Source organism: Pseudomonas parakoreensis, assembly GCF_021602155.1.
Classification (GTDB): domain Bacteria; phylum Pseudomonadota; class Gammaproteobacteria; order Pseudomonadales; family Pseudomonadaceae; genus Aquipseudomonas; species Aquipseudomonas parakoreensis.
Genome location: NZ_BQHY01000015.1, coordinates 1 through 113,257 on the forward strand (window position 1 = coordinate 1; position 113,257 = coordinate 113,257).

A 113,257-nucleotide genomic window follows, 5' to 3' on the forward strand; every position below is an offset into this window, starting at 1 on the left:
GTTGCCAGCTCCACCGATCAGGGTGTCCAGACCGCCACCGCCGTTCAAGATGTTGTTGCCGCTGTTGCCGGTCAACACATTGTTTTGGGCATTACCGCTGGCGTTGGTGTTCATGATCCCGGTGAGGATCAGGTTCTCGACATTGGCACTGAGGGTGTAGCTGACCGACGCCATCACGGTATCGATTTCGTTGGCCAGAGCGCTGGTTTCGACGACTACATCCTGGGTGTTGTCGACGATGTAAGTGTCGTTGCCGGTTCCACCAATCAGAGTGTCGATGCCGGCGCCACCGTCGAGGAGGTTGTTGCCAGCGTTGCCGGTAATAGTGTTGTTGAGGGTGTTGCCGGTGCCATTGAGGTTATTGCCGCCGACCAACAGCAGATTCTCAAGATTGCTTCCCAGGGTATAACTCACGTATGAGAAAACCGAATCGATTTCAGTCAGAGAGGTGCCAAGTTCGATGACGGTATCGCCCTCGTTATCGACCACGTAAGAGTCGTTACCGGAGCCGCCGGACATGATGTCGGCGCCAGCCTTGCCATCCAGAATGTTGTTGGCGCTGTTGCCGGTCAAGGTGTTGCTCAGATCGTTGCCGACCAGGTTGAGGCTGTCGGAGCCCAGAATCTGACCAGCTTCGATATTGGCGGACAGGACGTAGCTGACGGTGGTCTGAACCAGATCGACGCCTTCGTTGGCTGCTTCGATGATGATGTCGTTGGCATTGTCGACGACATACGTGTCATCGCCGGTTCCGCCGCTGAGGGTATCGGCACCGGCACCGCCATTGAGGATGTCGTTGCCGGCACCGCCGATCAGGGTGTCCAGACCGCCACCGCCGTTCAAGATGTTGTTGCCGCTGTTGCCGGTCAACACATTGTTTTGGGCATTACCGCTGGCGTTGGTGTTCATGATGCCGGTGAGGGTCAGGTTCTCGACATTGGCACTGAGGGTGTAACTGACCGACGCCATCACGGTATCGATTTCGTTGGCCAGAGCGCTGGTTTCGACGACTACATCCTGGGTGTTGTCGACGATGTAAGTGTCGTTGCCGGTTCCACCAATCAGAGTGTCGATGCCGGCGCCACCGTCGAGGAGGTTGTTGCCAGCGTTGCCGGTAATAGTGTTGTTGAGGGTGTTGCCGGTGCCATTGAGGTTATTGCCGCCGACCAACAGCAGATTCTCAAGATTGCTTCCCAGGGTATAACTCACGTATGAGAAAACCGAATCGATTTCAGTCAGAGAGGTGCCAAGTTCGATGACGGTATCGCCCTCGTTATCGACCACGTAAGAGTCGTTACCGGAGCCGCCGGACATGATGTCGGCACCAGCCTTGCCATCCAGGATGTTGTTCAGAGCGTTGCCGGTAAGGGTGTCATTAAATACCGATCCAACGGCATTCTCGATTTTGGCACCATAGGCAATTGCCAGACCGTCATTTATGGCGGTCTGATTATTGAGATCGATAAAGACTTTGCCGATTTGGCTATAGGCGCCTTCATTCAAATTGATGCTGACCGCTGAAAGTTGATTGCTACCGTCAATCGTGTCATTGCCGCCGGCATCCCAAATGGTTTCGAAAATGGATTGGTCGGCATTCCATTTGTAAATGTTGTCGCCAGTCTGCCATTGCATATTGGCGCCATACAGACTCTGGATCGCGATGATGTCCAAAACCATCGGCGTGGTTGGCTCATAGGAGTAATTGTTGTTGTAGCTCATCACTGTGAAGTGAACATCGTCCAGCGTCGGATCCAACAAGGTTTTATTGGTATTGCTCGTATCGAATGGGTGCTTAAGGCCCAGAGCGTGGCCGATTTCATGAATAAACGTCATGTAATCGTAATCACCCTTGCCAGGGTTTGGTTCGTTGGTCTGCGGGCCGATCCACACGTCGCCGGCTACCGGCGTGTCGTCAGGAAAGTAAGCCCACGCAGCGGTCTTGTTGTCCATCAAGCGATAGCCACCAAAACGCATGTCGCCCACGTTCGTGAGAGTGTCACTGGTCAGCGTAAAATTGAGGTTGGCAACGGCACTCCATCCACTTAGGGCACTGGTAATAGCCGTTTTTTGTCCCGCCGTGAGTTCATAGAGGGCGTTGTACTCGTTGTCGGGACTATAGTCGGTAATGAAATACGATGTGCCCGGTGCCATGAAGCTGTAACTGAGATTGGTCGGTCCAGTAGGACTCCAATTCGCCCCTAACCAATAAGTACCGGAAATGAGGCTGTCGACGATGGCGTTGCCGGTCAAAGTAGCTGGGAAGCTAAAGGAGTAGGTCTTGGGCGTAGGCATGCGTGGAGTTCCTGAGTGCGCTGCGGCCCTTCCTGAATGCGACCGCTACAAAAAATGCGATTTTGCACCAGAAACAATACATTTGACATCATTGAGCCATCATTTTTCGGATTGGTGGCGTCAAATAACTGACCGGGCGATCTGTATCGGCATGTGCAGTAGAATTCTGAAATAAGCCTCACGACCGTTCGTCCAGGATTTTTCATGACTGCTCTCAGCTCTACACTCATCCGCGAAACCTTCCCCGTCGGCCCGCTCCAGTGCAACTGCACGATCATCGGCGACCCGCTCACTAAAAAAGCCATCGTCGTCGACCCGGGCGGCAATCCTGACCTGATCATGGCGCGCCTTGATGCCCACGGTCTGCAAGTGGTCAGCATTATTCATACCCACGCCCACCTCGATCACTTCCTGGCTTCCGGGCTGATGAAAGAGAAAACCGGTGCCACCTTGCATCTGCACAAGGACGATCAGTTCCTGTGGGACAACCTTGAGATGCAATGCCAGATGTTCGGTGTGCCGTACACTCCGGTGCCGTCCCCGGATCGCTGGTTGAGCGACGATGAAGAACTGGCCTGTGGCTGCGGCGTGGCGCTGCATACGCCGGGACATACGCCCGGTTCCATGAGCTTTTGGTTTTCCGAGGCTAAGCTGTTGATTGCCGGCGACACGTTGTTTCGTCGCGGGGTAGGGCGCACGGATTTGTGGGGCGGCGATCAGGCGACCATCGTGCGATCGATCAAGCAGCGGCTGTACACGCTCGACGAAGACGCCATCGTGGTTGCCGGGCATGGTCCGGACACGCGTCTCGGGGATGAAATGCGGGAAAACCCGTTCGTGCGCGCCTAAACATTTTGTCACGAGTATGCGGCGGAATTTTTCGGCATTGTCATGATCCAACGCCCGCACAGGTCTATTGCCTAGGGCCGCTGCCACACAAAATGCAAAAACCAGGAGCACTTCATGTTCACCACGCCTCGTTTGATTATTGTTGCTACCGCTGTGGCCATGTTGGCCGGTTGCGCCTCGCCCAACCCGTATGACAATCAGGGGCAGGCCGACGGTGGCTCGCAAGGCATGAGCAAAACTGCCAAGTACGGTGGACTCGGCGCTCTGGCCGGTGCCCTGGCAGGTGCCGCCATCGACCACAACAACCGTGGCAAGGGTGCCTTGATCGGCGCGGCGGTGGTCGGTGCTTCGGCCGCCGGTTACGGTTACTACGCCGACCAGCAAGAGAAAAAGCTGCGCGCCAGCATGGCCAACACCGGGGTTGAAGTACAGCGCCAGGGCGATCAGATCAAACTGATCATGCCGGGCAATATCACCTTCGCCACCGATTCGGCGAACATCGCGCCAAGCTTCTACCAGCCGCTGAACAACCTGGCGAACTCGCTGAAAGAGTTCAACCAGAACCAGATCGAAATCGTCGGCTACACCGACAGCACCGGCAGCCGCCAGCACAACATGGACTTGTCCCAGCGTCGTGCGCAGAGCGTGGCAACTTACCTGACCTCGCAAGGTGTCAGCGGTGCCAACCTGTCGGCCCGTGGCGCCGGCCCGGATAACCCGATTGCCAGCAACGGTGACGTCAATGGCCGCGCGCAGAACCGCCGCGTCGAGGTCAACCTGAAGGCGATTCCGGGTCAGCAGTATGGTGGTCAGCAGCAACAGCCGGGTACGGTTCAGCAATATCCGTAACTGAATGCTTGAGTGATGAAATGCCCGGTCTTGTGACCGGGCATTTTTTTGCCTGAACGCAGTCGCCCTGTAGGAGTTGCGGCACGCTGCGATCTTTTGATCTTCAGCTCTCAACAGCACGATCAAAAGATCGCAGCCTCGTTTCACTCGACAGCTCCTGCAGGGTTGCTGGGCCTGTGCAGCACCACAAACTCCATAGGCACAAAAAAGCCCCCGGACAAGCGAAATGTCCGGGGGCTTTTTGTTGGGCGCGAAACCCGATTACTTCTTCAGACCGTAATGCTCATCGAGCATGCCCGGTGAGTTCGGGGCTTTTGGCGCGTAATCACGCGGCGGCTCCTGATCGCGCGGTGGCGTCAGACGTTCGCGCGGTGCCTGGGCGGCATCGGCGTGCAAAGCGGCGATCAGACGTTGACGGGTCTGCTCGTCCAGGGCCAGGCGGTTGGCGCCCTCGGCGAGATGATCCTGCACTTCCTGATAGCTCTGGGTCAGCTTCTTGACCAGCATCGCGGTGCTGTTGAAGTGGGTGACCACCTCGTTTTGATAGCTGTCGAAACGCTCCTGGATATCATCCAGTTGACGCTGCGTGCGGCTCGGCGCGGCATTCGGTGCGACGCGAGCGATCAGGAATCCAATGGCGACACCCACAACCAGGGCAAGAGTCGGTAACAACCAAACTAAGAGCGAGTGTTCCACGAGTCCTTCCTCTATAAACGGCTTTGCTTTACGTTAACGGCTCGAACCTGCGCTGTATACCGCGATTCACTCGCAATAGATTGGCACAGACAATTTGCTAGACGAGTCGACCCGATTCGAGGTCACGGAGTTCCTTCCTTGCTGATGCGTGAAACCCCTGTAGTCATTGCCGGCCCAGTCGGCCAAATCGAAGCGCTGTACCTCGATAACGAGCAGCCAGTCGGCATCGCGCTGATCTGCCATCCGAACCCGGTGCAGGGCGGCACCATGCTCAACAAGGTCGTCTCGACCCTGCAGCGCACCGCGCGCGACGCCGGGCTGATTACCTTGCGCTTCAACTATCGCGGCGTCGGTGCCAGCGAAGGTGCCCACGACATGGGCAGCGGTGAAGTCGACGACGCCCAGGCCGCTGCCGCCTGGCTGCGGGAAAAGCATCCGGATCTGCCGCTGACCCTGTTCGGTTTCTCCTTCGGCGGATTTGTTGCAGCAAGTCTCGGCGGTCGTCTCGAAGCGCAAGGCGTACAGCTCAAGCAGCTGTTCATGGTCGCGCCGGCGGTGATGCGTCTGGGCGATCAGGATCAACTGCCACAGCACGCCGAGCTGACCGTGATCCAGCCGGAAACCGACGAAGTGATCGATCCGCAGCTGGTCTATGACTGGTCGGAACAACTCCAGCGCCCCCATGAGCTACTGAAAGTGGCAGAATGCGGACACTTTTTTCATGGCAAGCTGACCGATCTCAAGGATCTGATCCTGCCGCGTCTCTCGAATTGATTGCAGTCTGACAAGCGATTACCCATGACGAACCGTACCCGTATCCTCACCGGCATCACCACCACCGGCACGCCGCACCTGGGCAACTACGCCGGCGCCATCCGCCCGGCGATCCTCGCCAGCCGCGACAGCAATGCCGATTCGTTCTATTTCCTGGCCGACTACCACGCCCTTATCAAATGCGATGACCCGCTGCGCATCCAGCGCTCGCGTCTGGAAATCGCCGCGACCTGGCTGGCCGGTGGCCTGGATGTCGACCGTGTGACCTTCTATCGCCAGTCCGACATTCCGGAAATTCCCGAGCTGACCTGGCTGCTGACCTGCGTCGCCGCCAAGGGCCTGCTCAACCGTGCGCACGCCTACAAGGCCTCGGTGGACAAGAACGTCGAGAGCGGTGAAGACCCGGATGCCGGCATCACCATGGGCCTCTACAGCTACCCGGTGCTGATGGCGGCGGACATTCTGATGTTCAACGCGCACAAGGTCCCGGTCGGTCGTGACCAGATCCAGCACGTGGAAATGGCCCGCGACATCGGCCAGCGCTTCAACCACTTGTTCGGCCAGGGCAAAGAGTTTTTCACCATGCCTGAAGCGCTGATCGAGGAGAGCGTGGCGACGTTGCCAGGCCTCGACGGGCGCAAGATGTCGAAGAGCTACGACAACACCATCCCGCTGTTCTCCAGTGCCAAAGAGATGAAGGACGCGATCTCGCGGATCGTCACCGACTCCAAAGCGCCGGGCGAAGCCAAGGATCCGGACAACTCGCACCTGTTCACCCTGTTCCAGGCGTTCGCCACACCGGTGCAGGCGGACGAATTCCGCAGCGAACTGCTCGGCGGTCTGGGTTGGGGCGAGGCGAAGAACCGTCTGTTCCAGTTGCTCGACAATGAACTGGGCGAGTCCCGCGAACGTTATCACCAACTGATCGAGCGCCCGGCGGATCTGGAAGACATCCTGCAACACGGTGCGAAAAAGGCCCGTGCGGTGGCGACGCCGTTCCTCAACGAACTGCGTGAAGCGGTTGGCCTGCGTTCGTTCGTCAATCAGGTGCAAGTCGCGGCGACCACCAAGAAGAAAGCCGTGAAAGCTGCACGTTTCGTCAGTTTCCGTGAAGACGACGGCAGCTTCCGTTTCCGTCTGCTGGCGGCCGATGGCGAGCAACTGCTGCTGTCGCGTAACTTCGCCGACGGCAAAACCGCCGGCCAGGTGACCAAGCAACTGCAAACCGGTCAGGCGCTGGACATCCGCAATCAAGACCTGAGCTTCAGCGTATGGCTGGAAGGCGAGTGCGTGGGTGACAGCCCGGCGTTCGCCGATGCTGCTGCGCGGGACGCGGCCATCGAAGCTTTGCGTGTAGCGCTAACCCCGGTTCAGGACTAAACAACGGCGCGGCCCGACCAAGGGCTGATTGCCATTCCCACGGGCCGTCGCTACAGTGACGGCCCGTTTTTGTTGCCTTGCTAACGAATTATGACGCCCCTAGAACGATACCAAGCTGATCTGAAACGCCCGGACTTCTTCCATGACGCCGCGCAGGAAACTGCTGTGCGTCATCTGCAGCGCCTGTACGACGATCTGATCGCGGCCGAGCAGAACAAGCCGGGCTTGCTGGGCAAACTGTTTGGCAAGAAGGATCAGACGCCGGTCAAAGGCCTGTACTTCTGGGGCGGCGTGGGGCGCGGCAAGACTTATCTGGTCGACACCTTCTTTGAAGCGCTGCCGTTCAAGGAAAAGACCCGCACCCACTTCCACCGCTTCATGAAGCGCGTGCACGAAGAGATGAAAACCCTCGGCGGCGAGAAAAACCCGCTGACCATCATCGCCAAGCGCTTTGCGACCGAGTCGCGAGTGATCTGCTTCGATGAATTCTTCGTCTCGGACATCACCGACGCGATGATCCTCGGCACGCTGATGGAAGAGCTGTTCAAGAACGGCGTGACCTTGGTCGCGACCTCGAACATCGTTCCGGACGGCCTCTACAAGGACGGCCTGCAACGCGCGCGCTTCCTGCCGGCCATTGCGCTGATCAAGCAGAACACCGAAATCGTCAACGTCGACAGCGGTGTTGACTACCGTCTGCGTCACCTCGAACAAGCGGAGCTGTTCCACTATCCGCTGGACGAAGCGGCGCACGAAAGCCTGCGCAAGAGCTTCAAGGCCCTGACACCGGAATGCACCGCAGCGGTCGAGAATGATGTGCTGATCATCGAGAACCGCGAAATCCGTGCCCTGCGCACCTGCGACGACGTGGCCTGGTTCGACTTCCGCGAACTGTGCGACGGCCCGCGTAGCCAGAACGACTACATCGAACTGGGCAAGATCTTCCACGCCGTGCTGCTCAGCGGCGTCGAGCAGATGAGCGTCACCACCGACGACATCGCCCGGCGTTTCATCAACATGGTCGACGAGTTCTACGACCGTAACGTCAAGCTGATCATTTCTGCCGAAGTCGAGCTGAAAGACTTGTACACCGGCGGACGCCTGACGTTCGAATTCCAGCGTACGCTGAGTCGTCTGCTGGAGATGCAATCGCACGAATTCTTGTCGCGGGCGCACAAGCCTTAAACAGATTCGGTGCATAAAAAAGGGCCTGCATTTGCAGGCCCTTTTTTATGCACTGAAGATCAAAAGATCGCAGGCTTCGCCAGCTCCTACAGGTGTACGCCATTCTGTAGGAGCTGCCGCAGGCTGCGATCTTTTGCTTTTAGGCAGCCTGCTGAAACTGCTGCCGATACTGGTTCGGCGACAGCTCGGTGTGCTGGCGGAACAGCCGCGCAAAGAAGCTCGCATCGTCGTAGCCGACCTCATAACTGATGGTCTTGATGCTCTTGCGGCTGCCCGACAACAGACCTTTGGCAGTCTCGATGCGCAGGCGTTGCAAGTAGTGCAGCGGCTTGTCGCCAGTCGCAGTCTGAAAGCGGCGCATGAAATTACGGATGCTCATGCCGTGCTCGCGGGCCACGTCTTCGAAGCGGAACTTGTCGGCGAAATGCTCTTCGAGCCAGTGCTGGATCTGCAGGATGATCACGTCCTGGTGCAGCTTCTGTCCGCCGAAACCGATACGTCCCGGCGAATAACTGCGCTGTACTTCATACAGAATGTCGCGGGCCACGGCTTGCGCCACGTTGGCGCCGCAAAAGCGTTCAATCAGGTAGATATAGAGATCGCAGGCCGAAGTGGTTCCCCCTGCGCAATACAGATTGTCGGCGTCGGTCAGGTGCTTGTCCTGATTGAGGTACACCTTGGGGAAGCGCTCGGCGAAGGCATTGAAGAAGCGCCAGTAAGTGGTCGCTTCCTTGCCGTTGAGCAGACCGGCCTCGGCCAGCCAGAACACCCCGGTGGCTTCGCCGCAGAGCACGGCGCCGCGGGCATGCTGCTCACGCAGCCACGGCAGGATTTGTGGATAACGGCCGCACAGGGTGTCGAAATCGTCCCAGAACGCCGGGAGAATGATGACGTCGGCGTTTTCCAGGCCGCCGTCCACCGGCATCATCACGTCACTGAAGCTGTTCACCGGTTTGCCGTCGGGGCTGACCAGGCGGGTTTCAAACGCCGGTGTCAGGCCGTGGCCCAGTTGTTTGCCGTAACGCAGGCTGGCCAGATGGAAAAAGTCCTTGGCCTGCATGAGAGTGGATGCGAAAACCCGGTCGATTGCCAGGATGCTGACGCGCCGCAAGGGCGTGGAGACTTGCTTGGACATAATTCAACTTTTGTTTTGTTTTTATAAGGGAAAGTGGTCACCAGACGGCTGGATCGTCTTATTTTTTGTCGGATGTGTCCAGTGTCCTGTGTCGGAGGTGAGGCTTAGTCTCTGAACGTCACATTCCTCCAACAAGAATGAAAGGTGCCGCATGATCCCCAGAACCTTGTTCAGCTCCGAGCACGAATTGTTCCGCGACAGCGTACGAACCTTCCTCGAAAAAGAGGCCGTGCCGTTCCATGCGCAATGGGAGAAACAAGGCCACATCGACCGCAAACTGTGGAACAAGGCGGGGGAGGCGGGGATGCTCTGCTCGCACCTGCCGGAAGAGTACGGCGGCCTGGGCGCGGACTTTCTGTACAGCACCGTGGTAATCGAAGAGGTCGGTCGTCTGGGTCTGACCGGGATCGGTTTCTCGTTGCATTCGGACATCGTTGCGCCATACATCCTGCATTACGGCAGTGAAGCGCTTAAGCAAAAATACCTGCCGAAGCTGGTCTCGGGCGAGATGGTCAGCGCGATTGCGATGACCGAGCCGGGTGCCGGTTCCGACCTGCAAGGGGTCAAGACCACCGCAGTGCTGGAAGGCGACGAGTACGTGATCAACGGCTCCAAGACCTTCATCACCAACGGCTTTCTCGCTGACCTGGTGATTGTGGTCGCCAAGACCGATCCGAAAGCCGGTGCCAAGGGCACCAGCCTGTTTGTGGTGGAAGCGAATACGCCAGGCTTTGAGAAGGGCAAACGCCTGGAGAAGGTCGGAATGAAGGCGCAGGACACGTCGGAATTGTTCTTTCAGGACGTGCGCGTGCCGAAGGAAAACCTCTTGGGCCAGGCCGGGGCAGGGTTTGCCTACCTGATGCAGGAATTGCCACAGGAACGACTGACGGTAGCCATCGGAGGTCTGGCCTCAGCCGAAGCTGCGCTGCAATGGACGCTGGATTACACCCGTGATCGCAAGGCGTTCGGCAAGGCCATTGCCGACTTCCAGAACACCCGCTTCAAACTGGCGGAAATGGCGACGGAGATTCAGATCGGCCGAGTATTTGTCGACAAGTGCCTGGAATTGCATCTGCAAGGCAAGCTCGACGTTCCGACAGCAGCGATGGCCAAATACTGGGGCACCGACCTGCAATGCAAGGTGCTCGACGAGTGCGTGCAGTTGCATGGCGGCTACGGCTTCATGTGGGAGTACCCGGTGGCCCGGGCGTGGGCGGATGCACGGGTGCAGCGGATCTATGCCGGTACCAACGAAATCATGAAGGAGATCATTGCGCGGTCGCTGTGAGTTCTGCGGTGAATTGACGGGCCCCTTCGCGAGCAGGCTCGCTCCCACAAGGATCACGCTGTACCTGTGGGAGCGAGCCTGCTTGCGAAGCTTTTAACGGCCGATCAAGGCGCCGGGTTCGGATGATCCTTGTGGATCGCCTCGATCCCTGCCAGCACTTCATCGGAAAGCTTCAGATCAAAACTGGCAATGTTGCTGTCCAGTTGCTCCAGCGTCGTAGCACCAATGATGTTGCTGGTGACGAACGGTTGCTGAGTGACGAACGCCAGCGCCATCTGCGCCGGATCCAGACCGTGTTCACGGGCCAGGGCCACGTAACGGCTGCAGGCCGCTTCCGATTGCGCGTTGAAATACCGGCTGAAGCGGCTGTAGAGGCTCAGGCGACCTTTCGGTGGGCGAGCGCCACCTTCGTACTTGCCGGACAGGAAACCGAACGCCAGCGGCGAATAGGCGAGCAGGCCGCACTGTTCGCGGATGGCGATTTCCGCCAGGCCGATTTCGAAGCTGCGGTTGAGCAGGTTGTACGGGTTCTGGATCGACACCGCGCGCGGCCAGCCACGGGCTTCGGCCAGAGCGAGGAAGCGCATGGTGCCCCATGGCGTCTCGTTGGACAGGCCGATGTGGCGGATCTTGCCGGCCTTCACTTGCTCGTCGAGGGCTTCGAGGGTGTCTTCGAGCGGCGTCAGGTTGGCTTCGATCTTGTGTTTGTAGCCCAGTTGTCCGAAAAAGTTGGTGCTGCGCTCCGGCCAGTGCAACTGGTAGAGGTCGATGTAATCGGTCTGCAGGCGCTTGAGGCTGGCATCCACCGCTTCGGTGATGTGCTGGCGGTTGTGGCGCAGGTTTTTGTCGCGGATGTAGTCGATGGTGTTGCCCGGGCCGGCGATCTTGCTGGCGAGGATCCAGTCGGCACGATCACCGCGGCTTTTGAAATAATTGCCGATGTAGCGCTCGGTGGTGGCGTAGGTGTCGGCTTTCGGCGGCACCGGGTACATCTCGGCGGTGTCGATGAAATTGATCCCGGCGTCCTTGGCCCGCTCGATCTGGGCGAAGGCTTCAGCTTCAGTGTTTTGCTCGCCCCAGGTCATGGTGCCGAGGCAGATTGCACTCACGTTCAGGTCGGTACGGCCTAGCTGGCGATAGTCCATCGGGTGCTCCTTGGGCAAAACAATCATAAAAGCAGGTTGAAATTTTTTTCGCAATCTGCATAATTGCCGACCTCTTTCTGCAGTGGAAGTGATGCGCCGCCGCCGAAGAATCTTGCCGTTGAACGGACGCGCCGACCCGAGCCCCCGAAAGCGTCTGTATCCGGCTGCCTTTGACTTGTCAAAGTACGCACTATTCAGTAAGATCCGCCGTCTTATTTACAGGCGGCCCCTGAGGCTATAAAGAATGAAAACTTTTACTGCTAAACCGGAAACAGTAAAGCGCGACTGGTTTGTCGTCGACGCTGCTGGTCAGACCCTGGGTCGTCTGGCCACCGAAATCGCGAGCCGTCTGCGTGGCAAGCACAAGCCTGAGTACACTCCTCACGTTGACACCGGCGACTACATCGTCGTCATCAACGCCGAGCAGATCCGTGTAACCGGCGCTAAAACCACTGACAAAATGTACTACTCCCACTCCGGTTTCCCGGGCGGCATCAAGTCGATCAACTTTGAAAAGCTGATCGCCAAGGCCCCTGAGCGCGTGATCGAGACCGCGGTTAAAGGCATGCTGCCTAAGAACCCGCTGGGTCGTGACATGTACCGTAAGCTGAAAGTCTATGCGGGCGCTGCACACCCTCATACTGCTCAGCAGCCCCAAGAACTGAAGATTTAACGGAATAGTTCATTATGTCGGCGACTCAAAATTACGGCACTGGCCGTCGCAAGACCGCAACCGCACGCGTTTTCCTGCGTCCGGGTACTGGTAACATCTCCATCAACAACCGCTCCCTGGATTCGTTCTTCGGCCGCGAAACTGCCCGCATGGTAGTTCGTCAGCCGCTGGAGCTGACCGAGACTGTCGAGAAGTTCGACATCTACGTCACTGTCATCGGCGGTGGTGTAAGTGGTCAGGCTGGCGCAATCCGCCACGGCATCACTCGCGCTCTGATGGACTACGACGAAACCCTGCGTAGCGCTCTGCGCAAAGCTGGCTTCGTTACTCGCGACGCCCGTGAAGTTGAACGTAAGAAAGTTGGTCTGCGTAAAGCGCGTAAGCGTCCGCAGTACTCGAAGCGTTAATTCGTTTCCACGTTCAAAAAAGAACGCCCGATTCCTCACGGAACCGGGCGTTTTTTTATGCCCGCGATTTATTAAAGAATTGCGCTGTGACAACTTGCCACATTCGTAGACCCCCTATACTACAAGGCTTGAGGGTGGGAGCTCCCGGTAATTCCCTTGTCAGAATTGGGGCTTTTCATTACCATCTCGGCAAAATTTTTATAAGTAACATTGATTTATTTAGTAGATGCCTGATTTAACAGGCCACAAAGCTGATGGGAGAGGACTGAATGAGCAATGACGGCGTGAATGCAGGCCGGCGTCGCTTCTTGGTAGCAGCCACATCCGTGGTGGGTGCTGCAGGAGCGGTGGGGGCTGCGGTCCCGTTCGTGGGGTCATGGTTTCCCAGTGCCAAGGCGAAAGCCGCCGGTGCACCGGTGAAAGTGAATGTCAGCAAGATCGAGCCAGGACAGCAGATGATTGCCGAATGGCGCGGCCAGCCGGTGTTCATTGTCCGCCGTACTGCGGAAATCCTGGGGAATCTCAAGAAGATCGAGGGCCAGCTCTCCGATCCGACTTCCAAAAACTCCACGCAACCTACTTATGTCGATCCTGAAGTGCGCTCGATCAAGCCGGAAATCCTGCTGCTGATCGGGATCTGCACTCACCTGGGTTGCTCACCCACCTTCCGTCCCGAAGTGGCGCCTGCGGACTTGGGTAAAGACTGGGTCGGCGGCTATTTCTGCCCTTGCCACGGTTCCCACTACGATCTGGCTGGTCGCGTCTACAAGTCGCAACCCGCGCCTTTGAACCTGCCAGTTCCCCCGCATTCCTATGAGACCGATGACCTGATTGTCATTGGCGTCGATACGGAGAAAGCGTGATGAGCAAGTTCATGGATTGGGTGGATGCGCGCTTCCCTGCCACCAAAATGTGGGAAGACCATCTCAGCAAGTATTACGCGCCAAAAAACTTCAACTTCTTCTATTTCTTCGGCTCGCTGGCACTGCTGGTGCTGGTCAACCAGATCGTCACCGGTGTCTGGCTGACGATGAGCTACACGCCGTCGGCAGAAGAGGCGTTCGCTTCCGTCGAGTACATCATGCGCGACGTCGAGTACGGCTCGATCCTGCGTCTGCTGCACTCTACCGGCGCTTCGGCGTTCTTCATCGTGGTTTATCTGCACATGTTCCGGGGCCTGCTCTACGGTTCGTACCAGAAACCGCGTGAGCTCGTCTGGGTGTTCGGCATGCTGATCTACCTGGCGCTGATGGCTGAGGCCTTCATGGGTTATCTGCTGCCTTGGGGGCAGATGTCCTACTGGGGTGCCCAGGTGATCATCTCGCTGTTCGGTGCGATTCCCGTCATCGGCAACGACCTGACCCAGTGGATTCGTGGTGACTACCTGATCTCCGGAATCACGCTGAACCGCTTCTTCGCCTTGCACGTCGTGGCGTTGCCGATCGTGATTCTCGGTCTGGTGGTGCTGCACATTCTGGCGCTGCACGAAGTCGGTTCGAACAACCCGGACGGCGTCGACATCAAGAAGCACAAAGACGAAAACGGTATCCCGCTGGACGGCATTGCCTTCCACCCGTACTACACCGTGAAAGACATCGTCGGCGTGGTGGTGTTCCTGTTTATCTTCTGCTTTATCGTGTTCTTCTTCCCGGAAATGGGCGGCTACTTCCTCGAAAAACCGAACTTCGAGCAAGCCAACCCGTTCAAGACGCCTGAGCACATTGCACCGGTCTGGTACTTCACGCCGTTCTACGCGATCTTGCGTGCGATCCCGGACAAGCTCATGGGCGTGATCGCCATGGGCGCCTCGATTGCGATGCTGTTCGTGCTGCCGTGGCTGGACCGCAGTCCGGTCAAATCGATGCGCTATAAGGGCTGGATGAGCAAAATCTGGCTGCTGGTGTTCTGCATTTCCTTCGTGATCCTCGGCATTCTGGGCGTACTGGCCCCGACGCCGGAGCGCACGCTGGTGTCGCAGATCTGCACCTTCCTGTACTTCGCCTACTTCATTCTGATGCCGTTCTACACCAGGCTCGAGAAGACCAAACCGGTTCCGGAAAGGGTGACTGGCTGATGAAAAAGTTATTTTTTGCTCTGATTTTTGCTGCGCTGCCTGTGCTGTCTTTTGCCGCCGAACACGGTGGTCCGGAGCTGGAAAAAGTCGACATCGACGTGTCCGATAAAGCTGCCCTGCAGGACGGTGCGCGCACCTTTGCCAACTATTGCATGGGTTGCCACAGTGCCAAGTTCCAGCGTTACGAACGGGTGGCCGATGACCTCGGCATTCCCCACGACATGATGCTCGAGAAGCTGGTGTTCACCGGCGCCAAAATCGGCGACCACATGAACATCGGCATGCAGCCGGCAGACGCCAAGACCTGGTTCGGTGCGGCACCGCCGGACCTGACCCTGGTGGCGCGCGTGCGTGGCACCGACTGGCTCTATGGTTATCTGCGCTCGTTCTACGAAGATCCGGCGCGCCCATGGGGCGTGAACAACAAGGTCTTCCCGAACGTCGGCATGCCTAACGTGCTGGTCGGCCTGCAAGGTCGTCAGGTGGTGGGCTGCAAGCAAGTGCAAATTGTCGAGGACGGCAAGAAGCAATACGATCCGCTGACCGGTACGCCGCTGACGCATGAAGCATGCGATCAGCTGACCATCGTGCCGAAAACCGGTGCTCTGAACGAAGAGCAGTTCGATGAGAAGGTCAAGAATCTGGTAACCTTCCTGGCTTACTCGGCTAACCCGGTTAAGCTGCAACATCAGCGCATCGGTACTTACGTCTTGCTGTACCTGGCGTTCTTCTTTGTGTTCGCCTACCTGCTCAAGCGTGAATACTGGAAAGACGTGCACTGATACGCTTCAAGCATTGCTGTTAATCGCGCGCGCCCAAGGGTGCCTCCGATAACGCAATGTCTGGTTCGCCAGGCATTGCGGGAGGCGCCCTCTGGGCGCGCGCGTTTTTCCGGTTCCAATCATTTCAACAAGCGAGGAGGATCGCCATGGGCGTGACCAATCGGTTGGCCTGTTACTCCGACCCCGCCGACCACTATTCCCACCGAGTGCGCATCGTGCTTGCAGAGAAGGGTGTCAGCGCCGAAATCATTTACGTGGAAGCTGGCCGCCAGCCGCCTAAACTGATTGAGGTGAACCCTTACGGCAGTCTCCCGACACTGGTCGATCGCGACCTGGCGTTGTGGGAGTCGACCGTGGTGATGGAATATCTGGATGAGCGTTACCCGCATCCGCCACTGATGCCGGTTTACCCGGTGGCGCGTGCCAACAGCCGTCTGCTGATTCACCGTATTCAGCGCGACTGGTGTGGTCTGGTGGATCTGATCCTGGATCCGAAAACCAAGGAAGCCGCGCGTGTCGTGGCGCGCAAGGAATTGCGTGAAAGCCTGACGGGCGTGTCGCCGTTGTTTGCCGACAAGCCGTTTTTCCTCAGTGAGGAACAAAGTCTGGTGGATTGCTGCCTATTGCCAATACTCTGGCGTTTGCCGATTCTGGGTATTGAACTGCCGCGGCCGGCCAAGCCGCTGCTTGATTATATGGAGCGCCAGTTTGCGCGTGAGGCTTTCCAGGCGAGTCTGTCTGGCGTCGAACGCGATATGCGCTAAGGCTTAAGGAGCCGCTATGAACTCCAGTCGACCTTATCTGGTCCGCGCGCTCTACGAGTGGATTGTGGATAACGATTGCACCCCGCACATGCTGGTCAATTCCGAATACCCGGCCGTGCAGGTGCCGCAAGGTTTCGCCAGCGACGGGCAGATTGTCCTGAACATTTCGCCCAGTGCCGTGCGGCACTTGCACATGGACAACGACGTGGTGACCTTTGAGGGTCGCTTCGGTGGCGTTCCGCATAGTCTCTATGTGCCGATCAGTGCAATTCTGGGTATTTATGCCCGGGAAAACGGTCAGGGCATGGTGTTCGATCTCGAGTCGCCGATGGATGACGAAGACGATATCGAGCCCGATGACGACTTGCCGCCACCGGGCAGCGAACCGCCGCGCCCAAGTGGCCGGCCAAGTTTGAAAGTGGTGAAGTAATAAAAAAGGCGACCCGAGAGGGTCGCCTTTTTTATTACGTAGGAGCTGCCGCAGGCTCGGGCCGCGTTCGGACGATCTTTTGATCTTGTTTTTCAAGACCAATATCAAGATCTAAAGATCGCAGCCTGCGGCAGCTCCTACATGGGTATCGGTCAGTCGATGTATTCGAACAGCTTCACGATCTTCTGCACGCCGGCAACGCCTTGCACCAGATTGGTCGCCTGTTGTGCTTCCTGTTTGGTCAGCAGGCCCAGCAGGTAAACGATACCGTTCTCGGTCACGACTTTGATGCGCGAGCCGGGAATGCTGGCGTCGGTCAGCATCTGGGTCTTGATCTTGGTGGTCAGCCAGGCGTCGTTCTGGCGAGCGAGGAAGCTTGAAGGTGCAATCACTTGCAGTTCGTTGTGCACCTTCTTCACGCGCTGGACGTTGGCGGCGGCCTGTTCGGCCTTGGCCTTGAGATCTTCGCGCGGCGTCTGGCCGGCAAGCAGGACCACGCCGTTGAAGCTGGTGACGACGATATGTGAATCCTTGTCCAGGCCTGGGTCGGCCTTGGCCACGTTGACGCCGACTTTGGTTTCGATCAGCGAGTCGTCGATTTTACTGCCGAAGGTCCGGGTGCCGCGGTCGTCTTCAATCGGCGCTTCACGGCTGGCATTCACCACCGAGGTGCAGCCGCTGATGCCGAGGCACAGGGTCAAGGCCAGAAGGCCAAGGCGATTAGGGGTCATTCTTCACTCCCGAACAGTTGGCTGTCGATCAGATCGCAGAGGCAATGGATCGCCAGCAGATGGACTTCCTGAATACGTGCAGTGACATGGGCCGGTACGCGAATCTCGACATCTTCAGGCAGCAGCAGTGAAGCCATGCCGCCGCCATCGCGGCCAGTCAAAGCTACGACAACCATTTCGCGATCATGTGCGGCCTGGATTGCTTGAATGATGTTTGCCGAGTTGCCGCTGGTCGAGATCGCCAGCAATACGTCGCCGGGTTGACCCAGTGCGCGGATCTGCTTGGAGAACACTTCGTTGTAGCTGTAGTCGTTGGCAATCGAGGTGATGGTCGAGCTGTCGGTGGTCAGGGCGATGGCCGGCAGGCTCGGGCGTTCGCGCTCGAAGCGGTTGAGCAGTTCGGAAGAGAAGTGCTGGGCGTCGCCGGCAGAGCCGCCGTTGCCACACGAAAGCATTTTGCCTTCGTTGAGCAGGGCGTTGACCATGATCTGGCTGGCTTGCTCGATGTGCGGTGCAAGTACGTCCATCGCCTGTTGCTTGGTGTCGATACTGGCCTGGAAAAGCTGGCGAATTCGGGATTGCATGTCCATCTGTGTGACCTTAAGTAGCGCGGCTGTTCGGCACGTGAATGTGCAGCCCGCAAAGCAAAGAGCAAAAATTGTCGGTGAAAGTGTCCGGGGTGGTGTGCAGAGAATCAACCATCGAACGCATTCTGCAACCAGTTCAACTGATCCGGGTGCCTGTCGATGGCCACCACGTCGAAGCGGCAAGGGGAATCGGCCCAGCGCGACTCGCGCTGAAGAAAATACTGTGCGGCGAAAATCAGCTTCTGCCGTTTGCGCTCATCGATGCTAGCGAGCGCGCCACCCCATTGAGTGTTTTTTCTGTAGCGGACTTCGACGAATACTACTGTATCGCCATCAAGCATGACCAGATCAAGCTCGCCCCGTTTGCATGACCAGTTCTGCGCCAGCAGGCGCAGACCCTGGTGTTGCAGATGCTCGAGCGCCTGGCGCTCGGCATCTTTACCGCTTTGCAGGTGCGAGCCGTCGGGCATCAGCGCGGGGTGTCCGGCAGGCGTTGAACCTGACCGTTGACGAACTGCGCCCATGGCAACTGACGCACCACGCGTTGGGTCTGGGTCATGCCCAGGCTGCCCGACTGACCTTCGATGCGGCTGTCCGGCAACGCCTTTAACTGACCCAGGCGCGGCGCCAGACGGTAGGCGTCGACGCCCATGGCGTAAAGGCGGCCAAGGCTGCCGGCCGCTTGCGGCCATTGCGCGGTGACTTGCTGACGCAGCGGGTCATTGGCTTCCAGCAACCATGGGGTTTCGCAGAAGCGCACGCCGTTCATGTCGTTGTACTGGTTCACATCGCCACTGGCGCTGTACACGTGGGAAGTTGCGTACACCGGAACATCACCTGCGTACTGGAAGTTCAGGGTCGGCTTGATCTGTTGCGCTTGCTGCGGGGTGGCTGCCAGGAAGATGAACTCGATGTCCTGACGACGCGACGGCTGCGCGGCGACGTTGGTGCCAACCGCGTTCTGCAGGCTCTTGGCGCGGGCTTCGCTTTGGCGCAGCTGGAACATGTCGGCGATCTGCTGGGCCAGCTGCACTGGTTGATCAACGCGTTCGGTGGCAACGATGCTGCCGCCATTGGCCTGCCAGTCCTGGCTGAAGGCGCGCAGTACGCGGTCGCCCCATTCGCCTTTCGGCACCATGATCGCCGCGCGATGCAGGCCGTCGGCGCGGGCGCGACGCGAAACTTCGCGAGCTTCGTCTTCAGCTGCCAGACCGAACTGGAACAGTTGCGCCGGACCTTGATCGCCTTCGCTGTAGTTCAATGCGAGGGTGGTGATTGGCAGTTGCGGACGGGTGCTCAATTGTTTGACCAACGGTTTTTCCAGCGGGCCGACCACCAGTTGCACGCCATCGGCCTGGGCCTTGCGGTAGAACTCGTCCATCGAGGTCAGTTTGGAACTGTCGTAAAACTCGATGGCGGGCGGCTTCTGACCGGCCTGTTGTGCTTGATAGTGCGCCGCCATGAAACCTTCACGCAGCGCTTTACCGACCGAGGCCAGTGGGCCGTCTTGCGGTAGCAGCAGGGCAATCTTGCTCAGGGGCTGGCTGGCCAGTTCCTTGAGTTTGGTCAGTGGCAGCGGCAGGTTGATTGCGGCTGGGTGCTTTGGATTCTGTGCGCGCCAGGCATCGATCGCCGCTTGCTGCTGTTCCAGGGTGCCGGCGGTTTTCACGGCCAGGGCCAGGCCCATCCAGCCGCCGAGATCGTCGGCGGTGTTGGGTTGCAGTTGATCGGTCGGCAGCGAAGCGATCAGGGTCCAGATGGCTTCGTGGTTCTTGCTCGCGGCTTCGCCTTTGAGCATTGGAGCGATGAAGATGCGCTCGCGAGCGGCTGCCAGGGTCTGGCCGTCGGCTTCCAGTGCACGGGCGTGCACGGTGCCGGTGCGCACTTGCTGATCTTCCGGCATTTCGCTCAGGTGCTGCAGGCTCGGATGGCTCAGAGCGGTCAGCGCAGCTTTCGGCTGATTGCGGGTCATCGCCAGTTCAGCGGAAAGGGTGCTGGCGAAGATCTGCTGGCCTGGCTTCAACTGCTCCATCGGCACTTGTTGCAGGATCTGCGCGGACTGGCCGGCATTGCCCTGGCGATAAGCGAGGTCTGCCGCGCTCAGGCGCAACAACGCGGCTTTTTCCGGCGTTTTGGCCTGGGTAGCCTGTTCGAGCAGTTGCTCGATGCTGGCATCCGGAGTCCGTGGAAGTTCGCCAAGGCTGGAGGAAGGGGAGCTGGCGCAGGCCGCCAATAAGGCAGCGAGGCAGAGGGCAGTGAACAGCCGCAGGCAAGCGATCATGTAAGTGTTCCTGATACTCGATCAAATTAGCGTGGAATTGTACCCAAGCGCTGGCCGGGGCGCGATGTTACTGGCGTGAAACCGTCAATTTAGCTGAAGCAAATGTTGCGGCATCGCACAAAGGCGCGCAAAACCGGCGTCGGCCGGAACGCATCGCAAGCCTCATGACGCGTTACAATGCCGGCTTTTACCGATCATGAGGTGTGCGCTTTGACTGCTCCAGGTCCTTTGAATTCCGCTGCTGGCTCGCTTTATGTGGTGGCGACGCCCATCGGCAACCTGGACGACATCAGCGCCCGGGCTCTGAAAATCCTCCGCGAAGTGGCACTGATCGCCGCCGAAGACACGCGGCACTCGGCGCGCTTGATGCAGCACTTCGGCATTGCCACGCCGCTGGCCGCGTGCCATGAACATAACGAACGTGATGAAGGTAGCCGCTTTATTACCCGTTTGCTGGCAGGCGATAACGTCGCGCTGATTTCCGATGCCGGGACACCGCTGATTTCCGATCCGGGTTATCACCTCGTGCGTCAGGCGCGGGCGGCAGGGATCAATGTGGTGCCGGTACCGGGTGCCTGTGCGTTGATCGCTGCGTTGTCGGCGGCGGGGCTGCCGTCCGACCGGTTCATTTTCGAAGGCTTTCTGCCGGCCAAGTCGGCAGGGCGCAAGGCGCGCCTGGAATCGGTAAAGGAAGAGCCGCGCACGCTGATTTTCTACGAGGCCCCGCATCGCATTCTCGAGTGCCTGCAGGACATGGAAGCGGTGTTCGGTGGCGAGCGTCAGGCGTTGCTGGCCCGGGAAATCACCAAAACCTTCGAGACGCTCAAAGGCTTGCCGCTGGCTGAGTTGCGGGCGTTTGTCGAGTCCGACAGCAATCAGCAGCGCGGCGAGTGCGTGGTGCTGGTCGCGGGCTGGTCTGCACCGCAGTCCGAGGACGCGGTCAGCAGTGAGGCGATGCGCATCCTCAATCTGCTGCTCGACGAGATGCCGCTCAAGCGTGCCGCAGCGCTCGCCGCGCAAATCACCGGTGAGCGCAAAAATGTGCTGTATCAGGTCGCGCTCGAACAGCAGAAGGGCGAGTAACCCGTCGAGCAGACGGGTTTCACGGCTATTAGCGCTTGTTCTTCGGGCGCTCTGCCGTTAACCTGCGCGGCGGAGAGTCGATCGGACAGTCGCTGCCCTCTATGAAAATTAGGGGGGGGAGGAAAGTCCGGGCTCCATAGGGCGAAGTGCCAGGTAATGCCTGGGAGGCGTGAGCCTACGGAAAGTGCCACAGAAAATAACCGCCTAAGCGCTTCGGCGCCGGTAAGGGTGAAAAGGTGCGGTAAGAGCGCACCGCACGTCTGGCAACAGTTCGTGGCTAGGTAAACCCCACTTGGAGCAAGACCAAATAGGGTCCCAAGGCGTGGCCCGCGCTGGGACCGGGTAGGTTGCTAAAGATGTCCAGTGATGGCCATCGTAGACGAATGACTGTTCAAGACAGAACCCGGCTTACAGATCGACTCTCCACCTTTTTCTTTCCCTGCTTGAATCAATGGCATCAGGGCTGGTTATTATCGGCAGGCCTGCGCTAAAGTCCGGCAGCGGCAATGCGGTAATAGCCATTTCCCACCTTGCTTCAATCAACAGCAGAAGCGCTTTTGTAATACCGAAAAAATCTTACTCTTAACAAATCACTTTAACTTCCGAGCGCAGCTTTCAGTGCTGCATCAAGTTATTGGTCAAAAGTATCCGCCAAATTGTCGTTGCCCCTCCTTTTAAGCTCCTAAATCTCCGTTCTGTAAGGGTTTTCCTTTAATCCGCGCCTTGACGGTGTGGTGGGCGCATTCCTATAGTGTGCGCAAGTGGCGGAAAGTGGCATGAAGTGGGTTTTTTGAGCTCAAAACGATAAAAATTGGAGAAACGCTGACGTGTTTCGCGGAGCTAACGCTATCAGTCTCGATGCAAAGGGCCGTCTCGCCATGCCGAGCCGGTACCGTGACGAGCTCGTTTCGCGTAGTTCCGGCCAGTTGATCGTGACCATTGATGCCGTTGATCCGTGCCTGTGTGTCTACCCGCTCGACGATTGGGAAATTATTGAAACCAAGTTGCGTGCACTCCCTTCGCTTCGCGAAGAGAACCGTCGCCTGCAGCGTTTATTGATTGGTAATGCCGTCGACCTCGAACTCGACGGCAGTGGTCGTTTTCTGGTTCCACCGCGTCTGCGCGAATACGCAAAGCTTGATAAGAAAGCGATGCTGGTGGGCCAACTGAACAAGTTCCAATTGTGGGACGAGGATGCATGGAACGCGGTGTCTGCCGCTGACCTTGCTGCTATTCAACAACCGGGCGCCATGCCTGACGAACTGCGTGATTTGATCCTGTGACTATTGATAGCGGCTTTAACCACATCACCGTACTGCTTGACGAAGCCGTCGAGGCTCTCGCCGTACGTCCTGATGGCTGCTATCTGGACGGTACGTTCGGGCGCGGCGGGCACAGTCGGCTGATCCTCAGCCAGCTCGGGCTGGACGGCCGGCTGATCGGATTCGACAAGGATCCTCAAGCGATTGCCACCGGGCAAACGCTAGCGGCCGAAGACGGCCGCTTTGTCGTTGTGCAGCGCAGCTTTGCCGAACTGGGTTCGGTGGTTGCCGAACAAGGGCTGAGCGGCAAGGTCAGCGGTATCCTGCTCGATCTCGGCGTGTCGTCGCCGCAACTGGATGACGCCGAGCGCGGCTTCAGTTTCCTCAATGACGGCCCGCTGGACATGCGCATGGATCCGTCCCGTGGCATCAGCGCCGCCGAGTTCGTCAACACTGCGCCGGTGGAAGAAATCGCCCGGGTGTTCAAGGAATACGGCGAAGAACGTTTCTCCGGGCGCATGGCTCGTGCCGTGGCCGAGCGCCGCGACATCAAGCCGTTCGAGCGCACCGCTGATCTGGCCGAAGTTCTGAAAGTCGCCAATCCGGCGTGGGAGAAGGGCAAGAACCCGGCGACCCGTGCGTTCCAGGGTTTGCGTATTCACGTCAACAACGAACTGGGCGATCTGGAAGCCGGCCTTGAAGCCGCACTGGATGCTCTGGAAGTCGGTGGCCGTCTGGTGGTCATCAGCTTCCATTCGCTGGAAGACCGCATCGTCAAACTGTTCATGCGCAAGCTGGTAAAAGGCGAAGCCGACAACCTGCCGCGCAACCTGCCTGTGCGCCACGTGGCGTTCGAACCGAAAATCAAAATCCATGGCAAAGCGCAGACGGCCTCCGACGCCGAGCTCAAAGCCAACCCACGTTCCCGTAGCGCTGTCATGCGTGTCGCGGAGAAGTTGCGGTGAGCAAGCTTTTCGCCAAGCCCCTGCCGGGCGGCAGCTTTATCATGCTGCTGCTGTTTATCGGCGTGCTCGTGTCGGCCATCGGCGTGTCTTACAGCGCGCACTGGAACCGGCAGTTGCTTAACACCCTTTACAACGAACTCAGCGTGCGCGACAAGGCGCAGGCCGAGTGGGGGCGTCTGATTCTCGAGCAAAGCACCTGGACAGCGCACAGCCGCATCGAAGTGCTGGCCACGGAACAATTGAAAATGCACATTCCGGGCGCGGCTGACGTGAAGATGGTGGCGCCATGATGAAACTCGAAGGCGCACTCTTCCCGTGGCGCTTCCGCCTGATGGTGGCTCTGCTCGGCGTGATGGTCGCGGCGATCTGCTGGCGCATCATCGACCTGCAAGTGGTTGACCGCGACTTCCTCAAGGGACAGGGCGACGCACGCAGTCTCCGTCACATCCCGATTCCTGCTCACCGTGGTCTGATCACCGACCGTAACGGCGAGCCGTTGGCCGTGAGTACCCCGGTGACGACGCTGTGGGCCAACGCCAAGGAAATGCAGACGGCCAAAGAGAAGTGGCCGGCACTGGCCGCGGCGCTGGGGCAGGATCCGAAAGCCCTGGCCGAACGTCTCGAAGCTCAGGCCAACAAAGAATTCATTTACCTGGTGCGCGGGCTGACCCCCGAGCAGGGCCAGGCTGTGCTCGACCTGAAAGTCCCGGGCGTTTACGGCATCGAAGAATTCCGCCGCTTCTACCCGGCCGGTGAAGTCACGGCGCATATGGTCGGCTTTACCGACATTGACGATCACGGGCGCGAAGGCGTCGAGCTGGCCTACGACGAGTGGCTGGCCGGGGTGCCGGGCAAGCGGCAAGTCATCAAGGATCGGCGCGGTCGGCTGATCAAGGATGTCCAGGTCACCAAGAACGCCAAGGCCGGCAAGCCCTTGGCGTTGTCGATTGACCTGCGTCTGCAATACCTGGCGAACCGCGAGCTGCGCAACGCGATCATCGAGAACGGCGCCAAGGCTGGCAGCCTGGTGATCATGGACGTGAAGACCGGCGAGATTCTCGCCATGGTCAACCAGCCGACCTATAACCCGAACAACCGTCGTAACCTGCAGCCGGCGATGATGCGTAACCGCGCGATGATCGACGTGTTCGAGCCGGGTTCGACCATGAAAGCGATCTCGATGAGTGCCGCGATCGAATCCGGGCGCTGGAAACCGACCGACACCGTCGAGGTGTATCCGGGCTCGCTGCAGATCGGCAAGTACACGATCAAGGACGTGTCGAAGACCGAAGGTCCGGTACTCGACATGACCGGCATCCTGATCAATTCCAGTAACGTCGGCATGAGTAAGGTCGCGTTCGATATCGGCGGTGAAACCATTTACCGTCTCGCACAGAAAGTCGGACTCGGCCAGGACACCGGCCTGGGCTTTCCGGGCGAGCGCGTCGGCAACCTGCCGAACTACCGCGACTGGCGCAAAGCCGAAACCGCGACACTGTCTTATGGCTACGGTATTTCCGTGACCGCGATCCAGCTGGTGCACGCATTCTCGGCGCTGGCCAACAACGGTCGTCTCGCACCGCTGACCCTGATCAAAACCGACAAGCCGCCGCAGACCACTCAGGTATTGCCGGAAGCGGTCGCGAAAACCATGCAAGGCATGCTGCAGCAAGTGATCGAAGCACCGCGCGGCGTGTTCCGTGCGCAGGTGCCGGCGTATCACGTGGCCGGCAAGTCGGGTACTGCGCGTAAAACGTCGGTGGGCACCAAGGGTTACGCCGAAAACTCCTACCGCTCGCTGTTCGCCGGTTTCGGCCCGATGAGCGATCCGCGTTACGCCATCGTGGTGGTGATCGATGAACCGTCCAAGGCCGGTTACTTCGGTGGTCTGGTGTCGGCGCCGGTGTTCAGCCGTGTGATGTCCGGCACCCTGCGCCTGATGAACGTGACCCCGGACAACCTGCCGACTACCCAACAGGCCAACGCTACCCCGGTCGTTCCGCTGAAAGCCAATGGAGGGCGCGGCTGATGTCTCTGAGTCTGAACAAGATATTCCCCCACGCCGGCCATGATCTGTTGATCCGTGAATTGGCGCTGGACAGCCGCAACGTGCGCGCGGGCGACCTGTTCCTCGCTGTGCCCGGTGGCAAGTTCGATGGCCGTGCGCACATCGCCGATGCCTTGCAGCGCGGCGCGGCTGCGGTTGCGTATGAAGTGGAAGGCGCCACCGTGCTGCCGATCACCGAAGTGCCGTTGATTCCGGTCAAAGGCTTGGCGGCGCAGTTGTCCGACATCGCCGGGCGCTTTTATGGCGAGCCAAGCCATCACTTGAACCTGATCGGTGTTACCGGCACCAATGGCAAAACCAGCGTGACCCAACTGGTCGCGCAGGCACTCGATCTGCTTGGTCAGCATTGCGGCATCGTCGGTACGCTGGGTTCCGGCTTCCATGGCGCGCTGGAAAGCGGCCTGCACACCACGCCGAATCCGATCGCCCTGCAAGCCACTCTGGCCGACCTGAAAAAGGTCGGGGCCAAAGCCGTGGCCATGGAAGTGTCGTCCCACGGTCTGGATCAGGGCCGGGTCACTGCATTGGCGTTCGACGTCGCGGTGATGACCAACCTGTCCCGCGACCACCTGGATTATCACGGCACCATGCAGGCGTACGCCGAGACCAAGGCCAAGCTGTTCGCCTGGAATGACCTGAAGTGCCGCGTGGTCAACCTCGACGACGATTTCGGTCGGCAGTTGGCCGGCGAAAAACGCGAGTCGCGTTTGATCAGTTACAGCCTGCTCGACAGCAGCGCCTATTTGTATGTCCGCGAAGCGCAGTTCGATGACCACGGCGTACGCGCCACGCTGGTCACGCCGCAGGGCGAACACCACCTGCGCAGCACGCTGCTCGGTCGTTTCAACCTGAGCAACGTGCTGGCGGCGGTCGGCGCTTTGCTCGGTCTGGATTATGCGCTCGACGAAATCCTCAAGGTGCTGCCGAAACTTGAAGGCCCGGCCGGGCGCATGCAGCGTCTGGGTGGCGGCACTCAGCCACTGGTGGTGGTCGATTACGCCCACACCCCGGATGCCCTGGAAAAAGTTCTGACCGCGCTGCGTCCACACGTCAAAGGCCAGTTGCTGTGCCTGTTCGGCTGTGGCGGTGATCGTGATCGCGGCAAGCGTCCGCTGATGGCCGAAGTGGTCGAGCGTCTGGCCGATCGCGTACTGGTCACCGATGACAACCCGCGCACCGAAGATCCGGCGCAGATTTTCGACGACATCCGCGCCGGTTTCACCGCTGTGGATAAAGTTACCTTCGTCGCCGGCCGTGGTCAGGCGATTGCCCAGCTGATCGCTGCTGCATCGGCCGATGACGTGATCGTGCTGGCCGGCAAAGGCCACGAGGACTATCAGGAAATCAACGGCGAGCGGCACGCTTTCTCCGATCTGGTCGAGGCCGATCATGCCCTCACCGCGTGGGAGGTGGCCCATGCTTAAGGCCCTGACATTGAGCGAACTGACCAACGTGCTCGACGCACGTCTGATCAGCAGCGACGCCAGTTTCGATGGCGTCAGCATCGACAGCCGTGCGATCACCGCTGGCCAACTGTTTATTGCCCTGACTGGCCCGCGCTTTGACGGTCATGACTACCTGAACGATGTCGCCGGCAAAGGCGCGGTGGCGGCACTGGTCGAGCGTGAAGTCGCCGACAGCACCTTGCCGCAACTGCTGGTCAAGGACACCCGTCAGGCCCTCGGCCAGTTGGGTGCGCTGAACCGTGCCGCGTTCACGCAACCGGTGGCGGCCATTACCGGCTCCAGCGGCAAGACCACGGTCAAGGAAATGCTCGCGAGCATCCTGCGTACCCGCGGTCCGGTGCTGGCAACCCGCGGCAATCTGAACAACGACCTCGGCGCGCCGCTGACCCTGCTCGAACTGGCGCCGGAACACACTGCCGCCGTGATCGAACTGGGCGCCTCGCGTCTGGGCGAAATCGCCTACACCGTCGGGCTGACCAAGCCGCATGTGGCGATCCTCAACAACGCTGGCACTGCCCACGTTGGCGAGTTCGGCGGGCCGGAAAAAATCGTCGAGGCCAAGGGCGAGATCATCGACGGTCTCGCGGCAGATGGTATTGCCGTGCTCAACCTCGACGACAAGGCCTTTGGCATCTGGAAGCTCCGCGCCGGCGCACGCAAGGTGCTGACCTTCTCCCTGAGCAATCCGCAGGCAGATTTCTACGCCAGTGACCTGAGCACCGATGCCCGGGGCTGCCCGGCTTTCAACCTGCATACACCTGAAGGTGTGGAGCACGTTCAGCTGAACCTGCTCGGCACCCATAACGTCGCCAACGCCATGGCTGCCGCCGCTGCCGCTCACGCCCTGGGCGTGTCGCTGTTCGGCATTGCCACCGGGCTTGGCGCGGTACAGCCGGTCAAGGGTCGCACCGTCGCGCAACTGGCGAAGAAAGGCATGCGCGTGATCGATGACACTTACAACGCAAACCCCACCTCCATGTGCGCTGCCGTTGATATACTCGCCGGCTTTTCCGGCCGCACCGTCCTGGTGCTCGGAGATATCGGCGAGTTGGGCGACTGGGCGGAGCAGGGGCACCGCGACGTGGGCGAATACGCCCGGGGCAAGGTTTCCGCGCTTTACGCGGTCGGGCCGAACATGGTCCACGCCGTGAACGCATTCGGCCAAGAGGCGCATCACTTTGGCACGCAAGCCGAACTGATCCAGGCCCTCGACGCAGAGCAGGACACAAACACCACCATTTTGATCAAGGGTTCGCGCAGTGCTGCGATGGAAAACATCGTTGCGGCTCTGTGCGGGTCCAGTCTGGAGAAACATTAATGCTGCTGCTGCTAGCGGAGTATCTGCAACAGTTCTACAAAGGCTTCGCGGTCTTCCAGTACCTGACCCTGCGCGGGATCCTTGGTGTGCTGACCGCGCTGGTTTTGTCGCTGTGCTACGGCCCGTGGATGATCCGCACCCTGCAGAACCGTCAGATCGGCCAGTCCGTTCGCAACGACGGCCCGCAATCGCACCTGTCCAAGTCGGGTACGCCGACCATGGGCGGCGCGCTGATTCTGTCTTCCATCGGTGTCAGCACCCTGTTGTGGGCTGACCTGAGCAACCGCTACGTCTGGGTCGTGCTGCTGGTGACTCTGCTGTTCGGCGCCATTGGCTGGGTCGACGACTACCGCAAAGTGATCGAGAAGAACTCCCGTGGCTTGCCAAGCCGCTGGAAATATTTCTGGCAGTCGGTCTTTGGCCTGGGCGCAGCGATCTTCCTTTATATGACCGCCACCACGCCTGTGGAGACCACGCTGATCCTGCCGATGCTCAAGGACTACAGCATTCCGCTGGGCGCCGGTTTCATCGTGCTGACCTACTTCGTGATCGTCGGTTCGAGTAACGCGGTCAACCTGACCGACGGCCTCGACGGTCTGGCGATCATGCCGACCGTGATGGTCGGCGGCGGTCTGGGGATTTTCTGCTACCTGTCGGGTAACGTGAAATTCGCCGAATACCTGCTGATTCCTTACGTGCCGGGCGCAGGCGAACTGATCGTGTTCTGCGGCGCGCTGATCGGCGCCGGTCTGGGCTTCCTCTGGTTCAACACCTACCCGGCGCAAGTCTTCATGGGCGACGTCGGTGCTCTGGCACTCGGCGCGGCACTGGGCACCATTGCGGTGATCGTCCGTCAGGAAATCGTCCTGTTCATCATGGGCGGTGTGTTCGTGATGGAAACCCTGTCGGTGGTTATCCAGGTGGCCTCTTTCAAGCTGACCGGGCGCCGGGTGTTCCGCATGGCACCGATTCACCACCACTTTGAACTCAAGGGCTGGCCCGAGCCACGCGTGATCGTCCGTTTCTGGATCATCACCGTGATTCTCGTGCTGATCGGCCTTGCCACCCTGAAGCTGAGGTAGAACGAGTGTCTCTGATCGCTTCTGACCACTTCCGCATCGTTGTCGGCCTCGGCAAGAGCGGCATGTCCCTGGTTCGCTTCCTGGCGAACCGGGGCGTGTCGTTTGCCGTTGCCGACACGCGGGACAATCCACCGGAACTGGCCACGCTCAAGCGTGACTATCCGCACGTGGAAGTGCGTTGTGGCGAGCTGGACGTCGAATTCCTGTGCCGCGCCGACGAGCTCTACGTGAGTCCCGGTCTGGCGCTGGCGACCCCGGCCCTGCAAGCCGCTGCCGCCCGTGGCGTGAAAATGTCCGGCGATATCGAGCTGTTCGCGCGTAACGCGCGGGCGCCGATCGTGGCCATCACCGGTTCCAACGCGAAAAGCACCGTCACCACCCTGGTCGGCGAGATGGCGGCTGCGGCCGGCAAACGCGTCGCGGTGGGCGGCAATCTCGGCACGCCGGCGCTGGACCTGCTCAGCGACGACGTCGAGCTGTACGTGATGGAACTGTCGAGTTTTCAGCTGGAAACCACCGACCAGCTCAACGCTGAAGTGGCTACCGTGTTGAACATCAGCGAAGACCACATGGACCGCTACAGCGGCCTGCCGGCCTATCACCTGGCCAAGCACCGGATCTTCCGTGGCGCGAAGCAGTTCGTGGTCAACCGTCAGGACGCGCTCAGCCGTCCGCTGATCGGCGAGGGCCAGCCGTGCTGGACCTTCGGCCTGAACAAACCCGATTTCAAGGCTTTTGGCCTGCGCGAAGAGGACGGCGAGAAATACCTGGCCTTCGAATTCCAGAACCTGATGCCGGTGCGCGAACTGAAAGTGCGCGGTGCGCATAACCAGGCCAATGCCCTCGCGGCACTGGCACTGGGACATGCGGTCGGCCTGCCGTTCGACGCCATGCTTGATGCCTTGCGTAACTTCACCGGCCTCGAACACCGCTGCCAGTGGGTGCGTGATCTCGACGGCGTCGGTTACTACAACGATTCCAAGGCCACCAACGTCGGCGCCGCGCTGGCCGCCATCGAAGGCCTCGGTGCGGACATCGACGGCAAGGTCGTGCTGATCGCCGGTGGCGACGGCAAGGGTGCCGAGTTCAACGACTTGCGCGATCCGGTGGCGGCCAACTGCCGCGCCGTGATCCTGATGGGCCGCGACTCCGACAAGATCGGCGCAGCCATCGGTGACGCCGTGCCGCTGATTCGCGCCACTTCGCTGGTCGACGCCGTTGCGCAATGCCGCGCGGTCGCCCAACCGGGTGACGTGGTGCTGCTGTCGCCGGCCTGCGCCAGTTTCGACATGTTCAAGAATTACGAAGACCGTGGTCACCAGTTCGTCCGCGCCGTGGAGGATCTGGCATGAGCCTGCGCAATATCATCAAGCCGTACCCGTCGCCGATCATTACCGGCCGTGGCATCGACCTCGACTTCCCGATGCTCGCCGGCTGCCTGGCGCTGCTGGGCCTGGGCCTGATCATGATCGCCTCGGCTTCCACCGAAGTGGCGGCGGCGCAGTCGGGCAGCGCGCTGTACTACATGATTCGCCACCTGATCTATGTGGCGCTGGGCCTGGGTGCCTGCATCATCACCATGATGATTCCGATTGCCACCTGGCAGCGTCTGGGTTGGATGATGCTGATCGGTGCATTCGGTCTGCTGGTGATGGTGATCGTCCCCGGGATCGGCCGTGAAGTGAACGGTTCGATGCGCTGGATCGGTTTCAGCTTCTTCAACGTGCAGCCGTCCGAGATCGCCAAAGTCTTTGTGGTGATTTACCTCGCCGGTTATCTGGTGCGTCGGCAGAAAGAAGTGCGCGAGAGCTGGATGGGTTTCTTCAAGCCGTTCATCGTGCTGCTGCCGATGGCGGGCCTGTTGCTGATGGAGCCGGACTTCGGTGCCACCGTGGTAATGATGGGGGCTGCGGCGGCGATGCTGTTCCTTGGCGGAGTCGGGCTGTTCCGCTTCTCGCTGATGGTGGTGCTGGCAGTCGGGGCGGTGGTCTTGCTGATTCAGATGCAGCCTTATCGAATGGCGCGTCTGACCAACTTCGCCGACCCGTGGGCCGATCAGTTCGGCGCCGGTTATCAGTTGTCGCAGGCGTTGATCGCCTTCGGTCGCGGTGAGTGGCTGGGCGTCGGCCTGGGCAACAGCGTGCAGAAACAGTTTTACCTGCCGGAAGCGCACACCGACTTCGTATTCTCGGTGCTGGCCGAAGAGCTGGGCGCCGTCGGTTCGCTGTGCACCGTGGCGCTGTTCGTCTTCGTGTGTATTCGCGGCATGTACATCGGTCTGTGGGCGGAGAAAGCCAAGCAGTTCTTCGCCGCTTATGTGGCTTACGGCCTGTCGTTCCTGTGGATCGGTCAGTTTTTGATCAACATCGGGGTGAACGTCGGCCTGTTGCCGACCAAGGGCCTGACGCTACCGTTCCTCAGTTATGGCGGCAGTTCCCTGGTGATCTGCTGCGCCTGCCTTGGCCTGTTGCTGAGGATCGAGTGGGAGAGTCGGACCCACCTGGGCAGTGAAGAGATGGAATTCCATGAGAGCGACTTCGCCGAGGAGCCGAACCATGGGCGCTAACGTATTGATCATGGCCGGCGGCACCGGCGGCCACGTGTTTCCGGCGCTGTCCTGTGCCCGCGAATTCCAGGCACGCGGTTACACCGTGCACTGGCTCGGCACGCCACGCGGGATCGAAAACGATCTGGTGCCGGCTGCAGGTCTTGAACTGCACCGGATCAATGCCACGGGTTTGCGTGGCAAGGGCAAGCTGTCGCTGCTCAAGGCACCGTTCATGCTGCTCAAGTCGGTGTGGCAGGCGCGGGCGGTGATTCGCAAGCTGCGTCCAGTCTGCGTGGTCGGCTTCGGTGGTTATGTGACCGGGCCTGGCGGTATCGCCGCGAAACTGGCCGGTGTGCCAGTGATCGTTCACGAGCAGAACGCCGTGGCCGGCACCGCCAATCGGTTGCTGGTGCCGTTCGCCGCCCGGGTGTGTGAAGCGTTCCCCGACACCTTTACTCTGTCGGACAGCCGCCGTACCACCGGAAACCCGGTGCGCAGCGAGCTGTTCCTCGAAACATCGCGACCGGCTCTGGCCGGGCGCAAAGCGCGTTTGCTGATCCTCGGCGGAAGCCTGGGCGCAGAACCGTTGAACAAGTTGCTGCCTGAAGCCCTGGCGCAAGTCCCTGCCGATTTGCGTCCGGACGTGTTTCATCAGGCCGGCAAAAACCACGATGAAGTGACTGCAGAGCGCTATCGCGCCGCCGGCGTGGATGCGCAGGTGCAGCCGTTCATCAAAGACATGGCCCAGGCCTATGGCTGGGCTGACCTGGTGGTGTGCCGCGCTGGCGCGCTGACCATCAGTGAGCTGGCCGCCGTTGGTCTGCCCTCGATGCTGGTGCCTTTGCCCCACGCGATCGACGATCACCAGACCCGCAACGCCGATTATTTGGCCCGTGAAGGCGCTGCCTTCGTGATGCCGCAAAGAACGACTGGTGCCGCGGACCTTGCCGCGCGCCTGACAGAGGTCTTGATGCAACCGCAACGACTCGAAGAAATGGCCCAAGCGGCCCGCCGTCTGGCCAAACCCGATGCCACCCGCAGCGTGGTCGATACCTGCCTGGAGGTGGCCCATGGTTGAGAATCAGAAAGCCATGCCACAACCGGAAATGCGCCGCATCCGTCGTATCCACTTCGTCGGTATCGGCGGCGTGGGCATGTGCGGCATCGCTGAAGTGTTGTTGAACCTGGGCTATGAAGTGTCCGGTTCCGACCTGAAGGCTTCGCCGGTGACCGAGCGTCTGGAATCGTTCGGCGCGCACATCTATATCGGCCACCGTGCCGAGAACGCTGCCACCGCCGACGTACTGGTGGTCTCCAGCGCTGTGAACACCTCCAACCCGGAAGTGGCGACCGCCCTTGAGCGTCGTATCCCGGTGGTACCGCGTGCCGAGATGCTCGCCGAGCTGATGCGCTACCGCCACGGCATTGCCGTCGCCGGTACTCATGGCAAAACCACGACCACCAGCCTGATCGCTTCGGTGTTCGCCGCCGGTGGCCTGGATCCGACCTTCGTCATCGGTGGCCGTCTGAATGCGGCGGGCACCAATGCCCAGCTCGGCACCAGCCGCTACCTGATCGCCGAAGCCGACGAAAGCGATGCGAGCTTCCTGCACCTGCAACCGCTGGTGGCGGTGGTGACCAACATCGACGCCGACCACATGGCGACCTACGACGGTGACTTCAACAAACTGAAGAAAACTTTCGTCGAGTTCCTGCACAACCTGCCGTTCTACGGTCTGGCCGTGATGTGCCTGGACGATCCGGTGGTGCGTGAAATCCTGCCGCTGGTCAAGCGTCCGACCGTGACCTACGGCTTCAGCGAAGACGCCGACGTGCGCGCGATCAATGTACGCCAGCAAGGCATGCAGACCTTCTTCACCGTGCTGCGTCCTGACCGCGAGCCGCTGGATGTTTCCGTGAACATGCCGGGCAACCACAACGTGCTCAACTCGCTGGCGACCATCTGCATCGCCACCGACGAAGGCGTCAGTGACGAAGCCATCGTTCAGGGCCTGTCCGGGTTCCAGGGCGTTGGCCGACGCTTCCAGGTCTACGGCGAACTGCCGGTGGACGGCGGCAACGTGATGCTGGTCGATGACTACGGTCACCACCCGACCGAAGTCGCGGCGGTGATCAAAGCCGTGCGCGGTGGCTGGCCGGAGCGCCGTCTGGTGATGGTTTACCAGCCGCATCGTTATAGCCGCACCCGTGATCTGTATGACGATTTCGTCAATGTACTGGCCGATGCCAACGTGCTGCTGCTGATGGAAGTCTATCCGGCCGGCGAAGAGCCGATCCCGGGCGCGGACAGCCGCAAGTTGTGCAACAGCATCCGTCAGCGCGGTCAGCTCGACCCGATCTACATCGAGCGCGGTGTCGACCTCGCGCCGCTGGTCAAGCCGTTGCTGCGCGCCGGCGACATCCTGCTGTGCCAGGGCGCCGGGGATATCGGCGGTCTCGCGCCGAAACTGTTGAAAAGTGAATTGTTCGCCGGCGCCGTGGCGGCGTCGGTCGAGGGGAAGTTGAAATGACTGCTGCCTACGCCAACCTGTTCTCCACCATCGCGCCGAAAGACTTCGGCCGGGTCGCCGTGCTGTTCGGTGGCATGAGTGCCGAGCGTGAGGTTTCGCTGAAGTCCGGTAACGCTGTGCTCGATGCGCTGCAAAGCGCGGGTGTGGACGCGTTCGGGATCGACGTCGGCGAGGATTTTCTGCAGCGTCTGCTGAGCGAAAAGATCGACCGTGCGTTCATCATTCTCCACGGTCGTGGCGGCGAAGATGGCTCGATGCAGGGCCTGCTCGAGTGCGCCGGCATTCCCTACACCGGCAGCGGCATCCTCGCTTCAGCACTGGCGATGGACAAACTGCGCACCAAGCAGGTCTGGCACAGCCTCGGAATTCCGACGCCGCGTCACGCCGTGCTGTGCAGCGAAGCCGATTGTATTTCCGCGGCGACGGAACTGGGCTTCCCTTTGATCGTCAAACCGGCGCATGAAGGTTCAAGTATCGGGATGGCCAAAGTGAGTTCTGCGTCCGAGTTGATCGACGCATGGAAAGCGGCCAGTACCTACGATTCGCAAGTCTTGGTGGAGCAATGGATTCAAGGTCCGGAGTTCACCATCGCCACCCTGCGTGACCAGGTGTTGCCTCCTATCGCCCTGGGTACACCGCACACGTTCTACGACTACGACGCCAAGTACATCGCCAACGATACCCAGTACCGCATTCCGTGCGGGCTGGATGCCGTCAAGGAACAGGAACTCATGGATCTCACGGCCAAGGCCTGTGAGGCGCTGGGTATTGCCGGTTGGGGCAGGGCGGACGTGATGCAGGACGCCGACGGGCAGTTCTGGTTCCTGGAAGTGAACACCGCACCGGGCATGACCGATCACAGCCTGGTGCCGATGGCGGCCCGTGCTGCCGGTCTGGACTTCCAGCAACTGGTTCTGGCCATTCTGGCCGCCAGTGTTGAAGGCTCCGGTCACACAGAGGCGCGAGGTTAAGACCATGCAAGGCGCTCAGCTCAGACATCAGCCACCCGCACCCGGCCGCAAGCCGGTGCCGCGGGGTGCCAGCCGAATGGTGGCCAAAGAGCCGATGTCTGCGCGCCTGCCGAAAGCCAATTTCGGCTTTCTGAAAAGCCTGTTCTGGCCAGTGCTGCTGGTGGCGTTGGGGTTCGGTACCTACGAAGGCGCGCAGCGTTTGCTGCCGTATGCCGACCGGCCGATCACCAAGATCGCGGTGCAGGGCGACCTGAGCTACATCAGTCAGCAAGCGGTGCAGCAGCGAATCGCCCCGTACGTGGCGTCGAGCTTCTTCACCATTGATCTGGCCGGCATGCGCACCGAGCTTGAGCAGATGCCCTGGATTGCCCACGCCGAAGTACGCCGGGTGTGGCCGGACCAGGTGGTGATCCGCCTGGAAGAGCAACTGCCCGTGGCCCGTTGGGGCGACGAATCGCTGCTCAACAACCAGGGCCAGGCGTTCACGCCCAAGGAACTGGCGAATTACGAACACCTGCCACAGCTGTTCGGCCCACAACGGGCCCAGCAGCAAGTGATGCAGCAATATCAGGTGCTGAGCCAGATGCTCCGGCCGCTGGGTTTCTCGATCGCGCGCCTGGAACTGCGTGAACGTGGCAGCTGGTTCCTGACCACCGGTGCCGGCAGCTCCGGCCCCGGCATCGAGTTGCTGCTGGGACGCGGCAACCTGGTGGAAAAGATGCGCCGCTTCATTGCCATCTATGACAAGACGCTTAAAGACCAGATTACGAACATTGCGCGCATCGATCTGCGCTACGCCAACGGCCTCGCTGTTGGCTGGCGGGAACCAGTAGCGCCGACGACAGCCCAACCCGCTGTCGCAAAGAATTAAGAAGAGGCAGGACCCATGGCAAACGTGCAAAGCGGCAAAATGATCGTCGGTCTGGATATCGGCACCTCCAAGGTGGTGGCGCTGGTAGGCGAGGTCGCGGACGACGGCACGCTGGAAATCGTCGGTATCGGTACTCACCCGTCCCGCGGCCTGAAGAAGGGCGTGGTGGTGAACATCGAGTCGACCGTGCAATCGATCCAGCGCGCGATCGAAGAAGCCCAACTGATGGCGGGCTGCCGCATTCACTCGGCGTTCGTCGGCGTGGCCGGCAATCACATCCGCAGCCTGAACTCCCACGGCATCGTAGCGATTCGTGACCGCGAAGTGAGCTCGGCTGACCTGGAGCGTGTACTTGACGCTGCCCAGGCCGTGGCGATCCCGGCCGACCAGCGCGTGCTGCACACACTGCCGCAGGATTACGTGATCGATAACCAGGAAGGCGTCCGCGAGCCTCTGGGCATGTCCGGTGTGCGTCTGGAAGCCAAGGTTCATGTGGTCACCTGCGCCGTCAACGCCGCACAGAACATTGAAAAGTGCGTGCGTCGCTGCGGTCTGGAAATCGACGACATCATTCTCGAGCAACTGGCCTCGGCCTACTCGGTACTGACCGACGACGAAAAAGAGCTGGGCGTGTGCCTGGTCGACATCGGCGGCGGCACCACCGACATCGCGATCTTCACCGAAGGCGCGATCCGCCACACCGCGGTGATCCCGATTGCCGGTGATCAGGTGACCAACGACATCGCCATGGCGTTGCGCACCCCGACCCAGTACGCCGAAGAGATCAAGATCCGCTACGCCTGTGCCCTGGCCAAACTGGCCGGTGCCGGCGAAACCATCAAGGTGCCAAGCGTTGGCGACCGTCCGCCGCGCGAACTGTCGCGTCAGGCCCTGGCCGAGGTGGTCGAGCCGCGTTACGACGAACTGTTCACCCTGATCCAGGCCGAACTGCGTCGCAGCGGCTACGAAGACCTGATCCCGGCGGGCATCGTCCTGACCGGTGGTACCTCGAAGATGGAAGGTGCCACCGAGCTGGCCGAAGAAATCTTCCACATGCCGGTGCGCCTGGGCGTGCCGCACGGCGTGAAGGGGCTGGATGACGTGGTGCGCAACCCCATTTATTCCACTGGCGTTGGCTTGCTGATGTACGGCCTGCAGAAGCAGTCCGACGGGATCTCGTTCTCGGGCATCGGCAGCCGCGACAGCTACAGCAACGATGAGCCACAGGCGCCGTTGCTGGACCGATTGAAGAAGTGGGTTCAAGGCAACTTCTAAAGCTTTACCGCAACACCGCTACAAAAATGCAGTAGGCGAAAAAACTAGAGAATGTAAGGAGAGGGAAAATGTTCGAACTCGTAGACAACATCCCCGCAAGCCCGGTAATCAAAGTTATCGGTGTTGGCGGTGGCGGCGGCAACGCTGTCAACCACATGGTCAAGAGCAACATCGAAGGCGTTGAATTCATCTGCGCCAACACTGATGCTCAAGCGCTGAAAAACATCGGCGCGCGCACCATTCTGCAACTGGGCACCGGTGTGACCAAAGGCCTGGGCGCCGGCGCCAACCCGGAAGTCGGCCGTCAGGCTGCGCTGGAAGATCGCGAGCGCATCGCTGAAGTGCTGGCCGGCACCAACATGGTGTTCATCACCACTGGCATGGGCGGCGGTACCGGTACCGGTGCTGCGCCGATCATCGCCGAAGTGGCCAAGGAAATGGGCATCCTGACCGTTGCGGTCGTGACCCGTCCGTTCCCGTTCGAAGGCCGCAAGCGTATGCAGATCGCCGACGAAGGCATCCGCATGCTCTCCGAAAGCGTCGATTCGCTGATCACCATTCCGAACGAGAAGCTGCTGACCATTCTCGGCAAAGACGCCAGCCTGCTGTCGGCTTTCGCCAAGGCTGACGACGTACTGGCCGGTGCCGTGCGCGGTATCTCCGACATCATCAAGCGTCCGGGCATGATCAACGTCGACTTCGCCGACGTGCGTACCGTGATGAGCGAAATGGGCATGGCGATGATGGGCACTGGCTGCGCCAGCGGTCCGAACCGTGCACGTGAAGCGACCGAAGCGGCCATCCGTAACCCGCTGCTGGAAGACGTGAACCTGCAAGGCGCACGCGGCATCCTGGTGAACATCACCGCCGGTCCTGACCTGTCCCTGGGTGAGTATTCCGACGTGGGTAGCATCATCGAAGCCTTCGCTTCCGAGCACGCGATGGTCAAGGTCGGTACCGTGATCGATCCGGACATGCGCGACGAACTGCACGTTACCGTGGTTGCCACCGGTCTGGGCGCGAAAATCGAGAAGCCTGTGAAGGTCATCGACAACACCGTTCACACCTCCATGGCTTCCGCTCAGGTGCAACAACCGGCTCCTGCGCGTCAGGAAGCTCCGGCGGTGAACTACCGTGACCTGGACCGTCCGACCGTCATGCGCAACCAGGCTCAGGCCGGTGCTGCGACTGCCGCGAAGATGAACCCGCAGGACGATCTGGATTACCTGGACATCCCGGCATTCCTGCGTCGTCAGGCCGATTGATGGAATGTATCAGGGCTATGACGGTGATTGGTGTTCAGCAAAGGCTCGGTCTGCTATTATCGCCAGCCTTTGTTGATACCAGTTCGCAATTTGCGCTGAAGCGGCCCAAGCCATGATTAAACAACGCACACTGAAAAATATTATCCGTGCCACAGGTGTAGGCCTGCATTCCGGGGAGAAGGTCTACCTGACCCTCAAGCCTGCGCCTGTCGACACTGGCATTGTGTTTTGTCGCGCTGACCTCGACCCTGTGGTGCAGATTCCTGCCCGCGCGGAAAACGTCGGTGAAACCACTATGTCGACGACGCTGATCAACGGCGACGTCAAAGTGGACACGGTAGAGCACTTGCTCTCGGCCATGGCTGGCCTGGGCATCGATAACGCCTACGTCGAGCTCTCCGCGTCCGAAGTCCCGATCATGGATGGCAGCGCTGGACCGTTCGTATTCCTGATTCAATCGGCTGGCCTGGAAGAGCAGGACGCCGCCAAGAAATTCATCCGCATCCTGCGTGAAGTGACAGTGGAAGACGGCGACAAGCGCGCCACTTTCGTCCCTTTCGAAGGGTTCAAGGTGAGCTTCGAGATCGATTTCGATCACCCGGTTTTCCGGGACCGCACCCAGAGTGCAAGCGTGGATTTTTCCAGCACTTCGTTCGTAAAAGAAGTCAGCCGCGCCCGTACTTTCGGTTTCATGAGTGACATCGAGTACCTGCGCAAGCACAACCTCGCACTCGGCGGCAGCGTTGAAAACGCGATCGTGGTGGATTCCGATGGTGTACTGAACGAAGACGGCCTTCGCTACGAAGACGAATTCGTGAAGCACAAGATCCTCGATGCGATTGGCGACCTGTACCTGCTGGGTAACAGCCTGATTGGTGAGTTCAAAGGCTTCAAGTCCGGTCATGCACTGAACAACCAGCTGCTGCGCAAGTTGATTGAGCAGACAGATGCTTGGGAAGTCGTGACGTTCGAAGACGCCAGCACTGCACCGATCTCTTACATGCGCCCGGTTGCGGCAGTGTAAGTAAAAAAACCTCTCTAGTTTTTTGAAGGCCATCCTCGGATGGCCTTTTTTTATGCCTGCGGTTTTTGTGTTGCCTGCACTGGCCCAATCGCTGGCAAGCCAGCTCCCACAGGTTCTTTGTTGATCTCAAATCTGCAGCACCCCACAGACCCATGTGGGAGCTGGCTCGCCAGCGATTGGGCCAGCGCCAGCACCTCGAGGTTTCAGGCCGCCACCACCACCCGATTGCGCCCACCTTCTTTGGCCTGATACAGCGCCTTGTCCGCCGCAAACAGCAGTTGCTCCAGTGACATCTCGACTGCCGATGTCCAGGTGCTGATACCGATACTGACGGTCATTGCCACGTCCGCGCCGTCGACCTTCGGCATCTGCTCCACCGCCTGACGAATGTGTTCAGCAATTTGCCGGGCACCGCTGCTGTCGGTCTCGGCGAGAATCACCGAGAACTCTTCGCCGCCGTAACGGGCGACCAGATCGCCGGGGCGGCGCACGTTCGCCGTGATCACCTTGGCCAGTTCGCGTAGCGCCTGGTCGCCGGCCTGATGCCCGTGACGGTCGTTGAACGCCTTGAAGTGGTCGGCATCGATCATCATCACCGACAGCGGCTTGCCCGAACGCTGGGCGCGGAACCATTCGTGGCGCAGCGACTGATCGAGCATCCGCCGGTTGGCCACGCCGGTCAGCGCATCGGTGGCAGCCAGTTGCGCCAGTTCGCGTTCGGCGCGCTGGCGCAAGCGCAGCTCGCGAGCGAGCAGCCAGGTCAGCCACAGCAGCCCGGCACACAGCACGCCGGTGGCACCACTGACCAACAGCGCCGTGCGCCGCCAAGTGCCGAACACCTCATCACTGGAGAGCGCGACCATCACCGTCAGCGGCAAGTTGCCGACCCGCGAATAGGTGTAAAGCCGTTGCTGGTGGTCCATGCTCGAAGTGCTGGTGAAACTGCCGCTGCCATCCTCGTCGCCGAGAATCCGTACCACGTTGGGTCGGTTGCCGAAGCTCTTGCCGATGGAGTCGTTTTGCAGATGCGGCTTCTGCGCCAGCAGCACGCCGTCGCTGTTGATGATGTTCAGGGTGCTGTCTTTGCCGATGTCGAGGCTGTTGAACAACTGATCGAAGTAGTCGAGTTTCATCGACGCCACCGCCACTCCGGCGAATTCGCCGGTTTCCGAGGAGATCCGCCGACTGAAGCTGATGCGCCACTGATTGGCGTCGTCGCAATCGCAGCGGGTCTTGAACGGGCGACTGATGAACATGCCGGTATCGCGGTTGAAGGCGTGGGCAAGGAAGTAATCGCGATCGGCGAAGTTGCCTGGTTTGGGTTCGATCCGCGATGAGTCGGCAACCACATCGCCATGCTTGTCCAGCAGGAGGATGTCGCCCTTGAAACGCGCGGTGGTCGAACGGTCGAACAGCGCCAGATGGCGAATCTGCGGGGTGACGTCGCGCAAGTCATCGCGCTGGGCGGCGGCGATCAGGCCTTGCAGGGTCAGGTCGTACAACTCGACCGTGCGCAGGACGTCGGCGTCGATCAACTGGGCGATGGTGGTGGCACTGCGGGTGGCCGCTTCCTGAGCGTTGGCGTGCTCACGAATCAGCAAAAAAGTGACGATGCACAGAATCGCGATCACGGTCAGCGAACTGCCGCAGATCAGCAGCAATTCGGGGCGTCCGGGCTTGCCCGCCAGAGGTGGGGTACGGCTCGCGATCATGATGGGGTTATCAGTTGGGGGATCTTATAAGCTTAGTTGCACAAACACTGCGGGGGATAACACTAAAACAGATCTACTGTGGGGAGGGGATTTATCCCCGATGGGCTGCGAAGCGGCCCCAAAAAAGGGTCTGCTGCGCAGCCCATCGGGGATAAATCCCCTCGCCACAAAATCTATTCCATTCAAAAAAGGATCAGTTGTTACTGAGCTAGAGGTGATCTTAGAAGACGTTGATCGGGTAGTCGACAATCACACGGTATTCATCGGTGTCGGTATCGATCGCGCCGTAGCCGTTGCCGCCACGGTTGGTTGCCCATTGCAGGCGCACCGCGAGATCTTTCGCCTGGCCGCTCTGTACCACGTATTTCAGATCGAGGTCGCGTTCCCAGTGCTTGGCGTTGCGACCGTCAGCGCTGTACCACGAGGCATAGCCCTTGCTGTCCGGATCGACCTTGGTCAGGTCCACGGTGCCACGCGAATAGGAAACCGCCGACGTCAGACCCGGCAGACCGAGACCGGCGAAGTCGTAGGCGTACTTGAGCTTCCACGAGCGCTCGTTGGGGCCGTTGAAGTCCGAGTACTGCTGCGAGTTGTCGAGGTAAACGCTATCACCCTGGCTGATGTAGTCGAACGGTGTGTTGCCGTTCACGCGCTGGTACGCAGCGGTGACGCTGTGGTTGCCGATGCCGACGGTGAAATGCAGGCTGTAGGTGTTGTTGTCGATGTCGCCCAGCAGCGTGTCGCCGGTGTCCTGCGTGTGATAGAAGTGCAGGCCCGGGTTGAGGCTGACCAGATCGTTCAACTGCCACGTGTAATCCAGGTCGTAGTAGTACTGGTTCCAGATGTCCTTCAGTTCAGCGGCATACAGATTGCTGGTCAGGCCCTCGACGCCGCTCCAGGACACGCCGGCCCAGTTCAGGTGGCGGCTTTCGTCGCCCTCGGCGAGTTTGCCGTACGAGGTGCCGATGCGCTGGCGACCGCTCTGGTTATACGGCTTGGTAAAACTGGCCTGGCCACCTTCGAACATCCAGCCGTCGAAGCTGTGGTTGGTCAGGCTGACGCCACGAAAGGTCTGCGGCAACATGCGCGATTCACCGCCGGCAATCACCGGGTTGGTGAGGAACAGGTCACCGGCCTTTAACTCGGTATCGAACGCGCGCATTTTCAACGTGCCACCTGCGGTCGAGAACGAGCCCGGCGCTTTGCCGTTGCCATCACTGATCGGCAGGATGCTCGAGCCATCGGTACCGCCACCGCCGTCGAGCTTCAGCCCGAGCATGGCGTGGGCATCGATGCCGAAGCCGACCGTGCCTTCGGTATAACCCGACTGGAAGATCCCGAGAAAACCCTGACCCCACTCGATGTTATCGTCCGTCTGCTGCAGGCGGTTGCGATTCATGTAGTAGTTGCGAGCGTTGAGGTTGAGGCTCGAGCCGTCGACGAAACCTTCCCTGGCGGCTTCGTCGGCATGGGCGGCGGGGGCAATCGTTGCGGCAATTGCAATGAACAGCGGGGTGAAGCTGACTGGGTAACGCACTTGCGATGGAGCTCCTTGGGTCAACTGACACTTCAATGTCTTGAGGTGCGGGATGTTTCTTGTTGTTACAGACGAACCAAACGGCTTTCAGACCACAACGAAAAAAGGCCGCTGAAAAGGCAGCGGCCTGGAAGGACGACGGTTGAACGGGAAGAGCCAAACAACCGCGTCGAGGGAAATGTTTCGCGGTGCGCGACTCAGCTGTCTTTCTCGGCCGCTTGAGCCTGGGAAGTGGCGGCCTGTGGGGCTTGCGAGGCGTCTTGCGACTTGGCCATCACTTCTGCCTGAGATTGTTCGAAGGCGTGAGCGCGAGCAGCATTCTGCGCGACGAACGCCTGCGATTCTTCAGCCATCGCCATTGGCGACAGGATCAATGAGGACAAAACGAAAGCGCTGGCAATACCCATACTGTTGGACATCTTGAAAACCTTCTTGCTTGGCAAGTGCTGTTTGGTGCGGGCAAAGATAAGGTTGCCGAGCGTTGGGAAACAGCGTGATTTTCATAAATGACTGTTACAGCAAAAGCAAAGATCAACCACGGGTGAACGCCATTCCTTGTGGCGAGGGGATTCATCCCCGATGGGCTGCGAAGCAGCCCTCAATCCTTTGTACTGGTTGTGTCAGGAAGATCGCGATTGCTGATTTTGGGGTCGCTTCGCAACCCATCGGGGATGAATCCCCTCGCCACAGGGGACTTTAATCAGCGATTAAACGGGGAGGTGGATGCCGAAGGTATTCATCCCCCGATCACTGCGCACAAACACATCCCCACCGTGCATCAGCGCAATCGCCTTGACGATCGCCAGCCCCAATCCATGGTTGTTGCCGCTGTTGCTGCGCGAGGCATCGACCCGGTAGAAGCGCTCGAACAGTCGCGGCAAATGCTCGCTGGCAATCGGCGATCCCGGGTTGGCCACGCCGATGCTGACCTGATGTTCCTCAACCTCGATCCGCACTTCGATCACCTTGCCCGGCTCGGTGTGCTGCACGGCGTTGCTCAGCAGATTGATCAATGCCCGGCGCAGATGTGCGATCTCGATCCGCACCTGCGCATCGCCACTGACGTGTACCTGCACCTGCGCGTCTTCGAGGATGAAATCCAGATACTCCAGAGTGGTCGCGACTTCATCGGCCAAAGAAGTCTCGGTAAGTTTGGTGGCCTTGCTGCCCTGGTCGGCGCTGGCCAGAAACAGCATGTCGTTGATGATCGAGCGCAGGCGTTCCAGTTCTTCGAGGTTCGATTGCAACACTTCGAAATAGTGTTCGGCGGAGCGCCCGCGGGTCAGCGCGACCTGGGTCTGGCCAATCAGGTTGGTCAGCGGCGAGCGCAGTTCATGGGCGACGTCGGCGTTGAACGACTCCAGCCGCGAGTAGGCCTGTTCGACCCGCTCCAGCGTGGAGTTGAACGAATCGACAAACTGCTCAAGCTCCGGCGGCAATGGCGACATCCGCAAGCGTCCAGCCCGCAGGGGAGGCGCGAGGCGCTGGGCTTCATCCGACAGTTTGATCAACGGCTTGAGGCCGATTCGCGCGACCCAGTACCCCAGCGCCGAGGCCATCAGCACACCGACAATCGCGAGGCTGACGAGAGCGATCAACAGCTTGTGTTGGGTCTCGTGGAACGTTTCGGTGTCGATGCCGATCATGAACCGCAGCGGCGGGCGCTGATCCTTGGCCGGCAACTCGGTCAGCAGCACTTTCAGCGGATAAGGATGTTCAGGCAACTGCAGATCATGCATGCCGGTCGGGCCCTGGGCGAAGGCGCGGATTTGCGCGTCAGGCTCGCCATACTCGTAACCGGGATCAGCGCTGACCACCCAGAAACGTATGCGCTTGTCCTCTTCGCCGAGCAGCTTGAGCTTGGCGTTGATCTTCACCCAATGCTCGGGTGTGCCATAACGATTGAGCGCCGATTCAAGCACGCTGTAACGCGCATCCAGCTCGGCTTCCGGGAGCAGGCCAAGGCCCTTGTCGACCTGCTGATACAGTGCGCCGCCGATCAACAGAAACACCAGCAGCGCCACCAGCGTAAACATCCCGCTTAAACGCAGGGCAATCGAATTACTGGACACCACGGCTCTCCAGCACATAACCCATGCCGCGAATCGTGTGCAGCAGTTTCTCGTCGAACGGCCCGTCGAGCTTGGCCCGCAGACGTTTGATCGCGACTTCGACGACGTTCGCATCGCTGTCGAAATTGATGTCCCAGACCATCTCGGCAATCGCGGTTTTCGAGAGGATTTCGCCTTGCCGGCGCGCCAGCACGCTGAGCAGCGAGAACTCTTTCGCGGTCAGGTCCAGCCGGGTGCCGGCACGGGTCGCCTTGCGGCTGATCAGATCGATCCACAGGTCGGCGATGCTCACTTGTACCGGTTCATGCCCGCCGCTGCGTCGGGTCAGCGCTTGCAGGCGCGCCACCAGTTCGAGGAAGGAAAACGGCTTGCCGAGGTAATCATCGGCGCCGTCGCGCAGGCCCTTGATGCGGTCTTCGACGCGCTCACGGGCGGTGAGCATGATTACCGGAGTCTGCTTGCGCGCGCGTAACGCACGCAGTACGCCAAAGCCGTCCAGGCCCGGCAACATCACGTCGAGGACGATCACCGCGTAGTCGCTTTCCAGCGCCAGGTGCAGGCCTTCGACGCCGTCGCGGGCCAGGTCCACGGTGTAACCCTGTTCCGTCAGACCGCGGTGCAGATAGTCCGCGGTTTTTTCCTCGTCTTCGATAATCAGAACGCGCATGACCGCCTCAGTCTGTAGTCGCCAATGCCGTCGTGGGCATTGGTTTGGGCCTGTGGAACAGCCGCTCAAGCCACAAGTATATGACCGGCGTGGTAAACAGCGTCAGCATCTGGCTGACCAGCAAGCCGCCCACCACCGCGATCCCCAGCGGCTGGCGCAGTTCGGCGCCGGTGCCATAACCGAGCATCAGCGGCAGGGCACCCAGCAGGGCGGCGAGAGTGGTCATGATGATCGGCCGGAATCGCGTCAGGCACGCTTCGTAAATCGCATCCTGCGGCGGCAAGCCGCGATTGCGCTGCGCCTCGAGGGCAAAGTCGATCATCAGGATGCCGTTCTTTTTGACGATACCGATCAGCAACACCAAGCCGATCAACGCCATGATCGAGAAGTCCTGGCCGCAGATCCACAGCATGATCACCGCACCGAGACCGGCTGCCGGCAGGGTCGAGATGATCGTCAGCGGATGCACAAAGCTCTCATAAAGCACGCCGAGAATGATGTACACCGCCACCAGCGCCGCGAGAATCAGCCACGGCTGGCTGGCCAGCGAACTCTGGAACGCCTGCGCCGCGCCCTGGAAGTTGCCGCTGATCGCGGTCGGCATGCCGATTTCGGCCTTGGCCTGATTGAGCAGAATCACCGCATCACCCAACGCCACGCCGGGCGCCAGGTTGAACGACAGGTTGGCGGCGGGGAACATGCCGTCATGAGCAATCGACAGCGGGCCGATGGTCGGCGCATCGAATTTGGCCAGTGCCGACAGTGGCACCATCTCGCCACTCAGCGGCGAGCGCAGGTAGAAATAGTTGAGGCTCTCGGCCTTGCCGCGTTGCTTGGTGTCCAGTTCCAGAATCACGTTGTACTGGTTGACCTGGGTCTGGAACTCGTTGATCTGCCGTTGACCGAACGCATCGTACAGGGCCTCGTCGACATCACTCGCCGTCAGGCCGAAACGCGCGGCGGCGCTGCGGTCGATGCTGATGTGAGTGATGCTGCCGCCCAGTTGCAGGTCGTTGGAAATGTCGCGGAACGCCGGGTTGCTGCGCAGCTTTTCCGTCAGACGCTGGGTCCAGGTGGCGAGGGTCGCGCCGTCATTGCTCTTGAGCACGTATTGGTACTGCGCGCGGCTCGGCCCGGAGCTGAGGTTGATGTCCTGGCCGGCGCGCAGGTACAGGACGATGCCCGGGACTTTCATCAGTTGCGGACGAATCCGGTCGATGAACTGGCTGGCCGAGACGTCGCGGTCGCCGCGTTTTTTCAGGGCAATCCAGAAGCGGCCATTGGCGATGGTCTGGTTGCTGCCGGACACACCCACCGAGTGGGAAAACGCCTGCACGGCCGGGTCGGCGGCGACGATTTCGGCCATCGCCAGGTGTTTTTTCACCATGTCGCCGTAGGAGATATCCGCAGCGGCTTCAGTGGTACCGAGGACGAAACCGGTGTCCTGCACCGGGAAAAATCCCTTGGGGATAAAAATGTAACCGGCAATCGCCAGTGCCAGCGACAGGCCGAACACGCCGATCATCAGTTTCTGGTGGGCGAGGGCACGGCGCAGACCCTTTTCGTACCAGGCCAGCAAGCGTTCGCTGAAGCCCGGTTTGTCGTGGGCATGGTGCACCGGTTTGCGCATGAATAGCGCGGCCAGCGTCGGTGCGAGGGTCAACGACACCACCACCGAAATCAAAATGGTCGAGGTTGCGGTCAGGGCGAATTCCTTGAACAACCGCCCGACCACACCGCCCATGAACAGCAGCGGAATGAACGCCGCCACCAGCGAGAAACTGATCGAGACCACGGTGAAGCCGATTTCGCCGGCACCTTTGACCGCCGCCTCGCGCATGCTGTCGCCGGCCTCCAGATGCCGGTGGATGTTCTCCACCACCACAATCGCATCGTCCACGACAAACCCCACGGCCACGACAATCGCCACCAGCGTCAGGTTGTTCAGGCTGAAGCCGAGGAGGTACATCAAAGCGAAACTGGCGGTCAGCGACACGCCGAGTACCGCCGAGACGATCATGGTCGCTGACAACTGGCGCAGAAACAGCGCCATCACCGCCACCACCAGCAGGATCGCGATCAACAGGGTGATCTCGACTTCATGCAGCGAGGCGCGGATGGTCTGGGTGCGGTCGATCAGGGTTTTCACCTGCACCGAGGCCGGGAGCATGGCTTCGAGGCCGGGCAGGGCGGCTTGAATGCGGTCGACGGTTTCGACGATGTTCGCGCCGGGCTGGCGCGAGATCACCAGGTTCACTCCGGGTTGATCACCGGCCCAGGCCTGCACGTAGGCATCTTCCGAACCGTTGACGACTTTGGCGACATCGCGCAGGTGAACCGGGGCGCCGTCCTTGTAGGAAACGATGAGTTGGCTGTAGTCCTCGGGGTGGAACAACTGGTCGTTGGTCGACAGCGTCGAGATGCTCGACTCGCCGTACAACGCACCTTTGGCGAGGTTGAGGCTGGTCTGCTGGATCGCCAGACGAATGTCGGCGAGGGTCAGGCCGATCGCCGCCAGTTTGTCCGCCGAGGCCTGCACACGGATCGCCGGACGTTGCTGACCGGTGATGTTGATCTGGCCTACACCGTCGATCTGACTGATCTGACGCGCCAGCAGGGTTTCCACCAGGTCGCTGAGTTCGGTGCCGGGCATTTGCGTCGAGCTGACGCTGAGGATCAGTACCGGGCTGTCGGCCGGGTTGACCTTCTTCCAGGTCGGCAGCGTCGGCATGTCCTTGGGCAGCTTGCCGGCGGCGGTGTTGATCGCCGCCTGGACTTCCTGGGCAGCGGTGTCGATGCTCTTGTCGAGGGTGAATTGCAGGGTCAGCAGACTGGAGCCGAGCGCACTGCTGGAGGTCATCTGGGTCATGCCGGGGATGGCGCTGAATTGCACCTCCAGCGGTGTGGCCACGGACGAGGCCATGGTGTCGGGGCTGGCGCCAGGCAACTGCGCCGAGACTTGAATCGTCGGAAATTCCGCTTCCGGCAGTGGCGCGATCGGCAGGCGTGGGAAGGCAATCACGCCGACCAGCACCAAAGCGATGGTCAGCAGAATCGTTGCAACCGGGTGATCGATGCACCATGTGGAGACGCCTTTGTGCTCCTTCATGGTTTCGGCTCCGCTTGCACCACCTGCGGCGGCTCGCTCATGACCTGCACGGTCGAACCGGGTTTGAGCCGCGACTGGCCGTCGGTCACCAGCACGTCACCGGTCTTCACGCCTTTGATGATGTCCTGCCCGCTGCCCTGATAAACCATCTGCACTTGCACGGCTTCGACCTTGTCGCCATTCACGCGATAGACGAAGTGTTGATCGAGACCGCGCTGTACGACGGTGGGCGGCACCACCAGCGCATTCTTATCCAGTGCCGTCTGAATTTTTACCGTCACCAGCAGGCCCGGCCAGAGCTTCTGGCTGGCGTTGTCGAATTCAGCCTTGGCGCGGATGGTGCCGGTGTTGGCGTTGATCTGGTTGTCGATCAGGGTCAGGTGACCTTCGCCGAGCAGGTTGCCGGTTTCGCCATCGGTGTCGGCGCCGATGTAGGCCTTGACCTGCGCGTGCTGCGGGTCGTTGATCAGGCCCTGCAGGGTCGGCAGCATTTGCTGCGGCAGCGAGAACTCCACGGCAATCGGGTCGATCTGGGTCACGGTGAACAGGCCGGCGGTGTCGGTCATGCGCAGGAAGTTGCCTTCGTCGACTGTACGAATACCGACGCGGCCGGTGACTGGTGAGCGGATCTGCGTGTAGGAAAGTTGTACCTGCGCCGCGTCAATCGAGGCCTGGTTGCCTTGGGCGGTGGCCTTGAGTTGGTTGACCAGGGCCTGTTGCTGGTCGTAGGTCTGCTTGGAGACGCCGTCGTCGACGCTGAGCAGTTTGTAGCGCTTTAGGTTGACCAGGGCGACTTGCAGTTGTGCCTGGCTTTCGCCCAGTTGCGCGCGGGCCTGGTCGAGGCTGGCGCGGATCGAGCGGTCGTCGATGGTGGCCAGCAGGTCGCCGGCTTTGACCAGTTGGCCTTCCTTGACGAGGATTTTGGTGAGGATGCCGTCGACTTGTGGGCGCACTACGACGCTGTGTAATGAGAGTAAGGAGCCGATGCCGCTGGTGTAGCGGGGGACGTCTTTTTCGCTGACGGTGACGACGCGGACCGGGATGGCGGTCGGGGTGGCCAGTTTGGTCGGGGCGGGTTTCATTGCCCACCATGTGCCTGCGGCGGCCAGGGCGATCACTAGGGCTAGCAGGGCTTGGTTTTTCTTGATTCGCATGAAATGGGGCGCCAAGGGCTGGAGTTTGGGCAGGTTGGGTCTTTATAAACTTGTTTGGGGGTCAGGAGGGTGACGGCTGGCTGTCAGCGCTGTCAGTTTCGCCGGGGTGTATATCCGTTTCTGCGAGTGTTGCTGATTAGGGTTTCGCCCTTACGGCGAGTCACTTTTTCCAGACGCCGAAAAAGTAACCAAAAAGGCTTGCTCCTACGTTCGGCCCGCTCGCTGGGGCTCGGGGTCCCTTCGCTGCGGGATCGATCCGGGCGCAGCGCCTACGGTTTGCTTCGCTGCACCTCCTCTCGCTGTGTTTGGCTGCGCCAAACGGTCGCTGCGCTCCCACGCCCGGATCAATCCCTCCGCTCAGCCTTCCGATGTCGCCCGTGGATCAAGATCAAGAGCTGCAGCCGAGCTAACGCTCATCCTGTTGAGTGGGGCGGCATGCGCCGCGTGCGGGTTGTGCTTGTTTTCCCTGTAGGAGCTGCCGCAGGCTGCGATCTCTTGATCTTGCTTTTGCTCTTCTGTGGGAGCTGGCTTGCCAGCGAAGACGGCCTGCCAGCTGACCAATCTCTGGCGGGTGTACTCGGTCCACCTGTGGGAGCGAGCCTGCTCGCGAAGACGGCCTGACAGCCGCTGCAAATCTCCAGGTGCCGAGTCCGGGCGCGCAGGTATACTGCGCGCCTTCGCGGCTCACTGTTCGGGCCGGACTTTTTGCTTTGCGGAGCTTTTATGACTTCCCCGATCCAACCGCCAGTTGACGACGCTGTGAGCGATGTCCCGGCCGAGCTGACTGACGCCAACGAGACCAAACCCGAGATCCCGGCGTTCAAGTTTCCGTTCAAACCGGGTGAACTGGCGGCCGCCAAGGGTTCGAATCAGCCGTGGTACAAGAACGGCGCCAAGAATGGCCACACCAAGACCCCGGGCATGGCCCCGCCGGGTACCCGCCGTTCGATGGGCAAGCGCTGAGTTTCATCCCGCCTTCAGCCATCGACTGCGATTTTCCGTCGCAGTGATGGCTAAGTGCTCATCCCCTGAGCCAGATCAACATTTGACCAATTGGTGCGCTTAGAGTCAGCAGCCCTGCCGACTCTTCCCATAAAACGAGCGCGCTTTCCATGAAGATCAATCTCCCGGTAACCGGCCGTAACGTCGATGTGGCGCTGGATGCGAACATTCTTTCGACCACCGATCTGACCAGCGCGATCACTTACGCCAACGACGATTTCATTCAGATCAGCGGTTATAGCCGCGACGAATTGCTCGGCACGCCACACAACTTGTTGCGTCACCCGGACATGCCGGCGCAGGCGTTTGCCCATATGTGGCAGACGCTCAAGAGCGGTCGTTCGTGGATGGGGCTGGTGAAGAATCGTTGCAAGAATGGCGACCATTATTGGGTCAGCGCCTATGTCACGCCGGTCACGCAGAACGGCGTGGCGGTGGAGTATCAGTCGGTGCGCACCCGGCCTGATGCGCGGTGGGTGGCCGCGGCGGAGCGGGTTTATGCGCAGTTGCGTGGCGAATTGAAGGGAAGGCGGTCGCTGCTCAGGTTGGGTTTGCGCGGCCGGATCACGGCGTTGGCCAGTGCGTTGCTGGGTCTGGTGTTGGGGATCGAGGCCTGGTTGCGTCCGGAGTCGGCGTGGATCGATGGCACGGCATTTGTCGTCGGCAGCAGTGTTTGTGCATTAGGCGTGCGCTGGATTCTGCGTCCGCTGGAACGGCTGAACGAGCGGGCGCGGCAGGTTGCGGACAATCCGTTGAGCCAGGGCATTTACACCGGGCGCAGCGATGAGTTCGGCCAGATCGAGTTTGCCCTGCAGATGCTCGAAGCCCAGGTCGGCGCGGTGGTCGGGCGTATGGGTGACGCATCGCAACAGTTGGCCGGGCATGCCGCGCAGCTGGTTGATCATCTGCAAATAAGCCACAGCAGTTCGCTGGCGCAGCAGGCGGAAACCGATCAGGTGGCGGCAGCGATTCACCAAATGGCCGCGAGTGTCGCGCAGGTCGCCAGCCATGCGCAGCAGGCGTCGGTGGCGGCGGACCTGGCCGATACGGAAACCCGTGAAGGGCATTGGCTGGTCGGTGAAAGTCGCAGTGCGGTGTTGCGTCTGGCCGAGGAATTGCGGCGGGCGACCGAGGTGATCCATCAGCTCGAAGGCCACAGCAGCGAGATTTCCGGGGTGCTGGAGGTGATCCGCAGCATCGCCGAGCAGACCAATCTGCTGGCGCTTAACGCGGCGATCGAAGCGGCGCGCGCTGGTGATGCCGGGCGCGGTTTTGCAGTGGTGGCTGATGAGGTGCGCGGGTTGGCGCGGCGCACGCAGCAATCGACCAACGAGATTCAACGAATGATCAGCACCCTGCAAAACGGCGCGCGCGATGCGGTGCTGGTGATGCAGCAAAGCAGTGAGCATGTGGATAACAGCGTCGAACAGGCACAGCGTGCGGCGCGGGCGCTGGACGGGATCAGCGAGCGGGTCGAGCAGATCACCGAAATGAGCCTGCAGATTGCCGCAGCGGTGGAGCAGCAGAGCGCGGTGAGTGAGGACATCCATCGCAATATCGTCAGCATTCGCACGGCGTCCGAATTGACGGTGGATGAGGGGCGGCTGAGTCAGCGCAACTCTGAGGATGTGGCGGGGTTGGCGGGGGATTTGCGCTTGCTGGCGCGGGAGTTCTGGGGGCGGCGGCAAGGCCAGGATTGATGCTGTTCCCACTGGCCTCATCGCTGGCAAGCCAGCTCCCACAGGTTTCTCGAGTGTTCACATGACTTGTGCACGACATGGAACCTTGTGGGAGCTGGCTTGCCAGCGATGAGGCCAGTCCAATCGGCAGGAATTTCGGATCAAGCCGCCCGCAGAGAGATAAACGCATACGTCTGCGCCGGCTCCGTCACCACCTGCGCCCCAGCCGCCAGCAATTGCCCGGCCACGTCGTCTCCGGACAAATGAAACAGCCATTCACTGGATGCTGTGTTCAGTGGCTGGGAAGACACCTGATCGATCACAGACGCAAAAGCGTCCATCTGCGGTAAATACGCGGTGAACCCATCGCCCTTGAGCGCTGTGGTGCGAATTCCCAGAGCGGCACAGATCGCGTCCTTGATCCGGATGTCGTCGCGATCAGCCTGGCGTGAGCGCTGGATCAATTCCAACAGCTCCTGGTCAACCAACTCCCCGCCGGCAATCAGCAGCGGCCCCTGCTGCCACGACTCTGGCGGGCAATCCTTGGCGGCCGGATTGAGCGGGATGTGCGGATTGATCTCAGCGGGATAAATCCTGCACACCAACGGTCGGCGCTCGTAGATGCGGCACCGGTTGTCTTCGTCAAGATTCCGGCAGCGACCGACGTTGTAGGCGGCGAAAGTGATTGCCACGTGGGCCTCGGTAGTACCGCTGCGCACGGCTGCTGAACGTCGTTCAGCGTGTTCACGCTGCTGCGCCGGCAGGCCCAGGCCGTTGCCGAGAAAAGCCTCCACCAGCACGATCACCTGACCACCGTCCGCCGCCCACATGCGGGCTTCGGCGAGGGTCAGGGGCACATGGTGGTCGGTGCAGCATTTGCCGCAGCCAACGCAGGAAAACGTCGTATTCATTGCACGATCAATCTTCAATCAGGGTGTGAAACAGCGACGTAAAGTCGCCAGGCTGAGGCTGATCGAAGCAAGTTGTGCGCCAGTCCTCAAGGCTTGGCGGTCGGATGAATCGAGTCCCATTCGGTGACGAACGCGGTTTTCGACTTTTTGTTGTACAGGCACAGTTCGGTGCCTTGCTGGCCTTTCATGTGTTTTTGCGGGTATTGGCCTTGCAGCAGCACGGCGGTATAGCCGACGCGGTCATCGAACTGCGCGGGGCTGCCGACCGGTTTCGCAGCTTTCAGGCCGCTGGCCTTGGTGCAACTGGCGAGCACGGTTTTGTCGTAAGCGGCCCAGGCGTCGGGGCTGGAGGCGTGGGCCTGGGAGGCGAGGGCGGTGAGGCAGAGCAGGCTCAGAGTGAGGGTTTTCATGGGGGCGGCATCCTTGGTCTTGAGAGTCCAAAGGTTGGAGTATGCCTAAAGACTTTTGTTGCCTGATGAGCCGCTAAAAGATCGCAGCCTGCGGCAGCTCCTACAGAGAAATGCGATCTTTTGACTTTTATTCGGCTGGCACCAATTCCCGGCGAACCACATACATCCCGGCACTCTCATACAACCGCTGCGCCCGCAGGTTGTCTTCCAGCACCTTCAGATCGACAAATCCTTCGCGCCTTTGCTGAAACACCTTGAATGCATTCAACAGCAACGCCCGACCCAGTCCACGACCCTGAGCGCGTGGATGCACCACCAGATTCTTGATGTAGGAACTGGTCCAGCACTGCGCCACCCCGATCACGCCTTCGGCGTCTGTGGCAATCCAGCACAACTCGGGATCGTATTCGGCATCGCTTTCAAAGCGCAGTTGCCACTCCTCCAGCGCTGGCACGCGACCGCCGCCCTCGCGGTAACCGCGTTGCATCAGTTGATGCACGGCCGCCGCCAGTTCCGGGCGGTAAGTGCTCAGCTCAATGCCTTCCGGCCAGTGCGGCGGCGGCACGTCTTGACGAAGGTCGCGCCGCATCAGAAAGCAGTACGTCTGGCTCAAGAATCAATGACCGTTGGCAGCGACGTGTTTGGCGGCTTCGATCAGGCGCTGGGTCAGTTCCGGCGACGAGAACTTGGTCAGCACCGCGTTGGCCCCGGCCAGGCGGGCCTTTTCGCTGTTCATCGCGCTGTCGAGTGAGGTGTGCAACAGCACGTAGAGGTGGGCGAAGTCCGGCGTCTCGCGCAGGGTGCGGGTAAAGGCATAGCCGTCCATTTCGGACATTTCGATGTCGGAGACGATCAGGTTGATCTGCTGCGCGGTGCCTTGCAGATCCAGCAGGCAGTCGATGGCTTCCTTGGCACTGCGCGCGGTGTGGCATTGCAGGCCGAGGTTGCGCAGGGTGTGCACCGATTGCTGCAGCGCTACCTGGCTGTCGTCGACTACCAGAATCCGTGCATTGCCCAGCACTTCGGCATCTTCCATGCTCAGGTCGGTCGGGGCCATTTCGATCTGTGCCGGGGCGATGCTGTGGATGACTTTCTCGATGTCGAGCACTTGCACCAGCGTGCCGTCGACCGAGGTCACGCCGGTGATGTAGGCGCGCGAACCGCCGGAGCCGAACGGTGGTGGCTTGATGTCGGTGGTCAGGCAATGGACGATTTTGCTCACCGCCTGCACGTGCAGTCCCTGCTTGGAGCGGCTGACGTCAGTAACGATCAGGCAGCCGCCGTTCGGGTCTTCCAGCGGTCGCTCGCCAATGGCGCGGCTGAGGTCGATCACCGACAGCGACGCGCCGCGCAGGGTGGCGATGCCTTTGATGTGCGGATGCGACTCGGGCATTTTGGTCAGCGGCGGGCAGGGGATGATTTCACTGACTTTCAGCAGGTTGATCGCCATCAGCTTGCCGCTGCGCAAAGTAAACAGCAGAAGCGAAAGTGAATCTGCGCGGGCTTTGGTGGAAGACATATAAACCTTCTGTGGAAAAAGGTGATGGGCGAGGGTGCAAATCGCCAGAAACTATTGATGCCGGGTTATCGGCGTTAACGGGGTGGGCTTTAGGTCGGTTATCGGGTAGGGCAAGAATCATCTGTGGCGAGGGGATTTATCCCCGATGGACTGCCCAGCAGTCCCATTTCTTGGTGCCGCTGCGCAGCACATCGGGGATAAATCCCCTCGCCACAAGGAATCCACTCAAACTGGATGAAGTGATTACTTCATGCCTAATCGCTTGGCCATCCGCCCCAGATTCGCCCGGTCCAGCCCCAACTCCCGCGCTGCACTCGCCCAGTTATCCTGATGACGCTCAAGCGCAGCGCTGATCAACTGCCGCTGATATTGCTCGGTGGCGCTGCGCAAATCACCGCTGATCAACGGTATCGCCGGTACTGCAGAGGCAGGCGCTGGCGAGTTATCCACAACCTCACGCGGCAAATCCAGATCCGCCGCGCTCAGGCTGAGAATCTTCGGTCTGACCTTGCAGTTGCCCAGCGCCTTCAGCGCACTGCGCCCGATCAAGTGTTCCAGCTCGCGCACGTTGCCCGGCCAAGTGTAGGCGAGCAGCGCGTCCTGGGCGTCACTGCTCAGGCGCAGGCTGTTGAGGCCCATGCGCGAGCGGTTCTGTTCCAGAAAGAAGCCGCTGAGCAGCAACACATCGCGCCCGCGATCGCGCAGCGCCGGGACTCGCAGCGGGTACACGCTCAAGCGGTGATAGAAGTCGGCGCGGTAACGGCCGCTGCGCACTTCTTCGGCCAGATCGCGGTTGGTTGCGGCGATCAGGCGCACATCGACCTGATGTTCCTTGTCCGAACCGAGCCGCTGCAACTGGCCGCTTTGCAGCACGCGCAACAACTTGGCCTGCACGGTCAGCGACAGTTCGCCGACCTCATCGAGAAACAGCGTGCCGCCATTGGCCAGTTCGAACTTGCCGCGACGGTCACTGGTGGCACCGGTGAAGGCGCCGCGCACATGGCCGAACAGTTCGCTTTCGACCAGCGTATCGGGCAGGGCCGCGCAGTTGAGGCTGATGAGCGGTTTGTCGGCACGCGGGGAGGCGGCGTGGATCGCTTGCGCCACCAGTTCCTTGCCGACCCCGGTTTCGCCAGTGATCAGCACGGTCAGGTCGCTGCCACCGACCAGATTGATTTCCTCCACCAGCCGTTTGTGCGCCTTGCTCTGGCCGATCATTTCGCGCTGCTGCTGACCGCTGGCCTGTCGGTAGACCTCAGCGCGCTGATGCTCGTCTTCGGCGCGCAGCGCCAGGCGTTCGATGCGTTCGGCGGCGTTGACCGTGGCCGAGGCGAGGCTGGCGAAGGCTTGCAGGGCATCGAGTTCGATCGGTTCGAAACGCTCCGGATCAAGCGCATCAAGGGTAATCAGACCCCAGAGTTTTTCGTCGACGAACAGCGGGCAGCCGAGGCAGTCATGCACTTCGAGGTGATCGCCCAGACCATCGACCAAGCCGTCGTAGGGATCGGGCAAGTCGCTGTCGGCGGCGAACCGCGTCGGCCCGGCGCCGCCCAGCAGGATCTCGAAACGAGGATGTTCACTGACCTTGAAGCGCCGGCCGAGGGTGTCGGTGCTCAAGCCATCCACCGCCAGCGGCACCAGCCATTCGCCGTCCAGGCGCAGCAACGCGGCGGCGTCGCACGGCAGCAGGGCGCGCAGGGCTTCGAGCAGGCGCCGATAGCGCTCGCCTTCGGGCAGTTCGCGGGACAGGTCGGAGACCAGCGGCAGTAAAGCGGTGAGCAGGGATTTGGCGGTCATGGTATGTAGTCAAAGAGACTCGATGTGGTCGATATGACTATAAAGTGCTTCGTGTCTAAATGACTACGTAAAAATTAAGCTATTGATTTATAACGATAAAATATCTGGCATGAAAGCTGATAAGCCTAAGGCAATTCTCAAAAAAGCTCTGGAGTCACTCTTATGCTTAGCGTTCAGGATCGTGCCATCGTCAAATCCACTGTGCCTCTGCTGGAAAGCGGCGGTGAAGCGCTGATCACCCACTTCTACCGCATGATGCTCTCCGAATACCCTGAAGTCCGCCCGTTGTTCAATCAGGCGCATCAGGCCAGCGGCGACCAGCCACGTGCCTTGGCCAATGGCGTGCTGATGTACGCCCGACACATCGATCAGCTCGACCAGTTGGGCGATCTGGTGGCGAAGATCATCAACAAGCACGTCGCCCTGCAAATCCTCCCTGAGCACTACCCGATTGTCGGCACCTGCCTGCTGCGCGCCATTTCCGAAGTGCTCGGCGACGAGATCGCTACGCCGGAAGTGATGAGCGCGTGGGGCGCGGCGTACGGGCAACTGGCCGAGATCCTGATTGGTGCCGAAGCGGCAATCTACGACCAGAAAGAACAGGCAGTCGGCGGCTGGCGCGGGGCGCGGGAGTTCATCGTGGTGGACAAGGTCGAGGAAAGCGCGGAAATCATCTCGTTCTACTTCGAACCGGCGGATAAGGGGCCGATCCTTGCCGCTGAGCCGGGGCAGTACATCGGCATGAAGCTGATCCTCGATGGTGAAGAAATCCGCCGTAATTACTCGCTGTCGGCACTGGCCAATAAAGGTCAGTACCGCATCAGCGTCAAACGCGAACCGGGTGGTCGTGCGTCCAACCATTTGCACGATCAATTGCACGTCGGCGCGAGCATTCAACTGTTCCCGCCATCGGGCGAGTTCACCCTGACGGCCAGCGACAAACCGCTGGTGCTGATCAGCGGCGGTGTCGGCATTACCCCGACCCTCGCGATGCTCGAAGCGGCGTTGCAAACCGAGCGCCCGGTGCACTTTATCCACTGCGCGCGCAACGGCAGCGTGCATGCGTTCCGCGACTGGATCGACGGGCTGGCGGCGCGTCATCCGCAGCTCAAGCGCTTCTATTGCTACGCCGAAGATGACGGCGTGAGTCCGGCGGCGGACAAGGTCGGAATGCTCAGCCAAGAGCAATTGGCTGAATGGCTGCCGGCGCAACGGGATGTCGATGCTTACTTCCTCGGGCCGAAGGGCTTCATGGGCGCGATCAAGCGGCATCTGAAAGCACTGGGTGTGCCGGAGCAGCAGAGCCGTTATGAGTTCTTCGGGCCGGCGGCGGCTTTGGAGTAATTGCAAACACCGAGTCGTCTGCATCGCGGGCAAGCCCGCTCCCACAGGATTTGTGGCGTGCACAAAATGTGTGAACGACGCTGAATCTGTGGGAGCGGGCTTGCCCGCGATGGCCGTTACGCGGTTCTGATTCTTAAAAAGTGTTTAAAGGTTAATCGTTTCTTAACCGGTTTATCGTTTATTCCCCGATGCTGATGATAGGCGCTCGTTCGTTTAACTGATCAGGATCGCCCCCATGTCGCACATCATCTTCTCCTCTCGTTCGAGCCTGGCAACGCTTGGCCTGTCGGCTGCTTTGCTGGCCAGTCCGTTTGCTTCGGCCGAATCGGCGTTGATCGCACCACAGACCCTGATCGTCGATCAGAGCCTGCCCAAGGCTCAACGTGATGCAATGGAACTGGCGGCGCGGCGTTACGGCAGTTTCTGGAACAGTGGGGAAGAGGCCCTGGCCACGGCAGCCTTGTCGCCGCAGTTTGTCGACAAGACCCCGCCAGAAGGGCGGGTGCAGGGCCCGAGCGGGCCGTTGCTGGCGTCGAAGTTCTTTCGCACGGCGGTGCCGGACCTGAGCTGCGAGATCGAGCAAATGATCATTGCCGGTGACCGCGTGGTGGTGCATCTGCACTTTCGCGGCCACTTCAGCGGTACGTTCAAGACTCTCAAAGGGCAGGGCCAGCGTGTAGACTTCCGGGCAACCGATATCTATCAGATCGACAACGGTCGCATCGCGGCCAATTGGCATATCGAAGACAACATCAGTCTGATGGCGCAACTGCAAGCGCAGCCGCCAGCCAGCTGAACCATGGACATACAAGGGAAACGCGATGAGCGAGGAAACGATTCGACTGGGACGTGAGCGGCGCTTTCTGGTGCTGCTGGGCATCATCTGTCTGGCACTGATCGGCGGTGCGCTGTACATGCAGGTCGTGCTGGGCGAGGCGCCATGCCCGCTGTGCATCCTGCAGCGTTATGCATTGCTGCTGATTGCGCTGTTCGCGTTTATCGGCGCGGCGATGCGCACCCGCCGCAGCATCACGGTATTTGAGGTACTGGTGGTGATCTGCGCGATCGCCGGTGCCGGTGTCGCCGGGCATCATGTGTACACCCAGTTCTATCCGGCGGTGAGCTGCGGCATCGATGTGCTGCAGCCGATTGTCGACGACCTGCCGCTGGCGAAGATCTTCCCGCTGGGCTTCCAGGTCGACGGTTTCTGCTCGACGCCGTACCCGCCGATCCTCGGCCTGTCGCTGGCGCAATGGGCGCTAGTGGCCTTCGTGCTGGTGGTGATCCTGGTGCCGCTGCTGACCTCGCGTAACCGAAAAGCACTGCGCTGAGTCAACTCTTCGACGGATTGGCCGATACAGAAAACGCCCCGATTTGCGGATCAGCCGCTCGGGGCGTTTTGCATTTCAGAGAGTTTGTGAAATCACCGTGACGAACGGCAATGGAGCGTGCGACAGGTGTGCGACATGTTGTCACACACGCCGTGTCGCAGGGCGTTTCAGCAACCCGGATTGGCGTAATGTTACAAAAAAGGATTGGTCTGTTTCGGCATTTTTCTGGTTTTGCACGCAGGTGCCAGATCAGGCAGTTTTAACAGGCTCTGGCACATGGCCAGAGGCCTTTGAATATCGGGCTTTGCGCCGATTCGCTGCCGGAAAAAAGCCTTCGGAGCTGTCTGAACTGAGGTGTATAGGCCTACATTTTTTGGTGTTTTTGTTGAGAATCGATTTCGATAACATGCGGAACTTTTGCAAAAACGGTGATGGATTGTTGCTCTGAGCGATAAAAATTATTTCGGGATAAGACATGGTGTATAGGGCGCTACCTATCTACAATCGCCCGCACTGAATTCCCGGCACTGTTCAACCTTTATTAAGGAACTGGACAGGAAGTCGGGTGTCGAGCCGGCCGAAAGGCTTTCGAGACACCCAGGTGTCGGTGCCTTCCAACTTTCCGCACCAAATGGAATTGGTCTGTAACAAGGCCTTTGACCACGAATTCGAATAAGAACTGACCGCTGTCCCAAGGTTTTGTCGAGCGTCTGACGCGCGACGGGCGGCCCTTATTCAATCCAAAGAAAATGCCAACCCTTGGCAGGGTGAAGTGTTGGCGATCAAAACCCAACTGCATTGCGCAAGCTGCTTTAGAGGTCGTGAGATGAGTAAAAACAGGTACCCCAGATTACTAGGCCTAGTGCCGCTGCTCGGCACGTTGTTGCTGGGAGGCTGCAACATGACCCTGCTCAATCCAACGGGCCAGGTCGGCCTGGAACAGCGCAACCTGATCATCACCGCCACGCTGCTGATGCTGTTGGTCGTTGTGCCGGTTATCGTCATGACCTTCCTGTTCGCCTGGAAGTACCGCGCGTCCAACAAGGATGCCGTCTACACCCCGAAATGGTCGCACTCGACCAAAATCGAAGTGGCGGTCTGGACCATCCCGGTTCTGATCATCATCGCCCTGGGTTACATCACCTACATTTCGACCCACAAACTGGACCCGTACCGTCCGATTGAATCCGACGTCAAGCCGGTGACCATCGAAGTCGTTGCGCTGGACTGGAAGTGGCTGTTCATCTACCCGGAACAAGGCATTGCCACGGTCAATAAGATCGTGTTCCCGGCGCATACCCCGGTCAACTTCCGGATCACCTCCGACGCCGTGATGAACTCGTTCTTCATCCCGGGCCTGGGCGGCCAGATCTACGCGATGGCGGGCATGACCACCAAACTGCACCTGATCGCTGACCGCAACGCTGAAATGGACGGTATCTCCGCCAACTACAGCGGCGCTGGTTTCACCGGTATGAAATTCAAAGCGATCGCAACTTCTCAGGAAGATTTCGACGCCTGGGTAAGTGAAGTCAAAAAGGCACCTAAACAGCTTGAACAAGCTGAATACGCAGCCCTTGCCAAGCCAAGCCAGAACAATCCAGTCGAGCTCTACTCCTCGGTCACGCCGAACCTGTTCCAGACCATCGTCGACAAGTACGAAGGCATGAAACCGGGCAAGCCGCTGAAGCACGAGAAGAAAGAGAAAGAAGTGGCGGCAACGGACATGGACTCGAATTCGCATTCAGCTGCCGGGGCAGAGGAGTAAACGATGTTTGGTAAATTAAGTTGGGAAGCGATCCCTTTCCACGAGCCGATCGTGATGGTCACCATCTCGATGATCGCGCTCGGTGGTCTGGCGTTGTTCGCTGCAATCACCTACTTCAAGAAGTGGACCTACTTGTGGACCGAGTGGCTGACGTCGGTCGACCACAAGAAAATCGGCGTGATGTACATCATCGTTGCCATGGTCATGCTGCTGCGTGGCTTTGCCGATGCGATCATGATGCGTACCCAGCTGGCCATGGCCACCGAGGGTTCGCCTGGCTACCTGCCACCTGAACACTATGACCAGATCTTCACCGCTCACGGTGTGATCATGATCATCTTCATGGCGATGCCATTCTTCACCGGCCTGATGAACCTTGCAGTGCCGCTGCAGATCGGCGCGCGTGACGTTGCCTTCCCGTTCCTGAACTCCCTGAGCTTCTGGCTGCTGGTGTCCGGCGTTGTGCTGATCAACCTGTCCCTGGGCGTCGGCGAATTCGCCAAGACCGGCTGGGTTGCCTATCCGCCGCTGTCGGGTCTGCAATACAGCCCTGGCGTGGGGATGGACTACTACATCTGGGCGCTACAGCTATCCGGGTTGGGTACGACGCTGACGGGGGTCAACTTCCTCGCCACCGTACTGAAAATGCGTACCCCTGGCATGAAACTGATGGACATGCCGATCTTCACCTGGACCTGCACCTGGGCTAACGTCCTGATCGTGGCTTCGTTCCCGATCCTGACCGCTACCCTGGCACTGCTGACCCTCGACCGTTACATGGATTTCCACATTTTCACCAATGAACTTGGTGGCAATCCAATGATGTACGTCAACCTGTTCTGGGCCTGGGGCCACCCTGAGGTTTACATCCTGATCCTGCCGGCATTCGGCATCTTCTCGGAAGTGATCTCGGCGTTCACCGGCAAGAAACTGTTCGGCCACCACTCGATGATCTACGCTTCGGGCGCGATCTCGGTACTGGGCTTCATGGTTTGGCTGCACCACTTCTTCACCATGGGTTCGGGTGCCAGCGTCAACGCCTTCTTCGGTCTGGCGACGATGCTGATTTCCATCCCGACGGGTGTGAAACTGTTCAACTGGCTGTTCACCATCTACCAGGGCCGTCTGCGCTTCACCAGCCAGGTCATGTGGACCCTGGGCTTCATGGTGACCTTCGCCATCGGCGGCATGACCGGCGTACTGCTGGCCATCCCGGGTGCTGACTTCGTTCTGCACAACAGCCTGTTCGTGATTGCGCACTTCCACAACGTGATCATCGGCGGCGCGGTATTCGGCTACATCGCTGGTTTCGGCTTCTACTTCCCGAAAGCGTTCGGCTTCAAGCTGCACGAAGGTTGGGGTAAAGCAGCGTTCTGGTTCTGGATCTCGGGCTTCTTCGTCGCGTTCATGCCGCTCTATGCACTGGGCTTCATGGGCATGACCCGTCGTCTGAACGCCACCACCAACCCTGAGTGGGTACCGTACCTGTACGTGGCCATGTTCGGTGCGATCCTGATCGCCGTGGGCATCGCCTGCCAGCTGATCCAGCTGTACGTCAGTGTGCGTGACCGCAACAAGCCAGAGAACATGTGCGAACACGGTGACCCGTGGAATGCCCACACTCTGGAATGGTCGACCTCGTCGCCACCTCCGTTCTACAACTTCGCTGTGCTGCCTAAGGCTGACTGCATCGACCCGTTCACCGAAGCCAAGGAAAACGGTACTGCGTACCAGGCTCCGGCCAAGTACGAGCCGATCCACATGCCAAACAACACCGCCACTGGCGTGGTGATGGGCGCACTGCTGACCGTCTTCGGTTTCGCGATGATCTGGCACATCTGGTGGTTGGCGATCGCCAGCCTGGCCGGCACTGTCATCTACTTCGTGATCCACGCGGCACGTGACGACCAGGGCTACATGGTTCCGGTTGAAACGATCGAGCGCATCGAAGCCGAGCAGCACAAGCGTCTGGTCGCGGCAGGGAAAATCCCGGCCAATGCCACCCGTGTAACCTCGTTGGAACAGGCTTAAACCATGTCGAACTTAGTGACCAATGTTGGACACGCCCATGGTGACCATGGGCACGATGACCATCACCACGACTCGGGCGAGATGACCGTATACGGTTTCTGGCTCTACCTGATGACCGACTGCATTCTGTTTGCGTCGATCTTCGCGGTGTACGCAGTACTGGTAAACAACGTCGCCGGTGGCCCGTCGGGCCACGACATCTTCGAACTGCCATACGTGCTGGGCGAAACCGCTCTGCTGTTGTTCAGTTCGATCACCTACGGCTTCGCCATGCTGGCGTTGTACAAAGGCAAGAAGCAGCAGGTTCTGGGCTGGTTGTTCATGACCTTCCTGCTCGGCGCAGGCTTCATCGCCATGGAGATCAACGAGTTCCACCTGCTGATCTCCGAGGGCTTCGGTCCTAGCCGTTCCGGCTTCCTGTCGGCGTTCTTCACCCTGGTCGGTACCCACGGTCTGCACGTATCCGCGGGTCTGATCTGGATGGGCATCATGATGTACCAGGTCAACAAGCACGGCCTGACGGCGACCAACAAGACCCGTCTGAGCTGCCTGAGCCTGTTCTGGCACTTCCTGGACGTGGTGTGGATCTGCGTATTCACCGTTGTTTACCTGATGGGGACCCTGTAATGGCTAATGCACACTCCCATGACAGCCATGATGCTGGCCACGGCAGCGTAAAGTCGTACGCCATCGGCTTCATCCTGTCGGTGATCCTGACCGTCATCCCGTTCGGCCTGGTGATGTACCCGACCTTGCCGAAGTCCACGACGCTGGCAATCGTCCTGCTGTTCGCGGTAATCCAGGTGATCGTTCACCTGTACTACTTCCTGCACCTGGACCGTTCGATTGCACAACGTAACAACGTGATCGCGTTTGTCTTTACGGCCATCGTGATCCTGCTGCTGGTTGGCCTGTCGCTGTGGATCATGTTCAGCATCCACACGTACATGATGGCGAAGTGAGGTAGACCCGATGTCGCTCAAGCACTTTATCCAAATCACCAAACCGGGGATCATTTTCGGTAACGTGCTTTCTGTGGCAGGCGGGTTCTTCCTGGCCTCGAAAGGGCATGTAGATCTGGCGGTGTTCCTGGCCGCCATGATCGGCACTTCCCTGGTTGTGGCCTCCGGTTGCGTGTTCAACAACTGCATCGACCGCGACATCGACCTGAAGATGGAACGCACCAAGAACCGGGTGCTGGTGCAGGGCTTGATCTCCCTGAAACTGGCCCTGGTCTACGCGACCATCCTGGGTGTTCTCGGCGTTGCCTTGTTGTACAAGGTGGCCAACCCGTTGGCCGCCCTGTTCGCGGTAATCGGCTTCATCATCTACGTCGGCTTCTACAGCCTGTACCTCAAGCGCAAGTCGGTTCACGGCACGCTGGTGGGCAGTCTGTCGGGCGCCATGCCGCCAGTGATCGGTTACGTTGCCGTGACCAACAGCTTCGACATGGCCGCACTGACCCTGCTGGTGATGTTCAGCCTGTGGCAGATGCCGCATTCCTACGCCATCGCGATCTTCCGTTTCAACGACTACCTGGCCGCATCGATTCCGGTGCTGCCAGTCAAGCGCGGAATCGAAGTGGCCAAGAAGCACATCCTGCTCTACATCCTGGCGTTCCTCGTGGCGACCTTGATGCTGACTTTCAGCGGTTACGCCGGCATGAGCTACCTCGCCGTTGCCGCGGCCATGGGCATGTACTGGTTGTACATGGCCTGGACCGGCTACAAGGCGGTGGATGACACGGTCTGGGCACGCAAGCTGTTCGTGTTCTCGATCTTCACCATCACCGCCCTGAGCGTCATGATGTCCCTGGACTTCAAGGTGCCGGCCGAGCTGCTGCTGACGTACGCGCCGTAAGGCTCGATGGCTTCACGAAAAACCCCGCACATTGAGAGATGTGCGGGGTTTTTTGTTGGGTGCTATTTAAGGTTGAGCGTGTCTTTGGGAAACGACTGTCTGCTTATAGAGAGATCTCCTACCTTCAGAAAACTTTTCATTAGTTAGGATCCCAGAGGCTATTTTCTAATGGGGCAGGTTTGGATGAAAAAGCGCGATCTGTTTGCTGAGTTAATGCAGGGCGTCGCAGAGATGGCGGCACACCGTGAAAATGTGGCGAAGGATGCCTCAGCGGCCGGTTGCTATCACTTCGTGAAACACCTAGATTTGGATCCAACTATGTCGATGACCTGCCACAAATCGAATCTCCGGCAATCATCGGTCTTAACCTGCGGTTCTTCATGCACTGATCAAAAGGCTGGGCGAAATGACTGAGAGGATGACCTGCGACGAACGCTTCATTGCCCTGGCACAAGAGCTGAACTACGACATCTATGGCGAGAACACTGCCGGCGGCAATTACGCGCCGCTGATCCGTCATCGCGATGAGTTGTACATCAGCGGCATGGTGCCGCGGGTCAATGGCAGGATTCTGTATCCCGGTCGCGTCGGGTTGGAGTTGACGCTCAAGGATGCCCAGGCAGCCGCGAGCATCAGTGCCATGCGCTGCCTGGCACTGATCGTCGATGCGGTGGGTTCGCTGGACAAGATCCGGGCGTTATTACGGGTCACGGTGTATGTGAAGTCGACCCCGGACTTCGTTGACCTGAGCGAGGTGGCCAACGGCGCATCGGACGTGTTCAGCCATGTGCTCGGCGATGCTGGCCGGCACACCCGCACCACGGTCGGTGTCTATCAGTTGCCGAAGAATGCTGCGATCGAGGTCGACATGATCGTTGCGGTACAGCCGGAAGTCTGACCGCCGCAACGCCCAAAAAAAGCCCCGCCTGAATCTCAGAGCGGGGCTTTTTTGTCGGCGCCGGATTTACTGCGCGGCGATGCTGTAACCCTCGAACGCCGTCTGCTGTTGCAGTGCGGTGATGATGTTCTTGCGGTTGATTGCGTGTTCGGTGCCGGCGTTGTCGACAAAGGTTTCGCCTTCCAGCTCGGCTTCTTCGCCTTCACCGACAAACGTGAAACCGAGGAACTCCAGCGCCTCACGGTCAACGTTCATGCGCGAGCGCGGCGTGCGCAGCGGCAGGGTCACGCTGCTGCCGTCCTTGCTGATGGTGAAGATTTCGACTTCTTTCTTGGCGCGAGCAGCTTTGCCCTTGCCGCCACTCGGGTTGCTGATCGCCTGGTGGGTCTGGTTCAGCACCTTGAGGGCCAGGCCGTAGACGATTTCCTGGAACGCCGGATCGTCCTTGAAGCAGGACAGGATGCGGCCGATCGAGAACTTGCTGCTCAGGTCTTCAAGGGCGGCGAGGTCGGCGGCTTCGGCGTCTTTCAGCGCCTTGAGCTGGCCCATCAGCTCATAGGCCTTGTCGTCGTCGAAGCTGTCGTGTGCCTGACGGATCGCGGCGCGCAGTTCGCGGATCTGGTCGCTTTCGCGGGTCGACTGGAAAGCGTCCAGCACCATCTCGCTGATGATTTTGGCTTGTGGGAGGTGTTGTGAAAGATTGATGGAGTTTTCGTATTCCGCTTTGGACGATTCGGTGACTACGGATTCAGCGGTGTTGAAATCGGACATTGAAATTTCACTACTTTTTTAACTTGAGTGGAAACGAGAAAGCGCGAGGTCTTTTTCAGGCCGGTTAATTTAGGGGAGCGGGGCGGCGTTGTCACGGAACAACAGTCCGGTGGTGCGGATTATTTGTCCGGCGTGTTCAGGTTCATCGAGCGCACCATCCACTGTTCCGCGGTTTGCTGATCGGTCGGCAGCGTGAAGCGGAAAGTCGCCCCGCGCCCGGCGACATCGATCAACTGAATCTCACGCCCGTGCAGTTGCAGGATACGGTGGACGATGCGCAGACCCAGTCCGCCGTCACGTCGCGCCCCGCCAATATTGAACGGACGCAGGAACAGACCTTCGCGCAGCTCCGGAGCGATGCCGGGGCCGGTGTCGCTGACGGTGACTTCGACCAAGACGCCCAGGGGTTTCACATCCAGCTCGATTTCACCGCCCGCAGGCGTGTAGCGCAAGGCGTTATCCACCAGGTTGGTGAGCACCCGTTCGATCAACCCGAGGTCGGCGCAGACCGTTGGCAGGTTGGGCACGAAGCTGGCCTTGAGTTCGACATGGCGGGCTTCGGCGGCCAGTTCGAATTTCTGGAAGATGTCCTGCAGCAGATCGATCAGTGAAAAGCGTTCCAGTACCGGTTGCACGAAACCGTGTTCCAGACGAACCAGCTCCAGCAGCGATTGCGCCAACCCGCCGACCTTGCGGCTCTGATCCAGCGCAATGCCCAGATAGCGGCGGCGTTCTTCGGCGGTGAGCGTAGCGTCCTTGAGTGACAGGGTTTCCAGATAACCGTGCAGCGAGGCCAGTGGCGTGCGCAGGTCGTGGGAGATATTCGCCACCAGTTCGCGTCGCTCCTGATCCTGGCGGGTCAATGAGCGCCACTGCTCACCGAGGCGTTTTTGCATTTGGCGGAAGGCGCCATCAAGCACGGCGATCTCATCCGGGTCAGCGCTTTTATCCACAGCTGCTGACGGAGCGGGCAGCGGTTGCGGCGTGCCATCAATGTCGAAGCGGCTGACGGTTTCGGTCAATCGGCGCAAGGGTCGGGTAATCAGGTTGAACGCCGTGAGACCCGCGATCAGGCACAACAGCGCCACCAGCCCGATCGACAGCAACGCCGTATTGAGTGCGGCACTGGTCGCGCCCCGTTCAGCGAAGCGATCGTGTTCTTCGCTGAGCAACACCACGTACAGATAACCGGCGGACTTGCCGTTGACCTTCAATGGCGCGGCACTGAACACCTTGCGCCCGTCGGCACTGCGCGGGTCATCACCGAGGATCGGCAGCGGCTGGTCATTGAGCAGGTGGCGGATCGGCGCCAGATCGACGGTTTCCCGGCGCAGATGGCCTTCCGGCGCCGCGTTGCCGACAATCCGCCCCTCGCTGTCGAGCAGGTACACCTCGACACTCGGGTTGACCAGCATCAGCTTGCTGAACAGTTCGCGCACGGCGCCGGGCATCAGGCCATTGCTGTCCATCAGCACCGTGTCATGGGCGATGTGCTGCGCCAGATCCCGCGACAGGCCTTGCACCACTTCCAGTTCATGCATCTTGCTCGAGCGCACTTGCAGCCATGCCGAGGTGCCGCAGCACACCAGCAGCAAAACGGCGAACACCAGCGACAGGCGCTGCGACAGGTTCAGTCTCATGGTTGTTCCGTGCCGAATTTATAGCCGCGACCCCACACGGTGAGGATGCGGGTCGGTTGTGCCGGATCGCTTTCGATCTTCGCCCGCAGGCGATTGATGTGGGTGTTGACCGTGTGCTCGTAACCTTCATGACTGTAGCCCCACACCGCGTTCAGCAGGTCCATGCGTGAGAAGACCTTGCCCGGTTGTCGGGCGAAGAAATACAGCAGGTCGAACTCTCGCGGAGTGAGGTCCAGACGCGCGCCATTGAGGGTGACGTCGCGGGTGATCGGGTCGATGTTCAGACCATCGAGGCTGAGGCTGCCGGCGTCCATCTTCAGATTGCGCGCCATGGCGTCGACCCGGCGCAGCAAGGCTTTGACCCGGGCCACCAGCTCCAGCATGGAAAACGGTTTGGCGAGGTAATCGTCGGCCCCCAGTTCCAGACCCAGAATGCGGTGCAGTTCGCTGGAGCGCGCGCTGGTGATGATGATCGGCGTATAGCGCGCCATCGCCCGGGCGCGGCGGCAGATTTCCAGGCCGTCGACGCCCGGCAGCATCAGGTCGAGGATCAGCGCATCCCATTGCCCCTGCTGCAACAGGCGCATGCCTTCATCGCCGTCGGCGCTGTGCACGACGTCGTAATGCTCGTCGCGCAGGTGCAGGCAAATCAGGTCAGCGATGTGTTGATCATCCTCGACCACGAGGATGCGTCTGGTCGGTTCCATCAAGCTCAATCCTTCGGCGCAATGAGTGCATTGTGCGGGTTTTCCTGGGGGCGAGTTATCACGAATTCGTTAACTTCCCGTGAGGATTTGGCGATCAACCCAAGCCTAGGCTGTGTTCCATGACAGGCACCTGGAATTTTTGGAGACGGCCATGTTTTCACGGCGACAGATTCTCGTAGCGAGCGGCGGGCTGGGGCTCGCAGCCCTGGTGGCGGGTGTATTGCCAAAATTGTCCCCGGGCACCGCGCTGGTCGAGCAGGCGCAAGCGGATGAGGCGTTTGAGGTGACCCATAGCGACAGCGAATGGCACTCGCTGCTCTCGGATGAGCAATACGCCATCCTGCGCGAAGAAGGCACTGAACGGGCCTACACCAGCCCGCTCAACAACGAACATCGCAGCGGCACATTCGCCTGCGCGGGCTGTGCCCTGGCGCTGTTTTCATCGGCAACCAAGTTCGACAGCCACACCGGTTGGCCGAGTTTCTGGGCACCGCTGGAACAGGCGGTGGCCACGCGTCAGGACCGTTCCTTCGGCATGGTCCGCAATGAAGTGCACTGCCGGCGCTGCGGCGGGCACTTGGGGCATGTCTTTGATGACGGCCCGAAACCGACCGGCCTGCGCTATTGCATGAATGGCCTGGCGATGACGTTCAAACCCGTGGCGGCATGAGCCATGGCACTTTTTCGATCTTCACTTTCTACAGGACGACACCATGTGGCTCTTGGTTCTCGCTTATCTGGGCGGTGTGCTGACGATCGTCAGTCCGTGCATCCTGCCTGTTCTGCCTTTTGTCTTCGCTCGCAGCGGGCAGCCGTTTATCAAGAGTGGCTTGCCGCTATTGACCGGGATGGCGCTGACTTTCGCCCTCGTCGCCACACTGGCGGCGGTGGGCGGCGGTTGGGTGGTGCAAGTCAATCAGTACGGGCGCTGGCTCGCGTTGCTGTTCGTTGCACTGTTCGGGCTGACGCTGCTGCTGCCACGCCTCGCCGAGCGCCTGACGCGACCGCTGGTCTCGGCCGGCAGTCGGCTGTCCGAAGCCGCGGGCCAGGACAATCGTCCGCGTCCCGGCGCCTCGTTTCTGATCGGTGTTGCCACGGGGCTGCTCTGGGCGCCGTGCGCCGGGCCCATCCTCGGTTTGATTCTGACCGGCGCCGCGCTGCAAGGGGCAAGCATCGCCACCACGCTGTTGTTGCTCGCCTACGCGGCGGGCGCCGCGACTTCACTGGCGGCGGCGCTGCTGCTGGGCGGTAAGGTGTTTGCGTTGATGAAGCGCTCGATTGGCACCGGTGAATGGATCCGGCGCGGGTTGGGGGCGGCGATGCTCGCGGGTGTCGCGGCGATTGCGCTGGGCCTCGATACCGGGCTGTTGGCGCGGCTGTCGACGGCGTCCACGGGCGGCATTGAACAGGCACTGGTGGGCCAACTCTCCGGCAAATCTCCCGCTGGCAACGGCACGATGGTGGCGCAGATTCCCGCGGCGGGCGCAGCCATGAAAGTCGCCGACAAGGCTCCGGGTACATTGCCAGTCGAAGGCCACTTACCGCCGCTCAACGGCGCCGTGCAATGGCTCAATTCGCCACCGCTGGACGCTCAGGCATTAAAGGGCAAAGTGGTGCTGGTGGATTTCTGGACCTACTCCTGCATCAACTGCCTGCGCACGCTGCCGTACGTCAAAGCGTGGGCCGAGAAGTACCGCGATCAAGGCCTGGTGGTGATCGGCGTGCACGCCCCGGAGTTCGCTTTCGAGCGCGATGTGGGCAATGTCACTAAGGCCATGAAGGAGCTGGGCATCAACTACCCGGTGGCCATCGATAACGACTACAAGATCTGGCGCGCTTTCAACAACGAATACTGGCCGGCGCATTATTTTGCCGATGCTCAGGGACGGATTCGTTACCACCATTTTGGCGAAGGCGACTACGCCGAATCGGAGCGGGTCATCCAGCAGTTACTGCGTGAAGCCGGGGCGAAAACCGTCGCCGACGGCTTGATCAACGCTGACGCCCAAGGCGTGCAACAGGCGCCGGATATGAATCAGGTGCTGTCACCGGAAACCTATGTCGGCTACCAGCGTGCGGAACATTTCGTACCGGAAACCGGCCTGGTGCCTGACAAGGTGGCGACCTATAACCCACCGGTCAACCTGACGCTGAATGACTGGAGCCTTGGTGGCCAGTGGGCCGTCGGTGCCGAACGCGCTACCGCCAGCGCGCCGGCCAGCCGCATCGTCTATCGCTTCCATGCCCGCGACCTGCATCTGGTGCTGGGCCCGGGGGCGGATGGCAAACCGGTGCGTTTCAAAGTGTCGATTGATGGTCAGGCGCCAGGTGATGCCCACGGTGTCGATGTCGCCGCGGATGGCAGCGGCCGTGTGACCGAGCAGCGCCTGTACCAATTGGTGCGGCAAACCGATGCGGTGAAGGATCGGACCTTCACCATCGAATTTCTTGACCCGGGCGTATCGGCTTACGCCTTCACCTTCGGCTGATCGGGAGTGCGCAACATGAAAGCTCAAAACAACTGGCGCCGTGTGTTGCTCGGTGTCGCCATGGCGGGTGTGATCGGCCAATGCTCGGCGTTCTCTTTCGGTGCAGAGGACGCGGTGGTCATCCCGCCGCCAGCCCTCGACGAAACCACTCAGGCGCACAGCGAAACGGCGGTGTTCGCCGGTGGTTGCTTCTGGGGTGTGCAAGGGGTTTTCCAGCACGTCAAAGGCGTGCAGAAAGCCGTCTCGGGTTATGCCGGCGGCGCGGCGGATACGGCGGAGTATGAACGGGTCAGCGCAGGCGACACCGGTCATGCCGAGTCAGTGCAAGTCACCTTCGATCCGACGCAAGTCAGCTACGGCAGCCTGCTGCAGATCTACTTCTCGGTGGCCCACAACCCGACCGAACTCAACCGCCAGGGGCCGGACAGCGGTACGCAATATCGCTCGGCATTGTTCCCGGTCAACGCCGATCAACAACGGGTGGCGCAGGCCTACATCGCCCAACTCGACGCGGCGCATGCCTACAGCAAACCGATCGTTACGAAACTGGAAACCTACAACGGTTTCTACCCGGCGGAGGACTACCACCAGGACTTCCTGACCGAACATCCGACTTATCCGTACATCGTGATCAACGACATGCCCAAGGTCGCGCAGTTGAAGCAATTGTTCGCGCAGCGTTATCAGGAGAAGCCGGTGTTGGTGAAAAGCGGGAGTTGATTCAGATGTGTTGCTTAAGCCTCGGGCGCTCCATGGCAATCACCGATGTTTCAAACCCCAAACTGGCAAAAAACGCCTCCGCACCTTCACGTCCGGCGCGCAGTACCCAAGTGATCTCCGGGTTGTCACCCATGACATGCTCGACCAGCGCGCGGCCGACGCCGGCGCGTCGATACTGGTCATCGACCACGACCATCGACAGATAGCCGTTGGACAAACCATCGGTGATGCCTCGGGCGAAACCGATGATCTTCTCGCCGCTCAGTGCGACGGCAGTGCGTTGGGAGTTTTCGATGAGTTGAGCGAAGTAGTCGCTGGAGCCTGTTCGGTGGCTCCAGCCATTTTGCCCAAGAAACAGCCGAACTGGCTCCACTTCGTCGGGCAACAGATCGCGTACGGTAAGGTCGTTTTTCATCGATAGCAGCATCCTTGTCGGCAATCATCGGAGCGTAGTCGATAGCAACCGGGTCAGGATCTGCCCCAGGTTTTCATCGCGAACTCGACGAAGCGCCGCAGCTTGGGCAAACGATAACGATCCGGCGCGTACAGCAAATGCAACGGACGGCTCGGTGGCTGGTAATCGGGGATCACCGTCACCAGTTTGCCGTCGCGCAGGTCCTGTTCCACCAGCGCGTCCGGCAGCATGACGATGCCCATGCCGGTGCGCGCTGCCTGATGCAGGCCGGCCGAGGTGTTCATCAGCATCGGGCCGCTGACGTCGACCAGAATCTCTCCGTGCGGGCCGCTGAGGCGCCAGCGTTTTTCCACCGATTGCCAGTCGTCGCCGGCAGGGTAGGCGAACGACAGGCAGTCGTGTTGTTGCAGGTCGTTCGGGGTGATCGGCATGCCGCGCCGGGCGACATAGGCCGGCGAGGCGCACACGGTCAGGGTGTAGTCGATCAGCGGCCGGGCGATCAGGTTCGACTGCTCGAAATGCCCCAGCCGAAACGCCACGTCGAGGCCACTTTCCAGCAGGTCCGGTCGGCTGTTGGTCAGCACCACATCCATTTTCACCTGCGGGTATTGCAGGGAAAACTCGCTGAGTGCCGGGGCCAGGCGTTCGACGCCAAAGGTCAGCGGCGCGGTGATGCGCAGCAGGCCACGGGGTTCATCAAGGGCCTGTTCGGCGAGACGTTCGGAGTCGGCCACCAAACCCAGAACGTCCAGACAGCGCTGGTAGTAAACGCTGCCGAATTCGGTCAGCCGCTGGCGGCGGGTGGTGCGCTGCAGCAGCTGCACGCCGAGCCGTTGCTCCAGTGCGCGCAGGTGATTTCCGACCATGGTGGTGGACATTTCGCACTGCAACGCGGCCGCCGTCATGCTTCCGGCTTCCACGACCTTCACGTAGACGCTCATCGCCTGCAACAGGTCCATTATCAAGCTCTGCTGTTAAATGATTGAAGTTTTGCCGAGTTTATCCAGTTCTGGTGGCTAACCATACTGCAAACACACCGACCTTCACTGGAGTTTGAAGTCATGACCGCCGCCCTGATGAACACCTACCAACCGCTGGCCTTGAGTTTCACCAGAGGCCTGGGCACTCGCCTGTGGGATCAGGCCGGTCGTGAATACCTGGATGCCGTCGCGGGTGTCGCGGTGACCAATGTCGGGCACTCGCATCCGCGCATCGTTGCTGCCATCAGCGAACAGGCCGCAATGCTGCTGCACACCTCCAACCTGTACAGCATCGACTGGCAGCAACAACTGGCGCGGAAACTCACGCAGCTGTCGGGAATGGAGCGGGCGTTCTTCAACAACTCCGGCGCCGAGGCCAATGAAACCGCGCTGAAGCTGGCCCGGTTATACGGCTGGCGCAAAGGTATCGAACAGCCGCTGGTGGTGGTCATGGCCAACGCGTTTCATGGCCGCACGTTGGGCACTTTGTCGGCCAGCGATGGCCCGGCGGTGCGGTTGGGTTTCAATGAACTGCCGGGGGATTTCGTCAAAGTGCCTTTCGGTGATCCGGCGGCGCTGGATCAGCTGCAGCAAAAGCACGGCGCGCGCATCGTGGCGATTCTGGTCGAGCCGATCCAGGGCGAAAGCGGTGTGCAACTGGCGCCGCCCGGCTACCTCAAAGCCCTGCGTGACCTGTGCAATCGGCACGCCTGGCTGCTGATGCTCGATGAAATCCAGACCGGCATCGGCCGCACCGGCCAGTGGTTTGCGTTTCAGCATGAAGGCATCGTGCCGGACGTCATGACCCTGGCCAAAGGCCTCGGCAACGGCGTGCCGATTGGCGCCTGTCTGGCACGGGGCAGAGCGGCGGACCTGTTCACTCCCGGCAGCCATGGCAGCACCTTCGGCGGCAACCCGCTGGCCTGCCGGGTAGGCTGCACGGTGCTGGACATCATCGAAGAACAGGGGCTGCTAGAGAATGTCCGGGTGCAGGGCGAACGCCTGCTGACCCGCCTGCGCGCCGAACTGGCAGACAACCCCAACGTGCTGGCGATTCGCGGGCAGGGCTTGATGATTGGAATCGAGTTGAAACAGCCGATTCGCGATTTGACGCTGATTGCGGCGCGGGATCATGGGTTGCTGATCAACGTCACACGGGGCAAGACGATACGGCTGCTGCCGCCGCTGACGATTGATGAGCGGGAGGTGGGGATGATTGTCAGAGGTGTGGGGCTGGCGGTCTCAACTGACTGAGAGGCAGGAAATTGAACGAAGAGGCGTCCGTATTTGCACGAATTCCATTGTGCATTTCTGCGATAGATCTCAGCAGTCTTCTAGCATTGGCCGGGGAGCTTAAAAGGTAAGTCGTTGTATCGATTTCTAAAGGGTCTGGCTTTCTTTTTCGCATGGCTCTGCTTCCTGTGTAAGGGAAGCAGAGTATGAATCAGCGATTCCAGAGATGTTTCCTTAAAAACTGTAGTCCCCTTCCGACTACTTTGACGTCTTAAATCCGCTGTATTTGTCAGGAAGTTCGGCGCCTGTTAGCAGGCAGTCGAAAACAAGCTCCGGATCTACCTGGCACAAATATACAAACCTCAGCTCTTCCAAATTGACCAGTGTCGACTGGGCATTGACCAGAAAACGAGGCTCCTGCCATTGCTGGGCAATTACAGCAAGGGCCTGAGGCCCGCGTACGATCCATGTCGCACATCCACCAGCAATGCTTGGCAGATAACCATTGTGAAGTAGTAGGCGCAGGGCAGCCTCCAGGGTTTCAATTTCTTGCAGGTTGATCCAGCGCGCATGGGGAGCCTCGCAATCATCGCCGGCATGTACGCTGTCGCGGGTGATAAGTAATCGCGAAGGTATCGTCACTGCAATCTCACTGTGGGCAAAAGAGGCCATATCAATCAGGATAATCCCCCAACTCCGGCGCCAGCATCCGCGTCTTCACCGCCCCGTTCGAATTGTGCTGAATGATCTCGCTCGGCTGTCCCTGCGCATTGAAAAACACCTGGCCGATCCCCGCTGAATTCCACAGCCGCTCACCCGCTTCGGCATGTTCCGGGGTATAGGGCACGATGCGCATACGCCGGCGTTTGGTAAACCAGTTCAACGGCGAGCGCGGCGAATAGAGCCAGCGGTTGAGGCGGTCAAACCATTCCAGCAGGGTTTTCGGAAACTCGTTCTTGATCCCGCTGCTGGTGATCTGCCAGATCCGTGGTCCGGCCTTGCGGTGTCGGATAAGCACTTCGTAGACGAAGGAGTAATGCACATCGCCCGACAGAACCACGTAGTTTCCGGGTGTGCGAGTGTGTCGGAAAATGTTCAGGATCACCTGCGCGGCGCCACGGTGGGCCATCCAGTTTTCCGCGTCGACCAGCAGCGGATAACCGCACCAGCTGAAAACCTTCTGCACGGTCTCGATCAGCTTCACACCGAAGATCGGCGCGGGGGAAACGATGATCGCTGACGGATGATCCAGCAGGTCCTGCTGCAGCTCGCTCAGCGCTTCCCAGTCCAGCAAACCAGAGGGTTGCTTGAGTGCCATCTCGCTGCGCCAGCGCCGGGTGCGGGTGTCGAGCACCACCAGCGCCGGGCTGCTCGGCAACACGAAATGCCAATGCTGAAAGCGCAGCAAGTCATCGATCAGCGCGTCCTGCACCGGGCTGTCGAGATAGCGATCGTCACCGCTGGCGCTCAGGCGTCGAGTGTTCTCCAGCACATCCCTGAACGCATCCGGATTGTTGCCCCAGCCCTGGCACAACATGTACGCGATCAAGGCGTTGCCGATGATGCGTTTGGAGAACGGATGGCCGTAGGCGGTTTCCTCCCATTGCGCGGAAAGATTCCAGTCATCGGTGATGTCGTGATCGTCGAAAATCATCAGGCTCGGCAGATGCGCCAAGGCTCGGGCAACGTTGCCCAAACCGGCCTTGAAGCCATCGATGCGGGTTTGCTCCAGGGTGTAGCGCTGCAAGCGTTCAGGCGTCAGCGCTGGAGCAGCAGGATTGATCAACCCCCAGGCAACCGGCGACCACACCAGCAAGTACATCGCCATCACTTCGGCGAAGGTCACCAGGTGATTGTCGGCGCTGCTGCTGGTGAAAATCGGTTTGCGCGCACCGCCGAAAAAACGCTCGCGCAAGGTCTCGTTACTCTCCAGCGCCGGTAACAGATCCGCGCGGTGGTAGTAGCTGGCCGGGTGTTTGTAGAGCTTGGCGCTGTCGCTGACCACCGCGCCTTCGAGGTGTTCGTCGAACAAGCCAAGACGTTCGATCAGACAGTGAATCGCCCGCAGCATCGGCCCGGAGACGTCATCGGCGTAGATTTGGTCGCCGCTCATCATCAGCAGGGCCGGACGTTGTTGCGGATCGGTTTCGCCAGAAAGCAGTTGGTCAACGCACAGCAGACCGTCTGCCGCCGGATGATGCGGCTTGCGGCAGGAACCGTGCAGCAACTGATCGATCCGCGAACGCACGACAAGGTTCGGACAACCAGCGTTGCCGTACAGCAGATGCGGCGCCCATTCGGCGATGGGCGAGTGGCCGTCGATCAACAGGTCGTAGTCGATGCGGGTGTCGCAGGGCAGGGCGCTGTCGAGTACAACGTCGATCAGATGGACGAACGCGTGACGGCCGACGGGGATGACCGTGCATTTCCCGGCATCGAGAGGGATGTCTCCTACACCTTGCAGGCGCAGGGTCAGCGCCAGTATGCGGGTGCCGACCAGCCACAGGACGATTCGCGTCGGTTCCAACCGGCGCAGCAGCGGGCCGGCCAAGACAGGAGGCAACGGATTCAGGTCAGCAGGTATCGAGGACATTCGCAGGCAAGGCTCAAGGCGCACAGGCTGGCGATGATAGCGCAGCCGGCGCCTTGAACCCTTAAACGAGGCTTAAGCGTCAGCCTTCTGCAGCTTCAGCGCCAGCAGTCGCCATTCGCTGGAAGCGGGTTGCTCCTGCACCGAGCATTCGAAGCGATAAGTGACGTCATCGCCATTCATGTTGCGTGCAGTGACCTTGTTGCTGAGGGTGTAGACCTGGCCCTTAAAGCGTTGAGTAACCACGGCGGTGCTGTCAGCGAAGCGCGCCGACGCCGGGAAGCGCAAGGCACCGGTCACGTAAGGGCTGCACATGACATACGCGAGCATCGATTTGTCGCTGTCGGCATGCTGAGCAAGCTTGTCGCGCAGCGCGCTGAACGCTTTGCGGCCCTGCGCGTCGCTCTGATCCAGAACGGTTTTTTCGGACATCGATTTCGGTGCCCGGTTGGCGTAGTTTGGCAGCAGTGCAGAGTCGCGGGGCGAAGGCTGATTGTCGGGCTCGATAGCGGCAAACCCCGGAGCATTTTCCAGTGCCACGGCCGTCGAATCCGACTCGGCTTCCGGCAGCAGGCTGGTGGTCACTTCGTTCTGGGTAATCACCTCTTCGGTGGGCGCCCGTTTGGGCTTATGCGCCGACGGGAACAACGACAGGAAGATCGACAGCACCACCATGCCGACGATAAAACCGCCCGCCGCGCCAACGATGTTGCCGTAAAACAGATTCCAGCTGCCGCGGTTTTTCACCACCCAGCGCCACATGAAACCCCAGGCCGCAACAAATGCCAGAAAACTCAGAAACTCCATGCGATCCTTTCCTTAACCCTTCAATAGCCTGCCAAACAGCACTCACTGGCCGTGAATGCTGAGATTGGGCGGCAAGATATCAAAATAGAGGTCTGACGCCACGAAGACATTCACATGCCGAGATTGGGCGGATTGATCTGAACAAAAAACATGATCGCCGTGATGCCGGCCACAACGCCGCAAAGGCCGGCCAGCAGCTGACGCGCAACGGGATGTTCGACTTGCGAGCGACGGGCCACCAGCATCCATACGCCGGTCAGCGCCGCAGCAGTCGCGAGCATTTCCAGAAGCGATCCCATGACCCCCGGGACCGGTGGCCGGCTGGAGCCGAACAGACCGACACAAAGCTGCGAAACCACCAAGCCAACAATCATGCCGCTGGCCGCCCCCAACACATTCGCGAGTAGCAGATTCCACGCACCACGCTGCCTGACGACCCAGACCCACATGCCTATCCAGGCGATAAAGAAAAACGCTACATCCATCGTATCCATCCTTCGAACCAGTCGCGGTACAAACACTCGGCACCTTGCCGACAGTGGACGGCACGATAGCAAAATAGTAGCTTCGCGCCACTTTCTTCAAACACGTAACGGACTACGCATGCCGAATGTTTCTTTTACACCGCGCCTGCTCGGCGCGTTCCTTCTCGCCATCGTAATGACCCCGGCGCTTGCCGACTGGGATGAAACCCCGGAGGTCGCCTGGAAGGAGTACCTCGCCGATTGCGAGCGTTTTCAGCAAGTAGTGAACAACGTTCAAAAAGGGGTCATGACTACCAGGCAAGCGATGGACCGCGTCGACAGTTTGAATCGCACTGTTTATGTCCATCGCGATCACCTCTCCCAGGAAAGCCTTACCTCTCCCGAATATGCCCGTTGTGAAAACGTCATTGCTCAAGCGTTCGTGATCCGGAACAAGGAAGAGGAGGTACTGGTCGCGGAGCTTCAACAGCAATACTTCAAGGCGCAGGCCGAGCACGAGAAGTCCCCGGAATATAAGCGCGCCCTCGATCTAGGCTTTAGCGACGTCGGCGGAATTGGCAAGCTCAAGGAACTCGCCGAGGAATCGGAAACGGATGGCGAAGCGTATCTGAAGACGTTGATGATCACGGTCGATTGGGGCTGCGGCCGACATTTCCGCGCCGTGAGATACGTCAAACCCTATGTGATCTACACCGCCCATCCCGATGAGGGCAACTGCGCCGTCTATAAAGAGGTCGCGGTGCTTGGCGGAGAGATGGTGGAGAGGGGCGAGACCATCGATCAGGACGCGATTTTTCAATACGTGGGATGGAAGAAGCTGGAAGGGCCAGGTGGGTTTCCCGTCAACATTCGAGTAGTAAAAGTGCGGCACTAATCCGAAGGGCAGTTTCTACAGATTGCGCCTCTGATTACAGAATGTCCTTCAAATAACCCTTGAGCGCGAGGAGCGGCTGATCAAGCTGCTCCAGCGACTGCGCCTGACGGAAATCTGCTGACAGCTTGTGCAGTTCTCGCCCCAACGGTTTCTCGACCCCGCCCAACGCATCCATCGCCAAGTCCAGGCACTCGTTCATCTTGAACTGGATGGTCTTGACATCCCCGCGGCGCACCAGCAATTCGAACACGTCTTTCTGATAGTCGCCCATGACCAGGTCATCCCGCAGAATCGGACTCAGGCCTTCCTCCTCGTAAGCGAGTTTGAGGGAGAACAGGGCGACGGTTTCCAGTGACGTTTCCATGGTTGGCCTTGGAGTTCCTTGAGCATGAGTCTTGAAATTTGGTACGACCAGGGAGAGCCGCAAAGGGCGGCAGGTCGCGTGCTGGCGGGCGTGATTATACTGAGCGGACGCATCAGGTGCAGTCCCGAGGCAAAACAGGTGCGCGGGCAGCGCCGGGATATTCAATGACCTAAGCAACAGAACGAGTTCTAGGAAGGCTGGGCCTGGAGCGAGGTAGTCAGATAGCCCAGCGTTTGTTTGGGGGAGGGGCTCAGGCTGAGCGTGCGCCTGATCTAGATATCTGAATTCATGCTTCGGTTTGGCGTTTGATCTGTGCCGCGGTAGTGGAACGCAACCGAAGGAGTTTTCCTGTTGGAGCATTTTTTGAATGAGCCACAACTGACGAACGTTAGAGCTGCACTGTCCGAACCGTTCAACGATTTTCCCGTCGAATATGACTACGTGGCAGATAAGGTAAGAGGCGTCGCCCCTGAAATACTTTACGAAATTCTTTATTCAGAGGTCGCGCCGGTGTGCTTTACCAATCTCGTTGCAGCTGTGCCTCCGGTGTGGACTGGGTTCGATCCCGACAAACTCAGACAGTCGATAGAAGAAAGGCTGGCAGCTAGAGAGCGCAGCTGGTTTCTTAGGCAGTTCGATAAAGTGCTGGTTCGTTGGCTGAAATACAACTACGCCTACATCTGGAAGGAAGTCGCCAGTAGGCTTTGAGCCCAAGCGTTCAATGGTATAAGCGACCATGAAGAAACTGACTGCCCTGTTTATTTTGGTTCTGGTGCCAGTGCTTTACGTTGGGTATTACGAAGCGCTTGAGGATGGGGACATCGAAACGATCCTGTTCATCAAGAAGCATCCGACTTTTCAGATGAAGTTTTACAATATCCACGCCAATGACGGGGAGATTCGTCAAGTCGAACGATTCACGGAGCAGGAGCGTAAGTGGATCATTGATTACTGCAGGTATCGGCTCGGCATCGACACGGATCTGAAAACCCAAAACGACGTCGAGGTTTGCAGGAAAAAATAGCTGGGTGAAACAAAGAAAAAGGCCTCGGTGGAGGCCTTTTCTCATTACGTATTATTTGACGTTACCAGATTTCGAAATCGTCGGCTTGAACCTCTACGCGGCAGCTTTCTCGTCTCATGGGTGTGAAAAAATATTTGCCCCACTTTCCTGCAGACGAAAAAAAAGGCCTTGCTAAGCAAGACCTTTCTTAATTTTGGTGCCCCGAGGGAGACTCGAACTCCCACTCCTTTCGAAAACGGATTTTGAATCCGCCGCGTCTACCAATTCCGCCATCAGGGCTCAATGGCGGCGAAGTATAGAGAGGTGATTACCGTTGGTCAATCACGTTTCATGGTCAATTTTTGATAATTCCGCTAGACTTTCCGGCCCTGCTAGACGAACCCCATCATGCGCGTTGCTGACTTTACCTTCGAGCTTCCTGATTCGCTGATCGCCCGCCACCCTTTGGCCGAGCGTCGCGGTAGTCGCCTGCTGACCCTTGATGGGCCGAGCGGCGCCCTTGCACACCGTCAATTCACTGATTTGCTTGAGCATTTGCGCCCGGGCGATTTGATGGTATTCAACAATACCCGGGTGATTCCGGCGCGTTTGTTCGGGCAGAAAGCCTCGGGCGGCAAGCTGGAAATCCTCATTGAGCGCGTGCTCGATTCGCACCGCGTGCTGGCTCATGTGCGTTCCAGCAAGTCGCCGAAGCCGGGGTCGAAGATCCTCATCGACGGCGGTGGTGAAGCCGAGATGCTCGCGCGTCATGATGCGTTGTTCGAGTTGGGCTTCGCTGAAGAAGTGCTGCCGCTGCTCGATCGCGTCGGGCATATGCCGTTGCCTCCTTATATAGACCGCCCGGACGAAGGTTCGGATCGCGAGCGCTATCAGACCGTGTACGCCCAGCGTCTCGGTGCGGTGGCGGCGCCGACGGCGGGGCTGCATTTCGATCAGCCGCTGATGGAGGCGATTGCCGCCAAGGGCGTCGAGACCGCGTTCGTCACGCTGCACGTCGGTGCGGGGACGTTCCAGCCGGTACGCGTCGACAAGATCGAAGATCACCATATGCACAGCGAGTGGCTGGAAGTCGGCCAGGACGTGGTCGACGCCGTTGCCGCGTGCCGTGAGCGTGGCGGGCGGGTGATTGCCGTGGGCACCACCAGCGTGCGTTCGCTGGAAAGTGCCGCGCGCGATGGCGTGCTCAAGCCGTTCAGCGGTGACACCGACATCTTCATCTACCCGGGCCGGCCGTTCCATGTGGTCGATGCCCTGGTCACCAACTTCCATTTGCCGGAATCGACGCTGTTGATGCTGGTTTCGGCATTCGCCGGTTATCCCGAAACCATGGCCGCCTATAAAGCCGCCGTCGACAACGGGTACCGCTTTTTCAGCTACGGTGATGCGATGTTCATCACCCGTAATCCCGCCCCGACTGCCCCTGAACACACAGGCCCAGAGGAAACAGAATGAGTCGCGAATGTCGCATGTCCTTTGAACTGCTTGCCACCGATGGCAAGGCTCGTCGTGGTCGGCTGACCTTCCCGCGTGGCACCGTCGAGACCCCGGCCTTCATGCCGGTGGGCACCTACGGCACGGTCAAGGGCATGTTGCCGCGTGACATCGTGGCCACTGGCGCGGAAATCATTCTGGGCAACACCTTCCACCTGTGGCTGCGCCCGGGCACCGAGGTGATCAAGGAACACGGCGACCTGCACGATTTCATGCAGTGGAAGGGCCCGATCCTCACCGACTCCGGCGGTTTCCAGGTGTTCAGCCTGGGCGCGATGCGCAAGATCAAGGAGGAGGGCGTGACCTTCGCTTCCCCGGTCGACGGCTCGAAAGTGTTCATGGGCCCCGAGGAATCGATGCAGGTGCAGCGCGATCTCGGTTCCGACATCGTGATGATCTTCGACGAATGCACGCCGTACCCGGCTGACGAAGACGTTGCTCGCGTTTCGATGGAGCTGTCGCTGCGTTGGGCCCAGCGCTCGAAAAACGCGCATGGCGACAACACCGCGGCGCTGTTCGGTATCGTTCAGGGCGGCATGCACCAGGATCTGCGCATGCGCTCGCTGGAAGGTCTGGACAAGATCGGCTTTGACGGCCTGGCCATCGGCGGTCTGTCGGTGGGCGAGCCCAAGCACGAGATGATCAAGGTGCTGGATTATCTGCCGGGCATGATGCCCGCTGACAAACCTCGTTACCTTATGGGCGTTGGCAAACCGGAAGATCTGGTTGAGGGTGTGCGCCGCGGTGTGGACATGTTCGATTGCGTGATGCCAACCCGTAATGCCCGCAATGGGCATCTGTTCATTGATACAGGCGTGCTGAAGATCCGTAACGCGTTCCATCGCCATGATGATTCGCCGCTGGATCCGACCTGCGATTGCTATACCTGCCAGAACTTCTCCCGCGCTTATCTGCATCACCTGGACAAGTGCGGCGAAATGCTCGGCAGCATGCTCAATACCATCCATAACTTGCGCCATTATCAGGTGCTGATGGCTGGTTTGCGCGAGGCTATTCAACAGGGTACATTGGCCGCCTTTGTCGATGCCTTCTACGCCAAACGCGGGCTCCCCGTTCCGCCTTTGGACTGAGTTTTCTGACCCCAAGATTCAACATTTGCAACTGGAGTGCTAAATGAGCTTTTTTATCTCTAATGCCATGGCTGACGCGGCTGCACCGGCTGCTGCGCCTATGGGCGGCGGCTTCGAGTGGATTTTCCTGGTCGGCTTCCTGGTCATCTTCTACCTGATGATCTGGCGTCCACAGGCCAAGCGCGCCAAAGAGCAGAAGAACCTGCTGAGCAGCCTTGCGAAGGGCGACGAAGTGGTCACCACCGGCGGCATCGCCGGCAAGATCACCAAAGTGGCCGATGACTTCGTGGTTCTGGAAGTTTCCGACACCGTGGAAATGAAGTTCCAGAAGGGCGCCATCGCCGCCACGCTGCCAAAAGGCACGCTGAAAGCGATCTAAGGTTCCAACTTCTACTCAATCGACGGGGCGCGCAAGGCGCCCCGCGTTCATAACGGGCGGCGTGATGCTGAACAAATATCCTCTGTGGAAATACATTCTGATCCTGGCGGTGCTGGCGATCGGTCTGATTTATTCCGCTCCCAATCTATACCCCGATGACCCGGCCATTCAGATCAGCGGCGCCAGCACGGCTCTGCAGGTCAATCAGGCCGATCTGGATCGCGTCAGCACCGCGCTGCGTGAATCCGGGATCAACGTCAAGGCAGCTTCGCTGGCGGCCAACGGCAAGGGCGGCCTGATCCGTCTGACCAAGGCTGAAGACCAGCTGCCGGCCAAGGACGTTGTGCGCAAGGCATTGGGTGATGACTACGTCGTCGCATTGAACCTGGCACAAACCACCCCGCAATGGCTGCGCAACCTCGGCGCGCACCCGATGAAGCTGGGTCTGGACTTGTCCGGTGGTGTGCACTTCCTGCTGGAAGTGGACATGGACAAAGCCCTCGACGCCCGCCTGAAAGTCTACGAAGGCGACGTCAAGAGCCTGCTGCGTAAAGAAAAACTGCGCTATCGCAGCCTGCCGCAACTGGGCGGCGCCATTCAGTTGGGCTTCAGCGATGCTGACTCCCGCGAACAGGCCCGTGCGCTGATCCGCAAGAACTTCAACGATTTCGACATTGTTCCGGCCGACCTCAACGGTCAACCGGTGCTGCGTCTGGCGATGACCCCGGCCAAGCTGGCGGAAATCCGTGAATACTCCATCAAGCAGAACTTGACCACGGTACGTAACCGCGTCAACGAGCTGGGTGTTGCCGAACCGATCGTTCAGCGTCAGGGCGCCAACCGCATCGTGGTTGAGCTGCCGGGCGTGCAGGACACTGCTGAAGCCAAGCGTATTCTCGGCAAGACGGCCAACCTCGAGTTCCGTCTGGCTGCAGAGCCGGGTGCTTCGAAAGCCACCTCCGAGACCTTCGAGTTCCGTGAAGGCAAGCGTCCTCCTGCGCAGATCGAGCGTGGCCTGATCATCACCGGTGACCAGGTGACCGACGCCAAGGCTGGTTTCGGCGAGCACGGCACGCCTGAAGTGAACATTCGTCTGGACGGTCACGGTGGCGAGCTGATGAGCCGCGCGACCCGTTCGAACGTCGGTCGCAGCATGGCGGTGATCTTCATCGAACAGCGTCCGGTGACCACTTACACCAAGCAGGTTGTCGACGGCGTCGAGAAAGACGTGCCGGTACAGACTTTCAAGGAAGAGAAGAAGATCATCAGCCTGGCGACCATTCAGTCGCCGCTGGGTGCGCAGTTCCGTATCACCGGCCTGAACGGCCAGGGCGAATCGTCCGAACTGGCGCTGCTGCTGCGTGCCGGTGGTCTGGCCGCTCCGATGTACTTCGCGGAAGAGCGCACAATCGGTCCAAGCCTGGGTGCTGACAACATCACCAAGGGTATCGATGCGTCGCTGTGGGGCATGCTGTTCGTCTCGCTGTTCATCATCGCCATCTACCGCTTCTTCGGCCTGATCGCCACCGTTGCGCTGGCGGTGAACATGGTGCTGCTGCTGGCCTTGATGTCGCTGCTGGGGGCAACACTGACCCTGCCGGGTATCGCCGGTATCGTGTTGACCATGGGTATGGCGGTCGACGCCAACGTACTGATCTTCTCGCGGATCCGTGAAGAGATCGCCGCCGGCATGACCGTGCAGCGTGCAATCAACGAAGGCTTCGGCCGGGCATTCACTGCGATTCTCGACGCCAACCTGACCACTCTGCTGGTCGGCGGCATCCTCTTCGCCATGGGCACCGGCCCGGTGAAGGGCTTCGCAGTGACCATGTCCCTCGGGATCTTTACCTCGATGTTCACGGCCATCATGGTGACCCGCGCAATGGTCAACCTGATCTTCGGCGGACGTGACTTCAAGAAGTTGTGGATTTAAGGGGCTGCCATGTTACGTACAATCAACTTCATGGGCGTTCGCAACTTCGCGTTCGGCGTCACAGTGTTTCTCACGTTGCTGGCTATTTTCAGCGTCTTCCACAAGGGCATGAACTGGGGCCTGGACTTCACCGGCGGTACGCTCATCGAGCTGACCTACGAGCGTCCGGCTGACGTCACCAAAGTGCGTGAGCAGTTGGCGACTTCGGGTTACCACGAAGCCATCGTGCAGAACTTCGGTGCGACCACCGACCTGCTGGTGCGCATGCCGGGTGAAGACCCGCAGCTGGGCCATCAGGTAGCAGACGCGTTGCAGAAAGTCGGCGGCGACAACCCGGCGACGGTCAAGCGCGTCGAGTTCGTCGGCCCGCAGGTCGGTGAAGAGCTGCGCGACCAGGGCGGCCTCGGCATGCTGCTGGCGCTCGGCGGCATCCTGATCTACCTGGCTTTCCGCTTTCAGTGGAAATTCGCGGTCGGCGCCATCGTTTCGCTGATCCACGACGTGATCGTGACCATCGGTATCCTATCGTTTTTCCAGATCACCTTCGACCTGACGGTGCTGGCGGCGGTACTGGCGATCATCGGTTACTCGCTGAACGACACCATTGTGGTATTCGACCGGGTTCGCGAGAACTTCCGTGTGCTGCGCAAGGCTTCGCTGATCGAGAACATCAACATCTCGACCACTCAGACCCTGCTGCGGACCATGGCAACGTCGATCTCCACCTTGCTGGCGATCGCTGCGCTGCTGTTCTTCGGCGGCGACAACCTGTTCGGCTTCTCCATCGCCCTGTTCATCGGTGTGCTGGCGGGTACCTACTCGTCGATCTACATCGCGAACGTGGTGCTGATCTGGCTGAACCTGAGCACCGAGGATCTGATTCCTCCGGCCAACACCGAGAAGGAAGTCGACGACCGTCCATAACGGCCATCCTTTCTCCGGCTGTCAGCCCAGAAAAGGCGCGAGTTGAACTCGCGCCTTTTTTTATGCTCCAAGGCTGGGAGAGGCGCGGGCGCGTCCCGCATGTGATGGTCAGGAGGTTCATGTGAACAAGTCGTTGCTGGTTGGTGCGGTATTGGGTGCTGTCGGTGTGACTGCCGGGGGTGCTGTTGCCACCTACAGCCTGGTTAAAAGCGGCCCTGAGTATGCGCAAGTGCTGGCCGTAGAACCGGTCAAAACACAGATCAAGACTCCACGTGAAGTGTGCAAGGATGTTGCTGTAACCCGCCAGGCGCCGGTCAAGGATCAACACCAGATCCTCGGTACCGCGATTGGTGCGGTAGCGGGTGGTTTGCTGGGTAACCAGATCGGCGGCGGTACCGGCAAGAAGATTGCGACGGTTGCTGGCGCGGTCGGTGGTGGTTATGCCGGTAACAAGGTGCAGGAAGGCATGCAGAACCGTGACACCTACACCACCACCCAGACTCGCTGTAACACGGTGAATGACATCAGCGACAAGGTCGTCGGTTACGACGTGCGTTATTCGCTGGATGGCAAGGAAGGCAAAGTGCGGATGGATCGTGATCCGGGCAACCAGATTCCGGTCGACAAGGAAGGCAAGTTGATTCTGTCGCAGAATCAGCCGGGTCAGTAAGCACTGACTGTTTAACAAGAAGCACCCTGCGGGGTGCTTTTTTGTGCTCGCAATTTTTGGCCTCGCCGTGCCCCTTGTGGGAGCGAGCCTGCTCGCGAATGCGATCTGCCATCCAGAATTGATGTTGGCTGACCCGCCGCCTTCGCGAGCAAGCTCGCTCCCACAGTGGATTCGAGTGGAGGCTGAAGTCGCAGGCACAAAAAAAGCACCCCGAAGGGTGCTTTTTCGTTTCGCGGGAAGCTTAGCGCTTCAGCGAAGCCGGCAGGTGCGGCTGGATCGCCGTCAACACGGCCTTGAAGCATTTGGTGTTGCCGGCAACGATATGGCCTTTTTCAAGGAAATCGTGACCGCCGGTGAAGTCGCTCACCAAGCCGCCTGCTTCCTGGATCAACAGGGCGCCAGCCGCCATGTCCCACTCGGACAGGCCCGATTCCCAGAACGCGTCGAAGCGACCGGCAGCCACATAGGCCAGGTCCAGGCTGGCGGAACCGGCGCGGCGGATGCCGGCAGTCTGGCCAACCAGGGCGCGGAACATGCCCAGGTAGTTGTCGAGGTTGTCCATCTGGTCGTCACGGAACGGGAAGCCGGTACCCAGCAGGGCGCCTTCGAGGCTGGTGCGACCGCTGACGCGCAGGCGGCGACCATTCAGTTGAGCGCCGCGACCACGGCTGGCGGTGAATTCTTCCTGGCGAACCGGATCCAGAACCACTGCGTGTTCCAGGCGACCACGGTATTTGCAGGCAATGCTGACCGCAAAGTGAGGAATGCCGCGCAGGAAGTTGGTGGTGCCGTCCAGCGGATCGATGATCCACAGGTACTCTTCGCCTTCGATGCCGTTACCGACGTGCATGCCGGTCTCTTCACCCTGGATCGAGTGATTCGGGTAAGCCTTGCGCAGCGCATCGATGATTTTCTGTTCGGCGGCGCGATCGACCTCGGATACATAATCCTTGGCGTCTTTTTCGTCGACCTTGATGGTATCCAGGCGCTCGATGGAGCGGAAGATCAGTTCACTGGCGCTGCGGGCGGCGCGCAGCGCGATATTCAGCATGGGCTGCATGGATGTGTCACCTAAGGTTGTTAAAGAAAGCCGCGCATTCTATCAGAACTTTTCTTCAGGTGAAGGTCGCTGTTCGCTTTCATAGCTTAACGGTAGGCTGTTCTGTAAGATTTGCACCCCTTTCCTGTGTCCGAGAGCGCCTCCCTTGCTGCAGAACATTCGTGTCGTCCTGGTCAATACCAGCCACCCCGGCAACATCGGCGGGGCCGCGCGCGCCATGAAAAACATGGGTCTGTCGCGCTTGGTGCTGGTCGAGCCGCGCCTGTTTCCGCACCACGAAGCCGATGCCCGTGCTTCCGGTGCCGGGGATATTCTTGAAAACGCACAGGTCGTCGCCACCTTGGAAGATGCGCTGGTCGGCTGCAATCTGGTGCTCGGAACCAGCGCCCGTGACCGGCGCATTCCCTGGCCGCTGCTCGATCCCCGCGAATGCGGGAGCAAAGTGGTCGAGGAGGCCGGGCAGGGCGCGGAGATCGCGCTGGTATTCGGTCGTGAGGACTCCGGCCTGACCAACGAAGAGTTGCAGCGATGTCACTTTCACGTGCACATCCCCTCCGATCCTGAGTTCAGTTCGTTGAACCTCGGGGCGGCGGTGCAGGTGTTGAGCTATGAAGTGCGCATGGCCTGGCTGGCCGCTCAAGGGCAGCCGACCAAGATCGAGAAAGAAGAAGTGGCCTCGGTGAAAAGTGCCGAGCTCGCGACGATGGATGAGCTGGAGCGCTTTTATGAGCATCTGGAGCAGACGCTGGTCGCCATCGAGTTTCTTGATCCGGAAAAGCCGCGGCACTTGATGGCGCGCCTGCGCCGGTTGTACGGACGCAGCTCGGTCAGCCGGGCGGAAATGAATATTTTGCGTGGCATCCTCACGGAAACCCAGAAAGCGGCCCGTGGTGAGCTTCTTAAGCGGAAGGACTGAATGATGTTTGAGCGTTTGCGTGAAGATATCCAGAGCGTATTCCATCGAGACCCGGCGGCGCGTAACGCTTTTGAAGTCCTGACCTGCTACCCCGGCATGCATGCGATCTGGATTCATCGGCTGGCCGGGATGCTGTGGCGCCACGAGCTGAAATGGCTGGCGCGACTGGTGTCGAACTTCGGGCGCTGGTTGACCGGAATCGAGATTCATCCGGGGGCCAAGGTCGGCCGGCGCTTCTTTATTGATCACGGCATGGGCATCGTCATCGGTGAAACCGCCGAGATCGGCGATGACGTGACCATTTATCAGGGCGTGACCCTCGGTGGCACCAGCTGGAACAAGGGCAAGCGCCACCCGACGCTGGGTGACGGCGTTGTCGTGGGCGCCGGCGCCAAAGTGCTCGGGCCGTTTACGGTGGGGGCGGGTGCCAAAGTCGGCTCCAACGCCGTCGTGACCAAAGAGGTGCCACCCGGTGCCACGGTGGTGGGGATTCCGGGTCGGATCATCGTCAAGTCTGATGAAGAACAGGACGCCAAGCGCAAAGCCATGGCCGAGAAGATCGGTTTCGATGCCTATGGCGTCAGCGAAGACATGCCTGACCCGGTGGCGCGTGCCATCGGTCAGTTGCTCGATCACCTGCAGGCGGTGGACGGGCGGCTGGAGGGGATGTGCGGCGCGCTGAAGGATCTGGGCAGTAATTACTGTGCGAAAGATCTGCCCGAGCTGCGCGAAGAAGACTTCGCCTGCGTCAAAGGCAAAGACGAATCCAAAGCGGGCTGAACCGCAGCGCTGCTTTTCGCGAGCAGGCTCGCTCCCACAGATGAATGCTTTCGGATGTGGGAGCGAGCCTGCTCGCGAAGAACGATAACGCGGTACCGCTGGCTGTACGCCGCCAGCCTTTGCTATGATGCGCGCGCTCTTTTGCGGGTAAACCCGACTAAAGCACTAGGTCTTATAGTTGACTTAAATGCTCGGGAATTGCATACTCCCGCCCATTCCGAACTCCGTGGTAATTGTCCATGCGACTGACTACAAAAGGCCGATACGCCGTGACCGCCATGCTTGACCTGGCGTTGCACGCGCAGCACGGGCCGGTGTCCCTGGCCGATATCTCCGAGCGCCAAGGCATCTCCCTGTCCTATCTCGAACAGCTTTTCGCCAAGCTGCGCCGCAGTAACCTGGTTTCCAGTGTTCGCGGTCCTGGCGGTGGTTATCAGCTGTCGCGCGACATGCAGGGCATCCAGGTGGCGCAGGTGATCGATGCGGTCAACGAATCGGTTGATGCTACCAAGTGCCAGGGCCAAGGCGATTGCCATTCCGGCGACACCTGCCTGACCCATCACCTGTGGTGCGACCTGAGCCTGCAGATTCACGAATTTCTAAGTGGTATCAGCTTGGCTGATCTTGTAACTCGCCGTGAGGTGCAAGAAGTAGCCCAGCGTCAGGACCAGCGCCGTTGCAACAGCAAGGCGCCACGCCTGGACAAGATTGAAGCGTCCGCCGTCGAATGACAGCCGAAGAGCTAGCGGAACGCCAGCCCTGATTTAGGAGATAGTCCATGAAATTGCCGATTTACCTTGATTACTCTGCGACCACCCCGGTCGACCCGCGCGTTGCGCAAAAGATGAGTGAATGCCTGCTGGTCGACGGAAACTTCGGTAACCCGGCGTCCCGTTCCCACGTGTTCGGTTGGAAAGCTGAAGAGTCCGTCGAAAACGCCCGTCGTCAGGTGGCCGATCTGGTCAACGCCGACCCGCGTGAAATCGTCTGGACCTCGGGCGCTACCGAGTCCGACAACCTGGCTATCAAGGGTGCGGCACATTTCTACGCTTCCAAAGGCAAGCACCTGATCACCAGCAAGATCGAGCACAAGGCTGTCCTCGACACCATGCGCCAACTGGAGCGTGAAGGTTTCGAAGTCACCTACCTCGAGCCGACCGAAGACGGCCTGATCACTCCGGCGATGATCGAAGCGGCACTGCGCGAGGACACCATTCTGGTGTCGGTGATGCATGTGAACAACGAAATCGGCACCATCAACGACATCGCTGCCATTGGCGAGCTGCTTCGTTCGAAGGGCGTCCTGTTCCACGTCGACGCGGCTCAGTCCACCGGCAAGGTCGAGATCGACCTGCAGAAGCTGAAAGTCGACATGATGTCGTTCTCCGCCCACAAAACCTACGGCCCTAAGGGCATCGGCGCGCTGTACGTCAGCCGCAAGCCGCGTGTGCGCATCGAAGCGACCATGCACGGCGGTGGTCACGAGCGTGGCATGCGTTCCGGCACCCTGGCGACGCACCAGATCGTCGGCATGGGCGAAGCGTTCCGTGTGGCCAAGGAAGACATGGCTGCCGAAAACGTGCGCATCAAAGCCCTGAGCGACCGCTTCTACAAGCAGGTCGAACATCTGGAAGAGCTGTACGTCAACGGCAGCCTGACCGCTCGCGTTCCGCACAACCTGAACCTGAGCTTCAACTACGTTGAAGGCGAGTCGCTGATCATGGCGCTCAAGGATCTGGCGGTATCGTCCGGTTCGGCCTGCACCTCGGCGTCCCTGGAGCCTTCGTATGTACTGCGCGCCCTGGGCCGCAACGACGAACTGGCACACAGCTCGATCCGTTTCACCTTCGGCCGTTTCACCACCGAAGAAGAAATCGACTACGCCGCGCAGAAAGTCTGCGAGGCCGTTACCAAGCTGCGCGCTCTGTCGCCGCTGTGGGACATGTACAAAGACGGTGTCGACATTTCGAAAATCGAGTGGGCGGCACACTGATTTCAAGTCGCCGCGAACCGACCCTGCGGCCCAAGGTTGCAGGGTTTAAAGAGCGACTCTCTGATGAGTGAGGATTAAGCACCATGGCTTACAGCGAAAAGGTCATCGACCACTACGAAAACCCGCGCAACGTCGGCAAGATGAACGCGGAAGATCCGGATGTCGGCACCGGCATGGTTGGCGCTCCGGCGTGCGGCGACGTGATGCGTCTGCAGATCAAGGTCAACGATCAGGGCGTTATCGAAGACGCCAAGTTCAAGACCTATGGCTGCGGTTCGGCAATCGCTTCCAGCTCCCTGGCCACCGAGTGGATGAAGGGCAAGACCCTGGACGAAGCCGAGACCATCAAGAACACGCAGCTGGCCGAAGAACTGGCCCTGCCGCCAGTGAAAATCCACTGCTCGGTTCTCGCTGAAGACGCTATCAAAGCGGCTGTTCGCGACTACAAGCAGAAGAAAGGCTTGATCTAAGCATTGCGCGACGAGTAAGGAGTCAACGATGGCTATCAGCATGACAGAAGCGGCTGCTCGACACGTGCGACGCTCCCTCGACGGGCGCGGCAAAGGTGAAGGGATTCGTCTGGGTGTTCGCACCACAGGCTGTTCCGGCCTTGCCTACGTGCTGGAGTTTGTCGACGAGGTGGTTGCCGAGGATCAGGTGTTCGAAAGTCACGGCGAGAAAGTGATCATCGACCCGAAAAGCCTGGCTTACCTGGACGGCACCGAGCTCGATTTCGTCAAGGAAGGGTTGAACGAAGGCTTCAAGTTCAACAACCCCAACGTCCGCGGTGAATGTGGCTGCGGCGAAAGCTTCAACATCTGAGGCTTGTCGTGGGTATTCCTTGTCATTTCGCTTTATTCGAGCTGCAACCGAGCTTCCGCCTGGATCTCGAGCAGTTGGCCACGCGCTATCGTGAGTTGGCGCGCGGTGTTCATCCTGACCGCTTTGCCGACGCTTCCGAGCGCGAGCAGCGGTCGGCGCTCGAGCAGTCGGCGCGGCTCAACGATGCCTACCAGACGCTCAAGAGTCCGGCCCAGCGCGCACGCTACCTGCTGACCATCAGCGGGCATGAAGTGCCGATGGAAGTCACGGTGCATGATCCCGAGTTTCTCTTGCAGCAGATGCAGTGGCGCGAAGAGCTCGAAGACCTCCAGGACAGCGCCGACCTCGACGGTGTCGCGGTATTCAAGCGTCGCTTGAAAGTCGCTCAGGAACAGTTGAACGAAAGCTTCGCAGCCTGTTGGGACGATGCAGCGCAACGCGAACAGGCCGAACGCCTGATGCGGCGCATGCAGTTCCTCGACAAGCTCACCTACGAAGTGCGCCAGTTAGAAGAGCGCCTCGACGATTAACCCAGTGCCGCTCCGGTCGCACGCCTGATATACAGATAAGTCCTGATCACGATGGCCCTACTGCAGATCGCCGAACCCGGCCAAAGTCCTCAACCGCACCAGCGTCGTCTGGCTGTGGGGATCGACTTGGGCACTACCAATTCGCTGGTCGCTGCGTTGCGCAGTGGTCTTTCCGAACCACTGGCCGACGCTGACGGGCAGGTCATCCTGCCGTCCGCCGTGCGTTATCACGCCGACCGCGTCGAGGTTGGCGAGTCGGCCAAGCTGGCCGCGTCCTCCGATCCCTTGAACACTGTACTGTCGGTCAAGCGCCTGATGGGCCGTGGTCTGTCCGACGTCAAGCAATTGGGCGAGCAACTGCCGTACCGCTTTGTCGGTGGCGAATCGCACATGCCGTTCATCGACACCGTGCAAGGCCCGAAAAGCCCGGTCGAAGTCTCCGCCGACATCCTCAAGGTGCTGCGTCAGCGTGCTGAAGCGACCCTGGGTGGCGAACTGGTCGGTGCGGTGATTACTGTTCCGGCGTATTTCGATGATGCTCAGCGTCAGGCCACCAAGGATGCGGCGAAACTCGCCGGTCTGAACGTGCTGCGCCTGCTCAACGAGCCGACTGCTGCGGCAGTGGCGTATGGTCTGGATCAACATGCCGAAGGGCTGGTCGCAATCTATGACCTGGGCGGCGGCACCTTCGATATTTCGATTCTGCGTCTGACTGGCGGCGTATTCGAAGTGCTGGCCACCGGCGGCGACAGCGCGCTGGGCGGCGATGACTTCGATCACGCGATTGCTGGCTGGATCATCGAGAGCGCCGGCTTGTCCGCCGATCTCGACCCGGGTGCGCAACGCAATCTGCTGCAAACCGCCTGCGCGGCCAAAGAGGCCCTGACCGATGCGCCCAGCGTCGAAGTCGCCTACGGTGACTGGAAAGCGCAGCTGACCCGCGAAGCCTTCGATGCGCTGATCGAGCCAATGGTTGCCCGCAGTCTGAAAGCCTGCCGCCGCGCCGTGCGTGATTCCGGTGTCGAACTGGAAGACGTGCATGCCGTGGTCATGGTCGGCGGTTCGACCCGTGTGCCGCGTGTTCGCGAGGCGGTTGCCGAAGCCTTCGGTCGTCAGCCATTGACCGAAATCGACCCGGATCAAGTGGTGGCCATCGGGGCCGCGATCCAGGCGGATACGCTGGCTGGCAACAAGCGCGATGGCGGCGAACTGCTGCTGCTCGACGTGATTCCACTGTCCCTGGGGCTGGAAACCATGGGCGGGCTGATGGAGAAGGTGATTCCGCGCAACACCACCATTCCGGTGGCTCGCGCGCAGGATTTCACCACGTATAAAGATGGTCAGTCGGCCATGGCGATCCATGTGCTGCAGGGTGAGCGCGAGCTGATCAGCGACTGCCGCTCCCTGGCGCGCTTCGAACTGCGCGGCATTCCGGCGATGGTGGCTGGCGCGGCGAAGATTCGCGTGACCTTCCAGGTCGATGCCGACGGTCTGCTCAGCGTGTCTGCCCGTGAACTGGGTTCGGGCGTTGAAGCGAGCATTCAGGTCAAGCCGTCCTACGGCCTGACCGACGGTGAAATCGCCAAGATGCTCAAGGACTCGTTCCAGCACGCCAACGACGACAAGGTCGCCCGCGTCCTGCGCGAGCAGCAAGTTGATGCCCAGCGTCTGATCGAGGCGGTGCAGGGCGCTCTGGAGGCCGATGGCGAGCGCTTGCTCGACGCCGAAGAGCGCATGGTCATCGAGTTGCAGATGCAGGAACTGGCCGAACTGATGAAAGGCACCGATGGTTACGCCATCGAGCAACAGACCAAGCGTCTGTCGCAAGTGACCGATGCTTTTGCTGCCCGCCGCATGGATCTGACGGTGAAAGCCGCTCTGTCGGGGCGCAACCTGAATGAAATCGAGGATATCTGATGCCGCAGGTCATTTTTCTGCCCCACGAGAAGTTCTGCCCTGAAGGGATGGTCGTCGAGGCCGAGCCTGGCACTTCGATTCTCGAGCTGGCTCACGAACACCACATCGAGATGGAAAGTGCCTGCGGCGGCGTTTGCGCCTGCACCACTTGCCACTGCATCATTCGCGAGGGTTTCGACTCGCTGGAAGAGGCCGACGAACTGGAAGAAGACTTCCTTGATCGTGCCTGGGGTCTGGAAGCGCAATCGCGCCTGGCCTGTCAGGCGATCGTCGGTGAAGAAGATCTCACCGTCGAGATTCCAAAATATTCGCTTAACCATGCGGCCGAAGCGCCGCACTGACTGGTAAGACTGTCATGAGCTACGGTTGGAATGATGTTCAACGTATTGCAGAAGAGCTGGCCGAGGCCCACGAGGGGCTCGATCCGTACTCTGTAGGTTTTGTCCGTCTGCAGCAGATGATTCTTGAGCTGCCGGATTTCGACAGCACTTCTGGCCGGGTCGGCGAGAAGGTGCTCGAGGCGGTTCAGGAGCTCTGGGCCGCAGAATTGGACTGATCCTCCCCGCAGGTTAGGCAATACCCAAGAACCCGCGTATAATTCGCGGGTTTAATTTTTCGCAAATTACTGTTTCTGGAGTTACACCATGGCTGTTCAACGTACTTTCTCCATCATCAAGCCTGACGCCGTTGCTAAAGGCGCTGCCGGCGAAATCGTTACCCGTTTCGAAAAGGCTGGTCTGAAAGTGGTTGCTTCGAAAATGAAGCAGCTGTCCAAAGCCGAAGCTGAAGGCTTCTACGCTGAGCACAAAGAGCGCGGTTTCTTCGGTGACCTGGTTGCTTTCATGATCTCCGGTCCAGTGGTTGTTCAGGTTCTGGAAGGCGAAAACGCTATCGCTCGCAACCGTGAGCTGATGGGCGCTACCAACCCTAAAGAAGCTGCTGCCGGCACCATCCGTGCTGACTTCGCCGAGTCGATCGACGCCAACGCCGTTCACGGTTCGGACTCCGAAGCCGCTGCTGCTCGCGAAATCTCGTACTTCTTCGCAGCTACTGAAGTAACCACTCGCTAAGCATTGCTTAAAGAGTGAAGGTGAATCCATGACGACATCGACTGTGAAAACTAACCTGCTGGGTCTGACCCAGCCGGAAATGGAAAAATTCTTCGACTCAATCGGGGAGAAGCGTTTCCGTGCCGGTCAGGTAATGAAATGGATTCACCACTTTGGCGTCGATGATTTCGACGCCATGACGAACGTCAGCAAGGCCTTGCGCGAAAAACTCAAGGCTGTTGCTGAGGTCCGTGGTCCCGAAGTGGTCAGCGAGGACATTTCCAGCGACGGCACCCGCAAGTGGGTGGTGCGCGTGGCGTCCGGCAGCTGTGTCGAGACCGTGTACATTCCCCAGGGCAAACGCGGCACTCTGTGCGTTTCGTCCCAGGCAGGCTGTGCCCTGGACTGCAGTTTCTGCTCCACCGGCAAGCAAGGCTTCAACAGCAACCTCACCGCCGCCGAAGTCATCGGTCAGGTGTGGATTGCCAACAAATCCTTCGGCAGTGTTCCGGCTACCATCGACCGCGCCATCACCAACGTGGTGATGATGGGCATGGGCGAACCGCTGCTGAACTTCGACAACGTCGTGGCCGCCATGCATCTGATGATGGATGACCTGGGCTACGGGATCTCCAAGCGCCGCGTGACCCTGTCCACCTCCGGCGTGGTGCCGATGATCGATGAGCTGGCCAAGCACATCGACGTCTCCCTGGCGTTGTCCCTGCACGCACCGAATGACGCATTGCGTAACCAATTGGTGCCGATCAACAAGAAATATCCGCTTAAGATGCTGCTCGAGTCGTGCCAGCGCTACATGTCCGCCCTGGGCGAGAAACGTGTGCTGACCATCGAGTACACCTTGCTCAAGGACGTCAACGACAAGCTTGAGCACGCGGTGGAAATGATCGAGTTGCTCAAAGACATTCCGTGCAAGATCAACCTGATTCCGTTCAACCCGTTCCCGCACTCCGGTTACGAGCGGCCGAGCAACAATGCCATTCGTCGGTTCCAGGATCAGTTGCATCAGGCCGGCTTTAACGTCACTGTCCGCACCACCCGTGGTGAAGACATCGACGCCGCATGTGGTCAATTGGTAGGGCAGGTGCTGGATCGCACCCGTCGCAGCGAACGTTACATCGCCGTGCGCGAGTTGAGCGCCGACAGCGATCTGGCACAGAACGCCGCGAACACTAACTAAGAGAGGATCTCTATGTCCCTGCGCTTTGCGCTGCTGTTGCTGATGGCCAGCCTGTGTGCTGGTTGTGTCCTGTCGGGTGACTACAACCCGATGAAGACCAGCAAGGGCCGCGACGAAGCGCGTGCCGCCTACGTGCAGCTGGGACTGGGATACTTGCAGCAAGGGATGACCGAGCGCGCCAAGGTGCCGCTGAAGAAGGCGCTGGAGCTGGACGGCTCCGATGCTGATGCCAATGCTGCCCTCGGGCTGGTGTTCCAGGCCGAAATGGAGCCGAAACTGGCCGATGAGCATTTCCGCAAAGCCCTGTCCTCGCGTCCCGCCGATGCACGAATCCTCAATAACTACGGCAGTTTTCTCTACGAAGAACAGCGTTACAAGGAAGCCTACGAGCGTTTTGAGCAGGCAGCCGCCGATACCCTGTATCCTGAGCGTTCGCGGGTGTTCGAGAACCTCGGCATGACCGCCTCGAAGCTCGGGCAGCGGGATCTGGCACAACAGCAACTGGAAAAAGCCCTGCGGCTGAACCGTCAACAACCGCGCGCTTTGCTGGAAATGGCTGAGTTGTCCTTCGAAGACAGGCATTATGTGCCCGCGCGTGATTATTACGACCGTTTCAGCCTGCTAACCGAGCAAAATGCACGTAGTCTATTGCTCGGCGTTCGGCTGGCAAAAGTGTTTGAAGATCGCGACAAGGCCGCCAGTTACGGCCTGCAATTAAAACGACTCTATCCCGGTACGCCGGAATATCAGCAATACCTGTCGGAGCAATGATGAAAGCGGCGCATCCCGAAGTTGTAGCAGCGACTCGCGTTAATCCCGGTGAGACCTTGCGCCAGGCACGCGAAAGCAATGGCTGGTCGCTGGCCGAAGTGGCCCTCAAGCTCAACCTCACCGTGACTTCCCTGAGCAATCTTGAGGCTGGCGCTTTCGACAAGCTGCCGGGGCATACTTTCGCTCGCGGTTACATTCGCGCTTATGCCAAATTGCTCGGCATGGACCAGACCGTTCTGGTCCAGCAGTTCGACCAGTCCACTGGCACCGACTCACAAGGCAGCAATGTGCATGCATTGGGTCGTATTGAAGAGCCGGTGCGGGTGTCCCACACCATTTTGCGGATCGTCAGCCTGCTGTTGCTGATTGCGGTCATCGGCGGCGGTTTCGTCTGGTGGCAGGATCAGACCTCGCTGCGCACCAAGGATTTGACCAGCCTCGCCCCGGAGCACGTTGAAGTCGAAGGCGCCGACGGCACCACGCAGATTCACCCGATCGACGAGCCGGAAGACCAGGCCGTGGCCGAAGGTCAGTCCGAGGGCGCGACCGCTCTGGCGCTGCCACAGTCGGAAACCTCCGCTGAATCGACCGGTGCCGAGCCTGCCGCTCCGGCCGCGGCACCAGCAGCACCGGTCGTAACGCCGGCCGCCCCGGCTCATACTCCGGCTCCGGTGGTTGCCACTCCGGCTACACCTGCACCGAACGTTCCGGCTGCTCCGGCACCGACCGTGACTGCGCCAGTGGTGGCGGCCACTCCAGCGCCAACCGCAGAAGCGGCTGCTCCGGCGGCAGGCGATGGCCAGGTACAATTGCAGTTCAGCGCCGATTGCTGGGCACAGGTCACCGACGGTCGCGGCAAGGTATTGTTCAGCGGTCTGAAACACAAAGGCGACAGCGTCTCGGTTTCCGGCAAGCCGCCACTGGCGGTACGCCTGGGTGTGGCCCGTGCCGCACAGGTCAGCTACAACGGCCAACCGGTCGATATCGCTCCGTTCACCAGTGGCGAGACTGCTCGCCTGAAGTTGGGTCAATAAGTCATGCACGGCGAATCTCCAATCAAACGTCGCGTTTCGCGCAAGATCTGGGTCGGTAACGTGCCTGTCGGCGGCGATGCGCCCATCGCTGTGCAGAGCATGACCAACAGCGACACCAATGATGTGGCGGCCACCGTTGCCCAGATCAATCGTCTGGAAGCGGCCGGCGTCGACATCGTCCGCGTTTCGGTGCCGGACATGGACGCCGCCGAGGCGTTTGGCAAGATCAAGCAACTGGTCAAGGTGCCGCTGGTTGCCGACATCCACTTCGACTACAAGATCGCGCTGCGCGTCGCCGAACTCGGTGTGGACTGCCTGCGCATCAACCCGGGCAACATCGGTCGTGAAGACCGGGTGCGCGCGGTGGTCGATGCCGCCCGTGACCGCGGGATTCCGATCCGTATCGGCGTCAACGCCGGCTCCCTGGAAAAAGACCTGCAGAAGAAATACGGCGAACCGACTCCGGCTGCACTGGTCGAGTCCGCGCTGCGTCACGTCGAGCACCTCGAACGCCTGAATTTCCAGGACTTCAAGGTCAGTGTGAAAGCCTCCGATGTGTTCATGGCCGTTGAAGCCTACCGTCTGCTGGCCAAGGAAATCGTCCAGCCGCTGCACCTGGGCATCACCGAAGCCGGTGGTTTGCGTTCGGGCACAGTGAAATCCGCCGTGGGCCTAGGTATGCTGCTCGCCGAGGGGATTGGCGATACTATCCGCATCTCGCTGGCGGCCGATCCGGTCGAGGAAGTGAAGGTCGGTTACGACATTCTCAAGTCTTTGCATCTGCGTTCCCGTGGCATCAACTTCATCGCCTGCCCGAGTTGCTCGCGGCAGAACTTCGATGTGGTCAAGACCATGAACGAGCTGGAAGGGCGCCTTGAAGACCTGCTGGTGCCGCTGGATGTCGCGGTGATCGGTTGCGTGGTCAACGGCCCCGGCGAAGCCAAGGAAGCCCATATCGGCTTGACCGGCGGTACGCCAAACCTGATTTACATCGACGGCAAGCCGTCGCAGAAACTGACGAATGACAATCTGGTGGACGAGCTGGAAAAGCTGATCCGCGAGAAAGCGGCCGAGAAGGTCGAAGCTGACGCAGCGGTCATCGCGCGCGGCTGACCTGACTGAAGCGCCGAACGAATTTAAGGATTTAAAGTGAGCAAGTCTCTGCAAGCCATTCGTGGCATGAACGACATCCTGCCCGAACAGACCCCGCTGTGGCGTTATTTCGAGGGTACAGTCGCGCGTCTGCTGGATAACTACGGTTACAAGCAGATCCGCATGCCGATTGTCGAATTCACCGAGCTGTTCAAGCGCTCGATCGGTGAAGTGACCGACATCGTCGAAAAAGAGATGTACACCTTCGAAGATCGCAACGGCGACTCCCTGACCCTGCGTCCGGAAGGCACTGCAGCGTGTGTGCGTGCGGTGCTCGAGCACGGCATCACCGGTGGTGGCCAGGTGCAGAAGCTTTGGTACATCGGCCCGATGTTCCGTCACGAGCGTCCGCAGAAAGGCCGTTATCGCCAGTTCCACCAGATCGGTCTGGAAGTGTTCAACCTCGACGGCCCGGACATCGATGCCGAGCTGATCATCATGACCTGGCGCCTGTGGGGCGAGCTGGGTATCCGTGATGCGGTCAAGCTCGAACTCAACAGCCTGGGGACCAGCGAGTCCCGTGGTCGCTATCGTGAAGCGCTGGTCGAGTACCTCTCGGCGCACCACGATAAGCTCGACGAAGACAGCCAGCGTCGCCTGAAAACCAACCCGTTGCGCGTGCTCGACACCAAAAATGCCGACACTCAGGCGGTATTGGTCGATGCGCCGAAAATGGCCGACTACCTGGACGACGAATCCCGTGCGCACTTCGAAGGTCTGAAGGCGCGTCTGGACGCGGTTGGCATCCCGTACGTGCTCAACCCGAAACTGGTACGCGGCCTCGATTACTACAGCAAAACCGTATTCGAATGGGTCACCGACAAGCTCGGCGCCCAAGGCACTGTCTGCGCGGGCGGTCGTTACGACGGTCTGGTCGAGCAGATGGGCGGCAAGCCGACCGCAGGCGTCGGTTTCGCCATGGGCATCGAGCGTCTGGTGTTGATGCTCGAAACCCTGGAGCAGATCCCGGAAGAAATCTCCCGTCAGGTCGACGTCTACCTCTGCGCCTTTGGCGAGCAGGCCGAACTGGCCGGCCTGGCCCTGGCCGAGCGGGTACGTGACCAGCTTCCAAACCTGCGTCTGCAAGTCAATGCCGGCGCCGGCAGCTTCAAAAGCCAGTTCAAGAAAGCCGACAAGAGCGGTGCGCTGTATGCACTGATCCTGGGTGACGACGAAATGGCCCAGCAAGTGGTAGGTTTCAAACCCCTGCGTGGCCAGGGCGAACAACAAAGCATTGCCTGGGATGCGCTTGCCGCTCACCTGGCCACCTGCGTCGTGCAGGGTTGAAGCTGTCCAAACAGCCGATTTAGCGATTAAGGAGTATTGGGGTGTCGAGTACCGAAGACGAACAGTTGGCGGATTTGAAGGACTGGTGGACACGCAACGGCAAACCTCTGGTCACCGGCGGCCTGTTGGCGCTGGTCATCGTGTTCGGCTGGCAGGCTTTTCACAAGTATCAGAGCAACCAGGCGCAAGGCGCCTCGGTGCTCTATCAGCAACTGCTGGAAACCACGCTGACCCCGGACGGCAAGCCTGACGCTGCCCGCGTTGCGGACCTGGCCGGCAAACTCAACAGCGAATTCGGCGGCACCGCGTACGCACAGTACGGCAGCTTGTTCGTGGCCAAGGTAGCGGTCGACAGCGGCAAGCTGGACGACGCCGCCACCGAACTCAAGGCCATCGTTGCCAAACCGGCCAACCCGGCGCTGGGCGAAATCGCCCGTCAGCGTCTGGCTCAGGTGCTGGGTGCGCAGAACAAGGCTGATGAAGCCTTGAAGCTGCTCGACGGCGATGCCGACAAGGCGTTCCTGGCCACTCGCGAAGAACTCAAGGGTGACTTGCTGGTTCAGTTGGGTCGTACCGACGAGGCGAACACCGCGTATCAAAAAGCCAAGGCGGCACTGTCGGATGAAGCGGCAGTCGGTGGCCTTCAAATCAAGCTCGACGACCTGGCCAAAGGGGATGCGTGACGTGATCCGTTGGAAGCATGCAGCATTGCTGGCTCTGGCCATTCTGGCCGCGGGTTGCAGCAGCAACAGCAAAAAAGAACTGCCACCGGCCGAGCTGACCGACTTCAAGGAAGAAGTGGTTCTGCAAAAGCAGTGGAGCCGTTCGATCGGTGACGGTCAGGGTGAAACCTATAACATGCTGGTTCCGGCGATTGATGGTGACACTATCTACGCGGCCGATGTGACCGGCATTGTTATGGCCATGGATCGCGGTAATGGCGACGTGAAGTGGAAAAAGGATCTTGAACTGCCTGTTTCCGGCGCCGTTGGCGTGGGTTACGGTCTGGTCACGATCGGTACCCTCAAGGGTGAAATCGTTGCCCTCGACGCCATCAACGGCGAAGAGAAGTGGCGCGCCCGGGTTTCCAGCGAAGTCCTCGCGCCGCCGGCCAACAACGGTGACGTTGTCGTGGTGCAGACTCAGGACGATCGTCTGATCGGTCTGGACGCTGCCACTGGCGACCGTCGCTGGACTTACGACAGTACCCCTGCGGTCCTGACCCTGCGCGGCACCAGCGCCCCCGTCGTGACCAACCGCCTCGCGGTGGCTGGCCTGTCGACTGGTAAAGTGGTTGCCCTGGACATTTCCAACGGCGTGCCGGTCTGGGAGCAGCGCGTTGCGATTCCAACCGGTCGTTCCGAACTGGAGCGCGTGGTCGATATCGACGGCGGTCTGCTGCTGTCCGGTGAAACCCTTTACGTCGCCAGCTATCAGGGCCGCGTCGCAGCCCTCGATCTGCAAAGTGGCCGTCAACTCTGGCAGCGCGATGCATCGAGCTATGCCGGTGTTGCCCAGGGTTTCGGCAACGTTTACGTGAGCCTGTCTTCGGGCACCGTTGAAGGCGTTGACGAGCGATCGACCACTGCGCTGTGGAGCAACGACTCGCTGGCTCGCCGCCAGCTGTCGGCGCCGGAAGTGTTCTCCAGTTACGTAGCCGTCGGTGACCTGGAAGGTTACCTGCACCTGTTGAGCCAGGTGGACGGTCGTTTTGTGGGTCGTGAGCGTATCGACAGTGACGGCCTGCGTGCCCGTCCGCTGGTGGTGGGCAACACGATCTATGTGTATGGCAACAGCGGCAAACTGGAAGCCCTGACCATCAAGTAACAACTATGCTTGGGGTTAACCCCCAAGCGGCCCCGGATTTGCGGGGCTTGCAGCGCTAACCGGCGTTGCCCCGAGCACCAGCCGCTGCCTCGCAGCGGCTTTTGTATTTTCTGAAATAACGAAGTGGAGAGCCGCATGGTTCCCGTAATCGCCCTGGTGGGCCGACCGAACGTCGGCAAATCCACCTTGTTCAACCGCCTGACCAGGACTCGCGACGCCATCGTCGGCGACTTGTCCGGTCTGACCCGTGATCGCCAGTACGGTGAGGCCAAGTGGCAAGGGCGTTCCTACATTCTGATCGACACCGGCGGTATCTCCGGTGACGAACATGGTATGGACGAAAAAATGGCCGAGCAGTCGCTGCTGGCCATTGAAGAAGCGGATGTTGTGCTGTTCCTGGTAGATGCCAAGGCCGGTTTTACCGCCGCCGACCAGATGATCGCCGAACACTTGCGCAAGCGTAACAAGCGTTCCCACGTGGTCGCCAACAAGGTCGACAACATCGACCCGGAAATGGCCCGCGCTGAATTCGCCCCGCTGGGCATGGGCCATGCGATCCCGATCGCCGGTGCTCATGGCCGTGGTATCACTCAACTGCTGGAAGCGGCACTGAGCGATTTCCCGCGTGACGAAGACGAGCCGCAGGAAGGCGAAGAAGAAGAGATCGTTGCCGAAGGCGAGGAAGCCAAGCGCATTCCCGGCCCGAGCGAAAAAGACGGGATCAAGATCGCCATCATCGGCCGTCCGAACGTCGGCAAGTCGACGCTGGTCAACCGCATGCTCGGTGAAGACCGGGTCATCGTCTACGACCAGCCCGGCACCACCCGCGACAGTATCTACATCCCGTTCGAGCGTAACGATGAGAAGTACACGCTGATCGACACCGCCGGTGTGCGCAAGCGCGGCAAGATCCACGAAGAAGTCGAAAAATTCTCCGTGGTCAAAACCCTGCAGGCGATCAAAGACGCCAACGTGGTGATCTTCGTGATGGACGCCCGCGAAGGTGTGGTCGATCACGACCTCAACCTGCTGGGCTTTGCCCTTGAAGCCGGTCGTGCGCTGGTGATCGCGATCAACAAATGGGACGGCATGACCCCGAGCGAGCGCGACTTCGTCAAGGTCGAGCTGCAACGTCGTCTGTTCTTCGTCGACTTCGCCGACATCCACTTCATTTCGGCATTGCACGGTACAGGCGTGGGCAACCTCTACGCCTCGGTGCAGAACTCGTTCAAGTCCGCGGTGACCCGCTGGCCGACCAGCCGCCTGACGCAGATTCTCGAAGACGCGGTCAGCGAGCACCAGCCGCCGATGGTCAACAGCCGCCGGATCAAGCTGCGTTACGCTCACCTGGGTGGCGCGAACCCGCCGATCATCGTGATCCACGGTAACCAGATCGAGAAAGTGCCGAAGTCGTATGTGCGCTATCTGGAAAACACTTACCGCCGAGTGCTGAAGCTGGTCGGTACGCCGATCCGCATCGAGTTCAAGGGCGGCGAGAACCCGTACGAAGGCAACAAGAACACGCTGACCGACCGTCAGGTCAACAAGAAGCGCCGCTTGATGTCGCACAACAAGAAAGCCAGCAAGAAACGTCGCGACAAGAAGTGATCAATTTGATTGTTCCCACAATTTCGTGGGAATGCTCAACCGCTTCTGTAGGAGCTGGCGAAGCCTGCGATCTTTTGACTTTGCTTTGAAGGCAAGATCAAAAGATTGCAGCCTGCGGCAGCTCCTACAGGTCCGGCGATAAAGAGGGTGCTCAGTTGAGCGCCCTTTTTTTATGGGCGCCGGATGGGCTATTCTCGGGCTCTCCCGCGCCGCCGTCAGAGCCGGGTGTAGAGCAGGGAACCCCTCGATGATCACCAGTAAGTTGCCGAACGTCGGCATCACTATTTTCACGCAGATGTCTCAGCTCGCGGCGCAGACCGGAGCGATCAACCTGTCCCAGGGTTTCCCTGACTTCGACGGCCCGCAATCCCTGCGTGACGCGGTCGGTCGGCATATCGCCAGCGGCCACAACCAGTATTCACCGATGACCGGCCTGCCGGCGCTGCGCCAGCAGATCGCGGCGAAGATCGCGCGCAGTTACGGCGTGAAAGTCGATGCCGACAGCGAAGTGACCGTCACGCCGGGCGCAACCCAGGCGATCTTCTGTGCGATTCAGGCGGTTATCCACAGCGGCGACGAAGTCATCGTGTTCGACCCGTGCTACGACAGCTACGAACCGGCGACGCAGTTGGCGGGTGGTCGCTGCGTGCATGTGCAACTGAACCCGGCCGACTTTTCCATCGATTTCGACAAGCTCGCCGCGGCCCTCAGCCCGCGCACGAAAATGATCGTCATCAATACTCCGCACAACCCGAGCGGAGCGCTGATCAGCCGTGCCGAACTGGATCAACTGGCAGCGTTGATCCGTGGGCGCGACATCTACCTGATCAGCGATGAAGTCTACGAACACCTGGTGTTCGACGGCGTGCCGCATGTCAGCGTGTTAGCCCACGAAGAGCTGTATCAGCGTGCGTTTGTGGTCAGTTCGTTTGGCAAGACCTACCACGTCACCGGCTGGAAAACCGGCTACGTGGTTGCGCCCCCGGCGCTGACCGCCGAGCTGCGCAAGGTGCACCAGTACGTGAGTTTCTGCGGCGTGACACCGCTGCAATACGCCCTGGCCGATTACATGGCCGAGCACCCGGAACACGTTGAAGAGCTGCCGGGTTTCTATCAGGCCAAGCGCGACCTGTTTTGCGATCTGCTGGCGCCGTCGCGTTTCACCTTCACCCGCGTTACCGGCACGTATTTCCAGCTGGTCGACTACTCGCAGATTCGCCCTGATTTGAACGACGTCGACATGGCGATCTGGATGACCCGCGAACATGGCGTGGCGAGCATTCCGGTGTCGGTGTTCTATCAGGATCCACCGCAAGGCCAGCGCTTGGTGCGCCTGTGCTTTGCCAAACGCGAGGAGACGCTGCGCGAGGCAGCGGCAAAACTATGCGTGATCTGAGTGCGTTGCCCGATCTCAATCTGGCGCTGATCCAGACCAGCCTCGCCTGGCATGACCGTCAGGCCAACCTTGAGCACTTCGACGTGCTGCTGGAGCAGGCCCGAGGCGCCGACCTGATCATCCTGCCGGAGATGTTCACCACCGGTTTCTCCATGGCGTCGGAGACCCTCGCCGAAGCCGAGCATGGCCCGACCCGCAAATGGATGAAGGCGCAGGCCGCGAAGCTCAATGCAGTGATCACCGGCAGCGTGATCATTCAGGCGGCGGATGGCAGCCATCGCAATCGCCTGCTGTGGGCACGCCCGGACGGCGAAGTCTGGCATTACGACAAGCGCCACCTGTTCCGTATGGCGGGTGAGCACAATCACTACACGCCCGGCGAGCGTCAGGTGCAGTTCGAACTCAAGGGCTGGCGGATTCGGCCGCTGATTTGCTACGACCTGCGTTTCCCGGTGTGGAGTCGCGATGCGCAGGACACCGATCTGCTGCTGTACACCGCCAATTGGCCGGGCGCACGGCGTCTGCACTGGAACCGCTTGCTGCCGGCGCGGGCGATTGAAAACCTGTGCTACGTGGCGGCGGTGAACCGGATCGGCACCGACGGCAAGGGCTTTGCCTATACCGGCGACAGTCAGGTGCTGGATTTCCAGGGCGAGACCTTGCTGGCGGCGGGGGAGGCAGACGGCGTGTTCAAAGCGGTGCTGGAAGCGGCACCACTGGCGGCGTATCGCGAGCGCTTTCCGGCGAATCTGGATGCGGATAGCTTCGAGTTCACCTGAAAAACCAAAGATCGCAGCCTGCGGCAGCTCCTACATCGGGACGGCGTACATCCTGTAGGAGCTGCCGAAGGCTGCGATCTTTTGATCTAAACAAAAAGGCCCCAGAGTTCACACTCCGGGGCCTTTTGCATGTCAGCGAAGGCTTAAGCTGCTTTCGCGTCAGGCTGGCTCAGCGAGCGGTTCAGGGCACTGAACAGCGCCTTGAAGCTGGCGGTGGTGATGTTTTCATCGATACCCACGCCGTGCACCGCACGTTCACCGTTCACGCGCAGCTCGATGTAAGCCGCTGCCTTGGCGTTGGTGCCCGCGCCGATCGCGTGTTCGTTGTAGTCCATGATTTCCACCGGGATCGGCAGACCGGCCACCAGGGCTTCCAGCGCACCGTTGCCCTTGCCGCGCCAGTGCAGGTTGGTTTCGCCCTGACCCTTGCTCGCCACTTCCACTTCAACGGCACTGTTACCGTTTTCTTCCTGCAGGCGATGGCTGACCAGCGCGTAAGGCGTGTTGGCTTGCAGGTATTCGCTGATCAACAGCGAGTGGATCTGCTTGGCGGTCATCTCCAGGCCGAGGCGGTCGGTTTCACGCTGCACCACCTGGCTGAACTCGATCTGCATGCGACGTGGCAGGCTGATGCCGTATTCCTGCTCCAGCAAGTAGGCGATGCCGCCCTTGCCCGACTGGCTGTTGACGCGGATCACCGCTTCGTAGCTGCGACCGATGTCGGCCGGGTCGATCGGCAGGTATGGAACTTCCCACAGGGTATCCGGTTTCTGCTGGGCGAAGCCCTTGCGGATCGCGTCCTGGTGCGAGCCGGAGAATGCGGTGTGGACCAGATCGCCGACGTACGGGTGACGCGGGTGCACCTGAATCTGGTTGCACTCTTCGACGACTTTGCGCACGCCGTCGATGTCGGAGAAGTCCAGCTCAGGGTCAACGCCCTGGGTGTACATGTTCAGTGCGACAGTAACGAGGTCGACGTTACCGGTGCGCTCGCCGTTGCCGAACAGGCAGCCTTCGACGCGATCCGCGCCGGCCATCAGGCCCAGCTCGGTGGCGGCGACGCCGGTGCCACGGTCGTTGTGGGTGTGCAGGCTGATGATCACGCTGTCACGACGGTTGATGTTGCGGCCGAACCATTCGATCTGGTCGGCGTAGACGTTCGGCGTCGCGCATTCAACGGTGGCTGGCAGGTTGAGGATCATCTTGTGCTCAGGCGTCGGGTTCCAGACCTCGATCACCGCGTCACAGACTTCCTTGGCAAACTCCAGCTCGGTGGCGCTGAAGGTTTCCGGCGAGTATTCGAAGGTCCACTCGGTGTCCGGCTGCATCGCCGCGTATTTGACGAACAGCTTGGCGGCATTCACTGCGATGGCCTTGATGCCGTCCTTGTCCTGGTTGAAGACGATACGACGGAAAGACGGCGAGGTGGCGTTGTACAGGTGAACGATGGCTTTCTTCGCCCCGCGCAGGGATTCGAAGGTGCGCTCGATCAAGTCTTCACGGCCCTGGGTCAGCACCTGAATGGTGGTGTCGTCCGGGATGTGGCCTTCTTCGATCAGGGTACGCACGAAGTCGAAGTCGGTCTGCGAAGCGGCCGGGAACGAGGCTTCGATTTCCTTCACGCCGACCTGCACGAGGGTTTTCCAGAAGCGCAGCTTTTTCACCGCGTCCATTGGCTCGATCAACGACTGGTTACCGTCACGCAGGTCGGAGCTGCACCAGATCGGCGCAGCGTCGATGGTTTTCGACGGCCAAGTGCGATCCGGCAAGTTGATGACGGGAAACGCGCGGTATTTCGAAGACGGGTCTTTGAGCATGCTCATCGGGAAATTCCTTATTGTCTGGGCCGAAAAGAGGCGGCCTGCCGGTGGAACGAATGTTCGGGAAAACGCTTGGGACGAGGCGCAGCGATTCAGCCCGGCAGTCGTGCGCTGACGAGGCACAGACTGCGGTGCTGGCGAAGCTGAATAAGGGTGTGAGAGGTTTTCATGCCTTCAACCCTAACCGCGAGGGGAGAGGATGGCAAGCAGTCGAAAAAAATTGAGAGGAATACTCGAAATACTGGATTTTGCAGAATTTTATTGCTTGTAAGTCGGCGTTTCTTGTTGATGTTTGCGTGAGGTTAGATTGGGGCGCAATTGATGTTGGTTGGGTTTCTTCAATATTTTCGGATTGGATAGACCGCATTCGCGGGCGAGCCCGCTCCCACAGTGTCCGTGTCGTACACGAACATTATCTACACCCGAGAAACCTGTGGGAGCGGGCTTGCCCGCGAAGAGGCCAATGGCCTCAATACATAATTCAGGGCTGGAATGCACCAATGAAAATCGCCGGATCCACCCGCGCATCGTTCAGGCTGATGTTCCAGTGCATGTGCGGTCCGGTCGCCCGCCCCGTCGAACCGACCTTGCCAACCACTGCACCACGGGCCAGTTGATCGCCGACCTTCACATCGATTTTCGACATGTGGCAGAACATGCTGATAAAGCCCTGCCCGTGATCGACAAACACCGTGTTGCCGTTGAAAAAGTAGTTGCCGGTGAGGATCACTTTGCCCGCCGCCGGGGTCTTGATCGGCGTGCCCGCCGGCACCGCAAAGTCGAGGCCAGCGTGCGGGTTGCGCTCTTCGCCATTGAAGAAGCGGCGCACACCGAACTTGCTCGACAGCGGCCCGTTGACCGGTTTGTCCAGCAGCAGGTTGCTCGGGGTGTTCGGGCTGAAACTGCGGTAAGCCTTGATCTGCTCGGCCAGTTCGCCCTCGATGCGCTTGAGGTTGGCCGGATTCGGATTGACCTGCTGAGTGTTCTTCAGGGTGATGTGCTGTTCCGGGTATTTCTTGTTGCCAACGGTGAACGGCAGATTGCGTCCGCTGCTGCTGATCTGCTGGCTGCCGGGTTTGACCGTCAGCGGCACGCCGACAATCGCCAGCCAGTTGTTCTGTTCTTTCACCACCAGCACCGGTTTGCCTTGATAGGTGGCTTTCGGCGCCTGCGCGGCGCTGCCCAGATCAACCACCGCCACGCCGCCCGGCACCGGTTTGTTCAGCAGGCGGGTGATGTAGCTGTCAGCGTGGGCGTTGAAGGCGGTCAGGCACAGCAGCAATAACGGAGCGAAAAAACGCGGCATGGATCAGTCCAGTAAAGAGAGGGTGACAGGCGTCAGGTGATTGTCCTCGACGCGCACTTGCAGTTCGCCTTCGCCCAGTCTGGCTTTCAGACGCTGGCCGGTATGGGTTTGCGCGGCGTTGCGAATCGCGTGGCCGCGTTCATCCAGCAGAATGCTGTAGCCACGGCCCAGAGTCGCCAGCGGACTGACCACGTGCAGCGTCTGCATCTGACTGTGCAGTTGCAGGCGACGGTTTTTCAGACCTTCGCGCATGGCTCGCGGCAGGCGTTCGGCGAGGCCGTCGAGGCGCTGGCGCAGCATTGCCAGTTGGCGTCCCGGGTGTTGCCCGGCGAGGCGGGTTTCCAGACGGATCAGGCGTTCGCGGCGAGTATTGAGCTGGCGCTCGAAGGCGCGGCGCATGCGCATGTCCAGGTCATCCAGACGTTGCGCTTGCTGACGCAGACGTTCGCCGGGATGACGCAAGCGACGGGCCATGCCTTCAAGGCGCAGACGATCGCGCATCAAACGGTCACGCATGCGCATCACCAGGCGTCGGTGCAGGCTTTCGACCTGACGGATCAGGTGACTCGAATCCGGGGCCAGCAGTTCGGCGGCAGCGGAGGGCGTTGGAGCGCGCACGTCGGCCACGAAGTCACTGATCGACACGTCGGTTTCATGCCCGACGGCGCTGACAATCGGCGTCACGCAGGCATCGACCGCGCGCGCCACGGCTTCTTCGTTGAAGCACCAGAGATCTTCCAGCGAACCGCCGCCACGGGCGAGGATCAGCGCGTCGAAACCCCGGGCATCGGCCATTTTCAGCGCGCGGACGATTTGTGCAGTGGCTTCGCGGCCCTGCACGGCGGTCGGGATTAGCGTCAGTTGCACCTGCGGCGCCCGGCGGCGGAATACGCTGATGATGTCGCGAATCACCGCGCCGGTCGGCGAACTGATGATGCCGATGCGTTGCGGATGTGCCGGCAGCGGCACTTTGCGTTTGGCACTGAACAGGCCTTCGGCGCTGAGTTTTTCCTTCAGCGCATCGAAGGCCAGGCGCAGCGCGCCGTCACCGGCCGGCTCCACGGTGTCGAGAATCAGCTGATAGTCGCCACGGCCTTCGAACAGCGAGACCTTGCCGCGCACCTTCACGGCCAAACCGTCCTTCAGTGCCTGACGCACCCGCGCCGCGTTATTGCGAAACAGCGCGCAACGCACCTGCGCACCGCTGTCCTTGAGGGTGAAGTACACGTGGCCGGACGCCGGGCGGGCAAGGTTGGAGATTTCGCCTTCGACCCAAATGTTGCTGAACACGTCTTCGAGCAACACCCGCGCGCGGCCGTTGAGCTGGCTGACGGTCAGGACTTCACGGTCCAGGCCAAGTCTTGCAAAGGGATCTTTAATCATGGGCCGCAGTTTAAAGCTAATTTCCGACGCAATACACGAATCCCTGTAGGAGCTGCCGAAGGCTGCGATCTTTTGATCTTTTTTGGAGGGCAAGATCGAAAGATCGCAGCCTCGTTTCACTCGTCAGCTCCTACAGGGGATTTGTGAAGGTCTGGATGAAGTGTTGGACCAGCGGCGCAGGGTTCTGGCG

The 113,257-nt window shown here is 60.0% G+C and carries 110 protein-coding genes, 1 tRNA gene, 1 other RNA gene and 1 pseudogene (1 of these 113 cut by a window edge); 77 read left to right on the forward strand and 36 right to left on the reverse strand.

The annotated features are described in order from the left end of the window. A partial coding sequence (locus L6D63_RS21565; protein WP_236170389.1) for a M10 family metallopeptidase occupies positions 1-2,292 on the reverse strand: 2,292 nt, incomplete at its 3' end. A 204-nt stretch (positions 2,293-2,496) separates the two neighbouring features. Here L6D63_RS21565 and L6D63_RS21570 point away from each other — a divergent pair. Together L6D63_RS21570 and L6D63_RS21575 are read left to right on the forward strand one after the other, a co-directional pair. Further along, on the forward strand, positions 2,497-3,141 hold the full coding sequence (locus L6D63_RS21570; protein WP_131671064.1) for an MBL fold metallo-hydrolase: 645 nt from the start codon (positions 2,497-2,499) through the stop codon (positions 3,139-3,141). A 114-nt stretch (positions 3,142-3,255) separates the two neighbouring features. Continuing rightward, the gene (locus L6D63_RS21575) at positions 3,256-3,990 is read left to right on the forward strand and encodes a YiaD family glycine zipper/OmpA-like lipoprotein (RefSeq protein WP_007961595.1); all 735 of its coding nucleotides are present in this window, start codon (positions 3,256-3,258) and stop codon (positions 3,988-3,990) included. Between the two features lie 261 nt (positions 3,991-4,251). On the opposite strand, the gene L6D63_RS21580 is transcribed toward L6D63_RS21575, so the two are convergent. After that, positions 4,252-4,686 carry a Z-ring associated ZapG family protein gene (locus L6D63_RS21580; RefSeq protein ID WP_007961596.1) on the reverse strand — a complete coding sequence of 145 codons (435 nt, stop codon included), beginning with the start codon at positions 4,684-4,686 and terminating at the stop codon, positions 4,252-4,254. Positions 4,687-4,830: 144 nt separating this feature from the next. Between L6D63_RS21580 and L6D63_RS21585 the strand changes: the two genes are divergently transcribed. The 3 genes from L6D63_RS21585 to zapE all read left to right on the forward strand — a co-directional run bounded on the left by L6D63_RS21585 (position 4,831) and on the right by zapE (position 8,025). Further along, a complete protein-coding gene (locus L6D63_RS21585; protein ID WP_131671065.1) occupies positions 4,831-5,460 on the forward strand; it encodes an alpha/beta hydrolase in 630 nt (209 codons plus the stop codon). Between the two features lie 24 nt (positions 5,461-5,484). Further along, positions 5,485-6,840: a tryptophan--tRNA ligase gene (locus tag L6D63_RS21590; protein ID WP_095668345.1), complete on the forward strand. Its 1,356-nt coding sequence runs from the start codon at positions 5,485-5,487 to the stop codon at positions 6,838-6,840. A 90-nt stretch (positions 6,841-6,930) separates the two neighbouring features. After that, on the forward strand, positions 6,931-8,025 hold the full coding sequence (gene zapE, locus L6D63_RS21595; protein WP_041074841.1) for a cell division protein ZapE: 1,095 nt from the start codon (positions 6,931-6,933) through the stop codon (positions 8,023-8,025). A 139-nt stretch (positions 8,026-8,164) separates the two neighbouring features. Here the strand turns inward: zapE and L6D63_RS21600 are convergent, their stop codons facing one another. Then, complete coding sequence (locus L6D63_RS21600; protein ID WP_179295013.1) at positions 8,165-9,061, reverse strand: GlxA family transcriptional regulator; 897 nt, start codon at positions 9,059-9,061, stop codon at positions 8,165-8,167. A 250-nt stretch (positions 9,062-9,311) separates the two neighbouring features. Here L6D63_RS21600 and L6D63_RS21605 point away from each other — a divergent pair, with 250 nt between their 5' ends. Then, positions 9,312-10,448 (forward strand): acyl-CoA dehydrogenase family protein, encoded by a 1,137-nt coding sequence (locus L6D63_RS21605; RefSeq protein WP_131671066.1) that lies wholly within the window; start codon positions 9,312-9,314, stop codon positions 10,446-10,448. Positions 10,449-10,552: 104 nt separating this feature from the next. Here L6D63_RS21605 and L6D63_RS21610 read toward each other — a convergent pair whose 3' ends face one another. Continuing rightward, a complete protein-coding gene (locus tag L6D63_RS21610) occupies positions 10,553-11,593 on the reverse strand; it encodes an NADP(H)-dependent aldo-keto reductase (RefSeq protein ID WP_131671067.1) in 1,041 nt (346 codons plus the stop codon). A 244-nt stretch (positions 11,594-11,837) separates the two neighbouring features. On the opposite strand from L6D63_RS21610, the gene rplM reads away from it, so the two are divergent. The 7 genes from rplM (at position 11,838) to L6D63_RS21645 (ending at position 16,723) form a co-directional block, all read left to right on the forward strand. Continuing rightward, the gene (gene rplM, locus L6D63_RS21615) at positions 11,838-12,266 is read left to right on the forward strand and encodes a 50S ribosomal protein L13 (RefSeq protein ID WP_003228062.1); all 429 of its coding nucleotides are present in this window, start codon (positions 11,838-11,840) and stop codon (positions 12,264-12,266) included. A 14-nt stretch (positions 12,267-12,280) separates the two neighbouring features. Continuing rightward, positions 12,281-12,673 (forward strand): 30S ribosomal protein S9, encoded by a 393-nt coding sequence (rpsI, locus tag L6D63_RS21620; RefSeq protein WP_007961615.1) that lies wholly within the window; start codon positions 12,281-12,283, stop codon positions 12,671-12,673. Positions 12,674-12,942: 269 nt separating this feature from the next. Further along, positions 12,943-13,536 carry a ubiquinol-cytochrome c reductase iron-sulfur subunit gene (gene petA / locus L6D63_RS21625; RefSeq protein ID WP_003228055.1) on the forward strand — a complete coding sequence of 198 codons (594 nt, stop codon included), beginning with the start codon at positions 12,943-12,945 and terminating at the stop codon, positions 13,534-13,536. Next, on the forward strand, positions 13,536-14,747 hold the full coding sequence (locus L6D63_RS21630; protein ID WP_095668348.1) for a cytochrome b: 1,212 nt from the start codon (positions 13,536-13,538) through the stop codon (positions 14,745-14,747). The genes petA and L6D63_RS21630 overlap by 1 nt, the downstream gene beginning before the upstream one ends. Then, the gene (locus tag L6D63_RS21635) at positions 14,747-15,529 is read left to right on the forward strand and encodes a cytochrome c1 (RefSeq protein ID WP_007961619.1); all 783 of its coding nucleotides are present in this window, start codon (positions 14,747-14,749) and stop codon (positions 15,527-15,529) included. The genes L6D63_RS21630 and L6D63_RS21635 overlap by 1 nt, the downstream gene beginning before the upstream one ends. A 146-nt stretch (positions 15,530-15,675) precedes the next feature. Then, a complete protein-coding gene (locus L6D63_RS21640; protein ID WP_003228048.1) occupies positions 15,676-16,293 on the forward strand; it encodes a glutathione S-transferase N-terminal domain-containing protein in 618 nt (205 codons plus the stop codon). A 16-nt stretch (positions 16,294-16,309) separates the two neighbouring features. Further along, positions 16,310-16,723, forward strand: a complete 414-nt coding sequence (locus tag L6D63_RS21645) for a ClpXP protease specificity-enhancing factor (RefSeq protein WP_027612189.1) — start codon at positions 16,310-16,312, stop codon at positions 16,721-16,723. 152 nt (positions 16,724-16,875) lie between these two features. Here L6D63_RS21645 and L6D63_RS21650 read toward each other — a convergent pair whose 3' ends face one another. The 4 genes from L6D63_RS21650 to L6D63_RS21665 form a co-directional block, all read right to left on the reverse strand. Continuing rightward, positions 16,876-17,454, reverse strand: a complete 579-nt coding sequence (locus L6D63_RS21650) for a BON domain-containing protein (RefSeq protein ID WP_041073173.1) — start codon at positions 17,452-17,454, stop codon at positions 16,876-16,878. Further along, on the reverse strand, positions 17,451-18,044 hold the full coding sequence (locus L6D63_RS21655) for a phosphoheptose isomerase (RefSeq protein WP_025109297.1): 594 nt from the start codon (positions 18,042-18,044) through the stop codon (positions 17,451-17,453). Before L6D63_RS21655 ends, L6D63_RS21650 begins: the two co-directional genes overlap by 4 nt. Before the next feature lie 104 nt (positions 18,045-18,148). Further along, entirely contained in the window at positions 18,149-18,511 is a 363-nt protein-coding gene (locus L6D63_RS21660; protein ID WP_007961623.1) for a YraN family protein, read from the reverse strand. Further along, positions 18,511-20,322: a penicillin-binding protein activator gene (locus L6D63_RS21665; RefSeq protein ID WP_047296427.1), complete on the reverse strand. Its 1,812-nt coding sequence runs from the start codon at positions 20,320-20,322 to the stop codon at positions 18,511-18,513. The genes L6D63_RS21660 and L6D63_RS21665 overlap by 1 nt, the downstream gene beginning before the upstream one ends. 177 nt (positions 20,323-20,499) lie before the next feature. Here L6D63_RS21665 and rsmI point away from each other — a divergent pair, with 177 nt between their 5' ends. The 18 genes from rsmI (at position 20,500) to lpxC (ending at position 40,051) form a co-directional block, all read left to right on the forward strand. After that, positions 20,500-21,405, forward strand: a complete 906-nt coding sequence (gene rsmI / locus L6D63_RS21670; RefSeq protein WP_121187130.1) for a 16S rRNA (cytidine(1402)-2'-O)-methyltransferase — start codon at positions 20,500-20,502, stop codon at positions 21,403-21,405. Between the two features lie 73 nt (positions 21,406-21,478). Then, positions 21,479-21,832, forward strand: an RNA gene (gene rnpB, locus L6D63_RS21675) — RNase P RNA component class A. A gap of 400 nt (positions 21,833-22,232) precedes the next feature. Continuing rightward, positions 22,233-22,688, forward strand: coding sequence for a division/cell wall cluster transcriptional repressor MraZ (gene mraZ, locus L6D63_RS21680; protein ID WP_131671068.1), 456 nt, complete (start codon positions 22,233-22,235; stop codon positions 22,686-22,688). Beyond that, positions 22,685-23,632, forward strand: coding sequence for a 16S rRNA (cytosine(1402)-N(4))-methyltransferase RsmH (rsmH, locus tag L6D63_RS21685; protein WP_373873759.1), 948 nt, complete (start codon positions 22,685-22,687; stop codon positions 23,630-23,632). The genes mraZ and rsmH overlap by 4 nt, the downstream gene beginning before the upstream one ends. Further along, positions 23,629-23,922, forward strand: a complete 294-nt coding sequence (gene ftsL / locus L6D63_RS21690) for a cell division protein FtsL (RefSeq protein WP_003228022.1) — start codon at positions 23,629-23,631, stop codon at positions 23,920-23,922. Before rsmH ends, ftsL begins: the two co-directional genes overlap by 4 nt. Further along, the gene (locus L6D63_RS21695; protein ID WP_174376919.1) at positions 23,922-25,661 is read left to right on the forward strand and encodes a peptidoglycan D,D-transpeptidase FtsI family protein; all 1,740 of its coding nucleotides are present in this window, start codon (positions 23,922-23,924) and stop codon (positions 25,659-25,661) included. The genes ftsL and L6D63_RS21695 overlap by 1 nt, the downstream gene beginning before the upstream one ends. Next, positions 25,661-27,124 (forward strand): UDP-N-acetylmuramoyl-L-alanyl-D-glutamate--2,6-diaminopimelate ligase, encoded by a 1,464-nt coding sequence (locus L6D63_RS21700; protein ID WP_131671069.1) that lies wholly within the window; start codon positions 25,661-25,663, stop codon positions 27,122-27,124. The genes L6D63_RS21695 and L6D63_RS21700 overlap by 1 nt, the downstream gene beginning before the upstream one ends. Further along, on the forward strand, positions 27,117-28,484 hold the full coding sequence (locus L6D63_RS21705) for a UDP-N-acetylmuramoyl-tripeptide--D-alanyl-D-alanine ligase (protein WP_131671070.1): 1,368 nt from the start codon (positions 27,117-27,119) through the stop codon (positions 28,482-28,484). Before L6D63_RS21700 ends, L6D63_RS21705 begins: the two co-directional genes overlap by 8 nt. Further along, positions 28,484-29,566 carry a phospho-N-acetylmuramoyl-pentapeptide-transferase gene (mraY, locus tag L6D63_RS21710; protein WP_025109289.1) on the forward strand — a complete coding sequence of 361 codons (1,083 nt, stop codon included), beginning with the start codon at positions 28,484-28,486 and terminating at the stop codon, positions 29,564-29,566. The genes L6D63_RS21705 and mraY overlap by 1 nt, the downstream gene beginning before the upstream one ends. Positions 29,567-29,571: 5 nt before the next feature. Continuing rightward, positions 29,572-30,918: a UDP-N-acetylmuramoyl-L-alanine--D-glutamate ligase gene (gene murD / locus L6D63_RS21715; RefSeq protein WP_131671071.1), complete on the forward strand. Its 1,347-nt coding sequence runs from the start codon at positions 29,572-29,574 to the stop codon at positions 30,916-30,918. Continuing rightward, entirely contained in the window at positions 30,915-32,132 is a 1,218-nt protein-coding gene (ftsW, locus tag L6D63_RS21720; protein ID WP_003228018.1) for a putative lipid II flippase FtsW, read from the forward strand. Before murD ends, ftsW begins: the two co-directional genes overlap by 4 nt. Then, positions 32,122-33,192, forward strand: coding sequence for an undecaprenyldiphospho-muramoylpentapeptide beta-N-acetylglucosaminyltransferase (gene murG / locus L6D63_RS21725; protein ID WP_047296414.1), 1,071 nt, complete (start codon positions 32,122-32,124; stop codon positions 33,190-33,192). The genes ftsW and murG overlap by 11 nt, the downstream gene beginning before the upstream one ends. Further along, positions 33,185-34,645: a UDP-N-acetylmuramate--L-alanine ligase gene (gene murC / locus L6D63_RS21730; RefSeq protein WP_007961634.1), complete on the forward strand. Its 1,461-nt coding sequence runs from the start codon at positions 33,185-33,187 to the stop codon at positions 34,643-34,645. Before murG ends, murC begins: the two co-directional genes overlap by 8 nt. Then, the gene (locus tag L6D63_RS21735) at positions 34,642-35,616 is read left to right on the forward strand and encodes a D-alanine--D-alanine ligase (protein WP_047296412.1); all 975 of its coding nucleotides are present in this window, start codon (positions 34,642-34,644) and stop codon (positions 35,614-35,616) included. Before murC ends, L6D63_RS21735 begins: the two co-directional genes overlap by 4 nt. Before the next feature lie 4 nt (positions 35,617-35,620). Next, positions 35,621-36,487, forward strand: a complete 867-nt coding sequence (locus L6D63_RS21740) for a cell division protein FtsQ/DivIB (protein WP_041073143.1) — start codon at positions 35,621-35,623, stop codon at positions 36,485-36,487. 15 nt (positions 36,488-36,502) lie between these two features. Further along, positions 36,503-37,762, forward strand: a complete 1,260-nt coding sequence (gene ftsA / locus L6D63_RS21745) for a cell division protein FtsA (protein ID WP_003228014.1) — start codon at positions 36,503-36,505, stop codon at positions 37,760-37,762. Positions 37,763-37,830: 68 nt separating this feature from the next. Continuing rightward, a complete protein-coding gene (ftsZ, locus tag L6D63_RS21750) occupies positions 37,831-39,027 on the forward strand; it encodes a cell division protein FtsZ (protein ID WP_003228013.1) in 1,197 nt (398 codons plus the stop codon). Positions 39,028-39,139: 112 nt separating this feature from the next. Then, a complete protein-coding gene (gene lpxC / locus L6D63_RS21755) occupies positions 39,140-40,051 on the forward strand; it encodes a UDP-3-O-acyl-N-acetylglucosamine deacetylase (protein WP_007961638.1) in 912 nt (303 codons plus the stop codon). Between the two features lie 203 nt (positions 40,052-40,254). Here lpxC and L6D63_RS21760 read toward each other — a convergent pair whose 3' ends face one another. The 7 genes from L6D63_RS21760 to L6D63_RS21790 form a co-directional block, all read right to left on the reverse strand. Further along, positions 40,255-41,763: a sensor domain-containing diguanylate cyclase gene (locus L6D63_RS21760; protein ID WP_131671072.1), complete on the reverse strand. Its 1,509-nt coding sequence runs from the start codon at positions 41,761-41,763 to the stop codon at positions 40,255-40,257. A 220-nt stretch (positions 41,764-41,983) separates the two neighbouring features. Then, entirely contained in the window at positions 41,984-43,300 is a 1,317-nt protein-coding gene (locus L6D63_RS21765) for an OprD family porin (RefSeq protein WP_131671073.1), read from the reverse strand. A 197-nt stretch (positions 43,301-43,497) separates the two neighbouring features. Continuing rightward, positions 43,498-43,719 carry a hypothetical protein gene (locus L6D63_RS21770; RefSeq protein ID WP_027612176.1) on the reverse strand — a complete coding sequence of 74 codons (222 nt, stop codon included), beginning with the start codon at positions 43,717-43,719 and terminating at the stop codon, positions 43,498-43,500. A gap of 288 nt (positions 43,720-44,007) precedes the next feature. After that, entirely contained in the window at positions 44,008-45,372 is a 1,365-nt protein-coding gene (locus L6D63_RS21775) for a heavy metal sensor histidine kinase (protein ID WP_131671074.1), read from the reverse strand. After that, positions 45,362-46,039, reverse strand: a complete 678-nt coding sequence (locus L6D63_RS21780) for a heavy metal response regulator transcription factor (RefSeq protein WP_007916978.1) — start codon at positions 46,037-46,039, stop codon at positions 45,362-45,364. Before L6D63_RS21780 ends, L6D63_RS21775 begins: the two co-directional genes overlap by 11 nt. 7 nt (positions 46,040-46,046) lie before the next feature. Continuing rightward, complete coding sequence (locus tag L6D63_RS21785) at positions 46,047-49,148, reverse strand: multidrug efflux RND transporter permease subunit (RefSeq protein ID WP_131671075.1); 3,102 nt, start codon at positions 49,146-49,148, stop codon at positions 46,047-46,049. After that, entirely contained in the window at positions 49,145-50,302 is a 1,158-nt protein-coding gene (locus L6D63_RS21790) for an efflux RND transporter periplasmic adaptor subunit (protein ID WP_131671076.1), read from the reverse strand. The genes L6D63_RS21785 and L6D63_RS21790 overlap by 4 nt, the downstream gene beginning before the upstream one ends. A 723-nt stretch (positions 50,303-51,025) precedes the next feature. On the opposite strand from L6D63_RS21790, the gene L6D63_RS21795 reads away from it, so the two are divergent. The 3 genes and pseudogenes from L6D63_RS21795 (at position 51,026) to L6D63_RS21800 (ending at position 53,004) form a co-directional block, all read left to right on the forward strand. After that, entirely contained in the window at positions 51,026-51,265 is a 240-nt protein-coding gene (locus L6D63_RS21795) for a hypothetical protein (RefSeq protein WP_131671077.1), read from the forward strand. 149 nt (positions 51,266-51,414) lie between these two features. Further along, positions 51,415-51,696, forward strand: a pseudogene (locus L6D63_RS28845) (PAS domain-containing protein); the annotation flags it as partial. 204 nt (positions 51,697-51,900) lie between these two features. After that, the gene (locus tag L6D63_RS21800) at positions 51,901-53,004 is read left to right on the forward strand and encodes a methyl-accepting chemotaxis protein (RefSeq protein WP_373873760.1); all 1,104 of its coding nucleotides are present in this window, start codon (positions 51,901-51,903) and stop codon (positions 53,002-53,004) included. 140 nt (positions 53,005-53,144) lie between these two features. Here L6D63_RS21800 and L6D63_RS21805 read toward each other — a convergent pair whose 3' ends face one another. The 5 genes from L6D63_RS21805 to norR form a co-directional block, all read right to left on the reverse strand. Then, entirely contained in the window at positions 53,145-53,894 is a 750-nt protein-coding gene (locus L6D63_RS21805) for a YkgJ family cysteine cluster protein (RefSeq protein ID WP_095668360.1), read from the reverse strand. An 86-nt stretch (positions 53,895-53,980) separates the two neighbouring features. Then, positions 53,981-54,304 carry a hypothetical protein gene (locus tag L6D63_RS21810; RefSeq protein WP_047296388.1) on the reverse strand — a complete coding sequence of 108 codons (324 nt, stop codon included), beginning with the start codon at positions 54,302-54,304 and terminating at the stop codon, positions 53,981-53,983. Between the two features lie 127 nt (positions 54,305-54,431). Beyond that, complete coding sequence (locus tag L6D63_RS21815) at positions 54,432-54,893, reverse strand: GNAT family N-acetyltransferase (RefSeq protein WP_131671079.1); 462 nt, start codon at positions 54,891-54,893, stop codon at positions 54,432-54,434. Between the two features lie 27 nt (positions 54,894-54,920). Next, a complete protein-coding gene (locus L6D63_RS21820) occupies positions 54,921-55,823 on the reverse strand; it encodes a chemotaxis protein CheV (protein WP_007968390.1) in 903 nt (300 codons plus the stop codon). A gap of 243 nt (positions 55,824-56,066) precedes the next feature. After that, positions 56,067-57,620 carry a nitric oxide reductase transcriptional regulator NorR gene (norR, locus tag L6D63_RS21825; protein WP_131671080.1) on the reverse strand — a complete coding sequence of 518 codons (1,554 nt, stop codon included), beginning with the start codon at positions 57,618-57,620 and terminating at the stop codon, positions 56,067-56,069. 162 nt (positions 57,621-57,782) lie between these two features. Between norR and hmpA the strand changes: the two genes are divergently transcribed. From hmpA to L6D63_RS21870, 9 genes are all read left to right on the forward strand, one after another. Then, positions 57,783-58,964 (forward strand): NO-inducible flavohemoprotein, encoded by a 1,182-nt coding sequence (hmpA, locus tag L6D63_RS21830; protein WP_131671081.1) that lies wholly within the window; start codon positions 57,783-57,785, stop codon positions 58,962-58,964. A gap of 235 nt (positions 58,965-59,199) precedes the next feature. Further along, a complete protein-coding gene (locus tag L6D63_RS21835; RefSeq protein ID WP_047296379.1) occupies positions 59,200-59,760 on the forward strand; it encodes an ester cyclase in 561 nt (186 codons plus the stop codon). Between the two features lie 25 nt (positions 59,761-59,785). After that, positions 59,786-60,295 carry a disulfide bond formation protein B gene (locus tag L6D63_RS21840; RefSeq protein WP_007968385.1) on the forward strand — a complete coding sequence of 170 codons (510 nt, stop codon included), beginning with the start codon at positions 59,786-59,788 and terminating at the stop codon, positions 60,293-60,295. Between the two features lie 826 nt (positions 60,296-61,121). Further along, on the forward strand, positions 61,122-62,063 hold the full coding sequence (gene cyoA / locus L6D63_RS21845) for a ubiquinol oxidase subunit II (RefSeq protein WP_027612162.1): 942 nt from the start codon (positions 61,122-61,124) through the stop codon (positions 62,061-62,063). 3 nt (positions 62,064-62,066) lie between these two features. Then, positions 62,067-64,094, forward strand: a complete 2,028-nt coding sequence (cyoB, locus tag L6D63_RS21850) for a cytochrome o ubiquinol oxidase subunit I (protein WP_047296376.1) — start codon at positions 62,067-62,069, stop codon at positions 64,092-64,094. 3 nt (positions 64,095-64,097) lie between these two features. Further along, a complete protein-coding gene (cyoC, locus tag L6D63_RS21855; protein WP_003227982.1) occupies positions 64,098-64,721 on the forward strand; it encodes a cytochrome o ubiquinol oxidase subunit III in 624 nt (207 codons plus the stop codon). Continuing rightward, positions 64,721-65,056, forward strand: coding sequence for a cytochrome o ubiquinol oxidase subunit IV (gene cyoD / locus L6D63_RS21860; protein WP_041071757.1), 336 nt, complete (start codon positions 64,721-64,723; stop codon positions 65,054-65,056). The genes cyoC and cyoD overlap by 1 nt, the downstream gene beginning before the upstream one ends. A gap of 10 nt (positions 65,057-65,066) precedes the next feature. Then, a complete protein-coding gene (cyoE, locus tag L6D63_RS21865) occupies positions 65,067-65,954 on the forward strand; it encodes a heme o synthase (protein ID WP_003227980.1) in 888 nt (295 codons plus the stop codon). Positions 65,955-66,360: 406 nt separating this feature from the next. Then, positions 66,361-66,852 (forward strand): RidA family protein, encoded by a 492-nt coding sequence (locus tag L6D63_RS21870; protein WP_041071759.1) that lies wholly within the window; start codon positions 66,361-66,363, stop codon positions 66,850-66,852. A gap of 66 nt (positions 66,853-66,918) precedes the next feature. Here L6D63_RS21870 and L6D63_RS21875 read toward each other — a convergent pair whose 3' ends face one another. The 3 genes from L6D63_RS21875 to L6D63_RS21885 form a co-directional block, all read right to left on the reverse strand. Further along, positions 66,919-67,623, reverse strand: coding sequence for a hypothetical protein (locus L6D63_RS21875; RefSeq protein WP_047296374.1), 705 nt, complete (start codon positions 67,621-67,623; stop codon positions 66,919-66,921). A 119-nt stretch (positions 67,624-67,742) separates the two neighbouring features. Then, on the reverse strand, positions 67,743-69,263 hold the full coding sequence (locus L6D63_RS21880) for a sensor histidine kinase (protein WP_131671082.1): 1,521 nt from the start codon (positions 69,261-69,263) through the stop codon (positions 67,743-67,745). Then, a complete protein-coding gene (locus L6D63_RS21885; RefSeq protein WP_041071765.1) occupies positions 69,260-69,970 on the reverse strand; it encodes a response regulator transcription factor in 711 nt (236 codons plus the stop codon). Before L6D63_RS21885 ends, L6D63_RS21880 begins: the two co-directional genes overlap by 4 nt. A gap of 151 nt (positions 69,971-70,121) precedes the next feature. On the opposite strand from L6D63_RS21885, the gene msrB reads away from it, so the two are divergent. The 3 genes from msrB to msrA are packed head-to-tail and all read left to right on the forward strand — an operon-like array spanning position 70,122 to position 73,179. Next, complete coding sequence (gene msrB, locus L6D63_RS21890) at positions 70,122-70,640, forward strand: peptide-methionine (R)-S-oxide reductase MsrB (protein WP_041071767.1); 519 nt, start codon at positions 70,122-70,124, stop codon at positions 70,638-70,640. Between the two features lie 43 nt (positions 70,641-70,683). After that, positions 70,684-72,459 carry a cytochrome c biogenesis protein DipZ gene (locus tag L6D63_RS21895; protein WP_047296371.1) on the forward strand — a complete coding sequence of 592 codons (1,776 nt, stop codon included), beginning with the start codon at positions 70,684-70,686 and terminating at the stop codon, positions 72,457-72,459. Between the two features lie 15 nt (positions 72,460-72,474). Further along, a complete protein-coding gene (msrA, locus tag L6D63_RS21900) occupies positions 72,475-73,179 on the forward strand; it encodes a peptide-methionine (S)-S-oxide reductase MsrA (protein ID WP_047296370.1) in 705 nt (234 codons plus the stop codon). A gap of 1 nt (position 73,180) precedes the next feature. On the opposite strand, the gene L6D63_RS21905 is transcribed toward msrA, so the two are convergent. Further along, positions 73,181-73,594, reverse strand: a complete 414-nt coding sequence (locus L6D63_RS21905; protein WP_047296369.1) for a GNAT family N-acetyltransferase — start codon at positions 73,592-73,594, stop codon at positions 73,181-73,183. 53 nt (positions 73,595-73,647) lie between these two features. Then, on the reverse strand, positions 73,648-74,553 hold the full coding sequence (locus L6D63_RS21910; protein ID WP_047296368.1) for a LysR family transcriptional regulator: 906 nt from the start codon (positions 74,551-74,553) through the stop codon (positions 73,648-73,650). A gap of 102 nt (positions 74,554-74,655) precedes the next feature. Here L6D63_RS21910 and L6D63_RS21915 point away from each other — a divergent pair, with 102 nt between their 5' ends. Next, positions 74,656-75,828, forward strand: coding sequence for an aspartate aminotransferase family protein (locus L6D63_RS21915; RefSeq protein ID WP_047296367.1), 1,173 nt, complete (start codon positions 74,656-74,658; stop codon positions 75,826-75,828). A 237-nt stretch (positions 75,829-76,065) separates the two neighbouring features. On the opposite strand, the gene L6D63_RS21920 is transcribed toward L6D63_RS21915, so the two are convergent. The 4 genes from L6D63_RS21920 to L6D63_RS21935 form a co-directional block, all read right to left on the reverse strand. After that, complete coding sequence (locus tag L6D63_RS21920; protein ID WP_131671083.1) at positions 76,066-76,449, reverse strand: hypothetical protein; 384 nt, start codon at positions 76,447-76,449, stop codon at positions 76,066-76,068. Positions 76,450-76,480: 31 nt separating this feature from the next. Further along, positions 76,481-78,400: an alkaline phosphatase D family protein gene (locus L6D63_RS21925; RefSeq protein ID WP_131671084.1), complete on the reverse strand. Its 1,920-nt coding sequence runs from the start codon at positions 78,398-78,400 to the stop codon at positions 76,481-76,483. 72 nt (positions 78,401-78,472) lie between these two features. Then, on the reverse strand, positions 78,473-79,204 hold the full coding sequence (locus L6D63_RS21930; RefSeq protein ID WP_047296363.1) for a hypothetical protein: 732 nt from the start codon (positions 79,202-79,204) through the stop codon (positions 78,473-78,475). A 110-nt stretch (positions 79,205-79,314) separates the two neighbouring features. Beyond that, a complete protein-coding gene (locus L6D63_RS21935) occupies positions 79,315-79,689 on the reverse strand; it encodes a hypothetical protein (protein WP_047296361.1) in 375 nt (124 codons plus the stop codon). A gap of 118 nt (positions 79,690-79,807) precedes the next feature. Here L6D63_RS21935 and L6D63_RS21940 point away from each other — a divergent pair, with 118 nt between their 5' ends. Further along, complete coding sequence (locus tag L6D63_RS21940; protein ID WP_047296359.1) at positions 79,808-80,563, forward strand: hypothetical protein; 756 nt, start codon at positions 79,808-79,810, stop codon at positions 80,561-80,563. Between the two features lie 34 nt (positions 80,564-80,597). Here the strand turns inward: L6D63_RS21940 and L6D63_RS21945 are convergent, their stop codons facing one another. Beyond that, on the reverse strand, positions 80,598-80,927 hold the full coding sequence (locus tag L6D63_RS21945) for a hypothetical protein (RefSeq protein WP_047296357.1): 330 nt from the start codon (positions 80,925-80,927) through the stop codon (positions 80,598-80,600). Positions 80,928-81,278: 351 nt separating this feature from the next. Here L6D63_RS21945 and L6D63_RS21950 point away from each other — a divergent pair, with 351 nt between their 5' ends. Both L6D63_RS21950 and L6D63_RS21955 read left to right on the forward strand, forming a co-directional pair. Continuing rightward, entirely contained in the window at positions 81,279-81,635 is a 357-nt protein-coding gene (locus L6D63_RS21950; RefSeq protein ID WP_047296355.1) for a DUF7079 family protein, read from the forward strand. 28 nt (positions 81,636-81,663) lie between these two features. Further along, a complete protein-coding gene (locus L6D63_RS21955) occupies positions 81,664-81,951 on the forward strand; it encodes a hypothetical protein (RefSeq protein ID WP_047296354.1) in 288 nt (95 codons plus the stop codon). Positions 81,952-82,145: 194 nt separating this feature from the next. Here L6D63_RS21955 and L6D63_RS21960 read toward each other — a convergent pair. Beyond that, positions 82,146-82,230 (reverse strand) — tRNA-Leu (locus tag L6D63_RS21960). Between the two features lie 108 nt (positions 82,231-82,338). Between L6D63_RS21960 and queA the strand changes: the two genes are divergently transcribed. The 6 genes from queA (at position 82,339) to L6D63_RS21990 (ending at position 88,439) form a co-directional block, all read left to right on the forward strand. Further along, positions 82,339-83,403 (forward strand): tRNA preQ1(34) S-adenosylmethionine ribosyltransferase-isomerase QueA, encoded by a 1,065-nt coding sequence (gene queA, locus L6D63_RS21965; protein WP_007964414.1) that lies wholly within the window; start codon positions 82,339-82,341, stop codon positions 83,401-83,403. Between the two features lie 14 nt (positions 83,404-83,417). Next, entirely contained in the window at positions 83,418-84,533 is a 1,116-nt protein-coding gene (gene tgt, locus L6D63_RS21970) for a tRNA guanosine(34) transglycosylase Tgt (RefSeq protein WP_161794909.1), read from the forward strand. 43 nt (positions 84,534-84,576) lie between these two features. Further along, the gene (gene yajC, locus L6D63_RS21975) at positions 84,577-84,912 is read left to right on the forward strand and encodes a preprotein translocase subunit YajC (protein WP_041071802.1); all 336 of its coding nucleotides are present in this window, start codon (positions 84,577-84,579) and stop codon (positions 84,910-84,912) included. A gap of 64 nt (positions 84,913-84,976) precedes the next feature. Continuing rightward, positions 84,977-86,845 carry a protein translocase subunit SecD gene (gene secD / locus L6D63_RS21980; RefSeq protein WP_041071804.1) on the forward strand — a complete coding sequence of 623 codons (1,869 nt, stop codon included), beginning with the start codon at positions 84,977-84,979 and terminating at the stop codon, positions 86,843-86,845. 9 nt (positions 86,846-86,854) lie between these two features. Then, positions 86,855-87,769 (forward strand): protein translocase subunit SecF, encoded by a 915-nt coding sequence (secF, locus tag L6D63_RS21985; protein ID WP_041071806.1) that lies wholly within the window; start codon positions 86,855-86,857, stop codon positions 87,767-87,769. A gap of 121 nt (positions 87,770-87,890) precedes the next feature. Beyond that, on the forward strand, positions 87,891-88,439 hold the full coding sequence (locus tag L6D63_RS21990) for a glycine zipper 2TM domain-containing protein (protein ID WP_041071808.1): 549 nt from the start codon (positions 87,891-87,893) through the stop codon (positions 88,437-88,439). A 241-nt stretch (positions 88,440-88,680) separates the two neighbouring features. Here L6D63_RS21990 and suhB read toward each other — a convergent pair whose 3' ends face one another. Beyond that, positions 88,681-89,499 carry a type III secretion system regulator SuhB gene (gene suhB / locus L6D63_RS21995; protein ID WP_007964419.1) on the reverse strand — a complete coding sequence of 273 codons (819 nt, stop codon included), beginning with the start codon at positions 89,497-89,499 and terminating at the stop codon, positions 88,681-88,683. Positions 89,500-89,644: 145 nt separating this feature from the next. On the opposite strand from suhB, the gene trmJ reads away from it, so the two are divergent. From trmJ to L6D63_RS22100, 21 genes are all read left to right on the forward strand, one after another. Continuing rightward, on the forward strand, positions 89,645-90,415 hold the full coding sequence (gene trmJ, locus L6D63_RS22000; RefSeq protein WP_041071810.1) for a tRNA (cytosine(32)/uridine(32)-2'-O)-methyltransferase TrmJ: 771 nt from the start codon (positions 89,645-89,647) through the stop codon (positions 90,413-90,415). A gap of 3 nt (positions 90,416-90,418) precedes the next feature. Further along, positions 90,419-91,195 carry a serine O-acetyltransferase gene (cysE, locus tag L6D63_RS22005; protein ID WP_041071871.1) on the forward strand — a complete coding sequence of 259 codons (777 nt, stop codon included), beginning with the start codon at positions 90,419-90,421 and terminating at the stop codon, positions 91,193-91,195. Positions 91,196-91,434: 239 nt separating this feature from the next. After that, complete coding sequence (iscR, locus tag L6D63_RS22010) at positions 91,435-91,926, forward strand: Fe-S cluster assembly transcriptional regulator IscR (RefSeq protein WP_003227911.1); 492 nt, start codon at positions 91,435-91,437, stop codon at positions 91,924-91,926. 47 nt (positions 91,927-91,973) lie between these two features. Then, the gene (locus L6D63_RS22015; protein ID WP_041071812.1) at positions 91,974-93,188 is read left to right on the forward strand and encodes an IscS subfamily cysteine desulfurase; all 1,215 of its coding nucleotides are present in this window, start codon (positions 91,974-91,976) and stop codon (positions 93,186-93,188) included. An 83-nt stretch (positions 93,189-93,271) separates the two neighbouring features. After that, positions 93,272-93,658: a Fe-S cluster assembly scaffold IscU gene (gene iscU, locus L6D63_RS22020; RefSeq protein ID WP_003227907.1), complete on the forward strand. Its 387-nt coding sequence runs from the start codon at positions 93,272-93,274 to the stop codon at positions 93,656-93,658. Positions 93,659-93,686: 28 nt separating this feature from the next. After that, on the forward strand, positions 93,687-94,010 hold the full coding sequence (gene iscA / locus L6D63_RS22025) for an iron-sulfur cluster assembly protein IscA (protein WP_003227904.1): 324 nt from the start codon (positions 93,687-93,689) through the stop codon (positions 94,008-94,010). A gap of 8 nt (positions 94,011-94,018) precedes the next feature. Further along, positions 94,019-94,540 (forward strand): co-chaperone HscB, encoded by a 522-nt coding sequence (gene hscB / locus L6D63_RS22030; protein WP_003227901.1) that lies wholly within the window; start codon positions 94,019-94,021, stop codon positions 94,538-94,540. 51 nt (positions 94,541-94,591) lie between these two features. Further along, entirely contained in the window at positions 94,592-96,457 is a 1,866-nt protein-coding gene (gene hscA / locus L6D63_RS22035; protein WP_047296341.1) for a Fe-S protein assembly chaperone HscA, read from the forward strand. Continuing rightward, the gene (gene fdx / locus L6D63_RS22040) at positions 96,457-96,798 is read left to right on the forward strand and encodes an ISC system 2Fe-2S type ferredoxin (protein ID WP_041071821.1); all 342 of its coding nucleotides are present in this window, start codon (positions 96,457-96,459) and stop codon (positions 96,796-96,798) included. The genes hscA and fdx overlap by 1 nt, the downstream gene beginning before the upstream one ends. 14 nt (positions 96,799-96,812) lie before the next feature. Then, the gene (gene iscX / locus L6D63_RS22045) at positions 96,813-97,013 is read left to right on the forward strand and encodes a Fe-S cluster assembly protein IscX (protein WP_047296339.1); all 201 of its coding nucleotides are present in this window, start codon (positions 96,813-96,815) and stop codon (positions 97,011-97,013) included. Positions 97,014-97,101: 88 nt separating this feature from the next. Further along, on the forward strand, positions 97,102-97,527 hold the full coding sequence (gene ndk, locus L6D63_RS22050; protein WP_003227894.1) for a nucleoside-diphosphate kinase: 426 nt from the start codon (positions 97,102-97,104) through the stop codon (positions 97,525-97,527). Between the two features lie 28 nt (positions 97,528-97,555). Then, entirely contained in the window at positions 97,556-98,704 is a 1,149-nt protein-coding gene (rlmN, locus tag L6D63_RS22055) for a dual-specificity RNA methyltransferase RlmN (RefSeq protein ID WP_007964428.1), read from the forward strand. A 12-nt stretch (positions 98,705-98,716) separates the two neighbouring features. Continuing rightward, on the forward strand, positions 98,717-99,475 hold the full coding sequence (gene pilW / locus L6D63_RS22060) for a type IV pilus biogenesis/stability protein PilW (protein ID WP_047296336.1): 759 nt from the start codon (positions 98,717-98,719) through the stop codon (positions 99,473-99,475). Next, complete coding sequence (locus L6D63_RS22065; protein ID WP_131671087.1) at positions 99,475-100,509, forward strand: RodZ domain-containing protein; 1,035 nt, start codon at positions 99,475-99,477, stop codon at positions 100,507-100,509. Before pilW ends, L6D63_RS22065 begins: the two co-directional genes overlap by 1 nt. 3 nt (positions 100,510-100,512) lie before the next feature. After that, complete coding sequence (ispG, locus tag L6D63_RS22070; RefSeq protein ID WP_025109215.1) at positions 100,513-101,622, forward strand: flavodoxin-dependent (E)-4-hydroxy-3-methylbut-2-enyl-diphosphate synthase; 1,110 nt, start codon at positions 100,513-100,515, stop codon at positions 101,620-101,622. 36 nt (positions 101,623-101,658) lie between these two features. Further along, positions 101,659-102,948: a histidine--tRNA ligase gene (hisS, locus tag L6D63_RS22075; RefSeq protein WP_003227887.1), complete on the forward strand. Its 1,290-nt coding sequence runs from the start codon at positions 101,659-101,661 to the stop codon at positions 102,946-102,948. Between the two features lie 41 nt (positions 102,949-102,989). Beyond that, the gene (locus L6D63_RS22080; protein WP_041071830.1) at positions 102,990-103,631 is read left to right on the forward strand and encodes a tetratricopeptide repeat protein; all 642 of its coding nucleotides are present in this window, start codon (positions 102,990-102,992) and stop codon (positions 103,629-103,631) included. After that, positions 103,624-104,775: an outer membrane protein assembly factor BamB gene (gene bamB, locus L6D63_RS22085; protein WP_047296334.1), complete on the forward strand. Its 1,152-nt coding sequence runs from the start codon at positions 103,624-103,626 to the stop codon at positions 104,773-104,775. Before L6D63_RS22080 ends, bamB begins: the two co-directional genes overlap by 8 nt. A 135-nt stretch (positions 104,776-104,910) precedes the next feature. Continuing rightward, a complete protein-coding gene (der, locus tag L6D63_RS22090; protein ID WP_041071834.1) occupies positions 104,911-106,383 on the forward strand; it encodes a ribosome biogenesis GTPase Der in 1,473 nt (490 codons plus the stop codon). A gap of 247 nt (positions 106,384-106,630) precedes the next feature. Then, entirely contained in the window at positions 106,631-107,779 is a 1,149-nt protein-coding gene (locus L6D63_RS22095; RefSeq protein ID WP_131671088.1) for a pyridoxal phosphate-dependent aminotransferase, read from the forward strand. After that, the gene (locus tag L6D63_RS22100; RefSeq protein WP_121187054.1) at positions 107,767-108,558 is read left to right on the forward strand and encodes an amidohydrolase; all 792 of its coding nucleotides are present in this window, start codon (positions 107,767-107,769) and stop codon (positions 108,556-108,558) included. The genes L6D63_RS22095 and L6D63_RS22100 overlap by 13 nt, the downstream gene beginning before the upstream one ends. 143 nt (positions 108,559-108,701) lie before the next feature. On the opposite strand, the gene leuA is transcribed toward L6D63_RS22100, so the two are convergent. The 4 genes from leuA to L6D63_RS22120 form a co-directional block, all read right to left on the reverse strand. Further along, positions 108,702-110,381, reverse strand: a complete 1,680-nt coding sequence (leuA, locus tag L6D63_RS22105) for a 2-isopropylmalate synthase (RefSeq protein WP_131671089.1) — start codon at positions 110,379-110,381, stop codon at positions 108,702-108,704. 478 nt (positions 110,382-110,859) lie between these two features. Further along, the gene (locus L6D63_RS22110) at positions 110,860-111,684 is read right to left on the reverse strand and encodes a peptidoglycan DD-metalloendopeptidase family protein (protein WP_047296330.1); all 825 of its coding nucleotides are present in this window, start codon (positions 111,682-111,684) and stop codon (positions 110,860-110,862) included. 3 nt (positions 111,685-111,687) lie between these two features. Further along, positions 111,688-113,067: an exodeoxyribonuclease VII large subunit gene (gene xseA, locus L6D63_RS22115; RefSeq protein ID WP_131671090.1), complete on the reverse strand. Its 1,380-nt coding sequence runs from the start codon at positions 113,065-113,067 to the stop codon at positions 111,688-111,690. Between the two features lie 130 nt (positions 113,068-113,197). Then, positions 113,198-113,257, reverse strand: the final stretch of a protein-coding gene (locus L6D63_RS22120; RefSeq protein ID WP_047296328.1) for a LysR family transcriptional regulator. The gene runs 828 nt beyond the window's last position; the window shows 60 of its 888 coding nt (coding positions 829-888); its start codon lies off the right edge, out of view — the gene reads right to left on this strand; its stop codon occupies positions 113,198-113,200.

What these genes read in the sequence shown, in the direction of transcription:
- L6D63_RS21570 (WP_131671064.1), top strand. Translation starts at nt 2,497, where the DNA reads ATGACTGCTCTCAGCTCTACACTCATCCGCGAAACCTTCCCCGTCGGC.
- L6D63_RS21575 (WP_007961595.1), top strand. Translation starts at nt 3,256, where the DNA reads ATGTTCACCACGCCTCGTTTGATTATTGTTGCTACCGCTGTGGCCATG.
- L6D63_RS21585 (WP_131671065.1), top strand. Translation starts at nt 4,831, where the DNA reads ATGCGTGAAACCCCTGTAGTCATTGCCGGCCCAGTCGGCCAAATCGAA.
- L6D63_RS21590 (WP_095668345.1), top strand. Translation starts at nt 5,485, where the DNA reads ATGACGAACCGTACCCGTATCCTCACCGGCATCACCACCACCGGCACG.
- zapE (WP_041074841.1), top strand. Translation starts at nt 6,931, where the DNA reads ATGACGCCCCTAGAACGATACCAAGCTGATCTGAAACGCCCGGACTTC.
- L6D63_RS21605 (WP_131671066.1), top strand. Translation starts at nt 9,312, where the DNA reads ATGATCCCCAGAACCTTGTTCAGCTCCGAGCACGAATTGTTCCGCGAC.
- L6D63_RS21610 (WP_131671067.1), bottom strand. Translation starts at nt 11,593, where the DNA reads ATGGACTATCGCCAGCTAGGCCGTACCGACCTGAACGTGAGTGCAATC.
- rplM (WP_003228062.1), top strand. Translation starts at nt 11,838, where the DNA reads ATGAAAACTTTTACTGCTAAACCGGAAACAGTAAAGCGCGACTGGTTT.
- rpsI (WP_007961615.1), top strand. Translation starts at nt 12,281, where the DNA reads ATGTCGGCGACTCAAAATTACGGCACTGGCCGTCGCAAGACCGCAACC.
- petA (WP_003228055.1), top strand. Translation starts at nt 12,943, where the DNA reads ATGAGCAATGACGGCGTGAATGCAGGCCGGCGTCGCTTCTTGGTAGCA.
- L6D63_RS21630 (WP_095668348.1), top strand. Translation starts at nt 13,536, where the DNA reads ATGAGCAAGTTCATGGATTGGGTGGATGCGCGCTTCCCTGCCACCAAA.
- L6D63_RS21635 (WP_007961619.1), top strand. Translation starts at nt 14,747, where the DNA reads ATGAAAAAGTTATTTTTTGCTCTGATTTTTGCTGCGCTGCCTGTGCTG.
- L6D63_RS21640 (WP_003228048.1), top strand. Translation starts at nt 15,676, where the DNA reads ATGGGCGTGACCAATCGGTTGGCCTGTTACTCCGACCCCGCCGACCAC.
- L6D63_RS21645 (WP_027612189.1), top strand. Translation starts at nt 16,310, where the DNA reads ATGAACTCCAGTCGACCTTATCTGGTCCGCGCGCTCTACGAGTGGATT.
- L6D63_RS21650 (WP_041073173.1), bottom strand. Translation starts at nt 17,454, where the DNA reads ATGACCCCTAATCGCCTTGGCCTTCTGGCCTTGACCCTGTGCCTCGGC.
- L6D63_RS21655 (WP_025109297.1), bottom strand. Translation starts at nt 18,044, where the DNA reads ATGGACATGCAATCCCGAATTCGCCAGCTTTTCCAGGCCAGTATCGAC.
- L6D63_RS21660 (WP_007961623.1), bottom strand. Translation starts at nt 18,511, where the DNA reads ATGCCCGACGGCTCGCACCTGCAAAGCGGTAAAGATGCCGAGCGCCAG.
- L6D63_RS21665 (WP_047296427.1), bottom strand. Translation starts at nt 20,322, where the DNA reads ATGATCGCTTGCCTGCGGCTGTTCACTGCCCTCTGCCTCGCTGCCTTA.
- rsmI (WP_121187130.1), top strand. Translation starts at nt 20,500, where the DNA reads ATGCCGGCTTTTACCGATCATGAGGTGTGCGCTTTGACTGCTCCAGGT.
- L6D63_RS21695 (WP_174376919.1), top strand. Translation starts at nt 23,922, where the DNA reads ATGAAACTCGAAGGCGCACTCTTCCCGTGGCGCTTCCGCCTGATGGTG.
- L6D63_RS21700 (WP_131671069.1), top strand. Translation starts at nt 25,661, where the DNA reads ATGTCTCTGAGTCTGAACAAGATATTCCCCCACGCCGGCCATGATCTG.
- L6D63_RS21705 (WP_131671070.1), top strand. Translation starts at nt 27,117, where the DNA reads ATGCTTAAGGCCCTGACATTGAGCGAACTGACCAACGTGCTCGACGCA.
- mraY (WP_025109289.1), top strand. Translation starts at nt 28,484, where the DNA reads ATGCTGCTGCTGCTAGCGGAGTATCTGCAACAGTTCTACAAAGGCTTC.
- ftsW (WP_003228018.1), top strand. Translation starts at nt 30,915, where the DNA reads ATGAGCCTGCGCAATATCATCAAGCCGTACCCGTCGCCGATCATTACC.
- murG (WP_047296414.1), top strand. Translation starts at nt 32,122, where the DNA reads ATGGGCGCTAACGTATTGATCATGGCCGGCGGCACCGGCGGCCACGTG.
- murC (WP_007961634.1), top strand. Translation starts at nt 33,185, where the DNA reads ATGGTTGAGAATCAGAAAGCCATGCCACAACCGGAAATGCGCCGCATC.
- L6D63_RS21735 (WP_047296412.1), top strand. Translation starts at nt 34,642, where the DNA reads ATGACTGCTGCCTACGCCAACCTGTTCTCCACCATCGCGCCGAAAGAC.
- L6D63_RS21740 (WP_041073143.1), top strand. Translation starts at nt 35,621, where the DNA reads ATGCAAGGCGCTCAGCTCAGACATCAGCCACCCGCACCCGGCCGCAAG.
- ftsA (WP_003228014.1), top strand. Translation starts at nt 36,503, where the DNA reads ATGGCAAACGTGCAAAGCGGCAAAATGATCGTCGGTCTGGATATCGGC.
- ftsZ (WP_003228013.1), top strand. Translation starts at nt 37,831, where the DNA reads ATGTTCGAACTCGTAGACAACATCCCCGCAAGCCCGGTAATCAAAGTT.
- lpxC (WP_007961638.1), top strand. Translation starts at nt 39,140, where the DNA reads ATGATTAAACAACGCACACTGAAAAATATTATCCGTGCCACAGGTGTA.
- L6D63_RS21760 (WP_131671072.1), bottom strand. Translation starts at nt 41,763, where the DNA reads ATGATCGCGAGCCGTACCCCACCTCTGGCGGGCAAGCCCGGACGCCCC.
- L6D63_RS21770 (WP_027612176.1), bottom strand. Translation starts at nt 43,719, where the DNA reads ATGTCCAACAGTATGGGTATTGCCAGCGCTTTCGTTTTGTCCTCATTG.
- L6D63_RS21780 (WP_007916978.1), bottom strand. Translation starts at nt 46,039, where the DNA reads ATGCGCGTTCTGATTATCGAAGACGAGGAAAAAACCGCGGACTATCTG.
- L6D63_RS21785 (WP_131671075.1), bottom strand. Translation starts at nt 49,148, where the DNA reads ATGAAGGAGCACAAAGGCGTCTCCACATGGTGCATCGATCACCCGGTT.
- L6D63_RS21790 (WP_131671076.1), bottom strand. Translation starts at nt 50,302, where the DNA reads ATGCGAATCAAGAAAAACCAAGCCCTGCTAGCCCTAGTGATCGCCCTG.
- L6D63_RS21795 (WP_131671077.1), top strand. Translation starts at nt 51,026, where the DNA reads ATGACTTCCCCGATCCAACCGCCAGTTGACGACGCTGTGAGCGATGTC.
- L6D63_RS21805 (WP_095668360.1), bottom strand. Translation starts at nt 53,894, where the DNA reads ATGAATACGACGTTTTCCTGCGTTGGCTGCGGCAAATGCTGCACCGAC.
- L6D63_RS21810 (WP_047296388.1), bottom strand. Translation starts at nt 54,304, where the DNA reads ATGAAAACCCTCACTCTGAGCCTGCTCTGCCTCACCGCCCTCGCCTCC.
- L6D63_RS21815 (WP_131671079.1), bottom strand. Translation starts at nt 54,893, where the DNA reads ATGCGGCGCGACCTTCGTCAAGACGTGCCGCCGCCGCACTGGCCGGAA.
- L6D63_RS21820 (WP_007968390.1), bottom strand. Translation starts at nt 55,823, where the DNA reads ATGTCTTCCACCAAAGCCCGCGCAGATTCACTTTCGCTTCTGCTGTTT.
- norR (WP_131671080.1), bottom strand. Translation starts at nt 57,620, where the DNA reads ATGACCGCCAAATCCCTGCTCACCGCTTTACTGCCGCTGGTCTCCGAC.
- hmpA (WP_131671081.1), top strand. Translation starts at nt 57,783, where the DNA reads ATGCTTAGCGTTCAGGATCGTGCCATCGTCAAATCCACTGTGCCTCTG.
- L6D63_RS21835 (WP_047296379.1), top strand. Translation starts at nt 59,200, where the DNA reads ATGTCGCACATCATCTTCTCCTCTCGTTCGAGCCTGGCAACGCTTGGC.
- L6D63_RS21840 (WP_007968385.1), top strand. Translation starts at nt 59,786, where the DNA reads ATGAGCGAGGAAACGATTCGACTGGGACGTGAGCGGCGCTTTCTGGTG.
- cyoA (WP_027612162.1), top strand. Translation starts at nt 61,122, where the DNA reads ATGAGTAAAAACAGGTACCCCAGATTACTAGGCCTAGTGCCGCTGCTC.
- cyoB (WP_047296376.1), top strand. Translation starts at nt 62,067, where the DNA reads ATGTTTGGTAAATTAAGTTGGGAAGCGATCCCTTTCCACGAGCCGATC.
- cyoC (WP_003227982.1), top strand. Translation starts at nt 64,098, where the DNA reads ATGTCGAACTTAGTGACCAATGTTGGACACGCCCATGGTGACCATGGG.
- cyoD (WP_041071757.1), top strand. Translation starts at nt 64,721, where the DNA reads ATGGCTAATGCACACTCCCATGACAGCCATGATGCTGGCCACGGCAGC.
- cyoE (WP_003227980.1), top strand. Translation starts at nt 65,067, where the DNA reads ATGTCGCTCAAGCACTTTATCCAAATCACCAAACCGGGGATCATTTTC.
- L6D63_RS21870 (WP_041071759.1), top strand. Translation starts at nt 66,361, where the DNA reads ATGACTGAGAGGATGACCTGCGACGAACGCTTCATTGCCCTGGCACAA.
- L6D63_RS21875 (WP_047296374.1), bottom strand. Translation starts at nt 67,623, where the DNA reads ATGTCCGATTTCAACACCGCTGAATCCGTAGTCACCGAATCGTCCAAA.
- L6D63_RS21880 (WP_131671082.1), bottom strand. Translation starts at nt 69,263, where the DNA reads ATGAGACTGAACCTGTCGCAGCGCCTGTCGCTGGTGTTCGCCGTTTTG.
- L6D63_RS21885 (WP_041071765.1), bottom strand. Translation starts at nt 69,970, where the DNA reads ATGGAACCGACCAGACGCATCCTCGTGGTCGAGGATGATCAACACATC.
- msrB (WP_041071767.1), top strand. Translation starts at nt 70,122, where the DNA reads ATGTTTTCACGGCGACAGATTCTCGTAGCGAGCGGCGGGCTGGGGCTC.
- L6D63_RS21895 (WP_047296371.1), top strand. Translation starts at nt 70,684, where the DNA reads ATGTGGCTCTTGGTTCTCGCTTATCTGGGCGGTGTGCTGACGATCGTC.
- msrA (WP_047296370.1), top strand. Translation starts at nt 72,475, where the DNA reads ATGAAAGCTCAAAACAACTGGCGCCGTGTGTTGCTCGGTGTCGCCATG.
- L6D63_RS21905 (WP_047296369.1), bottom strand. Translation starts at nt 73,594, where the DNA reads ATGAAAAACGACCTTACCGTACGCGATCTGTTGCCCGACGAAGTGGAG.
- L6D63_RS21910 (WP_047296368.1), bottom strand. Translation starts at nt 74,553, where the DNA reads ATGGACCTGTTGCAGGCGATGAGCGTCTACGTGAAGGTCGTGGAAGCC.
- L6D63_RS21915 (WP_047296367.1), top strand. Translation starts at nt 74,656, where the DNA reads ATGACCGCCGCCCTGATGAACACCTACCAACCGCTGGCCTTGAGTTTC.
- L6D63_RS21925 (WP_131671084.1), bottom strand. Translation starts at nt 78,400, where the DNA reads ATGTCCTCGATACCTGCTGACCTGAATCCGTTGCCTCCTGTCTTGGCC.
- L6D63_RS21930 (WP_047296363.1), bottom strand. Translation starts at nt 79,204, where the DNA reads ATGGAGTTTCTGAGTTTTCTGGCATTTGTTGCGGCCTGGGGTTTCATG.
- L6D63_RS21935 (WP_047296361.1), bottom strand. Translation starts at nt 79,689, where the DNA reads ATGGATGTAGCGTTTTTCTTTATCGCCTGGATAGGCATGTGGGTCTGG.
- L6D63_RS21940 (WP_047296359.1), top strand. Translation starts at nt 79,808, where the DNA reads ATGCCGAATGTTTCTTTTACACCGCGCCTGCTCGGCGCGTTCCTTCTC.
- L6D63_RS21945 (WP_047296357.1), bottom strand. Translation starts at nt 80,927, where the DNA reads ATGGAAACGTCACTGGAAACCGTCGCCCTGTTCTCCCTCAAACTCGCT.
- L6D63_RS21955 (WP_047296354.1), top strand. Translation starts at nt 81,664, where the DNA reads ATGAAGAAACTGACTGCCCTGTTTATTTTGGTTCTGGTGCCAGTGCTT.
- queA (WP_007964414.1), top strand. Translation starts at nt 82,339, where the DNA reads ATGCGCGTTGCTGACTTTACCTTCGAGCTTCCTGATTCGCTGATCGCC.
- tgt (WP_161794909.1), top strand. Translation starts at nt 83,418, where the DNA reads ATGTCCTTTGAACTGCTTGCCACCGATGGCAAGGCTCGTCGTGGTCGG.
- yajC (WP_041071802.1), top strand. Translation starts at nt 84,577, where the DNA reads ATGAGCTTTTTTATCTCTAATGCCATGGCTGACGCGGCTGCACCGGCT.
- secD (WP_041071804.1), top strand. Translation starts at nt 84,977, where the DNA reads ATGCTGAACAAATATCCTCTGTGGAAATACATTCTGATCCTGGCGGTG.
- secF (WP_041071806.1), top strand. Translation starts at nt 86,855, where the DNA reads ATGTTACGTACAATCAACTTCATGGGCGTTCGCAACTTCGCGTTCGGC.
- suhB (WP_007964419.1), bottom strand. Translation starts at nt 89,499, where the DNA reads ATGCAGCCCATGCTGAATATCGCGCTGCGCGCCGCCCGCAGCGCCAGT.
- cysE (WP_041071871.1), top strand. Translation starts at nt 90,419, where the DNA reads ATGTTTGAGCGTTTGCGTGAAGATATCCAGAGCGTATTCCATCGAGAC.
- iscR (WP_003227911.1), top strand. Translation starts at nt 91,435, where the DNA reads ATGCGACTGACTACAAAAGGCCGATACGCCGTGACCGCCATGCTTGAC.
- L6D63_RS22015 (WP_041071812.1), top strand. Translation starts at nt 91,974, where the DNA reads ATGAAATTGCCGATTTACCTTGATTACTCTGCGACCACCCCGGTCGAC.
- iscU (WP_003227907.1), top strand. Translation starts at nt 93,272, where the DNA reads ATGGCTTACAGCGAAAAGGTCATCGACCACTACGAAAACCCGCGCAAC.
- iscA (WP_003227904.1), top strand. Translation starts at nt 93,687, where the DNA reads ATGGCTATCAGCATGACAGAAGCGGCTGCTCGACACGTGCGACGCTCC.
- hscA (WP_047296341.1), top strand. Translation starts at nt 94,592, where the DNA reads ATGGCCCTACTGCAGATCGCCGAACCCGGCCAAAGTCCTCAACCGCAC.
- fdx (WP_041071821.1), top strand. Translation starts at nt 96,457, where the DNA reads ATGCCGCAGGTCATTTTTCTGCCCCACGAGAAGTTCTGCCCTGAAGGG.
- iscX (WP_047296339.1), top strand. Translation starts at nt 96,813, where the DNA reads ATGAGCTACGGTTGGAATGATGTTCAACGTATTGCAGAAGAGCTGGCC.
- ndk (WP_003227894.1), top strand. Translation starts at nt 97,102, where the DNA reads ATGGCTGTTCAACGTACTTTCTCCATCATCAAGCCTGACGCCGTTGCT.
- rlmN (WP_007964428.1), top strand. Translation starts at nt 97,556, where the DNA reads ATGACGACATCGACTGTGAAAACTAACCTGCTGGGTCTGACCCAGCCG.
- pilW (WP_047296336.1), top strand. Translation starts at nt 98,717, where the DNA reads ATGTCCCTGCGCTTTGCGCTGCTGTTGCTGATGGCCAGCCTGTGTGCT.
- L6D63_RS22065 (WP_131671087.1), top strand. Translation starts at nt 99,475, where the DNA reads ATGAAAGCGGCGCATCCCGAAGTTGTAGCAGCGACTCGCGTTAATCCC.
- ispG (WP_025109215.1), top strand. Translation starts at nt 100,513, where the DNA reads ATGCACGGCGAATCTCCAATCAAACGTCGCGTTTCGCGCAAGATCTGG.
- bamB (WP_047296334.1), top strand. Translation starts at nt 103,624, where the DNA reads ATGCGTGACGTGATCCGTTGGAAGCATGCAGCATTGCTGGCTCTGGCC.
- der (WP_041071834.1), top strand. Translation starts at nt 104,911, where the DNA reads ATGGTTCCCGTAATCGCCCTGGTGGGCCGACCGAACGTCGGCAAATCC.
- L6D63_RS22095 (WP_131671088.1), top strand. Translation starts at nt 106,631, where the DNA reads ATGATCACCAGTAAGTTGCCGAACGTCGGCATCACTATTTTCACGCAG.
- L6D63_RS22100 (WP_121187054.1), top strand. Translation starts at nt 107,767, where the DNA reads ATGCGTGATCTGAGTGCGTTGCCCGATCTCAATCTGGCGCTGATCCAG.
- leuA (WP_131671089.1), bottom strand. Translation starts at nt 110,381, where the DNA reads ATGAGCATGCTCAAAGACCCGTCTTCGAAATACCGCGCGTTTCCCGTC.
- L6D63_RS22110 (WP_047296330.1), bottom strand. Translation starts at nt 111,684, where the DNA reads ATGCCGCGTTTTTTCGCTCCGTTATTGCTGCTGTGCCTGACCGCCTTC.
- xseA (WP_131671090.1), bottom strand. Translation starts at nt 113,067, where the DNA reads ATGATTAAAGATCCCTTTGCAAGACTTGGCCTGGACCGTGAAGTCCTG.